Genomic DNA, 112,271 nt, shown 5'->3' with positions numbered 1-112,271 from the left:
GACGAGGTTGCCCGCGTACTGCACGGTGTGCGTGACGCCCGCCTCGGTCAGCGACCGGACGAACAGGTCACCGAGCCGCTTCGCGTTGGCGTCGAGGGCCGCGTACACGGCGTCGTCGGCCGCGCGCAGCGTCGCGAGCCCGGTGGCGACGGCGACGGGGTTCCCGGACAGGGTTCCCGCCTGGTACACCGGCCCGCCCGGGGCCAGCTTCGCCATCACGTCGGCGCGGCCGCCGAAGGCCGCGGCGGGCAATCCGCCGGACATCACCTTGCCGAAGGTGTACAGGTCGCCGGCGACACCGTCGAGGCCGAACCAGCCCGCCTTCGAAACGCGGAACCCGGTCATCACCTCGTCCATGATCAGCAGCGCGCCGTGCTCGTGCGCGATCTCCTTGAGCCCGGCGTTGAAACCGTCGATCGGGGCGACGGCGCCCATGTTGCCGGCGGCGGCTTCGGTGATGATCGCGGCGATCGAGTCCGGATTGTCCACAAAGGACTTCCGGACCGCGTCGAGATCGTTGTAGGGCAGGACGATCGTGTCGGCCGCCTGCGCGCCGGTGACACCGGGCGAGGTCGGGAGGCCGAGGGTCGCGACACCGGAACCCGCTTCGGCGAGCAGCGCGTCGACGTGGCCGTGGTAGCAGCCCGCGAACTTGATGATCTTCGACCGGCCGGTGAATCCCCTGGCCAGCCGGATCGCGCTCATCGTCGCCTCGGTGCCGGAGTTCACCAGGCGCACCCGCTCCACCGGCTCGACCCGGGCGATGATCTCTTCGGCGAGCTCGACCTCGCCGCGCGTCGGGGTGCCGAAAGACAGCCCGTCGACAGCGGCTTCACGCGCGGCGGCGACGACGTCCGGATGGGCGTGCCCGAGGATCATCGGCCCCCACGAGGAGACGAGATCGACATAGCGGGCGCCGTCCGCGTCCCAGAGATACGGCCCCTCGCCGCGCACCATGAACCGCGGGGTGCCGCCGACGGAGTTGAAGGCCCGCACCGGGGAGTTCACCCCGCCCGGGATCGCGGCCTTCGCTCGTTCGAACCATGCCTTGGACTGATCGACTCCGGTAGTCACGTCCCCAGTCTCGCAAATCCCGGATGACACCCGCCGCCGAGTCCTCGCGGTTCCGGGCATGGCGTGACCAGGCCCACTAGGGTGGGAAGCACTCCCGCCGAAACCCTCGCGGAGGAATCCACGTGTCCACGGTGCCGCCACCACCGACCCACCACCGTCGCCTGCGCTGGCAGGCCCTGGCCGGATTCATCGCCCTGTCGGCGATCGTCGGCGTCGTGGCGGCGCTGGCCGTGGCCACCCGTTCCGAGACGCACAACGCGTGGGTCCGCCCGTCGTGGGCGCCGCCGGGCTGGCTCTACGGTCCGACGTGGACGGCCCTGCTCCTCCTGGTCGCCATCGCGGGCTGGTGCTACTGGCGGACCGACGGCGAGACGCGCGGCTTCGCCTTCTACGGCGTCTGCCTGCTGCTGACCCTGCTGTGGACGCCGTTGTTCTTCGCCGGCGGAGCGCACGCGCTGGCCCTGGCCGACGTCGTCGTCCTGGACTTCATGGTGCCCGTCACGATGATGGAGTTCGGGCGCCGGTCGAAGCTCGCCGCGTGGCTGCTGGTGCCGTATCTGCTGTGGCTGCTGTACTCGACCGCGGTCAACGCCGCCGTGGTTTGGCTCAACTAGTCCTCGCGCTTGAAGCGCGCCGTTTCGTGCCTGGGCCGGGCGGGTGAGCTTCCCCGAGATGAAGGGCGCTGTGCCCGCGTCACATGCGGTGAAAGTCCCCTTCAGCCACCCCGAGACCAGAAGAACTCAGGACAGCGCCTAGTCCTTGGGCTTGCGGCCCTTGGCGCGCACCGCGAGCAGGAACTGGCGGATCGCGTCCACCACGAGGATCGCGGCCAGCACACCCAGCCCGATGGCGCCGGCGAGCGGACCGCCGAAGTACCGCTGCGATTCGAGCGTCGTCGCTTCGCCGTAGGTGATCACGACCGGGACGACACCGGCCTTCCAGCACGCGAAGGCACCCCACACCGCGAGCGCGGCGAGGATCAGTTCGACGGCCCCCACCACGGCGCGAAGGGGTTTGTGCAGCCGGGCCGCGGGCCTGCTGTCCTCCGGTGGCCACAGATCGGCGCCGGTCGGCTGGGGAAGGTCGATCACGGTGAGCAGTTTCTCATGACTCTGTGGTGCGAGCACGCACCAAATCCCCGAGAGCCTCGCGAAGGGCGTCTGGATCCTTCGCCCAAGCGCGCACGAAAACGCCGTCTTCGAGCTTCAAGCCGACTTCGCCGAACTTCTTGGGAATCGTCCAGCCGCCGCCGAGGACACGCGAGCCGACCGGAGCTTCGTCTTCGAGGACTTCGGCGATCCGGGCCGCCTCCAGGGTTTCCTTGCCCTGCCGATAGCCGTCCGACGTGACTTCGAGCGAGAGGTACCGGCGGCGCGCGTAGACCCAAGGAACGGTGATCGCCACCAGCCCCACCGCGACGAGGATCCAGGCGAGCCAATGGACCGGGCCGCCGGTCACCAGTTCGGCGAGCAGTCCGGCGAGAGCGAACAGCGGCGCCCACAGCAAAGCCGTCCAGCCGACGCCGGGTTCGTCGTAGCGGGGCGGCTCGGGCGTCATGGCAGCGTGCGCCCGACCTTCGGGAAATGATCGGAGACGCTGGGCAGGTACATGAGGACCAGCGCGATCGCCACCAGCAACGTGGACACCAGCAGGAACACGTTGAGCGAACCGCGAAGGATCAGCAGCTCCACCAGCACCAGGAAGACCGCCCCCACGGTGAGGACCGTCCTGGCCGACCGCGTTCCCTCACGGGCCTTGTACGCGAACAGCGCGAACAGGACGGCGAAGGTGAGCGCACCACCGAACAGCATCCACAGCAGGGTGTTCACGCCGGAAGCGACCTGCGCCGGATCGGCGGGCTGGCCGGGGACCGGGTTCTCCCTGATCTGCTTGAGGATTCCCTCGGTCAGTTCGTCTTTCAGCACCAGCAGGGCGATCTGCCCGGCCACCAGGACGACGCCGGCGACGATCCACAGCCAGAACGAGATCGCGACCGGCTTCGGCACCACGATCTTCGGCGGCTTCTGGCCCGGCAGGATCGGATCCGGGGACATCCCGCGCTTGCGGCGCTCGTCGTCCGTTTCGTCGGCTTTGCTGTCGCTCACGCGAGGCAGCCTAGTCCAGCCAAGCTGCGGCTTCGGCGGCCCAGTAGGTCAAAATCATGTCCGCGCCCGCGCGGCGGATCGAGGTCAGCACCTCGAGGATCGTGCGCTCGCGATCGAGCCAGCCGTTCGCCGCGGCGGCCTCGACCATCGCGTACTCGCCCGAGATGTTGTACGCCGCGACGGGAACCGGCGACGCCTCGGCGGCGGCCCTGATGACGTCCAGATAGGACAGGGCGGGCTTGACCATGACCATGTCGGCGCCCTCGGCGATGTCCAGCTCGATCTCGCGCAGCGCCTCGCGCACGTTGCCCGGATCCTGCTGGTAGGTCTTCCGGTCGCCCTTCAGCTGCGAGTCGACGGCCTCGCGGAAGGGACCGTAGAACGCGCTGGCGAACTTGGCCGAGTACGCGAGGATCCCGGCGTCGGTGTGCCCGGCACGGTCCAGCGCGCCGCGGATGACGCCGACCTGGCCGTCCATCATGCCGCTCGGGCCGAGCAGATGAGCGCCCGCTTCCACCTGCGCCAGGGCCATTTCCGCGTACACGCGCAGCGTCGCGTCGTTGTCGACAGCGCCGTCGGCGTCGAGGACGCCGCAGTGGCCGTGGTCGGTGAACTCGTCGAGGCACGTGTCCGCCATCAGGACCGTCGCGTCGCCGAGCTCGGACCTCAGGTCGCGCAGGGCGACGTTGAGGATGCCGTCCGGGTCGATCGCGCCGGAGCCCTCGGCGTCCCGCGTCTTCGGGATGCCGAACAGCATCAGCCCGCCGACACCGGCGTTGACCGCCTCGACGGCGGCCTTGCGCAGCGTGTCGCGGGTGTGCTGGACGACCCCGGGCATGCTGGAGATCGGGCGGGGCGCTTCGGCGCCCTCGGCCACGAACATCGGGAGGATCAGCTGACGTGGGCGCAGCGTCGTCTCACCGACCAGCCTGCGCATCGCCGGAGTGGTACGGAGCCTGCGGGGACGATGTTCGGGAAACACCCTCACGACGGTACTCCCGCCCGCTTGAGCGGCGGTGAACGGCCGAACCTTTCCTAAGGAACGGTAAAGAGTCACCTTTGTCCGATTCCGTCGAGATGTGACGTGGGTTACCTTCCACGGCATGTCGAGCTCAACGGTGACCGACCAACTGGAAGAACCGCCCGTCGGCTGGCGCGCACGGCTGCGCCAGGTCGGGCCAGGGATCATGGCCGCGGCGACCGGGGTCGGCGCGGGCGACCTCGTCGCGACGATGGTGGCCGGATCGCGTTTCGGGTACACGCTGCTGTGGGCGGTGCTCGTCGGCACGATCTTCAAACTCGCGCTGGCCGAAGCCGTCGGCCGCTGGCATCTGACCTCGGGCCGGACGATCCTGTCCGGCTGGCGGACGCTCGGGATCTGGGCGCTGATCTACTTCGGGATCTACGCGGTGATCTGGGGCTTCGTCTACGGCGCGACCGCGATGTCCGCGTCGGGCCTGCCGCTGAACGCGCTCTTCCCCGCGATTTCGGTGCGGTACTGGGCGATGATCTGCGGCCTGCTCGGCTTCGCGCTGGTGTGGTTCGGGCGCTACGCGATCATCGAGAAACTGATGACGGTGCTCGTCGGCGTCATGTTCGTGACCGTGGTCGGCACCGCGATCCTCGTCGTGCCGAACTTCGCCGAACTGTTCAAGGGCGCCGTCCCGACCCTGCCCGACGGCTCGCTCGTCTACGTCCTCGGCCTGGTCGGCGGCGTCGGCGGCACGATCACCATGGCGGCCTACGGCTACTGGACGCTCGCGAAGGGCTGGCGTTCGTCGAAGTGGCTCCCGATGATGCGCACCGACAACGCCGTCGGCTACGTGATGACCGGGATCTTCGTGATCGCGATGCTGATCGTCGGCGCGGAACTGTTGCTGGGCCAGAAGATCATCTCGGGCGACAAGGGCCTGCTGTTCCTCGGCGACACCCTCGCCGCGGATTACGGGCAGTGGGCGCGGATCCCGTTCCTCATCGGCTTCTTCGCCGTTTCGTTCACGTCGGTGATCGGTGTCTGGCACGGCGTGAGCCTGCTCTTCGCCGACTGGTGGCGCATCCTGCGGCTGCCCGCGAACACCACGGAAAGCGTTGAGGCGTATGAGAAGAAGGCCGGCGAACGCAGTGTCGCGTACCGCGGATACGTGCTGTGGCTGACCTTCCCGCCGATGGCACTGCTGTTCCTGGACCAGCCGTTCCAGCTCACCGTGATCTACGGCGTGCTGGGCGCGTTGTTCATGCCGTTCCTGGCGGCGACGTTGTTGGTGCTGCTGAACACGTCACGGGTGCCGCGGGAAGGGCGTTCGCGGTGGCTGTCGAACGGGCTGCTGGGCATCTGCCTGGCGATGTTCGCTTACCTGGCGTACACGGAGGTCGTGAAGTTCTTCTCGTGACGAGTACCTGAAGGGCGCGATGCTCAAGTACATGAAGGCCCCCTTCCTTGCGCCTGGCGCAAGGAAGGGGGCCTTCATGTACTTGGCAATCCTCGGCTGAGCCGAGCGATGGGGGCCTTCACGCGCCGCCGTTGTGACTTCTGTGGTTGCTGGTGCAGGTGACGAACCCCTGAGGGGTAGTGAAGGCCTCCTTGCCTACCTTCAGAGTAGGCAAGGAGGCCTTCACGGCACCCTCGGTTCAAACCCGAATCGCCACTCACGCGGACGTGGGCACCGCACTCGCTCACGCCACGCCCGTGCTCCGAAGGGCTTACAGCGGAATGGACTTGCTGGCGCAGCCTCCGGCCCCGCAGGCCGTCACGATCAGCTGGGTCGCACCGACCGGGAGCCTGAACATGGCACGCTTCACGCCGTCGTCGACGACGACCCGCGTCCGCACGCCCGGCGGGGACACGCTGAACTCGGCGGTGAGCGCCGAGACCGGCGAACTGTCGGACACCGTGGCCACCACCGTTCCCCGATCGACGGTGCCCCGGACGCTTTGGACCGCGCAACCGGCCGGAGTGCAGACCTCGAAGGAGGTGGCGGCCGCCGCCGTACCCGGAAAGCCGAGGGCCACCGCGCCCAGAGCGGCGACGAGAACGAGAGATTTCATGATCACTCCCCAGTGCTTGTCGGAACCACCGAGGCTATGGCCGGCCGCTACCCATCCGGCGAAGTTTCACTGAGGAACGAAAAAGCCCCCTTCCCACGCGAACCGTGGGAAGGGGGCTTTTCGCGGATCAGGAGCGGCGGGCCCGCTTCGCCTTGCGAGGCGGCGGAAGCGCACCTTCGGCACGGAGCCGGGCGGCGTGCTCGGCGAGCGCGTCGACCAGGTGCGGGACGTCGGCCTTCTCGGGCTGGACGTCGACCCGCAGCCCGAACTCCACGGCGGTCTCCGCGGTCTTCGGGCCGATGCACGCGACCAGCGTGCGGGTGTGCGGCTTGCCGGCGATGCCGACGAGGTTCCGCACGGTCGAGGACGAGGTGAAGCAGACCGCGTCGAAACCGCCGGTCTTGATCATCTCGCGGGTCTCGGCGGGCGGCGGCGCGGCCCGCACGGTGCGGTACGCGGTCACGTCGTCGATCTCCCAGCCGCGTTCGCGCAGGCCGGCCGAAAGGGTCTCGGTGGCGATGTCGGCCCGCGGCAGCAGCACGCGGTCGACCGGGTCGAGGACGTCGTCGTACGGCGGGAACTCGGCGAGGAGGCCCTCCGAGGACTGCTCACCCTCCGGGATCAGCTCGGGGATGATGCCGAACGAGCGCACCTTCGCGGCGGTCGATTCGCCGACGCAGGCGATCTTCACACCGGAGAAGGCGCGGGCGTCGAGGCCGAACTCCTCGAACTTCTCCCACACCGCGCGGACGGCGTTGGTCGAGGTGAAGACGATCCACTGGTAGCGGCCGTCGACGAGACCCTTGACCGAACGCTCCATCTGCGCGGGGCTGCGCGGCGGCTCGACCGAGATGGTCGGGACCTCGTGCGAGGTGGCGCCGTGGCCGCGAAGCCGTTCCGCCATCTCACCGGCCTGCTCCTTGGTGCGCGGCACCAGGACCTTCCAGCCGTACAGCGCGCGCGACTCCCACCACGACAGCTTCGAGCGCTGGCCGACGGCCTGGCCGATGGTCACGATGAGCGGGCCGACGAGCTCGCCCGCCTCGTTCGCGACGGTGGCCAGCGTGGTGTCCAGGGTGCGCTGGGTGTTGATGGTGCCGTTGGAGGTCACCGCGACCGGGGTGGTCGGCGCCAGCCCGTGCTCGGTCAGCGCGGACGCGGCCTCGGCCAGGTGCGCCGACGTCGCGTGCAACACGATCGGGCCCGGGGTGGCGGCCAGCGCGGCCCATTCGACGTCGCCGCGGACGTCGACCTCGGTGTGCGTGCCACCGAGCGCGACACCGGCGTACGCCGGGACGGCCGCGCCGGGCGAGACGCCCGGGATGATGTCGAACACGGCGCTGGTCCGGGAAACGGCCTGCACCTCGGCGACGACGGCGGGCTGGGTCAGCGGGTCACCGGCGATGAGCCGGAGCACCAGCCGTCCGGCCTTGGCCTCGTTCACCAGGTCCTTGGCGACCTCGGTGGCCTCGCCGACGGCGGGGCGCACTTCGGCGCCCTCGGCGGCGAAGGCCAGGACGCCCGAAGGGACGTCCGGGTCGGTCACCACGACCTCGGCCTTGGCGAGCAGCTCCTGAGCGCGGACGGTCAGCAGACCGGCGTCACCGGGGCCCGAGCCCACGAAGGCGACACGCCCGGTGGTCTTACGCGCGGGGGTCATCTGTGCGTTCTCCTCTTGAGCGGCCGCAGTCGAGCGCGGCCCTACCTTCAACGTTCTGACTCACTGGGCGGGGCCGGACAGCGCACCGGCCCCCAGGTCGAGCAGCTCGGCGGCCAGTGTCCGGCCGAGCTGATCGGCTTCGTGCTTGTCGGCGAGCGCGGAAGCGCGCACCATGTCGACCGCGTCCCCGTCCCCTTCGACGGCGGCGGTGCCCCGCAACGAGATCCGCTCGACGACCCGCCCTTCGGCGTCCAGGTCCTCGACGATCTCCGCCAGCGCTCCGACCGGTGCGCTGCACCCGGCTTCCAGCGCCGCGAGCAACGCGCGCTCGGCGGTCGCCACGGCACGGGTGCCTTCATCGTCCACTGTGGACCCGAGCAGGTGCTCGATGTCCACGTCACCGGTCCGGCACTCCACCGCCAGCGCACCCTGCGCGGGTGCGGGCAGCATCTGGATCGGGTCGAGGGTCTCGGTGATCTCCTCCGCCCGGCCGATCCTGGCCAGTCCGGCACGCGCCAGGATGACGGCGTCGAGCTCTCCGTCGCTCACCTTGCGCATGCGGGTGTCGATATTGCCTCGGATCGGCACGATTTCCAAACCGAGACCGAGCGCGCGCAGCTGCGCGGTCCGCCGCGGCGAGCCGGTGCCGACGGTCGAGCCGGGCGGGAGCTCGCCCAGCGTCAACCCGTCACGGGCGATCAGGGCGTCACGCGGGTCCTCGCGGCGCGGCACGGCGGCGAGCGTGATGCCCGGCTCCGGCTTCGTCGGAAGGTCCTTGTACGAGTGCACGATGACGTCGACTTCCTCGCGCAGCAAGGCTTCGCGCAGCGCGGAAGTGAAGACGCCGACACCGATCGTGGGAATCGGCGCGGACGACTTGTCACCGGGGGTCGTCACGGTGACGAGCTCGACCTCGGCCCCGGTGGCCCGCAGGGCGTCGGCGATGGTGCCGGTCTGCGCGAGGGCGAGTTTGCTGCCGCGCGTCCCGATGCGGATGACTCTGCTCACTGGATGATCACTCGTCCTTTTTCGCGGCGCAGCGCGCGACCGCGATCGCGCCGCCAGGGCGCCTCTGCTCTTGGAACTCGCTTGTCATTGCTCGGCGCCCTGCCGTCGCGATAGCGGGGCCTCCGGCCCAAGCGCGCGCGACGGCTCGATTCCCGAAGGCGGGATCGGGCCTCGCTCACCACTGTCACCCTTTGGTGCGGTGGGACTCGCCACGGCTGCGGGCGCCTGCGGGTCGAGGCAGAACAGCTCGCGCAGCGCGTTGGCGTAGTCGGTGTCGGCCGTCTCGGCGGCCAGCTGCTTGACCCGCACCGTCGGCGCGTGCAGCAGCTTGTCGACCACGCGGCGGACCGTGCGGCCGACCTCCTCGCGGACCCCGGCGTCGAGGTCCGGCAGGCGGTTGTCCAGCCGCAGCAGTTCGGCGTCGACCACCTCGGCCGCCCGGCGCCGCAGCGCCGTCACCGTCGGGGTGACCTCGGCGCTGCGCTGACCGGCGAGGTACTCGCGCACCTCGTCGAGCACGATGCCGTTGGCCTTCGCGGTCTGCCGCTCGGTGGTCGGGGTGCCCGCTTCCCGCATGCGGCGCTGGATGGTTTCGAGGTCGACCACGGTGACGTCGGCCAGCGTGGCGACGTCGTGGTCGACGTCACGCGGGAGGCCGAGGTCGCAGACGACCAGCGGGCGCCCGGCACGGGCCGGGACGTGTGCGGCGGTGAAGACCGCGGCCTGCGCGCCGGTGCAGCAGACGACGACGTCCGCCTCGGCGACCGCGTCCGCGATCCCGCTCATCTGGACGGCCTTCGCGGGCACTCCCTGCTCGACGCTCGCGGCGGCGAGGCGGGCGGCCCTTGCCTCGGTGCGGTTGGCGATGGTGATCTCGCCGATCCCGGACTTGCGCAGCTGGGACGCGGTCAGCGCGCCCATCGAACCGGCGCCGATGATCAGCGCGTGCTTGCCCGCGATGTCGCCGGCCGCGGCGAGGGCCTCGGAGACCACCGACGCGCCGAGCTGGTCGAGCCCGGTCTCGGTGTGGACGCGTTTGCCGACGCGCAGCGTGGTCTGGATCAGCTCGTGCAGCGTGCGGCCGACGGTGCCCGCCTCCCGCGCGGTGGCGTAGGAGGAGCGGATCTGGCCGAGGATCTGGGTCTCGCCGACGACCATCGAGTCCAGCCCCGAGGTGACCGAGAACAGGTGCTCGATCGCGGCGCCGGCGTAGTGCACGTACAGCGAGTCGTAGAGGTCCGCCGGCTGCATCCCCGCCTGGCGGGCGAGCACGTCGGAGACGTCGTTCAGGCCGCCGTGGAAGGTCTCGACGACGGCGTAGACCTCGATGCGGTTGCAGGTCGAGACGAGGATCGCCTCGCTGACGTGCTCGGCCTGCTGCAGCTCGTGGAGCACCTTGGTCACGTCGGTCGCGGGGACCGCGACGCGCTCCAGGGTGTTCAGCTCGGCGCTGCGGTGCGAGAGCCCGACCGCCAACACGCTCATTTCAGCGCACCACCATTCCGTTGCCGTGGCCGTTCACGCTGCCATTCTCGGCGCCCCCGGGGCCACCGTCTGCTCCGCCGTTGCCGTTAGCGGCCAGATCGGCGCGACGAGCGACGTGGAATGACAGGATCTGCAGCTCGACCGCGAGATCGACCTTGCGAACCTCGATATGTGCCGGAACCTGCAGCACCACCGGGGCGAAATTGAGGATGCACTGCACCCCACCTGCGACGAGCCGGTCGCAGACCGACTGCGCGGCGGTGGGCGGAGTGGCGATGACGCCGATCGAGATCTGCCGTTCGGCGCAGACTTTGGGGATCTCGTCGAGATGCGAGACCGGGAGGCCGCCGACCGGGACGCCGACCAGGTCCGGGTCGAGGTCGAACAGCGCCTCGACCGGGAAACCGCGGCCGGGGAACCCGCCGTAGTTGGCCAGCGCGTGCCCGAGGTTACCGATCCCGACCACGGCGACCTTGTGCTTGCGGGTCAGGCCGAGGATGCGCTCGATCTGGCTGACCAGCACCTGGACGTCGTAGCCGACGCCGCGGGTGCCGTACGAGCCGAGGTAGGACAGGTCCTTGCGCAGTTTCGCGGAGTTGACGCCCGCGGCCTGCGAGAGCTCCTCGCTGGAGATCGTCGTCGCGCCCTGCTCGGCCAGCCCGGAGAGGACACGGAGGTAGACGGCGAGGCGGGCAACGGCGGCTTCGGGGATCGACTTCGCGCGGACGGCTTCGGGTTCGGCGGTGGCCTCGACGGCCGGCATCTCCGCGGTGGGCGCGTTGTCGGCGTCCGGTGTCACCCGGGTGCGCCGGCCTCGTTGCGACACCACGCTTGTCCGCTCCCTCTGGTCCCTGCTGACGACATGAATCGCCCGAACCTGGAAAACGGCTCTTGACCCGCCGCGCTGAGTCCGGTTCGATGCCGGGCGCTTTCGGAGGCGACGTATCTACGGTAGCCACTTGTGAACGCAGGCACAAAGTCACTGGTAGGTGCTGTGGTCAGTCTCTCTAGCGCGCGTTGACCGTCACCTTGTGCCAGCCGGTGGCTCCATCCGGGACTGTTCCGGCGATCTCCTCGGTCTGCGTGTAGCCGGACTGATCCGTCGCCCGCACCGCGATCTCGTGCTGACCAGCGGCGACGTCGACCTCGGTCCACCACATCCGCCAGGTGTCCTTCGACGTCTCCGCCGACAGGACGGCCTCCTTCCACGGCCCCTGGTCGACCCGGACCTCGACCTTCGCGACGCCGGTGTGCTGCGCCCACGCGGTACCGGACACCACGACCTTGCCCGCGTTCACCGCCGAACCCGGCGCGTCGATGCGCGACTGCGTCTTCACCGGCGCTTCCCTGGCCCAGCCGCGGTCGAGCCAGTACGCCTTGCGCTCCGCCCAGGTGGTGATCTCCAGCTCGGTCACCCATTTCGTGGCGGACACATAGCCGTAGAGGCCGGGGATCACGATCCGCGCGGGGAAACCGTGCTCGATCGGGAGCGGTTCGCCGTCCATGCCGAGGGCGAGCATCGCGCCGCGTCGCGGATCCAGGGCGGCTTCGACCGGGGTTCCGCAGGTCCAGCCGTCGACGCTGGTCGCGAACATCTGCTCGGCGCCGGGTTTCACCCCCGCCTCGTTCAGCAGGTCGCGCAGGTCGATGCCGATCCAGCGCGCGTTGGAGATGTACGGGCCGCCGACCTCGTTGGAGACACAGCACAGGGTGACGTCGCGTTCGATCAGCGGTCGCGACCGCAGATCTTCATACCGATAGGTGACCTCGCGGTCGACCATCCCGCGGATCTGCAGGCTCCAGTCCTCGGTGCGGACCTGCGGGACCACCAGCGCCGTGTCGATCCGATAGAAATCCTTCGAAGGAGTGAGATACGGCGGAGTGCCGAGCTTCGCGAAATCCGCGTCGGGCGGGATCGGCGGCGCGGTCCTCGCCGCGACGAGCCTGCCGACGGCGGCCCGCGACTCCTCCGCGTTCTTCCTGGTCCCGACGATCTGGCCGGTCAGCGCGGCGACGCCGGCCCCCGCCGCGACGGACACGCCGGTGATCAGCACCTTCCGCCGGTCCGGGCCTTCGCCTTCACGCTCGTCGAAGAACACCTTCGGGCGGAAGAACGAATGCAGCCGCGTGAACACGATCAGCGCGACGACGGTGGCGATCGCCGGCGCCAGCAGCGCGATCTGCCCGAGGTCGGTGCGCACGAAGACGGCGGCGACACCGGCCGCACCGAGCACGCCGACGATCACTTGGCCCGGCAGCGGCGTCCGGCGCGAGAGCTGCCCGGCGAGCAACGCGAACAGCACCAGCACGACGGCAAGGCCGATCTTGAGGACGAGCTTGTCCCAGGTCTCCAGCGTCTGCTCGGCCCAGGCGACGACCGCGTGCGGGCTGTGGTCGATGACGAAGTTCGCGACGGCGACGAACGGCGAGGCCGTGTACCCGACGAACCCTGCGACGAGGTGCCCCACGCCGAGGGCCGCCACCAGGGACAGGAGCCCGGTCAGCGCGGCTTGCGGGAAGGTGAGCCTGCGTTCGTCGTCCACGACTCCATCTTCGGAGCGAATCGGCCTTCGGGGTGGCCGATCGCCCCTTACGAGTGTGTTACGCCAAGGCTTTCCGGAGCCTGTCCTCTTCGACGCGCCAGTAGCCGTGCTCGGCGTCGTCGATCAGGATCACCGGCACGCGGTCGCCGTATTCGGCCCGCCATTCAGGATCGCTGTCGACGTCCTGGGCCGACCAGGCGACGCCCAGCTCGCCGCAGATCCGCTCGATGTCCTGTTCCGCGACCTCGCACAGGTGGCAACCCGTGCGGGTCATGACGGTCACGTGGTGCGCCATGCGTCCCATCCTTACCTGAGGCGCATCCTGCGCAGTTTTCCAGTGGCCGAATGCGGCAGGGACTCCGCGAACTCGACGGTGTGCGGCACCTTGTACCCGGCCAGATGCTCGGCGCAGTGCTCGACGACCTGCTGTTCCGACAGCGAAGCGCCGGGCGCGGGGACGACGACGGCCTTCACCGCCTCACCGGTCCGCTCGTCGACGACGCCGACGACACCGGCCTCGACGACCTCGTCGAGCATCGAGATCACGTTCTCGACCTCGTGCGGGAAGACGTTGAAGCCGTTGACGATGATCAGGTCGTTGGCCCGGTCCACCAGGTGCAGGTCGCCGTCGGTGTCGAGGTAGCCGACGTCGCCGGTGCGGAACCAGCCGTCCTCGTCGGGGCCGTGCGAGCCGTCGGGCCAGTAGCCGGAGAACAGGTTCGCGCCGCGGATCGACACCAGGCCGGTGCCGCCGTCCTCGTCGAAGGCGTCGCCGAGGTCGTCCGGGTCCAGCGGGACCGGCTCCGCGTCGCCGTCGCTGTCGACCAGCCGGAGCTCGACGCCGGGCAGCGGCCGCCCGACCGAGCCGGGCTTCGGATAGCCGGTGACCAGGGTGGTGGTGACCACGGGCGCGCATTCGGTGAGGCCGTAGCCCTCGTAGACGTCGAGTCCGGTGGCGCCGCGGAGGGCGGTGAGGATCTTGGGGTGCAGCGGCGCCGCGCCCGAGGTCATCCGCCGGACGGTGGACAGGCCCTGCCCGAGTTCCTCGGGGTCCATCGCGGCGAATTCGGCGTACATCGCGGGTACGCCGGCGATCGACGTCACCCGGTACTCGGCGCAGTCGGAGAGGGTGCGCTCGGCGAGGAACCGTTCGGACAGGATCGCCGTCGCGCCGACCGCCGTGGTCTGCAGCAGGCCGGGGCCGAGGCCGTAGACGTGGAACAGCGGGATGGTGATGAGCACGCGGTCGCCGTGGACGAGCGGCGCCGGGACGATCCGGCTCAGCTGGTCGAGGTTCGCCAGCAGCGCCCGGTGCGACAGCATCACGCCGCGCGGCGGGCCGGTCGTGCCGGAGGTGTACGAGATGACCGCTATGTCCTCACCGGCGCCGGACGCGTCGACCGGTTCGGCTGCTCCATCCGAGGTAACGGCCGGTGAGAGGCTTGTCACCCCCTCGGGGAGTTCCTCGGTGGGTTCGCGTTCGAGGACGAGCCGTGCGCCACTGTGCTCCAGCAGCCCGGTCAGCTCCGCGGCCGGCCCCTGCGGCGAGACCGGGACGACCACCGCGCCCGCCCGGAGCGCCCCGAACAGCGAGACGGCGAACGCGGCCGACGTCGGCAGCCGCAACGCCACCCGGTCACCGCGCTCGATTCCCGCGTCGAGCAGGGCGCGGGCCAGCGTGTGGGCGGCGTTGTCGAGTTCCGACCAGGTCAGCGCGACCCCTCCGCCGGTCTCCTGGACGGCCACCTTGCCCGGCCATTGACGAGCGGCCTCGGCGAGCAAAGTGGGCACACTTGCATCGGCAACCTGCTCCGCGCTCAACTGCGAACCTCTTCCCTCGGTGAACGGCGTTGCCAGTTTGTCATCCCGGCCACCGTCATGGGGGTCACTCGCTTTCGTCGCAGTTCCGTAACCCCGGCACCGCTACCTACTTCGCGGTAACTACACGTATGCTGCTGTGCGTCGTCGAGTGGTGTTGATCACTCGATGGTGAGAAAGGGAGTCCGGACGTGCAGATCTTGCAGGCCCACGCGGCGGTGGGACATGCGGGCCGGTGCTCCCTGTCCGGAACGGGAGGTGGACCGTGACTCTTCCCGCGCCGAACCCCGTCTCGATGCTGGCGGGCCACATCCTCCGCCGGAGCGGTTTCCCCGCGGCGCCCGCGGCCCGCCCCAAGGCGGAGGAAGGCTCAGACGCCGCCGAAGCCGCGAAGGCCGAAGCCTGGGAGCTGGTCAGCGCCGCACAAGGTGGCGACACCTCCGCGTTCGGACGGCTTTACGACCGCTATGTAGACGTCGTCTACCGCTACGTCCTGTTCCGCCTCGGCGACCGGGACCTCGCCGAGGACGTCACCAGCGAGACGTTCCTCCGCGCGCTTCGCCGCATCACGTCGGTGAGCTACCAGGGACGTGACGTCGGCGCCTGGTTCGTCACCATCGCGCGCAACATCATCCTCGACCACGTGAAGTCGAGCCGGTTCCGCCTCGAGGTCGTCACCGACGAGGTCGCCGAGCCCAGCGGGGCGCCGATCGGGAACGTCGGCGTGCAGGCCGTCGCGGGCCCGGAACAGCAGGCCATCAGCCGCGCCACCCGTGCCGAACTGCTGCGTTGCGTCGCCGAACTCGGCGAGGACCAGCGCGAGTGCATCGTGCTGCGGTTCATGCAGGGGCTTTCGGTGGCCGAGACCGCCGCGATCATGAAGCGCAACGAGGGCGCCATCAAGGCCCTGCAGCACCGCGCGGTACGCCGTTTGGCACAACTTCTGCCCACGGGACTGCGTTAAAGTTCCATATTTATGCCTTACCCGGCCTTGCCGTAACCCTTGGGCGTCCCCGCTCGTTTTCACTGCCAGACCGGTGTCAGGACCGGGCTGAGCAGATGGAGACTTCGCCGTGGGCGTGCCGGGATGGTTCGCGCGGGAGCGGGCGGACGGTGACCGCTTCGCCGACCTTGTCGACGGCACCGAATCCCCGGACGGCGACGAGTTCGCGCACGAACTCGCGCTCGTCGGCGGTTTACGCGAACTCGGCGCCGGTGGCGCCCCCGACGCGGAGACCCGGCAGCGGATCCGCGACGAGATCGCCGGACGTCTCGCCGAAGCCGAAGCCGCGCCGAAGCGACGTGGTCACGCCGTCGCCAATCTCGCCGCGGCCGCCGTCGCGCTCGTCCTGGCCCTCGGCGGGATCACCCTGCTGCTGTCCAAGGACGCGTTGCCGGGCGATCCGCTCTACGGCATCAAACGAGCGGGTGAATCGGCCTCGCTCGGGCTCACCTTCGACGAGCACGACAAGGCGAAAAAGCATCTGGAGTTCGCCGCGAGCCGCGTCGGCGAACTGGACGAGCTGACCCGGCAGGGCGCGCCCACCGCCGCGTATTTCACCGGCCTCGCCGATTTCGAGACCGATCTCCGCGCCGGCGTCTCGCAACTGACGGCGCTCGTCACCGATCAGGGTGGTCAGGCCCGGCTGACCGAACTCCGCTCCTGGGCGCGGGATCAGTCCGACCGGCTCGGTCTCCAGGTCGAGCACGCGCCCGCCGAGGCGCGCGACAAGTTCTCCGCGGCCCGTGCCCTGCTCGACAAGGTCCAGGAACGCACGACGGATCTCGGCTCGCGACTGGTCTGCTACACGATCACCACGGGCTCTTCCGACGAACTGGGCGCGGTCCCGGCCGCCGGTGACTGCGTCCGCGACCCCGATTCCCCCCACGCCGTCCTGCCGCCGGTGACCTCTTCCCCGCCCTCGTCGGCACCGACCGGGTCGCCGGCGCCGGTGACCTCTGCTCCACCGTCGTCCGGTGTGGACACCGCGGCCCCGACCGGACCGATCGCGCCGCCGACCGGAGGCACGCCGCCACCGGTGGCTCCCGTCCCCGGCCCCACGAACCTGCCGCCGCTGCCGACGACCACCACCACCACGCCGAAGCCGCCGCTCGTTTCGATTCCGCCACTCATCCCGGGGTTACCGCCGATAATCATCGGCTGACTCGGTGTCACGTGAGGCAGGCGCCACACCCGGGACAGCGTGGTCGGCCGCTCGCTACGCTGTGCACAGGCACCTGGGATTCCGGAGGCGGTGTGCGTGTCAGTTTGGCGGGGCAGGGATAAGAGTCAAGAGCTCGAACGGCTGGCCGAGCTCGCGGGCGAGGCGTCGGCCGAGGCCGCCATGGCGACCGCGTCCGCCGAAGCCCTCGAACCGCCCGCGCCGCCCGCTCCGCCGGACCTGACGGCGGCCGCGTTCTTCGACGTCGACAACACCATGATGATGGGCGCGTCGATCTTCTACTTCGCCCGCGGGCTGGCCGCGCGCAAGTTCTTCACGTCCGCCGATCTGGCCGGATTCGTCTGGCAGCAGGTGAAATTCCGGCTCGGCGGCCGGGAGAACAAGGAGGACATCAAGACCCACCGCGAGCGCGCACTGTCCTTTGTGGCCGGTCGCACCGTGCAGGAACTGACCGACATCAGCGAAGAGATCTACGACGAGCTGATGGCGGACAAGATCTGGTCCGGCACCAGGGCGCTCGCGCAGATGCACCTCGACGCCGGACAGCGTGTCTGGCTGGTCACCGCGACCCCGATCGAACTCGCGGCCATCATCTCGCGGCGCCTCGGCCTCACCGGCGCGCTGGGTACCGTCGCGGAGACCAAGGACGGCGTCTACACCGGCCGTCTCGTCGGTGACCTGCTGCACGGCCGTGCGAAAGCCCACGCCGTGCGCGCGCTGGCGTCACGCGAAGGGCTGAATCTCAAGCGCTGCACGGCGTATTCGGACTCGCAGAACGACGTCCCGATGCTGTCCGTCGTCGGGACCGCGGTCGCGGTGAACCCGGACGGCGGTCTTCGCGACGTCGCGCGGGCGCGCGGCTGGGAGATCCGTGACTTCCGGACCGGGCGCAAGGCCGCGAAGATCGGCGTGCCCTCCGTGCTCGGCGTCGGTGCCGTGGCCGGTGCCGTCGCCGCGGGCATGGCCTACCGCAAGCGCTGACCCGTCACTCGCGTGCTTGAAGCCGTCATTCACGTGTCTGAAGCCGTCATTCACGTGATTGGGGCCGCAACTCGTGAGTTGCGGCCCCAATCACGCGAGTTACGGGTCTGATCACGCGAATGACGGGTTCTAGCCCTTGAAGACGCTCTTTCGCTGCGAAAGGCGTTTGTACAGCGACTGCTGGATCGACTCCCGCACCTGGTCGGTCAGCGTGAACACCAGCATCGGGTCGTCCACGGCGTCCGCGTCGTAGGTGTCCGTGCGGATGGGCTCGCCGAACTCGATGCTCCACTTCGTCGGCAGCGGGATCGCGCCGAGCGGGCCGAGCAACGGGAAGAACGGCGTCACCGGGAAGTACGGCAGGCCGAGCACCCGCGCGAGCAGCTTGATGTCCCCGACCTTCGGGTAGATCTCCTCCGCGCCGATGACGGACACGGGGATGATCGGCGCCCCGGTCCGCAGCGCGGCGGAGACGAAACCACCGCGGCCGAACCGCTGCAGCTTGTACCGCGAAGAGAACGGCTTCCCGATCCCCTTGAACCCTTCCGGCCAGACGCCGACGAGTTCTCCCTTGCGCAGCAAGCGTTCCGCGTCGGCGTTGCAGGCGAGCGTCTGCCCGGACTTGCGGGCGAAGGAGCCGATCAGCGGCAGCTGGAACACCAGATCCGCGCCGAGGCCGCGCAGGTGCCTGCCGCCGGGGACGTGGTCGTGCACGGCGACGGCGGTCATCAGCGCGTCGAGCGGCACCGTGCCGGAGTGGTTCGACACCAGCAGCGCGCCGCCGTCGGCGGGCAGGTTCTCGACGCCGAACGTGTCGACCCGGAACCACTTCTCGTACAGCGCGCGCAGCGGCGGCAACAGCAGGGTCTCGGTGAGCTCGGCGTCGAAGCCGAACTCGTCGACGGTGTAGTCACCGGTGAGCCGGTCACGCACGAACGCCAACGCCGTCCTGAGCGAATCCGGGAGGAGGTCCGCGTCGGCGGGCCGGGTCCGGGCGGGCGAGACCCGCGCCGCCCCGGGGAACTCGACGACGGGCGCGTCGGCCCGGCGTTCGGAGTCCAGATGTTCCTGAGCTTCTTCCGACTCGCGAAGATCCCGTTCCGCCTGGGCCGCCGGGTCCGGCTTCTCTCTGCCGGGGCCGTGCAACGGGATGACCTGCGCTTCAGCGCCGCTCACGTTTTCCGCCTCGCCTTCGTGAGAGTTCTCGTGTGGCCTGCTCATCGGTGCGCCGCCTGCCCGGTCGCCGCGGCCACCAGCACCTTGCCCGCGAATCCGGCGAGCTTGCCGCCGTCCACCACGGGCCGGAGCCCGCGGCCGGTGATGTAGTCGTCGAACGCTTCCCGCGTCGTCCAACGCGGGGTGTAGCCGAAATCCTTCTTGAGCTTCGTGATGTCCACGACGCGGCCGAAGTTCAGCAGCCGCACCTGGTCGGCCGAGAAGTCGACCACCCGCGCTCCGCGCAGCACCTTGCCGACCGACGGCACGACGCCGCTGGGCATCGGCAGCTCGACCCGTCCCGCTCGCCGGATCGCCTGAGAGAGGGTGAGCACCCCTTCGGATCCGACGTTGAACACGCCGGGCGTGTCGTTCAGCGTCGCCTGTTCGAAGACGGCCAGCGCGTCCGAGGCGTGGAGCAGCTGGATGCGCGCGTCGTAGCCGAAGACGGTCGGGACGACCGGCAGCGCGAAGTAGCGCGAGAGCACCGTGTCGATCTCCGGGCTGATGATGTTGGCGAACCGGAGGAGCGTCGTCGTGATGTCGGGACGGCGGCGCATGAGCCCGCGGACGTACCCCTCCATCTCGACGGCGTCCTTCGCGTAGCCGCTGGCCGAGGTGGGGATGAGCTCCGAATCCTCGGTGAACACGGCCTGCGAGCGCGCGCCGGCGCCGTAGACGGCGGCCGTCGACTTCACCACGAGCTTGCGCACGAGCGGCGAGCGCTGGCAGGCCGCCAGCAGCCGCATCGTGCCGATGACGTTGACCTCTTTGATCGCCGTCCGGCGAGCCGGGCCCGCCGGATGCGCGGTGCACGAGGCGTGCACCACGGTGTCGACCTTGGCCGTGCTGATCACCTTGGCGATCAGCGGGTTTCGGATGTCGGCGCGGACGTACTCAGCGTGCCCCATGCGCTGCAGTACCGACTTCTGCGGGGGCGTGGTGTCCACGCCGATCACCCGCTCGAACCCCGGATGGTTGCCGAGTCTGGCGAGCAGCTTCCCGCCAAGGTCTCCCCCGACCCCGGTCACGAGCACGATGTTCGACGGCATAGGACTCCCTGCGGCTTTGGGCGGTTCTCGGACTTTCGATCACGGGGTCCTGATGACCTTGAGCGCTGGTCCATCGACCGTGTGTGCGCGAACCTGCACTCATTGGAAGCATCGCGCGGCTGCCCTTGAGATGTTACCGCTCATTAGGGGTAGTCGAGTCGTCGCTTACATGCTATTAACCCGCTGCTCGCAGAGGGGATGCACGTCTCACTCGAATGGGCGGAATCCGCCCACGAAATGGGAATGGCCCGCCCAGAAACTGGACGGGCCACTCACCGGCTGTGTCTTACTTGCCGGCCTTCCTACGCTGAACGCGCGTCCGGCGCAGCAACTTGCGGTGCTTCTTCTTCGACATGCGCTTACGGCGCTTCTTGATCACAGAGCCCATCGTGAGCGCTCCTTCCTTCGTCGTCGGTCACGCTGCCCGGCGCAGCGTCCAACGGGTGGAGCGCACAGGCACGAGCGGTCTTCCAGGGTACTCGCGCCCCGGAAGACGCCCTCGGGCGGGCACGTTGTGCTCCGCGAACCGAGCCTCAGCCCACGTCGAAGTACGCGCCCTGCAGATACTCGTGTACGGCCTTTTCGGGCACTCTGAACGACTTCCCGACGCGCACCGCGGGCAGCTCGCCCGAGTGAACGAGGCGGTAGACGGTCATCTTGGAGACCCGCATCAGCGTGGCCACCTCGGCGACCGTCAGGAACTGGACCTGGCCCACTGAGGGCAGGTCATCCTTCTTGTTCGGCGGCATGATTCACCGTGTCCTTCGACACGTGTCGCGCCACGAGGCTTCCCCACCTGTGGTATCGACACGCACGTGCTCTCCTGAGAGTAGCGGGACACGTGTGGCTAAAGCGACGCGAGTCACCGGGATGGGCCCGTATCCGGGGGCTGAAGGACGCTTTCACCGCGTCTTATGCACTGAAAGCGTCCTTCGCCGCGTGTTATGCGGGGAAAGTCCCCTTCAGCCCTCGTGGGCGCGGCCCAGCTCGGTCGAGCGGTCCTTCGCGGCCTCGATGGCGGCCAGGAGCGCCGCGCGGACGCCGTGCTTCTCCAGCTCGCGGATGGCGTTGATGGTCGTGCCGGCGGGTGAGGTGACGGCCTCGCGCAGCAACACCGGGTGCTCGTCGGACTCGGCGAGCATCTTCGCCGCCCCGACCGCCGACTGGATGATCAGCTGCCCGGCGAGCGCCCGCGGCAGACCGAGCAGGATCCCGGCGTCGATCATGGCCTCGACCAGGTAGAAGAAGTACGCGGGCCCGGAGCCGGACAGCGCCGTGACGGCGTCCTGCTGCGACTCGGGCACCTCGACGACCTGCCCGACGTGCGAGAGCAGATCCTTCACCACCGCGATGTGCTCGGCGGTCGCGTGCGCGCCCGCGGAGACCGCGCTCATCGCCTCTCCGACGAGCATCGGGGTGTTCGGCATGACCCGCACCACCGGGACGCCGTCGGCCAGCCTGCGCTCGTACAGGGCGGTCGGCAGGCCCGCGCACAGCGAGACCACCAGGGACTCCTTGCCGAGCAGCGGCGCGAGCTCGTCCAGCACCGGCTCGATGTCCTGCGGTTTGACCGCGACGACCAGCACGTCGGCCCGGCGGGCGGCGTCGGCGACGCTGACCCCGTGCACGCCGTAGCGCTCGGTCAGCTCGGCCGCGCGCGCCGGATACCGCTCGGTGAACAGGAGGTCGTCCGGGCTGTGCCCGCCGTGCAACAGGCCCGAGAGCAGGGCCTCCCCTATCTTCCCGGCACCCAGAACGGCGATCACACTCATGCCGTCCAGCGTGCCAAACGGCCGTCAGGCTCCAGGCGCCGGGGCGAGCGCCAGCTGCCGCGCCTGACAGACCAGCCTTCCTTGCGAGTCGACCACGAGGGCGTCCGAGTCGAACCAGGCCTCGTGCACCGACTGGCTCTGGACGATCACCCGCAGCCAGCCCGGCGCCGGGCGGGTGCGCAGCAACGCGGTCAGCTGCACGGTGGGCGCCCAGCCGACCCGGCCGAGGTTGTAGACCACCGGCGGGTTCACGTCGCTCGCGAGCAGGGCGAAGTACGGGTCCGCGAGGCCGTGCCGGGGCCGGACCCACAGCCGCATCCTCGGCGGGTCGCCGATCCGGCCGTGCAGGTAGCCGACACTCGCCGGGTCGAGCCGGACCTCGCAGCCCTTCGCGAGGTTGAAAAGCCCTTCGGAGGTCTCACCGGTCACGGGCACCGCGCCGGGCGGCGGCTCGGCGGCCATGGCCGGGACGTCGGTCCACTCCGGCCGCCGCATCGGCAGCCGTCCGGTCGTCACCCTGGCCTCGACGCAGCTGCGGCCCCGCTGTTCCAACAGGACCCCGACGACCGAGGCGCGCCTGCCGACCTTCCGGACGTCCATGCGCAGCAACACCGGCCCCACCGCCGGCGGGTGCAGGAACTCCGCGCTGATCGCGAGCGGCTCGGACGGCGGCTCTCCGCGTTCGTGAAGGAACGAGAGGGCGGCCCGCGCCATGAGGGCCATCAGGAAGCCGCCGTGCGGATGTCCACCGATCGACCATTCGGTTCGGAGTACCGCCGTGAACGTGCCGTCACCCAGTGATCTCGTCGCGCATGCCTCGTCGAAGGAGGTGCTCGTTTCGTCGGTCGCGCTCACCGAGCACTGACCCAGGCCACGAGCCGATCCATCGGGGTGCGGGAGATCAACAAGCGCAGCTGGTTCACGGTCGGAACTTTACGTGTAGCAGCGCCTCGAGCGCAGGGAGGAATGAATCTCCGCACCTGGAGACGATCTTTGTCACTGACCGAGGTGCAGCCTCGCGAACAAGAGTGACTCCGCGAGGTCTCGCGACCGTCGCGCCGCGCTCGGCGACCGCCGGGTGTTGATCTCCAGCACGACCTGTCCGGAGAAATCGCTGCTCACGAGCTTTTCCAGGAGTTCGGCGCAGGGTTCGATGCCGCGTCCGGGCACCAGGTGCTCGTCCTTCGGGAGTCCCGTGCCGTCCGCCAGATGGACGTGCGCGAGCCCCGGCCCCATCCGGTCGGCGAGCGCGAGGGCGTCCATCCCGGCTGCCGCTGTATGGGACAGGTCGAGCGTGTAGTGGCGAAACCCTACGTCCGTAGGGTCGATCGAGGGCCGGAACGCCGACACCCGCGACGTCCGCGAGCCGCCGGGCGGGCGGACCTTGAACATGTTCTCGACCGCGATCTCGATGCCGCTGGCTTCTTCGAGCTCGTCGACGAGGTCCCCGAACGCGTCGCCGTAGCGGCGCTGCCACCGGAACGGCGGATGGACCACGACCGTGCGCGCGCCCAGCTCCTGCGCGGCTTCCACCGACATCCGCAGGCGCACCACGGGGTCCGGCGACCACACGCGCTGGGTGATCAGCAACGACGGCGAGTGGATCGACAGCACCGGCACCCCGGTGCGCCGCGACCACCGGCGCAGCGCGGAGACGTCCTGGCTGACCGGATCGGCCCAGACCATCACCTCGACACCGTCGTAGCCGAGGTCGGCGGCCAGCTCGAACGCCACTCCCGCCCGCAACGGCCAGACGGACGCCGTCGAGAGGCCTACCGGAACCTGCTGAACCATCCCGGCATTCTTCCCGAGGCCGCTAACGGGCGACCAGCAGGAGTGCGGCCGGTGAGACCGTCACCACCAGTCCGACCAGCACCGCGAGCACCAGGGTCTGAAGATCCTCCGCCTTGCGGATCTTCCGGACGATCCACACCAGCGCGACGATCACCAGCAACGCGGCGACCAGCGCGGCGGCGGGAAGGTTCACCCACAGCCAGTTGAAGCCCAGCCAGACCCCGGCGCCGCCGACGACGCCGAGCGCGAGCTGACCGGCGAGCGCCAGCCACTGCTTCCCCGGCGAGACCTTCTCGGCGGGCGCCGCGGGCTCGTGGTCCTCGGCGACCTCCTCGGCCTGGTCGTCGTCGTAGTCGTCCTCGTACTCGTCGGCGCGGTAGCCGTAGTCGTCGCGGCCGAAGTCCGGGCCGCCGTCCGGATACGCCGGGTCGGCGAACTCGCGCTCGTACTCGTCGAGGTTGTCCTGACGGTCACGGTCGTCGAGGGAGTGCGGCGGCACGAACGGCATCGGCGCCGGATGCCCCATGGTCGGGGGGCCGCCGTCGAACGGGTCCGGTTCGGGCTCTGGGTCCGGCTCGACGGGCGCGACCGGGGGCGGCACCGGCGGGATCCCGCCGATCTCGGTGTCCTCGGACTGCACCTTCTGCCTGCGCTTGCGCCAGCCGGCGAGCCCGGCGGGCGGTGCCGCCGGCGATTCCACGGGGGCCTCGGGTTCGGGCGCGGCCTCTTCGCCGACCGCGGCGAACTGCTCGGTGCTCGGCTCGGCCTTCGGCTGGGGTGGCCGCGCGGCCGGACGACGGCGCCGCGCCGGCTGGGCGGGCGGCGTCGCGAAAGCACCGCTGGCCATCGGTCCCGGCTGGTCCTGGACGTCTTCGGCCGGGGCGTCGAGGCCACCGTCGAGCCTCGCGGAGAGCCCCGCTGGAGACGCTGTCGGGGGGCCAGGTGGTTCGGGACGGCGGCGGACCGGCGGCACCGCGCCGCGGGTCTCCTCCGGGCCCGGCGGCCGCGGACGGCCGCGCGGGGGCAGGCCCTCCGAGTCCGGCGGACGCTGCTGGTAGCCGGACTGCTCCTGCGGCGGCGTCGGCCGCACGAACTGACCCGACTGCTGCGGCGGACGCTGCTGGTAACCGCTCTGCTCCTGCGGCGGCGTGGGCCGCACGAACTGACCGGATTGCTGCGGCGGGCGCTGCTGATAGCCGCTCTGCTCCTGCGGCGGGCGCACCGGCGGCGTCTGCCTGGTCGGGGCGTTCGGCGGCACCGGCAGCGGCGCGGAGTCCTGCTGCGGCTGCGGGAGCGGACGCGCGCCGGAGTCTTGCGGGCGCGCGCGGCGCGGAGGACGGTTGGCGGGCGGCGGGGTGTCGCCGGACACCCTGTCGATGATCGCCTGGGGCGCGGTGTCGCTCACCGACGGCGCGCGCCGTCCGCGAGTGGTCTCGGGAGCGTCGTCCTCGTCGTCGGCCGCGCGGCGTCGCCTGCGGCGCCCGCCTTCGGGCTGGGCTCCGTGCTGCGCCAGCAGCTCCGCCACGGTCTTCTGTGGCTGGCCGCTCTCTGTCTCGTCCGTCATACCGTGCTGTCCAATGCGCGCTCCAGCCGTTGCGAACCGGCACGCGACGGGGCATCGGCGGCGTCGCGCGCGCTATCCACCGTCATCCGCATTTCCGTCACCTCTTCACCGTGCCCGTTCTCCGTCGACTAAGTCCAGTCGGGCGCTGCCGCCCACAGTCTCGTCCGCACCGTTCGAATGGTCCAGCCGTCGAAGGATGACACCTTCTCGCAGCGCCCACGGACAGATCTCCAGTTCTTCCAGGGAAAGCGCCCGCATGGTGGCTTGTGCGACGAGCGCGCCGGCCACGAGCTGATGCGACCTGCTCGCGCTGACCCCCTCGAGCTGGGCCAGGTCCTGGGCGGTCATCCGGGAGATGAACGCGATGAGCTGGCGCAACGCGGTGTCGGTCAGGGTACGGCGCACATGCGGCCCGCTGGCCGACGGCGCCGCTCCGGTCAGCCGGGCGAGCGACCGGAACGTCTTCGAGGTCGCCACGACACGATCGGGTTCACCCAATTTGGCGACCTTCTTCGCGAGCGGGGCGAGTTGTTCTTCGAGCCACACCGAAGTCGCGATGAGCTCCGAGCGGGAGGGCGGGTCGTGCTGGAACCGCGTCCGGGTGGTCCGGCCCGCGCCCAAGGGCAGCGATTCGGCCAGGTCCGGCTCCTCGTCGCGGCCCATCGCGACCTCGAGCGAGCCGCCGCCGATGTCGAGCACGAGCAGCTTGCCCGCCGACCAGCCGAACCAGCGGCGGACGGCGAGGAAGGTGAGCCGGGACTCGTCGATCCCGGAGAGCACCTGGAGTTCGACTCCGGTCTGTTCCTGGACCTTCGCCAGCACCTTCGGGGCGTTCTTGGCTTCGCGGACCGCGGACGTGGCGAACGCCATGACCTCTTCGCAGCCCAGCCGGGCCGCGGCCGCCTTCGCCGATTCGACCGCGCGGACGAGGCTGTCCGCGCCCGCGCGGCTCAGGTCGCCGTTGCGGGTGATCTGCTCGGCGAGGCGGAGGACGGCCTTTTCGGAATGCATCGGGGTCGGGTGGGCGCCACGATGGGCGTCGACCACGAGCAGGTGGACGGTGTTGGAACCGACGTCGAGTACCCCTAGGCGCACGAGCGTCTACGGTACCCGCCCCCACATCAGGTCACGAAACCGTAACCGTGATCTGTATCGCAGGGGCGGGGGCTGAAGGGGACTTTCCCCGCATGCCATGCGAGGAAAGCGTCCTTCACCGCTCCATCCATGCCCCCGCCACCACCCTCGACGGAGGCGCTGGCGCGCCCAGGCCCGGATCTATGCCGGGAAAGTCCCCTTCAGCTCACGTCTCGAACTTGTAGCCCAGGCCGCGCACGGTGACCAGGTGCCGGGGCGAGCCCGGATCCGGCTCGATCTTCGACCGCAGCCGCTTCACGTGGACGTCGAGCGTCTTGGTGTCGCCGACGTAGTCCGCGCCCCACACCCGGTCGATCAGCTGCCCGCGGGTGAGCACGCGGCCCACGTTGCGCAGCAGGTACTCGAGCAGGTCGAACTCCTTGAGCGGCAAGGAGACCTCCTGGCCGTCGACGGTCACCACGTGCCGCTCGACGTCCATCCGCACCGGCCCGGCGGTCAGCACGAGCGGGGCCAGGTCGCCTTCGGAGCCCGGCTCGCCGCCGCGGCGCAGCACCGCCCGCACCCGCGCGATGAGCTCACGGGCCGAGTACGGCTTGGTGACGTAGTCGTCGGCGCCCAGTTCCAGCCCGACGACCTTGTCGATCTCGCTGTCGCGCGCGGTCACCATGATCACCGGCACCGCGGAACGCTGCCTGAGCTGCTTGCAGACGTCGGTGCCACTCATGCCGGGGAGCATGAGGTCGAGCAGGACGATGTCGGCGCCGTTGCGGTCGAACTCCTCGAGCGCCTGCTGCCCCGTCACGGCGACGGCGGCGGTGAAGCCCTCCTTGCGGAGCAAGAACGCGAGCGGGTCGGCGAACGACTCTTCGTCCTCGACGATGAGAACCCTCGTCACAGGTTTCCTCCATGGTCGGGGCTTTCTTGCCCTGTTGCCACGAGACGGGGTGTCCGCTCGGGGGTCTTCTCCGGCCGTGACACCGGCGGAGCCTGTTTCACGGGCGCGGCCGGTTCGGCGGGGATGTGCGCGGGGATGCGCAGGGTGAAGGTCGATCCGGTGCCGGGACGGCTCCACAGGCCGACCGAACCGCCGTGGTTGGCGGCCACGTGCTTGACGATCGCCAGGCCCAGCCCGGTGCCGCCGGTCGCCCGCGACCGCGCCTTGTCCGCGCGGTAGAACCGCTCGAAGACGCGCTGCTGCTCGTCCTCGGCGATCCCGATGCCGCGGTCGGTCACCGCGATCTCGACCTTGCCGTCGACCAGCCGCCTGCTGATCGACACCGGGCTGCCCGCCGGCGAGTACGCGACGGCGTTCTCCAGCAGGTTCGACAGCGCGGTGACCATCAGCGTCCGGTCGCCCTCGATGAGCAGCCCGCTGGCCGCGTCGGTGGTGATGGTGATCTCGGCGGATTCCGCCGAAAGCGTCGTCCGGCCGAGCGCCTCGCGGACCACGGCGTCGACCTCGACGACGTTCAGGTCGGGCAGCCGCTCGGCGCCCTGCAGCCGCGACAGCGCGATCAGCTCGGTGACCAGCTGGCCGAGCCGGGTCGATTCGCGGAGGATCTTGCCGCCGAAGCGGCGGACCTCCTCGGTGTCCTCCGCGGCGTCGAGGACGGCCTCGGTGAGCAGCGCGATCGCGCCCACCGGCGTCTTCAGCTCGTGGCTCACGTTCGCGACGAAGTCACGCCGGACGGCTTCGAGCCGGATCGCCTCGGAATGGTCGACGGCCTCGACCACGGTGAACCCGTCGCCGAGCGGGCGGACCTCGCCGAGGACGGCCTCGGGCTGGCGGCCCCTCGCCTCGAGCGGGGAAAGGTCGATCTCCATCGGCTCGTCGGTCTCGACCACCTGTTCGGCGGCCTTGCGGGCCCGCGGATCGGCCTGGTTGACCTTCACCAGTCCCAGCTCGTAGGCGCGCGGGTTGTGCAGGACCATGTCGCCGAACTTGTTGAGCACGACGACGCCGTTGTTGCTGGACCGCACGAGGCGTTCGAGCAGCTCGGCCACGGTGGGCCCGGCCGGTCGCCGCTCCTCGCGGCGGGCGCGGCCCCGCGCGAGCAGGAAGCCGAAAACCACACCGACGATCAGTCCGCCGACGGCCAGGGCGAGTGCAACAGGCGTGGTCACAGGGGAATCGTAAGCGCGCGGGTAGTCTTTTGGCCTAGTCCCGGCCGCGTACTCGTGATGCCTATGACACCTGGGGACACCCTGTTCGCCTGCAGGTCAGCCGCCGTTCACGTGGCCGATCCCTGGCCGAGATCTCCTGGGTGAGGCGGGTCACCCGAACCGGGGACATCGCCGCCGTGTGATGCCCGGATCCCGACTTTCGTCGTGATTATCCGCGGGCGAATAGCGACGTTCCCGTCACGGCTCCCGGGGAATGTTGGAAGACTGTCGCCGTGGAACTCGTCAGTGACATCTCCCTGATTCGAGGAGAAGAAGAGCTGTTCGACCGGACGGCTCATCTGTTCGTCGCGGCGACCGACATCGCGTGCGCGGCCGACGACCTCTACACCTGGGCGCTTTCGCGGCCGTCGCTCACGCGGCAGGGCGAACGGCTGGTGCACGACAAGCGGATCCGCAAGCTGTACCGCCCCGGCGTCCTGCTGAACGAGCAGACCGCGCAGCACCTGCACCATCTGTCCGGTCTCGGCGCGCAGATCCGAATCGGCACCGAGGAGATCAACGAGACGATCCTGCTCGACGAGCGGGTCGCGATCATGGCGGGCGACGAGGGCAAGGCGGTGCGCTCGTACAGCGTCATCTCGCGCCCCGAGCTGGTGCAGGGCATCCTGTCGCTGTTCGAAACCGCCTGGCGCGCGTCCACCACCCTGGAGACGTTCGACGCGCGGTTCGCCGACATCCGGATGGAGGCACCGCAGATCCTCGAGTTCCTCACCACCGGCTGCAAGGACGAGAAGGCCGCGAAGAGCCTCGGCATGGGCGTGCGCACCTATCAGCGCCGCGTCTCGGAGCTGCTGGTCGCGCTCGGCGTCACATCGCGTCTGCAGGTCGACGCGCGGGCACGGGAACTCGGCCTCCTGTGAAGCGCTGGGCGGGGCTGGCCGTGCTGCTCGCGCTCGCGGGCTGCACCACCACGATCTCCGGTACCGCCCGGCCCGAACCGGAGAGCCCGCCCGCGAACCTCGCGCTGGTCGATCCGGCGAAGACGGCGTCCGTGCTCACGGCGGTGAAGACGGCCACCGAAGCGGCGTTCTCCTACGACAGCACGGCCGTGCCCGCCTACGAGAAGGCGCTCGCCGACCACCTGACGCCGGGCGCGCGCGACGAGCTGGCGAAGCTGTTCGCCGAGGTCCGGAAATCGGCCGAGCCGGTCAAGCTCGTGACCAGGGTGATCCTCTCGGCGGCGGTCGAGCAGACGCCGGACAAGGCCCGGGTGCTGACCATCCTGGACCAGAGCAGCACCAGGGCCGGCGCCACCAGCAAGGGCATCGCGTCGGTGCTGCTCGCGACCGTCCGCGAGGGTGACCGCTGGCGGATCGGCGAGATCAAGGTGAACCCGGCGGACGCTCCGCCCGCGGCGGAGAAGCCGGGCGCGGGTGACCGGGTGTTCGCACGAGCGCGGGATTCCGCGCGGGACGGTGCCCTGCGTGCCGCGGAAGCCCTGCTGAACGTGAATCCGGCCGACCCCGAAGGCACGTACGCCCGCTACGAGTCGGTGTCGACCGGGCAGCTGCTGACCCAGTTCCAGCAGGACAAGGCGGGGCGGCTGAACCAGATCCGGTCCGCGGGCACGAAGGCGTCGCTGGCGCCGAACCCGGCCACGGCGGTCATGGAGGTCGTGGACGACAAGGCGAGCGTGCTGCTCTTCGCGACGTCGGACGTCACGGACGCGGCCGGGCAGACGACGAAGAAGTACCTGCCGCTCGTCCTGCGTCTCCAGCGGCTGCCCGACGGGTGGAAGGCGGCGGGCGTCGAGTCGGTCCAAGCCCTCCCCTGACGCAATGCCCCAGATGTCATGAAAGGGTCGTTCAGGACGAAAAACGTCCTGAACGACCCTTTCATGACACTTTGGTACCGGAGCGCGCTACCGGCCCTGGTTCGCCACGGCGGCCGCGGCCTCCTTGGCGGCCTCCGGGTCCAGGTACGTCCCGCCCACGGTGACCGGCTTGAGGTCTTCGGTGAGGTCGTAGCGCAGCGGGATGCCGGTCGGGATGTTGAGCCCGGCGATCGCGTCGTCGGAGATGCCGTCGAGGTGCTTCACCAGCGCCCGCAGCGAGTTCCCGTGCGCGGCGACGAGCACGGTCTTGCCCGCGCGCAGATCCGGCACGATCTCGGACTCCCAGTACGGCAGCAGCCGCGCGACGACGTCCTTGAGGCACTCGGTCAGCGGGGCGGCGTCGCCGAGGTCGGCGTAGCGCGCGTCGCCCACCTGGCTGAACTCGTCGGCCGGGTCGATCGGCGGCGGCGGGGTGTCGTAGGAGCGGCGCCAGAGCATGAACTGCTCCTCGCCGAACTCGTCGAGGGTCTGCTTCTTGTTCTTGCCCTGGAGCGCGCCGTAGTGGCGCTCGTTGAGGCGCCAGTCGCGCTTCACCGGGATCCAGTGCCGGTCGGCGGCGTCGAGCGCCAGGTTGGCGGTCGAGATCGCGCGGCGCATCAGCGACGTGTGCACGACGTCCGGCAGCAGGCCGGACTCCGCGAGCAGCTGCCCGCCCTTGCGTGCCTCCTGCTCGCCCTGCTCCGACAGCGGCACGTCCACCCAGCCGGTGAACAGGTTTTCGGCGTTCCACGTGCTCTGCCCGTGACGCAGCAGCACCAGAGTCCCAAGCTCAGCCATGGGGTTCAGCCTGCCAGAGGGAGCGGAAGCGCCGGTCAGAGGGCCGCGCTTGGCTTTATTTCTACGGAGAGTGCGTTACCCGCGAGTAACACCTTCACCCGTCCAGAAGACGGGTTGCCAACAAGTGCCGTTCCCTGGAAATCAGGCTGCACTCCGTTATCCCGGTTTTGGAATTTCACTCGAACGGAGTAACCGGTAGTCTTGTGATTACAGGTGGAGATCTGACAGGTTGACTAAGTCCCGCGCGGCCGGATTCCACGCACTCCCCGGCTCGACGCGGGTGACGACCGCGACTCGTCTCCCCCCTGCCGAGTCGCGGCGCCCGCCGGCCCCGTTGGCATCCCCCTCGTCACCGGGTCCACCTTGGCGGGAACTTCAGCGGGGCGGCTCGAGATCGCGACTCCCCCCTCCCTCGAGCCGTCCCGCCTGTTCATCTTCGGGGAGTCTCGTGAGTGGCAAGGCACTGCCGGTGCGCGGGTAGCAGTTTCGTGTGCCTGAACGGACGACACGCGTGTCGGAATGGACGACACACGTGATTGAGCGGACGACTCGTGACACCCCGGCCCGGGTCGTGTCGTCCATCCAGTCACGTGTGTCGTCCGCCGGATCACGCGTGTCGTCCATCCAGACCCCGAACGGTCACCGGGGGCTTGGCGGCTCAGTCCAGCGGGGGCGCGGACGGCAGATCCGAAGCGGTCGCCATCGCGGGTTCCGCCGGACGGCGCCGCTTGCGCAGCCACCACACCAGCGCGGCCGCGGGCACACCGAAGACCAGCACGAACGGCGCCATCGCACCGAGCACGGTCAGCAGACCGCCACCGAAGGTCAGGAACGCGTCCCAGCCGTCGGCGAGCCCGCCGAGGAACCCGCTGCGGGACTGCTCCGCCGCCGCGACCGTCTCCGCCTTCACCTGCAACGAAATCGTCGACATGGCGACACTGCCCGCCAGGCTTTCACGCCGCTTCTGGAGCGACTCGAGCTCGGCTTCCCGGCTCGTCAGCTCGCTCTCCACCGAGGCGATCTCCGAGACCGAAGTCGCCCTCGCGAGCAGCGCGCGGATGCGCTCGACGCTCGCCCGCTGCGTCGCCAGCCGCGATTCGACGTCGACCATCTGCTCGGTCACGTCCGTCGCGGTGACCTCGCGCCGGACCTGCTTCCCGAGCTTGCCGAGCTGGTCCAGCACGCCGTCGAGGCGCTCGGAGGGCACGATGACGTTCACCGACGCCCGCTTCTCCTGCGTGCTCTCCTGCCCGGTGTAGCCGGCGGCGCCCTGGGTGATGACGCGCACCTGCGAGATCACGTCCGCGACGTTCGGGGCGGTGAGCTCCAGGCTCGCCGTGCGCACCAGCTTGCGGTCGGTGATCCCCGGCTGCCCCGCGGGCGCCGGCGCCTTGCCCGAACCCGCCTTGCTGTCGGTCGCCTCTTTGTTCGGCACCCCTTCTTTGGGCGCCGCCTGCTTGGTGTCGGCCGACATCGGCATCGCGGCCGGCTCACCGCCGGAATCGTTCGCTGAGCAGCCCGCCAGCGCCAGCACGATGCCGGCGGCCGCGACCCATCTCAATCCCTTGTGCATGAAAACCGTCTCCCTCCAGTGCTGCGGAAAGAGACGGAACGGACGACGGTGCCGTTGCACCGTCCGGGTCACGAGTCGGTCAAGGCCCCGGGCTCGTGCCCGTTCGAAGGCTCGACGAGATGTTTGAACGCCTGAAGGTTCGCCAGCGATTCGCCGCGCGAGACGCGCCAGTCCCATTCGCGTTTGATCGATTCGGCGAACCCGAGTTCCAGCAGGGTGTTGAAATCGCCGTCGGCGGCTTCCAGCACCTGCCCGAGGATCTTGTCCAATTCGGCTTCGGTGACCGTGTCCAGCCCGAACCGGCCGACCAGGTAGATGTCGCCCATCGCGTCCACGGTGTAGTGCACGCCGTACAGTTTCGCGTTGCGGCGCAACAGAAAGCGGTAAACGTCCTCATGGGACTCATCAGGACGGCGGCAGACGAAGGCTTCGACGGCGAAAGCGTGGTCACCGGCGACGAGCCAGCAGTTGGTCTGCAGCTTCTTGGTGCCGGGCAACGTGACGAAGTACTTTCCCTCGCCACGCCTGTCGTATTTCAGGCCCGCATTGTCCAAAGAGGACCGCAAGGTCTCGTCGAGCGTCAAACCGCCACCTCCGCGCGCTGTTCGAGGGCACGCCGGAACGCGCCGGTCGCTTGAGCGTACGTGTCCAGCAGGCGGTCCGTCGTCCGGCGCCAGGAGAAGCGCCGCGCGTGGACGACGGCGTTGGCCGAAAGCTCGGCACGCCGCTCGGGCCGCAGCGCGACGTTCGCGAGCGCGCCCGCCCAGTCCTTCGCGTCGTGCGAAGGCACGAGCAGCCCGGAGACACCGTGCGGGACCGCCACCGGCAGCCCGCCGACCTCGGCCGCGATCACCGGTGTCCCGCAGGCCTGCGCTTCGAGCGCGACCAGCCCGAACGACTCGTTGTAGCTCGGCACGGCGACGATGTCGGCCGCCCGGTAGACGTCGACCAGCGACTGGCCGGGCTGCGGCGGCATGAACCGGGTCTGCGCCTCGATCCCGAGGGAGACGGCCAGTTCACGCAGGGCCTGCGGCTGCTCCAGCCCGGTCCCGGACGGGCCGCCGACGATCAGCACCACCAGCCGCGAAGCCAGCTCCGGCCGCTCACGCAGCATTTCGGCCGCGGCCAGCAGGAGGACGTCCGGCGCCTTCAACGGCTGGATCCGGCCCGCGAAGGCCAGCACGATCGCGTCTGCCGGGAGGCCGAGCGCCCGGCGCGCGGCGGCCTGGGAGCCGGGCGTGAAGCGGTCGAGGTCGACGCCGGGCGGGATGGCGTGCACGGCGTGCGGGTCGGCTTCGTACAGCTCGATCAGCTCGCGGGCCTCGACGCGGGTGTTCGCGACCAGGCAGTCCGCCTCCTCGACGACCTGCTCCTCGCCGATCACGCGGGTGCGCGGCTCGGGGGTGTCACCCTCGGCCAGCGCGGCGTTCTTGACCTTCGCCAGGGTGTGCGCGGTGTGCACCAGCGGCACGCCCCATCGGTCGCGGGCGAGCCAGCCCGCCTGGCCGGAGAGCCAGTAGTGCGAATGGATGAGGTCGTAGTAGCCCGGCTCGTGGAACGCCTCGGCCCGCAGCACCCCGGCCGTGAAGGCGCACAGCTGCGCGGGCAGCTCGTCGCGTCCCAGCGGCTCGAACGGCCCGGCCGGGATGTGCCGGACGAGCACGCCGGGCGCCAGTTCGGCGATCGGCGGCTGGTCCGAGGACGTGGCCCGCGTGAACACCTCGACCTCGACGCCGCGGCGGGCCATCTCGGTGGCCGTCTGGCTCACGTAGACGTTCATGCCCCCGGCGTCGCCGGTACCCGGCTGTTCCAGCGGAGAAGTGTGCAACGACAGCACCGCGACGCGCCTGGGCGCGGCGTCGAACCCATGCAGAGGGATCGTCACCTGGTCAACACTCCCGAAGTCCTACTGATCGGCGAACCCGCGCAGCAGTTCACCGAACTCGTCCGCCGCTTCGGCGAACGGCAGATGCCCCACCTCAGGTAGCCAACGCACGACGGCCCCCTGAATCTTCCCCGCCGCGTATTCCGCCGCCGTCGGATCGATCACAGCGTCCGCGAGACCATGGACGATAAGTGCCGGTTTGTCCAGATCACGAAGGACGTCCTCGCTTCCGACGTCACGCCGGAACAGCGCGGAGCGCACCGCGGGCGGCGTCGAAAGGCAGGCGCCGAGCAGCGATTGGGTGAGCGTGCCGGACACCGGCGCCGTCGTCATCCGCGCGCTGAACTGCACCAACGCCGGAATCGCGACCGCCGGATCGTCCGAAAGCACCGCCGGGATGGCGTCGCGCATCGCGGGCCCGACCTTGCCGCCGGGGCGGTTCTTGCCGATTTCTGTGATAGCGCCCACAAAAACGACGCCGCTGAGCCGCGAAGAGCCGTGCACCCGGAGGTAGTCGGTGATGACCAGCCCGCCGTAGGACCAGCCGACGACGATCGCGTCTTCGCCCGCGAAGTCGAGAACGGAGGCGAGATCCTCCGCCCACACCCGCGGATCGTCGTAGCCGGCGGAGGGCACTTCGGAATCCCCGTGACCGCGCAGATCCATCGCGACCAGGCGGAACCGCTCACTGAGCGCGGGATCCGCCAGCTGCGGCGCCCAGGCCCGGCTCGACTGGGCCCAGCCGTGCACGAACACGATCGGACGGGTGTTCTCGGCGCCTTCGACCCACAAGCCGATGCGAGTCCCGCCGTAGCCGACTACCTCGGTCTTCATGGTCGCCAGCCTATGAGGTCGGCCGGGTTGGTCGTGAGTGGCGTTTCGGGTTAGAACCCGAAACGCCACTCACGACCACCTGTACCGAACGGCCACCGGCGCCCTTGTCACTTGGTTACTTGATCGCCGAGAGGGCCTTCCAGGACTTCCAGTCGTAGAACCAGTCCTTGACGTCCGATTTGGTCGGGCTGCCCAGTTTCGAACCGGTGATCTCGACCGGGTCGCCGATCATCGCCGAGTCGAAGTACTTCTTGGCGTCCGCTTCGAGCAGGTTCACGCAGCCGTGCGAGGTGTTGGCCTTGCCGATGTTCGCCGCGTTGTCCTGGTTCTCGTGGATGTACTCGCCGTTGTTCGAGATCCGGCAGGACCACTTCTTGTTGACGTTGGTGTAGCCGTAGCGCGCGTTGTCGAACCGCGCCATCGGCTCCTTCGTCATCACGATGAACGTGCCGTTGGGGGTGTTGCGCTGGACGTCGGAGTCCAGGCCGTTCGAGCACGGGTAGCTCGCCGATTCCGCCCCGCCCCGGTAGACCTTCATCACGTGGTCCGGGGTGTTGATCTTGACCACCTGGTTGCGGCCGATCTTGAACTCGGTGGTCACGTCGGCCTTGCCGTACGCGCCGCCGCCGAGCGCGACGCCGTAGAGCTTCGCCTCGACGTTGACCTTGATGTTCGCGGGCCAGTACTCCTTGGGCCGCCAATCGACCTGCGTGTCCGACAGCCAGCCCCAGGACCCCTCGACGTCCTTGTCGGTCTTCACCTTGAGCGCCTTCTCGGCGGCCGCCTTGTCCTTGACCGGGGACGCGAACTTCACGCTGATCGGCATCGCGACGCCGACCTCGGCGTCGTCGGTCGGGTTCAGCGTGGCGCGAACCTCCTTGGCCGGCTTGACCGTGCTGAAGGAGCCCTTGAACTCGGCGGGCTTGTTGTCGCTGCCGGTGGCCTTCGCGGCGTACGTGTACGTCTTGCCGTAGCCGAGCACCTCGGTGCTGGTCCAGGTGAGCCCGTCGGCGGAAAGCTCGCCCTTGACGTCCTTGCCGCTGTCGCCGGTGACCTTGACCTCGGTGAGCTTGCCGTCGGCGACCTTCACCACGACCGGCGTCACCACGGAGGCGTCCTTGGCGTCGGCGGCGGGTTCGGCGGTGATCTTCGCGACCGGGGCGGCGCCCTGTTCCCCGCCACCGCTGCCTTCCGGCTTGGCGTTGCCGCCTTCCTCGCTGGAGCAGGCGGCGGCCAGCATGGCCGCCCCCGCGGCGAGCGCGGCCTTGAACACCGTGCGCCGTTCGATCACCGTGTACCTCCCATGAAGATCCCCGCGAGCCTCTACCCGCTCAGCGCCGGGAACCTCTCCGACGTTACCCGCGGCGACGGAACTCGCCCTCGCCCCTCAGAGGGATAGACGCACGAGGGTGGCGTGGGGTTGTTCGGTCAAAGCGCGCAGTTGATGAGCAAGGGTTCAGGGTGCAGCGAAACGCCGAAGCGAGCCTCGACTCCGTCGCGCACTTCGCGCGCCAGAGCGAGAAGGTCGTCGGTCGAGGCCTTGCCCCGGTTCGTGAGCGCGAGCGTGTGCTTCGTCGACAGCGAGACCCGGCCACCGGGCCCTTCGTGGCCCTTCGCGAACCCGGCCCGCTCGATCAACCAGGCCGCGGACAGCTTCGTGCCGCCGGGCGCCGGGTACTGCGGCACGCGCACGTCCTCGCCGACGACATCCACGATGCCCGCCAGCACCTTCGCCAGCCGCGCCTCGCCGATGATCGGGTTGGTGAAGAACGAGCCCGCGCTCCAGGTGTCGTGGTCGTCGGCGTCCAGGACCATCCCCTTGCCGCGACGCAGCCCGAGGACCGCTTCGCGTGCTTCGGCCGCCGGGACCCGGTCACCGATCTCGACGCCGAGCGTGCGGGCGAGTTCGGCGTAGCGGATCGGGGCGGAGAGGCCGTCTTCGCTGACCCTGAAACGCACTGTGAGCACGACGCCCGCGTCGGTCCCCTTCAGGATCGACGTGCGATACCCGAAGCCGAGCTCTTCGGCGGGCAGCGTGCGGATTTCGCGGGTGGCGCGGTCGTAGAGATCGACCGAGACCAGGGATTCGGCCACCTCGCAGCCGTACGCGCCGACGTTCTGGATCGGCGTCGCGCCGACCGAGCCGGGGATCCCGGAGAGGCATTCGAGCCCGCCGACGCCCTCGGCGACCAGGCCCTCGACGAAACCGTCCCAGTTCTCGCCCGCCGCGACCTCGACGAGATCTCCGTCACGTGTCCAGCCGGTGTTGCCGACCTTCAGCACCGTGCCCTCGAAACCGTCGTCGGCGACGACGAGGTTCGACCCGCCGCCGAGCAGCAGGACCGGCTCGCCCGCCTCGTCGGCCTCGCGGACCGCGTCGACCAGGGCCCGCACGGTCTTCGCCTCGGCATAACGCCGCGCCGGACCGCCGAGGCGCAACGTGGTGTGGTCGGCGAGGGTGGGAGTTTCGGCAGTGCTCACGCCCGTGAACGGTACTGTCTGGCGCCATGGCCTCCCGTATCGAGCACCGTTCGGCGTTCTCCGCAGACCTCGCGACCACGTTCGACGCGGTCGCAGGCGAGGCCGCGCTGCGGGCGCGGCTGGAGCAGATCGGCGGCGACGACGCGGAACTGCTGGAGTACGTCCCGGCCGAGGACGGAGTGCGCTACAAGCTGCGTCAGGGCATCAGCTCGGACAAGCTCCCGTCGGCCGTGCGGACGCTGCACCGGGGCGATCTGATCGTCGAGCGCGAGCAGAGCTGGAAGGCGGCCGGGGACGGCTACACCGGCACCGCGACGGCGGCGGTGTCGGGCGTGCCGGGCGAGATCACCGCGAAGACGTCGCTGACCGCCGAAGGCGAGCGGACGACGCTGGTGAACAGCGGCCAGGTCAAGGTGCGGATCCCGTTCGTCGGCGGAAAGCTGGAAGGCGTGATCGCCGAACAGGTAACCAAGCTGCTGGAGCGCGAGGCGGAATTCGTCGCGAAATGGCTGGCCGAGCGCTGAAACCGGTCGGGGCACCGACCCGGGGCACGACCAACCCGAACCGGCTCCGCCGGGTGGACCGGTGGCTCGCGAGCGATCCGGGGGTGACGCGGCTGCTGCGCCGCGCGAACGAACCGCTCGTGGTGGATCTCGGCTACGGCGCCTCACCGGTGACCACGGTCGAGATGGCGCGATGGCTGCGCACCGTCCGCCGTGATGTCCGCGTGCTCGGCCTGGAGCTGGACGCCGAACGGGTCGCCGTCGCGCAATCCGCCGTCGACAAGCCGTGGCTGGACTTCCGGCGCGGCGGCTTCGAGCTGGCCGGGGCACGGCCGGTGCTGGTGCGCGCGTTCAACGTCCTGCGGCAGTACGACGAAGCCGAGGTCCCGGGTGCCTGGTCGCTCATGCTGGACGCGATGACGCCGGGCGGGCTCCTCGTCGAGGGCACCTGCGACGAGATCGGACGGCTGAGCACCTGGCTCGCCGTCGGGCACGACGGGCCGCGCACGCTGACCCTGTCGGTACATCTCGCCAGCTTGGAACGTCCGTCCACAGTGGCCGAACGGCTGCCCAAGATCCTCATTCATCGCAACGTTCCCGGCGAACGGGTCCACGAACTACTGTCCACTTTGGATATCTGCTGGGCGACAGCCGCGCCGCATCAGAACTTCGGCGTCCGTGCCCGCTGGGCGCACGCCGTCCATCTGCTCACCGCCCGGGGCTGGCCGGTGCTGAACCGGCCGTCGCGGTGGCGGCTGGGTGAACTCACCGTGCCGTGGTCCTCGGTGGCCCCGGACTAGGAATTCACCGGTCGAACCCCGCTCCGTCACCCCAAAGCGACCTGCGGTGATCACCATGGAACCGTGGAACTGCTGGAGTACGTCACCGGGCTGCTCGAGGGCACGCTCGGATCGCCCTGGTTGTGGGTGATCGTGTTCCTCGTGTCCGGGTTGGACGCGCTCCTGCCGTTCATGCCGAGCGAGACCACCGTCATCACCGTCGCCGTCCTGATCGGCACGGACTTCTCCTTGCTGGCACTGCTCGCGCTGATCGCCGCGCTCGGGGCCTGGTTGGGCGACTGTCTCGGCTACACCGTCGGCGCCGCCGCGGGCCCGCGGGCGCTCGCCCGCCTGCAACGCGGTCCGGACGGTGTCCGGCGCTACGAATGGGCGAAGATCCAGGTGCGGCGCAACGCGGTCCTGCTGATCCTCGCCGCCCGCTACCTGCCCGGCGGCCGCGTCGCGAGCGGGCTCGCCAACGGCAGCCTCGGCTACCCGCCTCGCAAGTTCGTCGCGCTCGACGCCCTCGGCGCGGGCATCTGGGCGGTGTACAGCGTCCTGATCGGGCTCGTCGGCGGAGCGGCCTTCGCGGACGAGCCGGAGAAGGGCCTTCTGCTGTCCTTCGCACTCGGCTTGCTGCTGGTCGCGGCGATCGAGATCGGGCGGCGGGTCCGGGTGCGCATCCTGACCCGGCGCCGCGCGGCGGCCGGGACCAGCGACAATGGTGTGCGTGTCGAACCCTGAACGTCGCTATGTGATCTCCTTCGGCTGCCCTGACCGCACCGGCATCATCGCCCGTATCTCGGGTTTCCTCGCCGAGCACGGCGGCTGGATCGTCGAAGCGGCGTATCACACGGACCCGGACACCGGCTGGTTCTTCACCCGCCAGGTAGTCCGCGCCGATTCGCTCCCGTTCGACGCCGCCGAGCTGCGCACGCGCTTCGCCGAGGTCGCGAAGTCGCTTTCGAGCGAGTCGAGCTGGCAGGTCAGCGACACCGGCGAACGCCGCCGCGCGGTGATCCTCGTCTCCAAGGCCGGGCACTGCCTCTACGACCTGCTCGGCCGCGTCGCGTCCGGCGAACTGGACGTCGACGTCGCCGCCGTCATCGGCAACCACGCGTCGCTGGGCGACATCACCCGCGCCCACGGCATCCCGTTCCACCACGTGCCGTTCCCCGCCGGCGACCCGGCCGCCAAGGCTGCGGCGTTCGCCGAGGTACGGAAACTCGTCGACGAGCACGACCCGCACGCCGTCGTCCTCGCCCGGTTCATGCAGGTCCTGCCGCCGGAGCTGTGCGAGGCGTGGGCCGGGCGGGCGCTCAACATCCACCACAGCTTCCTGCCGTCGTTCGTCGGCGCGCGGCCGTACCACCAGGCCCACGCGCGCGGGGTGAAGCTCATCGGCGCGACCTGCCACTACGTCACCGCCGACCTCGACGCGGGCCCGATCGTCGACCAGGACGTCATCCGCGTCGACCACGGCGACTCGGTCGAGGACATGGTCCGCAAGGGCCGCGACATCGAAAAGGTGACGCTGGCGCGCGGGTTGCGGTGGCATCTGGAGGGGCGTGTGCTGGTGCACGGGAACCGGACTGTCGTCTTCTAGTGGTTCACTGTCGCTATGGGGACCTCAGAGATCAAGGTGATCGAGACGCTCGAAGCGCTGCGTGAGCACCTCGGCCACCCGGCCGAGCGGACCAAGGGGAAGATCATCCCCTTCCTCGATCCGCACGCGCGCACGCTGATCGAACACTCGCCGTTCTACCTGCTGGCGACGGCGTCGTCCGACGGGACCTGTGACGTCTCGCCGCGCGGCGACCCCGCCGGTTCCGTGAAGGTGCTCGACGACAAGACTCTGGTGCTGGCGGACCGGCCGGGCAACAAACTGCTCGACAGCCAGACCAACATCCTCGAAAACCCGCACGCCGGGCTGCTGTTCCTGATCCCGGGGATGAACGAGACCCTGCGGATCAACGGCCGCGCGAAACTGGTCGCGGACGCGCCGTTCTTCGACGACCTGGTGGTCAAGGGGAAGCGGCCGGCGCTGGCGATCCTGGTCGAGGTCGAAGAGCTGTACATGCACTGCGCCAAGGCTTTCCTGCGGTCGTCGCTGTGGAAGCCGGAGACGTGGCCGGAGCGGTCGAGCCTGCCGACCGCGGGCCAGATCTTCCGTGACCAGATGAAGCTGGACGTGTCGGCGGAGGCGCTCGATGCGGCGCTGACCGAAGGCGCGCTCACCACGCAGTACTGAGCCCCAGATGTCATGAAAGGGTCGTTCAGGACAAAAAATGTCCTGAACGACCCTTTCATGACATCCAGCGGGAGGCGGGTCAGACGCGGACCAGCATCTTGCCGGTGTTCGCCCCGCCCAACAGGTCCAGGAACGCCTGCGGCGCGTTGCGGATACCGTCCACAATGGTCTCCGAGTACTTCAGCCGCCCGGAGGCGACCAGCGGAGCGACCTCCCGCACGAACTGCGGCTGCAGCGCGTAGTGGTCACCGACCAGCATGCCGCGCATGGTGAACCGCTTCGCGATGATCGACGCGAGATTGCGCGGCGCCGCGGCCGGTTCGGTGTTGTTGTAGACCGAGATCATCCCGCAGATCGCCATGCGGCCGTGCAGGTTGATCGAGTCGATGGCCGCTTCGAGGTGCTCGCCGCCGACGTTGTCGAAGTACACGTCGATACCTTCGGGCGCCGCCGCGCGCAGCTGCTCGGCCACCGGGGCGTCCTTGTAGTTGAACGCCGCGTCGAAGCCCAGCTCGTCGGTCAGCCACTTGACCTTGTCGTCCGTGCCAGCGCTGCCGATGACCCGCTTCGCGCCCTTCAGCTTCGCCAGCTGGCCGACGACCGACCCGACGGCACCCGCCGCGCCGGACACGAAGACGGTGTCGCCCTCCTTGAACTCGGCGACCTCGAGCAGTCCGGCGTACGCGGTGAGCCCGGTCATGCCGAGGACGCCGAGGTACGCCGTGATCGGGGCGGCCTCCGGGTCCACCTTCACCGCGTGCTTCGCGGCGACGACGGCGTGCGAACGCCAGCCGAGGCCGTGCAGCACGATGTCACCGGGCTTGAAATCGTCCACGGTGGACTCGATCACTTCACCGACGGCACCGCCGTGCATGACCTTGCCGACCTCGTACGGCTCGGCGTAGGACTTCGCGCTGCTCATCCGGCCGCGCATGTACGGATCCACGCTCAGCACCTGGTTGCGGACCAGGATCTGCCCCTCGCCCGGCACCGGGATCTCGACGTCGGCGATCTCGAAATTCTCCAGCGTCGGGACACCGTGCGGACGGGAGGCGAGCCGGATCTCGGTTGCGTTCACGAGGTAACTCCAAGTCTGTTGCCGAAGCGGGGCGATCGCCCCGTATTCACCTCGGGTACAACGAGCTAACCGGGGCGCTCATTCCGATTGTGGCGAGGGCTACACGACCTCGGCGAGCTTGCCGAGCACGCCCTCGTAGATCCGCTTGAGTCCACCGGGCGCGAAGGTCTTCTCGAAGAAGCCGCCGATGCCGCCCGCGCCGTCCCAGGTGGTCTCGATGCGGACGAGGCTGCCGCCCGGCACCTCGCGGACGGTCCAGGTGGTGACCATGCTGGAGTTCGCGTCGGTCTCGACGAGGGTGCCTTCGGACGGCTCGGTCACCGTCGCGGCGACGTCACGCACGCGCTTCGACGTGGCCTGAAGCTTCCAGCGCGCCTTCGTGCCCGCGCCGACGCCGCCTTCGATGACCTCGTAGTCGCGGTAGTGCTCCGTCAGCAGCTTCGGCCGGGTTTCGGCGTAGTCCGCGACGAGCGCCCTGACCTTGTCCGCCGGCGCCTCGATGGTGCGCTCCGCGACGGCCGTGACCTTTCCCATCCCACTCCCTTTCACCCGTGTGGCAAGACAGCGTCCACGATTCCACCGCTGCCCGCCGGAGGAACGCGCACCCCCTGCCCAGATGCAAGGAAAGGTCCTTTCCTCGCAAATTTTGCAAGGAAAGGACCTTTCATGGCACTCGAAGGGGGCTAGATGAGCGACTTCTCCTTCAGCCAGTCCTTCGCGACATCGCCCGGCTTCTCGCCGTCCGAGTCGACGCGCTTGTTCAGCTCACGCAGCTGCACCGTGTCGAGGGCCTTGCTCACGGCGTTGACGGCGGCCGCGAAGTCGGCGCCGCGCTCGTCGAGGACCTTCTTGTTCACCGCGGGCACGACGTTCTCGGTCGGCACGATGGCGAGGTCGTCCTCCAGCGCCACGAACTGCGGATCGCCGACGAGCGGGCTCACCGAGTCGACGGGGATGACGGTGACCTTGCCGGACCGCAACTGCTCGACGCGCGGGCCCGCCTCCTGCACCGTCTGGAACGTGGCCTTCAGCTTGTAGACGTCGGTGAAGCCCTTGAAGCAGGGCAGCCGCTCCGCGCATTCCGGAGCACCGGCGACGACGACGTCGCCGACCTTGGCCAGGTCGCTGATCTTCGCCAGCCCCTTCTCCTTGGCGAGATCGGCCTTCACGATGTAGGTGTTCTTGTTCTCCGCCGGCGAGTAGTCCAGCAGGCCGATACCGTCCGGCTCGAACAACTTCTTGAGCTGCTCGTGCTCGCCCGCCGCGTCCTTCGGGGCTTCCTTGCCGTAGCCGGTGGTGATGGCGGCGCCCTGGTACTCCGGGATGAACTGGAGCTCGCCGGACTTCAGCGCCGGGTAGATCAGCTCGCGCGAAGCGAGGTTCAGCTTGCGGGTGATCGGGTAACCCTTGGCCTCCAACGCGTTCGCGTACAGCTCGGCGAGGATCACGCTGTCGGTGAAGTTGAAGGAGGCGACCACGATCGGCGCCCCGCCCTTGCTCTGCGCGGCCGGGGCCGCCGCGTCGTCGCCGCCCCCACAGGCGGTCATACCGAGGACGGCGGCGGCGAGCACCGCGCCCACTCGAACATTCCGTGTCCAGCGCACGTGCACACTCCTATGACTCGTTCAGAGGAATGGACAGTATCTCCGGGTCACGACAGAATCCACATTTTGAGAGTTGCACCCTTGCGCTCCCAGAGAACGGAATCCCGCGCCCCGAACGGGGTAAGGTCGGCCGGTGCGAGCATCCTCCGTGTTCCCCGTTCCCGCCCAGGGCGGACGGCCGCTCTTCGAGTGGCGCTGGGTGGATCGCCACCTCGACGAGATCTTCGAGCGGCTCGGTGAGCACATCGTCCTGACCGCGGCGGCACTCGCCATCGGACTGGTGGTGTCGATCGGTGTTTCCGCGATTTCGCTGCGTCGCCGGTGGTTCTACGTCATCGCGTTGGGCACGGCCGGTTCCCTGTACGTCATCCCGAGTCTCGGCGCCTTCGCCGTTCTGGTTCCCTTCACCGGCCTGACGTCCTTCACCACAGCGGTGATCCCGTTGGCGACGTACACGTTGCTGATCCTCATCCGCAACATCGTCACCGGCGTCGAACAAGTACCCAAGGAGGTCCGCGAAGCCGCGATAGGCATGGGTTTCACGCGTGCGCGGTTGCTGTGGCAGGTCGAACTCCCGCTCGCGCTGCCGGTGGTGATCGCCGGCCTGCGGGTCGCGGCGGTGACCACGATCGGGCTCGTGACGGTGACCTCCATGCTCGGCAAGGGCGGCCTGGGGTACTTCATCCGCAACGGCATCCAGACCGCGACACCGAACCCGACGTCGATCATCGTCGGCGTCGGGCTTTCCGTGGTGCTGGCCGTGCTGGTGGATCTGCTGCTGTGGCTCGGTGGGCGCGCGCTCGCGCCGTGGTCGCGGAAGGCGGCGTCGCGATGAGCATCATCGACCAGACCATCGAATGGTTCGGCGAGCCGAACCGCTGGAGCTGGACCGATCCGGCGGGCGTGCCGTACCGGACGGTCGAGCATCTCCAGTTCTCCTTGCTGGCACTGGCGATCTCGGCCGTGCTGACGATCCCGCCCGCGTTGTGGCTGGCGCACTACCGCCGGGCGCAGTTCCTCGCGACCAGCGCGGTGAACATCGGCCGCGCGATCCCCAGCTTCGGGCTGGTGATCCTGTTCTGGTTCCTGGCTTCCCGGCTCGAAGCCGACACGAGCTTCTGGCCGTTGATGCTCGCGCTGGTGGCGTTGGCGCTGCCGCCGTTGTTCACCAACACCTACGCGGGCGTCATCCAGCTGGAGCAGGAAACCGTCGACGCCGCGCGCGGAACCGGCTACCGCGAGTGGCAGATCATGCTGCGCCTGGAGTTGCCGCTCGCCTCACCGGTCATCCTCGCGGGTGCCCGCGTCGCGTTCCTGCAACTGGTGGCGACGGTCGCGATCGGTGCGATCGTCAACGACGGCGGCGGGCTCGGACGGTACATTGTGGACGGTTTCGCGCTCGGCGAACCCGGCCACGGCGAGATTTTGGCGGGTGGGATCGCGGTCGTCGTGCTGGCTTTGGTGTGCGAAGGGGTTTTCGCGCTCGTCACGCGTTGGGTGACTCCTCGCGGGCTGGCGATCCAGTCCCGTGCGGAAACCCGTTCCTGAGCGCCGAAACCACCGCCGTCACCGCCGGGCCCAGCGCCCGGTCCTCCTCGACGGGCGGCACCAGCTCCCGCAGCCGCTTGTAGGTCGCGCCCAGCTCCGGCGCCCCATCCCCGGCTGCCAGCCACCGCGCCTGCGAACCCGTGATCAGCTCGCAGGCGGTGATGACGAACATCCGCGCGCAAGCGTCACGGAGCTGGTTCCCCGCCGCCCAGGCGAACGCCTGCACGTCCTCCTGCCCACCGGAGGTGTCTACGGAACCCAACGTCGCGGGCGTGGCCAGCCGCCGCAGCGCGTGTAACTCCCCCACCGCGCGTTTGTGCAACGGCACCAGCCCCGCCCGCGGCCCCGGCTCCACCGCGAGCTGCGCGGGAAGACCGCTGAACCGCTCGTCGAGCAACCGGTGCGTCCGCTGCACGCTCACTTCGCCGAGATGCACCAGCGCCGCCGTCACCGCGTCCATCCGCAGCCCGAGTTCGACGGCATGAAACCCGGTCGTGGACACGAATTCGCCATCGAGGAACACGGGTGAATCGGTCGGCACCGAGCGCCCGAGCACCTCGCCCAGTTCGGCGGCGACCCGCGTCAGATGAGCGAGCGCGCGCGGTGCCACCCGCACGGAAACGGGTGCCTGCACGACCGGCCGTTCGACGGCACCTTGGATCAGATCGCTCACTGCGCACAGGACCGAACGCAGCACCTGATCGTCTCCCGCCAACGCGGGGCGATAGACCCCTTGCGGCGCACCGAGAACGTCGATCGCGATGGCGGCGGCCAGCGTCTGGAGTTCCAGCACCTGCTGGACTTCGGTCCGCGCGAAAGTGGCGAGCGTCTCGGCCAGCGGCGAACCCTGGATGAGGGTCGCGGCCTCCTTGAGGCCTGGCTCGTACGGCTCGGCCAGCACCTCCGACGCGGGCGTCTCGACGCCGTCCACCAGCACGGTCCCGACGCCGAGGAAGGTCTGGAAGGCGTGCGCCAGCGGGATGATCTCGCCGGCGCTGCCCAGCCCCGTCCGCGGCACGGCGGGGGTGAACCCCTCGTTCAGCCGGTCGACGAGGAAGGTCACCAGCTCCGGGCTGGCGCCGGCTTCGGGCGCGAGCAGATCCCGCAGGCGCACCAGCAGCAGCCACCGCACCTCGTCGGCGGAGAGCCACGGCGGGCCGCCGACGGCACGGCCGATCAGCAGGTTCCGCTGGTGCTCGCTCGACGCGGGCGCGGCGACCCCCGCGAGCCGCCCCATGCCGGTGTTCACGCCGTAAACGGGGCGTTCACCCAGCGCGGCGAGGACCCCGGCACGGTTCTCGCCGAGCCTCGCCAGCAACGCCGGGTCGATCTCGATGACCTCCGCCTCGAAGGCGGAGGCCAGCGGGAAGTCCTTTGTGGACAGCCTCACTCGACGGGGCGCGCGAGCCCGTCGATCACCTCGGCGCCGGGCAGGGACGCGAGGACGGAGCCCGGGATCAGCAGCTTGCCGCCGCGGATACCGCTTCCGATGACCAGCTCGGGTTCGTCGGCGACGCGCTGGTCGATGAGGATCGGCCACTCCCCGGGCAGCCCGACCGGCGTGATGCCGCCGTACTCCATTCCGGTGAGCGAGACGGCCTCGTCCATCGGGGCGAAGGAGGCCTTGCGGACGTCGAGACGGCGCTTGATCACGCCGTTCACGTCGGCGCGGGTGGTGGCGAGGATCATCGCGGCGGCGAAGCGCACCTCACCGGCGCGTTTGCCGGCGACGACGACGCAGTTCGCGGACGCGGAGAGCGGTGAGCCGTACGCCTCGCAGAAGGCGGCGGTGTCGGCCAGCTCGGCGTCGATCTCGACGACGCCGACGGCGTCCGGATCGGGCAGGGCGGCGAGTGCCTTCGCGACGGGCTCGGCGAGCAGATCCGTGCGGGTGAGGGCGGGGACGACGGTGAGGCTTCCGGCGATGGTCCAGTCAGTCACACCGCCACCTTAATCACCAGTTACGGCCGCCGCGCTGGACCTCGATGAGCTTGGGCCGGACGTCCACGAGGTAGACCAGGACCGCGACCAGCGCGGGCAGCCACAGGATCATGCCGCCGCCGTAGAACTGGAAGAACGTCAGCACCACGGTGGATCCACCGGTGATGAGCATCCAGATGGGCTTGGTCTTCCGATCGGCGGCCGAATACGCGTCCGCACGCTGCAACAGCGCGTGCACGAACGCGAACAGCCCCGTCAGCGCGCCGCCCCAATGGATGGCGATGAGGATCCAGTTGGCAACGAACACGAACTCAGCTTACGTCAAACCGGGCGAATGACCCGGGCCCCCGGCACCGAAGCGGTGCCAGGGGCCCTGGAATTCACGCGGACCTTACTTCTCGGTGGTCTTCGGCGCGGTGGCCGGCTTCTTGGCGGCCGGGCTGGAGGTGGTGCGGCGCGCGGTGGTCGTGGTCTTCGGCGCGGTCTTGTTGGCGACCTTGCGCGAAGCCGAGCGGGTCTCGTGCGCGAGGTCGTCGCCGATCTCCTCGACCTCGTCGGCGATCTCGCCGGCGACCTCGGTCACCTTGCGGGCGGTCTTCTCGCCGACGGAGCGGGTGCCCTTGGTGACCTTGCCGAGCACGGTGTCGATGCGCTCACGGGCGTCGGTGGTCGCCCCCTCGACGCGGTCCTGCGCGGTGCTGATCGCGTCCTCGAGCTGCTCGATGGCCTTCTTGACCTGCGGCTGCGCGGCGATCTTGTCCCACGCCTGCTCACCGGACTCGGCCAGCTTGTTGTACAGCTTCAGCGCGGCCTCGGTGTACTCGTCGATGACCTTGCGCAGCTCGGCCGGGTCCAGCTTCTCGCGGAGACCCTCGACGTCGTGCGGGAGCTCTTCGATGTTCTTGCGGGCGGTCTCGCTGCCCTCGACGACCTTCTCCTTGGCCTTCGACACGGCGTCGACGACGGCCTGTCCGGCCAGGTTGCCGGCACCCAGGGCGGCCAGCAGCGGCGTGCGGACCTGGTCGAGGGCGGTGTGCTTGCGGTCGTTCTTCGTGGCGGTGGTCATGCTGTCTCCTTGGATTCGGCGGCTTGTTCTGGGGTTGGCGCCACCGGCTCTGGCTTCGCGGCGGCGTTCTCGCGGCGGAACGATTCGTAGACGTCGAGCAGGACCTGCTTCTGCCGTTCGGTCAGCTCGGTGTCGGCGCGGATCGCGTCGCCGACCGGGCCGCCCGTCGGCAGATCGAGGATTCCCGCTTGCACGTAGAGCGCCTCGGCCGAGATACGCAGGCCCTTGGCGATCTGCTGCAGGATCTCCGCGCTGGGTTTGCGGACCCCGCGCTCGATCTGGCTCAGGTACGGATTGGACACGCCGGCGAGTTTCGACAGCTGCCGCAAGGAGATCTTCGCGTTGCTGCGCTGCTGGCGGATGTACTCGCCGATGTCGGAAGCGATGTCCGCGACCTTCTCCATCGGTCCGCCCGATATGGGCTGATCCCGGTCGGTGTCTGACATCGGTCACCTCCTCGCGACGTCATCAACGCTACGCCCGAGTGCTAGCAATTGCAAGCACTCTGCTTGCAACCATCGGGTGTGTTGGTGCTCACCCGGCTACCGTGGAGGGATGTCGAACGCCACGCGGCTGCGGCGGCGCCTCGTCGAGCATCTGCTCGCCGAGGGCGTGCTGCACGACGCGCGCTGGATGACCGCGTTCCGCTCCGTGCCGAGGCACGTCTTCCTGCCGCGGTTCTTCGTCCCGGCGGCGAACGGCTGGGCGGCGGTCGAGCACGGCGACGACGAGTGGCTCAGGCGCGTCTACTCCCCCGACGTACTGGTCGTGCAGCTGGACGACGATTCCGGGCTTTGGGAACGGGCGCGGTATCTCGGCGCGCAGCCGGGAACGCCGACGAGCTCGTCCAGCCAGCCGGCGATCATGGCGATCATGCTCGAAGAGCTCCGGGTCGCCGACGGACATCGTGTACTGGAGATCGGCACGGGCACCGGGTACAACACCGCGTTGCTGTGCCACCGCCTCGGCGCCGGGCTCGTGTACACAGTGGACATCGACCCGGAACTCGTCGACGCCGCGCGCAAGCGGCTCGCGGAGATCGGATACGTGCCCTCGTGCGCGGCCGCCGACGGCGCCGAAGGCTTCCCGGCGGGAGTGCTCTACGACCGGGTGATCTGCACCTGCTCGGTGTCGTCGATCCCGCCCGCCTGGCTGGCGCAGACGATGCCCGGCGGGCTGATCCTCACCACGCTGAACCGGCCGATCGGCGGCGGGCTCGTCCGGATCGTCGCGGGCGAAGGCGCGACGGGGCACGGGCGGGTGCTCGCGCGCGACGGTCGCTTCATGCCGCTGCGCGCGCACCGGTTCAAGCAGTCGAAGGTGCCGGAGGGCGAGGTCACCTGGCGGCCGACGCGGCTGCCGATGGGGGTGATCACCGAGGTCCGCAGCCGTTTCGAGTTCTTCGCCGGGCTCTGCCTGCCGGGCGTGACGGCCTCGCGGGACGGCCGGAGCACCGCCATGGTTCATCCGGACGGCTCATGGCTGCGCCATCGGCAGGCGGGCGACGGGTTCGAAGTGGCCGAAGGCGGCCCGCGGCGGCTGTGGGAGATCGTCGAAGCCGCGTATGAGGAATGGCTCGACCTCGGCGAGCCTGGACGAGACCGGTTCGGGCTCAGCCTCAACGGGGACGAACAGGTGATCTGGCTGGATTCACCCGAGGGCCGCACTTGGCCGTTGAGCCCCTGAAAGCAGGCCGCGCACCCACTGCTCGACGTGGTCGACGGCGTCTTCGACCGGGATATGAGTGGTGTCGAACAGCTCGACCGGCGGCTGCATCGCGGACGCTTCCGCTTGCAGCCACGCGTTGAACTCCAGCATCTCCTCGACGCGCTCCTCGTCCCACTCGCGCCAGGCGGGCCGCGCGAGCAGACGCTTGCGCAACGCGTCGGGCTCGCTGACGAGCGCCAGGTAGTGGATGTCGGAGAAGAAGACGCGCTCGGGCAACCGCTCGAATTCGGGCGGCGCGACCGTGCCGCAGAGCACGACCGGGCGCCCGTTCTGGTGCAGCATCGCCGCCATCCGCAACCAGGTCGAGCGGAACGCGGGATGGCCGGGGACGTCGTCGCGCAGCGCCCCGGTCCACAGCACGTCCTGCTCGACCACGAGCGCGAGATCGCCGAGCCGTCGCGCCAGCAGCGGCCCGACCGTCGACTTGCCCGCCCCGCTCGGTCCGGTCAGCGCGAACAGCGGGAGCCGCCGGAACGGCCACCGGTGCGCGCATACCGCGCACACCAGCAGCCCGCTCTCGACTCGTGGCCGTTCGGCGCGATCACCGCAGGCCGGGCAGATCTTGAGATCGAGGACCACGGTCAGTCGAAGAGGCCCTCGAGGAAGCCGCCCTTGCGACGCTTGTGGCCGTAGCCGTGCGGAGAGTCCGCGTATCCGCCGCGGTACCCCTTGGGCGAGTCCGAGTACCCACCCCGGTAGCCCTTCGGCGAGTCGGCGTAACCCCCACGGTGCGGGCGCGGCGAATCCGGACGGCCGTAATGCGGCGCCGGCGCGTGCCCACCTCCCTGATACGGCGGGGGCTGGTGCCCGCCGCCGCCGTAGTACGAGGTCTCGGCGTTGGTGATGGCTTCCAGCTCACCGCGGTCCAGGAAGATGCCGCGGCATCCCTGGCACTGGTCGATGTGGATGCCGTTCTTGTCGACGGTCTTCATGGCGTTCTGGCACTTCGGACAAATCACGTATCAGAGATTACGCATTTTTCCGCCGCGAGGTCAGCAGGCGCACAGACAAAACGGGTGTCCGACCGGATCCGCGTAGACCCGGAAGGTCTCCGGGGAGTCGTCGAGCAGCTTCGCGCCGATGGCCAGCGCGCGCTCGTGGGCGGCCTCCATGTCGGTGACGTCGAGGTCGATATGCGCCTGCTGCGGGTTCTCGGCGGACGGCCACGCGGGCGGGCGGTAGTCCGGCACGCGCTGAAACGAGAACCGCGCGCCGCCCTCCGGGTTCCGCAGGGTCACCCAATGGCCGTCTTCGGCGACTTCGGCCGCCTTCCAGTCGAGCAGCTCGCGGTAGAACTCCGCCAGCGCGACGGGATCCGGGCAGTCGAGCGCCACCGCGCCGAAGGTCGGTACCGCACCCATGATTCAGCCTCCAGAATGATCGAGTAACCAGTGAACCAAGTATGGGGGTTATCAAAGCCGATGACAACCGGTCTCGCCCGTACACTGGGCGGGGTGAACACCGACGCGTCCCTGGTGGTCGAGTTTCTGAACACGGTGAACGTCGAACGCGGCACCGACCTCTTGGACGAGCTGGAGTCCTGGCAACGCTGGGCCCGCGATCACCGGCTGCGAGCGGATACCCCCGCGGCCGCACGGGAAACCCGGGACGCGCTGAGGGCGGCGATCGGCGATCCGCGACTCCCCCGGCTCGGCCTGCGCGCCCCGGCGGAGATCGTCCTCGGCGCGGAAGGCCCGCTCCTGGTCTCGGAAACGGTCTGCGAGGCGGTGCTGGCGGCGTCGACCCGGCTGACCGTGCTCGGCGAATGGATCCGGCTCAAGATCTGCCCGGCGGACGACTGCCTGTGGGCGTTCTACGACGAATCGCGGAACCGGTCGAGGACGTGGTGCTCGATGCGGGCCTGCGGGAACCGCGAAAAGGCGAGGGCCTGGCGGGCCCGGACGGCGGATGTCTCGACCTGAGTACCCAGCGTGGGCTGAAAGCGTCCTTCACCGCATCTCGCGCGGCGAAGGACGCTTTCGTCGCATCGCATGCCGTGAAAGCGTCCTTCAGCTCCGCCGGGCAGACATCGCCGGGACCACAACTTCTGGTGTCACCCACCCCCGAGTTACCCCCAGGGGTTGTGCACACCGTTAGGCCAAAAACGTGAAAAGCTGTGGATAACCCTGGGGATGACTCCACTTCCTGTGGACAACTCCCGGCGCGGCCTCCGGAGTGTGGTATACGCGCGGCGGCTCAGAAGAGCAGCTGCGCGACCGTGTAGATGACCAGGCCGGCGAGCGCGCCGACCACCGTGCCGTTGATCCGGATGAACTGCAGATCCCGGCCCACCTGGAGCTCGATCTTGCGCGAGGTCTCCTCGGCGTCCCAGCGCTCCACCGTGTCGGTGATGATCGTGGTGATCTCCTTGGAGTAGTGGGTGACGACGTAGGCCGCCGCCCCCTCCACCCAAGTGTCCACTTTGGACCGGATGTGCTCGTCGGAGACCAGCCGTCCGCCGAGCGTCTCGAGGCCCGTGCGCACGCGGCGCCGCAGCTCGCTCGACGGGTCTTCGGCGGCGTTGAGCAGCATCTCCTTCGCCGTCGCCCACGCCGAACCGATCAGCTTCTGCACCTCGTCGTGCCCCAGCATCTGGGACTTGACCTGCTCGGCGCGCGCCATCACCTCGGGGTCGGTCTGCAGATCCTGGGCGAACTCGCCGAGGAACTTGTCCAGCGCCAGCCGCATGGGGTGGTTGACGTCGGTCTTCACCGCCCAGACGAACGACAGCACCTCGCCGTAGACCTTGTCCGCGAGCATCTCGTCGACGAATTTCGGCGACCAGCTCGGCGCCCGATCCGAGACCACGCGCAGCATCGTCGTGTGGTTGTCCCGCACCCATTCGTAGGCGCGGTCGCACATCAGGTCGACGAGCTTGTGGTGCGCCCCGTCGGCGAACACGCCCTCCAGGATCTTGCCGAGCGGCGGCCCCCACGGCTTGTCCACGATCCGCTTGACCACGGCCTGTTCCATGATCGCCTGGACGTCCTCGTCGCGGAGCACCTTCACCGCCGCCCGCACCACGGTGGCCAGCTCGGATGTCACGCGCTCGGCGTTGGCGGGCTGGGAGAGCCAGCCACCCAGCCGCTTCGAGACCTCGACCCGGCTCAGCTTCTCGCGGACCACGGACTCGGACAGGAAGTTCGAGCCGACGAAGTCACCGAGGCTGCTGCCCAGCGCGTCCTTCTTGTTCGGGATGATCGCGGTGTGCGGGATCTTGATCCGCAGCGGATGCCGGAACAGCGCCGTCACCGCGAACCAGTCGGCGAGCGCGCCGACCATCCCGGCCTCGGCGGCCGCGCGGACGTAGCCGACCCACGCGGGCCAGCCCGCGGCCTCGGCCCAGCTGGTCAGCAGGAAGATCACCGTCGCGCCGAGCAGGAACGACAGCGCGACCGTCTTCATCTTGCGCAGGCCGCGGCGCTTCTCCTCCTCGGCGGCGGTTCCACCGGGCGGATCGGCTGGGGTCACCTTGGCGGGCGTCAGTTGCTCCACACCGCCATTGTCCGTGAGGATGGCTGATCGTGCGCGAACCTGTCCTCGTACCCCGCCTCCAGCCCTTCACGTCGACCATCTTCGCGGAGATGACGGCACTCGCCGTCCGCCACGAAGCCGTCAACCTCGGCCAGGGTTTCCCCGACACCGACGGCCCCGCCGGAATGCTCGACGCCGCCAAGAACGCGCTGTTCGGGGGCGCGAACCAGTATCCGCCGGGTCCGGGGCGGCCCGAGCTTCGCGCGGCGATCGCGCGGCATCGGCTCCGCTACGGCGTCGAGTACGACCGCGACACGGAGATCCTGGTCACCGCCGGTGCCACCGAGGCCATCGCGGCGTCGCTGATCGCGCTCACGCAGGCGGGTGACGAGGTGATCGTCATCGAGCCGTACTACGACTCGTACGCGGCCGCGGTCGCCATGGCTGGTGCGGAACGGCGGGTCGTCGGCCTGGTGGAACGCGACGGCCGGTTCGCGCTGGACATCGAGGGCCTGCGCGCCGCGGTGACCGGCCGGACCAGGGCGATCCTGATCAACTCGCCGCACAACCCGACCGGCACGGTGTTCACCCGCGCCGAGCTGGACGCCGTCGCCAAGCTTTGCGTGGAGCACGACCTCATCGCGATCACCGACGAGGTGTACGAGCACCTGGTGTTCGACGACGCCGAGCACATCCCACTCGCGACCTTCCCCGGCATGCGCGACCGCACCGTGTCGATCTCCAGCGCGGGCAAGACGTTCAACTGCACCGGCTGGAAGATCGGCTGGGTCTGCGCGAGCCCCGAACTCGTCGCGGCGGTGAAGGCGGCGAAGCAGTTCATCACCTTCGTCTCGGGTGGCCCGTTCCAGCCCGCCGTCGCCCACGCGCTGGACCACGAACTGCCGTGGGCCGAGGAGCTGCGCACGAGCCTCCAGGACAAACGCGACCGGCTCGCGGCCGGCCTCGCGGAGGCGGGCTTCGCGGTCCGGCCGACCGCCGGGACGTACTTCGTCTGCGTCGACGTCCGTCCGCTCGGCTTCGACGACGCCGCGGAGCTGGCTTGGGAGCTCCCCGAACGGGTGGGCGTGGCGGCCGTGCCCGTAAAGGTGTTCACCGATCACCCGGAAGAGTGGAAACACCTCCTGCGCTTCGCGTTCTGCAAACGCAACGAGGTCATCGACGAAGCCGTCACCCGGTTGCGCAAACTTCGGTGACCCGTCCGATGTTCACGCCCAGCCGCCTTTTTCGAGTGCCCGTCTGAGCCGGTCCAAACACCGTCTTCGAAGCCTGCCGACACTGGCCGGGCTGATGCCCAGTTCCCCCGCGATCTGGGCGTAGGACAGCTCCGGCCGGTGCGCGAGGAGCCGCACCAGCCGTCGATGCGAATCCGGCAGGCGATCGACGGCCGCCCAGAGCGCGCGGTCCCGTTCGGCGCGGACGACCTCGGCCTCCGGGGTCGTCTCCGCGCCGGGCAGCGGACGCGGCGTTTCCCGCCTGTTCCTGGTGATCATCCGAAGCGCGCGACGCCGCGCCGTGGTGGTCAGCCAAGCCCCGAGCTTCGCTTCGTCGCGTAGCGCGCCTGGCACGCGAAGTAGTTCCAGCCACGCCTCCTGACAGATGTCCTTGGCGTCGGCTTCGCTGAGCCGGTAGGTCTTCAGCACCTTGAGCACCGCCGCCGACACCGCGTTCACGTCCCACATCCCGGACCTTCCCCTCCCGGCGGCTTGCGCCCGCCGCACCGATCACCGAACGCGACTTCGACGGCACACACCGCATCCGGGATCCGGAAAAGGTCAGGTCACCGAGGATTTGAGTAGTTCCACCCGTCCCCGGATGGCCGCCGGGCACACACCGAGAGTGATCAACTTCGGTACTCCAGGCACCGGAGCCGGTTGCGTCGTTCCGCCTAACGGGCTGGATCGACGGCGGCTGAGGTGAAACACTCCCCTCCGGTGCTAAAACTGGTGCAGCCCCGGGGGAACTGCGACCTGACCGGAAGAGACCCCAAGAAAGATCGAACTCACGCGGAAAACGTGGGTTTCAGGCGCGGACGGTGGTGATTGCTGTGAGTGGTGCGGCAGTCGTGCGCCGTCACGACCTCACCTCCCGCAAGACCGGCATGCGAATTCTTTTCGCGGGCGGGCTCGCGCTCACCGGCTGGCTCCTCGGCGCCGTTTTGAGCACCCCGGCCTCGGCCGAGGAACAACTTCCCGTGACGCCGGAGACCTCCGTGGTGCAGCCCGCGGACGAAGCCGCATCCGGGAAAACGACTACTCCGAACGAGTCCACTTCGGACTCCACCACGACCGGCACCACGAAATCCGCTGAGCCCACCGAAACCTCGAATGAGCCCGCTCCCGTTCCGAGCGAAGAGCCCGAGGCCACTGTGGAGGAAGCGGCCGTTTCGAGCACGAGTTCCGTCGAGAAGACTTCTTCTCCGGAGCCGGAAACGAAGACCGCGAAGCCCCAGGCGTCCAACGGTTTGCTGGGCGGCCTCATCGGCGGCGTGCTGAATGTCGTCACGACCACGGTCGGTGGCGTCGTCGAAACCGTCGGCGGGGTCGTCGGTGTCGTCGACGGAATCGGCGACCAGGTCGTCTCGCCGATCATCACGCCGAATCCGTGCTGCGCCGGCGGCGCCCCGGTGATCCTGCCGGGCACCGGCGACATGCTCGACCCCGTCTTCGGCGGCGGCTCGGGCGAGTCGGCGAGCGGCTCGGTCACCATCGCCGTCCCGGCGAAGGCCGTCGTCACTCCGGCCGCACCCGCCACGCCGGACCCGCGTCCGCTCGTCCCCGCCGAGACCCCTGTTCCGGTCGCGGCGAGCCAGCACCACCGCGTCACGCTGCCCGTCCGGGTCCAGCACGACGTCAAGCCCGCTCCGGCCGCGCCCGCCGAGTCCGACACGCACGCGTCCCCGGACGGCGGCGGTTCGGGCGGCGGCGGTGGCCTGCCGAGTGCCCCGGTGGCCCCGGTCGCGCCCACCACGACCGTCCAGCCGGGTCACGACAACACCGGCGGCGGCCGCGGGCCGCTCGCCGTGCTCGACTCCGGAATGCCCGCCACGCAGCTGAAGCTCATCGGAACCGGCTGCGACCACGAAGGCGAGCGCACCGGCCGGGAAGCCGCGCTTCCGGCCACCTCCCCCGACTGACCTGACCGGGTCGCCGGGGAGAACCACGTCCAAACCAAGATCAACTTCTGGTTTCGACGCCTGGTGAATCCTCTGGCATAAGCCGCTTTCGCCTGCCCCTTTTCAGGCAACCCCAAAGTCTTTCCGAACGGCCGACCGCGCCCGGCCGGTTCGGATCCCGGCCCCGGCGCCGCGCTGCCCCTGCGGCGCCGGGACCAGCACCGGGTGGACTCCGGGGGCTTCTGCTCACCGCGCCGAGCAGGAGCCGGCCAAGCTCGAAGTCCGCCTGAACCGCGGGCGGTTCCCGGCACGTCGAGGGGCTGTGCCGGGTAACCGCCGCGGTGCCCGCCTGCGAGGTTTCGGCCTCGGGGCGGGCCGGATAGCCGGTGCGCTGGTCGTGCGGCGCCGATGCCCTCCCTGGAGCATCGGCCGCCCCGCCGGCGCACCGGCTATTTCCGTTCCCGGCCCGCATTCAGAGGACGAAATGCGGGAATCAGGTGACCTGGACGGCGACCGGGGCTGCGACGGCGGGAGTCACGGCCACCGAAGCGGCCGCCGCGCCGAGACGGCGCACGGCCTCGAAGAGCGTCTCGGCCGGAAGCGCGTACGGCAGCCGCAGCCAGCGCTCCAGCCCGCCGTGGACACCGAACCGCGAGCCCGGCGCCACCTGCACCCCGTGTCCCGCCGCCGCGACGGCCAGCCGCGTGCTCATCGGCTCCGGCAGACGGCACCACAGCGAGAGCCCGCCGGGCGGGACGGTGAACGTCCACTCCGGGCAGTACCAGTTGAGCGCCCCGGTCAGCGCGTCGCGGAGGGCCAGCGTCTCCTGGCGGCGGTGCGCGAGCGCGGCCCCGCCGTCGTCGAGGAGTTCCGCGAGAACGAGCTGCTCGAACACCGGCGACCCGAGATCGACGGCGAACCGGGCGGCGACCAGCCTCCCGATGATGTCCTCGGAGGCGCGGATCCAGCCGAGCCGCAGGCCGGCCCAGTGCGATTTCGACGCCGAGCCGATCGTGATGCCGAGATCGCCCAGGAACGCGCCCAGCGGCGGTGGGCCGTCCGCCGGATCGCCTTCGAGGTCCAGCTCGACCAGCGTCTCGTCGATGATCGCCGGCGTCCGGGTGCGGTTCAGCGCGGCCGCGAGCCGCTCCCGGCCGTCGGCGTCCATGCGCAGGCCGGTCGGGTTCTGGAAGTCCGCGACGAAGTACGCGAGCCTCGGCGCGGACTGCCGCAGCGCGGCCTCGATGCCGACGACGTCCCATCCGGTGACCGGGTCCAACGGCACCGGAACCCCGATCGCGTGCGCGGCACCGATGGCTTCCAGCGAGTTCGGATACGTCGGCTGCTCGACGAGCACCCGGTCGCCGGGCCCGGCCAGCATGCGCAGGATCTGCACGAACGCGTGATGCGCGCCGTTGGTGACCATCACCTGCTCGGCGTTGGTCGGCAGACCGCGTTCGGTGTAGCGGCGGGCGATCCGCTCACGAAGGATCCGCAGGCCGCGCACCTGGTAGCCGTTCTCGCCGAGGTGGTCCACCAGCGCCTTCCGGGCGGCGTCCACGGCCGGGACCAGGCCGGCGACGGCGGGCGGGCAGGCCTGGGCGAGGTCGATGAGGTCCTCGCCGGTCGGCAGGATCGCGCTCCGGCCGCGGCCGCCGGGGGCCGCGATCCACGAGCCCGCCCCGCGACGGCTCGCGACCAGGCCGTCGGCACGCAGTTTGTCCAGCGCGGCACCGATCAGCGTGCGGCTGACGTCCAGCGCCTCGGCGAGCTCCCGTTCGGCGGGCAGTTTCGTGCCGAGCGGCAGCCTGCCGTCGAGCACCAACAGCTCGACGGCGGCCGCCAGATCCGCGGCACCGTGTCGAGAACCACTCTGCCGCCAACTTCCCAGCAAGATGGCCAATTTTGGCCCCGAAACGCGTCCAGTCAGCGGGATCAGCGGTTCCATAAGGCCAATTGTTCCAGATTGGCCATGGTCAAGGTAGCCACTTACCCCTGATGGTGCACACGTGGCACTCAACCTCGACCTCAAACCTGTCGGCATCTCCCAGGACACCACCCGCCGTTCGCTCCAGCTCGTCGGCGGGCTCGCCCTCTACGGCGGCAGCATGGCCATGCTGACCAGGTCGGGACTCGGCCTCGACCCGTGGGACGTGCTCCACGAAGGCCTGATGAAGATCACCGGTCTTTCGTTCGGCACGGTCACCGCGATCGCGTCGGTCCTCGTTCTCCTGCTGTGGATCCCACTGCGGCAGCGGCCAGGGATCGGCACCGCGGCCAACGTCGTGGTCATCTCGCTCACCGTCGACCTCGTGCGGCTCTTCCTGCCGGACCAGGACGTGCTCGGCTGGCAGATCTTCAACCTCGTCGCCGGGGTCGTGCTCAACGGTCTCGCCGCCGCGATCTACGTCGGCGCGCGGCTCGGCCCCGGCCCCCGCGACGGCCTGATGACCGGCCTCGCGGCCCGGACGGGCAAGTCGATCCGCCTCGTCCGGACCCTCATCGAGATCACCGTCCTGGCCGCGGGCTGGCTGCTCGGCGGCACTGTCGGCGTCGGCACGGTCCTCTACGCGCTCGCCATCGGCCCGCTGACCCAGGCGTTCCTGCCGTACGTCGTGTGGCGGGAGCGCGCCCACGCGTGACTGGACGGACGACACACGTGTCGGGATGGACGACACGCGTGATCAGGCGGACGTCTCGCGCCATAGCCCCCGGCCGCGAGCGTGTCGTCCATCCAGACACCCGTGTCGTCCGTCGGATCACGCGAAAGCGCCGGACGAGCAAGAGCGGCGGCGCGATGGGGCACGGCCTCGTGAGTGCTCGCCACGGAGACCTGGCGCGCTCTCGACTGTCCATAAGGGACACTTTCAAGGGTAAAATGCCCGATTTGGCCACTTGAGACCCGGGTCGTGAGTGATTTGGGTGGTTCTAACCCCCGTCCGGAAACGGACATAAAGGCATCGATCGGATGCCTGAGCGGGTGCACCACCTTTGACTTACCGCTCACGAGCGGATCAGCTGGCCTCTCGTTGCTCAAGGAGGCGGCGCACGGCGAGGTAGTCGATGCCCCGCTGCGCGAGCACGTCGGCGGCCACGCCGGGAACGGCGGTCAGCGCGAGCAGGAGGTGCTCCCCTTCGATGCGCTTGCTGCCGACGTCGATGGCTTCGCGAAGGCTCTTCTCCAGCACCTTCTTCGCCTCCGGCGTGAACGGCCGATGTCCGCGTCCGGCGCGCTGCCCGCCGGTCAGCGCGCCCGGGCCGTGGGTCTGCTCGACCCGCTCGACGATGTGCTCGACGTCGATGCCGAACCCGCTCAGCGCCTCGACATCGGCGTCGCTCATCCCGCCCCGGCGGCGGACGCGCCGGAGGTCGTCGGCCAGTTCGTCCGCCGGGCAGCCGAGCGCGGTCAGCACGCCGGTGCCCCGGGAGAGCGACGTCAGCAGGTGCAGCGGGTCGACGTTCGCGGACGCCTCGTCCGACGCCACCCGCTGGGCGCCGACGACGACCTCGCGAAGTTCGGGCGTGAAACGTTCGAACATCAATGCCTCCCGTACTTCTTGTGCACCGCTTGCCTGCTGACCCCCAGCTCGGCCGCGATCTCCTGCCAGGACCAGCCGTGCACCCGCGCGCTGCGGACCTGCACGGCCTCGAGTTGTTCCAACAGCCGGCGCAAGGCGGCGACGGCGCGCAATCCCACCCGGGGATCGCGGTCGCCGGCTCGCGCGGCCAGATCTGTCGCTTCGGTCATGACGTCAACCTACGTTGACATCCCGCCCGCGTCAACCTCGGTTGACAGTTAGGGTCGGGGACATGGTCGAAATCGCAGTGGCGGAAAGGGACGGAGTAGGCGCGGACGGATCGACGCGCCCGACCGAAGACCACGTCGCCGTCCTCGGCAACGCCGTGGTGGTGCTCGACGGGGCGACGGCGCCGAGGCCGGATCTGCCGTCCGGCGGCTGGTACGCGAGCCTGCTCGTGCACAGCCTGTCGCGGGCGCTGACCGCGGAACCCCAGGCCGATCTCGCGGTGTTGCTGGCCGAGTCGATCGCCGACGTCGCCCGCCGCGAGGGCCTCGAGCCGGGACGTTCACCGTCGAGCACGGTCGCGATCGCGCGCTGGACGGACGACACCGTCGACGGGTTGGTGCTCGCCGACAGCCCCATCGTCGCCTTCGGTCCCTCCGGCGCGGACCCGCTCACCGACGACAGGCTCGTCTCGCTGCGTGAAAGCGGTCAGCTCCGCACAGGCGCCGACGTCCGCGCGAAACGCAACGCGCCGGACGGCTTCTGGGTCGCCGAAGCGGAACCCACGGCCGCCGCCGAGGCCGTCCGCCGCAGTTGGCCGCGTTCGGAGGTCGACGCCCTGCTCCTGGCCACCGACGGCGTCGCGATCGGCGTCGACGAGTACGGCTTGTTCGACTGGCCGGAGGTGCTCGCCATCAGCCGGGAGCGTGGCCCCGACGCCGTCCTCGACGCGGTGCGCACGGCGGAGAAACAGGACCCCGACAGCGAGCGCTGGCCCCGCGCGAAAAGGCACGATGACCAGCTACTGGTACTGGTCGACTTCGGGGTAGCCCCAGGGTAAAACCGGGGGCTTCCCGGATCGGAAATCCGCGCCCGCGCGAGCACGCTGGACGCATGACGTTCCCTGGGGAGAGATCGCGGACGAGACCGTGGCTGATCGCGTCGGGCGCGGCCATCGGCTGGGCACTGTTCACCATGGTCGTGCTCCACCTGATCAGCTCACGCGATCCGGTGTTCGACACGCTCTCCAGCTACGCCTACGTCGACCGCGGCACCGGCATGCTCGGCGCCAGCGTGCTCTCCCTGTCCATCGGCTCGCTCACCGCGCTCGGCGCGCTGGCCGCGGCCGGGATCCCGCTCAGCCGCACCACGAAACTGCTGTTCGTGCTGTGGTCGCTGGGGCTGGCGGCGGCCGCGATCTTCCCGGCGAGCTACCCCGAGTTCCCCGACCCGGTCAGCGGCGAGATCCACCTGTACGCGTGCCTCATCGGTTTCCTCAGCCTGCCCGCCGCCGGCTTCACCCTGCGCGACAACCTGCGCGGCACCCCGGCGGCCAGGCTCGTCGGGCGCCTGGCATGGGGCAGCGCGGCCGGTCTCGTCGTCTTCGGGCTCAGCTTCATCTTCGTGCGCCTGTCCGACATCCCGTTCTTCAAGACGCTGACCGACATCGCGCCGGTCGGGGTCATGCAGCGGGTTTCCTTGGTGGCACACGTGATCCTGATCGCCGGGATGCTGAAGGTCGCGTCAGCGGCGCACCGCGTCGGCGAATTCGGGGGCGTAGCCGTAGAGGCCGGGCAGCCCGCCCGTGTGCAGGAAGACGACGTGCTCGTCGGGCGCGAAATGGCCTTCGGCGGCCCAGCGGATCAGCGCGGCGCCCACTTTGCCGGTGTACACGGGATCGAGCGCGATTCCTTCCGTGCGGCCGAAAAGCCGCACCGCGTCCCACGTCTCGCCGGTCGGGATCCCGTAGCCGGGGCCGATCGTACGGTCGTCGATGCGCAACCCGTCGAGTGACGGCGGCTCGGTGCCGAGCAGCGCGGAAGCGGCGATGGTGAGGTCGGCCAGGTTGTCGAGGGCTTCGTCGACCGGATGGCTGACGCAGGCGATGTCCAGCGTCAGCCGGTCGAGGTCCGCCGTGCCGACGACGAGCCCCGCGGACGTCCCGCCGCTGGCGTGCGGGGCGACCAGCCTCGCCTTGGTGATCCCCAGCTCGGCGAGCTGGCCGTCGATCTCGCGCGCGGCCGCGACGTAGCCGAGCGCCCCGACACCGTCGGAGCCGCCCACCGGGAACGTCGCCACCTGGCGCCCCTCGGCCGCGGCCTCGGTGATCAGCCGGTCGTAGGTCTTCCCGGTCTCCTCGCCGTCGCGGCAGATGTGCACGTTCGCGCCGAAGAGATGGTCGAGGGAGACATTGCCGGACCGTTCGTACGCGTCACCGTCGCGCGGGACCTTCGCCGTCAGCACAAGCTCGCATCGCAGCCCGAGCTTCGCGCAGACGGCGGCGGTCTGGCGGCCGTGATTGGTCTGCAAGGCGCCGAAGGTGATCACCGTGTCGGCGCCGTTCTCGATCGCCGCGCCGAGCAGGAACTCGAGTTTGCGCAGCTTGTTGCCGCCCACCCCGAGCGGATGCACGTCGTCCCGTTTGAGCAGCAGCTTCGGCAGGCCGAGGGCCTCGCCCAGCCGGGGTGCGGGATGCAGCGGCGTCGGGTAGCCGCCGAGGTCGACGCGGGGGAAGCGATCGAGGTTCATGAACTTCACGTAACCACACCGAGGCTACTCGGTGGTATCGTTCGTTTGAACGAACGAGAACCTGCAGGGGGGAACCCATGACCACCTCGAAGACGGACCTCGCGTTCACCGGCCTCGCCGAACAGGCCTCGATGCTCGCCACCGGAGCCACGACATCCGTCGAGCTCACACGCTTGGCGCTCGAAAAGGCCGAAGCCAGCCAGCCCGTTCTCAACGCTTTCAAGTGCCTTCGCGCCGAAGAAGCCCTTCGCGAGGCCGAGGAGGCCGACCGGCGGCTGGCCGACGGCGAATCCGCTCCCCTGCTCGGCGTCCCGACCGCGATCAAGGACGACCTCGACGTCACGGGACTGCCGACGGCGTTCGGTTGCGAGGGCGATTTCTCCATCGCGACAACGGATTCCCCGCCGGTCGCCGCGCTACGGGAGGCGGGCGCGGTACTCATCGGCAAGACCAACACCCCGGAACTCGGCCAATGGCCGTTCACCGAAGGCCCCGCGTTCGGCGCGACCCGCAATCCGTGGGACACCGAACGCACCCCGGGCGGTTCCTCGGGCGGCGCGGCGGCGGCCATCGCGTCGGGGGTGATCGCCGCCGCGCTGGGTTCCGACGGAGCCGGGTCGATCCGGATCCCGGCCGCGTGGACCGATCTGGTCGGGATCAAACCGCAGCGCGGCCGTGTCCCGACCGGACGCGAACTCTTCCACGGCCTGACCGTGGTCGGCCCGCTCGCGCGCACCGTCGCCGACGCGGCCCTCCTGCTCGACGTCGCCGCCGGCACCGGCACCGCGTTCCAGGCGGCCGCGCGCCGCGAGCCGGGCCGCATGCGGATCGGGCTGTCCACGCGGATCCCTTTCACCGCGACGAAAACGAGGCTCGACCCGCAGGCGCACGCGGCCGTCGTCCGGCTCGCGGAGCGGTTCGCCGAACTGGGCCACGAGATCGTCGAGATCGAACCCGACTACCGGCTGATCGGCCTTACCTTCCTGCCGCGTTCGCTCGTCGGCGTGCGTGACTGGTCCCGCCGCGTCCCGGACCAGGCGCGGCTCGATCCGCGCACGCGTGCCAACGCACGGCAGGGTTCGGCACTGGCCGGCCCGGCGCTGCGGCTCGCCCGCGCCACGGAACCGTTGCTGCAACGGCAGATCGGCTCGGTGTTCGGCCGGGTGGACGTCGTGCTCACGCCGACCACCGCCACGCCGCCACCGCGGATCGGCAGCTTCGACAAGCTTTCCGGCTGGCAGACCGACCAGGCCATGATCGCCGCGTGCCCCTACGCTTGGCCGTGGAACGTGCTGGGCTGGCCGGGGGTCAACGTCCCGGCCGGGCTGAGCCCGGAAGGCCTGCCGCTCGGCGGTCAGCTGCTCGGCCCCTCGCACGCCGAGGAGCGGCTCATCTCGCTGGCGGCGCAACTGGAAGAGGTCGAACGGTGGCAGGACCGCAAACCCGAGACCGCTTGGTGAACACCCGCGAGGCCATCCTTCACGCCGCCCTCAAGGTGGTCGGGGAACAGGGGGTCGGCGGGCTGACCAACCGCCGGATCGCGACCGCGGCCGGCGTCTCGCTCGGCACGCTGACCTACCACTTCCCCAGCCAGACCGCCTTGCTGCGTGAGGCGATGCTGCTGTTCGTCGAAGAAGAGACCACGAAGCTGACCGGATTCGTCGACGCCTACCGCGAGCAGGGCTTGAGTGTCGAGCAGGCCGCGTCGGTGGTCGAGCAGGTCATCGGACAACTGCCGTTCGGCACCGACGAACTCGGCGCGCACGAGCTGTATCTGCAGGCCGCGCGCGACCCCGGACTCCAGGACGCGGCCGCCCGCTGTTTCGCCGCGTACGACGAACTCGCGCTGGTGATCCTGAAAACGCTCGGCGTGCCGTCGCCGGAACGGCTGACCGGTCCGGTCGTCGCGCTGATCGCCGGCCTGCAGCTGCGCAGGCTGGCCACCGGAGACGACGGCGTCGGAGTGGCGCAGTCGCTGATGATGCTCGTCCGCGGCGCGTCATGACCGGTCCGCCGATCGTCAAGGGGACGGCGGCGTGGAAGTACTTCGGCGACTTCCGGGCCGGGCTGCTGGCGGGCCAGGTGCTGGTGCTGCAGGTCGCGCATCCGGTCGTCGCGGCCGGGGTGCGGGATCATTCCGACTACGTCGAGGATCCGTGGACCCGGCTGATGCGCACGGCCGCGTCGCTGTCCATCTACATCTACGGTGGCCCGGAGGGCGCGCGCTACGAGGCGAACCGGCTGCGCGCGCTGCACCGGTCGTTCACCGGCGTCGACGACGGCCGCCGCTACAGCGCGCTGAACCCGCACGCGTATGCCTGGGTACACGCCACGCTCGTCATGGTTCCCGTTGACACACAAAGGTTCTACGGCACGCCGATGACTCCGTCCGAAGTGGACGAATACTACGCGCAGATGTGCGACGTCGGGCGGCTCCTCGGCCTGCGCGAACAAGACCTGCCGCCGACGTGGCCCGAATTCGAGCGGTATTACGCGGACATGATCGACGGTTTCGGCCCGAACGAAACGATTTCGACATTGTTCGAAACGATCCGGACGGTGAAGAAACCATGGCGTTGGCTGCCCGACAAACGATGGGTCCGGCTTCAGCGGTGGCAGCATCGAGGACAGATGTTCGTCATCCGCGCCACACTGCCGCCCGCCCTGCGAGATCGGCTCGGTCTACAGTGGACCGCTCGTGACCAGCGTCGATTCGACAGATTCCGACGTGTGGTGCGGCTCTTCGGCGGCCTGGTGCCGGTGACGTTGCGGTCTTCGCTCGTGCGGCGGATCGGCAGGCTCAACGTCTGGTTCCGGGCGCATCCCCGCGCGTATCGTTTCCTCGGGGGCTGACCCCAACCGGAGTAAGGGACGCCGTCCCCTTTACGGGGGACCCCGATTCACCCGGCGCTGTGACGCTTTCCCGGGCCGTCGTCGTTAACTTCAGCCGGGATGGGGAATTCACCGAGGGGGCGGCGCACGGCGCCGATGGTCATCGCCCGCGTACTCGTGCTCTGCGCGCTGGCGTCCGTTCTGCTGTCCGGCACCGCGCGGGCGGACGGCGTGTCGAGCGGCGCGGACGTCCAGGTCGCGCAGACACTCGGCACCCGGGATCTCACGGTCATCCTCCGGCGGATGGACATCGCGCCCGGCCCGCTGCACGTCGACATCGTCACGCACACCGGAAGCGCGCCGGGAACGCTGAAACTGCGCGCGTCCGCCGCCGGAACCACGTTTTCCGAAACGACGGTGCGGCTGGACGGGAAACCCAGCGCCCATGCGGCACAGCTGCGCGTCGATCAGCCCGGCCCGTGGGAACTCGGCCTCGACGACGGCACGGACACCGCGTCGATCCCGTTCATCGTCCCGGCCAGGGTCATCCCTCCGTGGGAGAAGGCCACCTTCGGCGGCTTCGTCGCCGCGGGCGTGTTCCTGGTGCTCGGTCTCGTCGTCGCGATGCGCGTCCGGCGGCCGCAGCTCGCGCTGATCCCTGCGGGCGGGATGGTCGCCGCGCTCGCGGTCGCGGTCACCGGCGCGATGCTGTCGGCGTCCACCCCGCCGCCGCCCGCACCCGGCGCGGCACTGGACCCGACGATCGACAACGTCCAAGACCCGTACGCCAACGCGCAGATGTCCACAGTGGACTTCTCACGCCCGCCGGTGAATCTGGCCGTGCACTCGCCGAACGCGCGCGCGGGCGCGCTCGCGCAGGTGCGCCTCGCCCTCGCCGACGGCGCGACCGGCCGCCCGGTCGACGATCTTCTGGTGCACGACAACGCTTTGATCCACCTCGTCGTCATCTCGCCGACGGGCAGGCTCTGGCATCTGCATCCCGTGCGTGTCGGCCCCGGTGACTACCGGGTGAAGTTCACCCCGCCCGAGGCCGGGACCTACGCCGTCGCCGCGGAACTCGCCCGGCGAGGCGGCGGCGTACAACTGGTCCGCAGCACGATGAGTGTCGCGGCCGGAACGGACTCGCCCGCCGAACCCGTCCCCGCCGGAGCAGGAAAGCGGGTCGTTCAAGGGAATCCGGTCGACGTCGAGGTGCGGCCGGGTACGCCGACCACGATCACCGCGCGCTTCGCCCATGCGGATCTCCAACCCTGGCTGGGCATGCTCGGCCACCTCATCGTCGTCGGCCCGATCACCGGCGACCACCGGGTCGGCGCGGATGCCGCTGCCGCGCCGACCTGGGCCCACGTGCACTCGATGATCCCGCAGTCGCCGGGCATGCCGGACAAACCCGATGAAACGGTCGCCGCGTACGGCCCCGATGTCCCGTTCACCTACACCTTCGCCACACCCGGCACGTACCGCGTCTGGCTCCAGGCCGAACGCGACTACACGGTGCTCACCGTGCCCATGGAGATCGAGGTCCCGGCGGAAGGGGCACCGCAGTGAGTTCCACAGTGGACAGACGAAGGCCGGTTCTGCTGATCTCCGTGGTCACCGTGCTCGCGGTGGCGATCGTGGCGTGGCTGGTGTGGCCGAGCAGCGGCGGGGCGCAGGTGCAGCGCTCGACGCAGGGCCCGTACACGGTGCAGCTTTCGGTCGAGGATCCGCGCCAGGGCGGCAATGTCTTCGCGCTGACCGTCACCGGTGCCACGCCGGACGTCGTCACGCTCGAACCCGTGATGCCGCGGATGGGGCACGCGCTCGCCCCGTCGCCCGCGATCGCGGAGGGGCCGGGCCGGTTCCGCACCGGCGACGTCCTGCTGCCGATGTCGGGGCAATGGGAGATCACCGTTTCACTGCGCGGGCCGTCCGGCGCCACGCAGCACGTTTTTCCTTTGCTGGTCAAGTAAGAGAGGGAGGTCGGGGGTATGGATCTCACCGCGGGAGGGGCGAGGGCCGTCCCGGTGGCGCGCAGTGAACGCACCGGTCTCGTACCGGCGGGCACGGTGCTGGCCGGATCGGTGATCTCGCTGGTCGGGCTGACCTGGGACATCCAGTGGCACGGCGACGTCGGCCCGGACACGTTCTTCACGATGCCGCATCTGTTCCTGTATTCGGGCAGCGCGATCTCCGGGCTCGCGAGCCTCGTGGTCGTGCTGATGACGACGGCCGCGCGCCGGGCGGGACGTCCGGTCGACGCGCGGGTCGGCGGCCGGGCGATCAACGTCTTCGGCAAGGTCTTCGCCGCACCGGCGGGCTACCTGGTGACCGGGACGGGCGCGGCGATGTTCCTGCTGTACGGCCTGTGGGATCAGTGGTGGCACGGCCTGTACGGCTTCGACGCGGTGATCGACTCGCCGCCGCATATCGGGCTGCTGCTGTCGATCACGCTGAGCGTCATCGGCACGGTCATGGTGTTCGCGGCCGCGCGGGAACACCGTTGGGGCACCGTCGGCGTGGTCGGCAGCCTCGGGGTGCTGATCGCGTTCAGCACGGTGACCGTGCTGGGACTGCAGCAGATCGACGTCGACGGTCTCGACGTCGTTTCCGTCGGTATCGCGCTGCTTTCGGTGCTGCTGGTCTCGGCGGGCGCCGGGTTCTGGGGAAGGCCGGGCGGAGCGGTCCGGGTCGCCGCGGCGCTGGCGGTCATCCAAGCGGTCACCTGGTGGTTCTCACCGTGGGCCGCCGAGGCGTACGCGAGCGCGGTCGGCCTGCCGATGCGCGACTACATCGACGGCGTCCCCGCGATGCCGTCGATGATGCCGATGGCGCTGCTGCCGATCGCTGCCGTGCTCGAAGCGGTGTACCTGCTCTCACGCCGTTGGCCGGCAGGCCGGGTTTCGGTGCTGGCAGGCGTGATCGGTGGGCTGCTGGTCGGCGCGAGCATGCCGATCCAGAACGCGATCGTCTACGGCTCCGACCGGATGCCCTGGGCGGTCGTGTTCGCCACCGGTGCCGCCGGTGCGGTGGTCGGGCTGCTCGGCGGGTTCGCCGGGTGGCGGTTCGGCGGGATGCTGAGGCTGCTGGCCCCGGCGAAGGGGGAGAACGCGCATGCGTAAGACATTGCTGGCCTTGGCGGCGGCGATCGGGTTGCTGTTCGCGACCACGCCCGCGGCGAACGCCTACGAACCGGTGAACATCGTCCACACCGAACGGGTCCAGGTGGGGCCGTACGGGATGACCGTCGGTTTCAGCACGTGGCCGTTGCGCGCCATGCAATCGCTGGACTTCACGTTCATCCCGGACGACGGGATCGCCGGGAAGTCGGGGACGCTCGCGTTCCTCAATCCGGAGACCGGGCGGCTGGGCCGTCCTCAGCCGCTGGCGAAGCATCCGCGGAAACTGGAGGTGTGGGGACTGGACATCCGGGCCCTGCAGACGCAGGGCTCGTGGACGTTCCGGTTCGAGATCGACGGGCCCGCGGGCAAGGGCGCGGGAGAACTCCGTGATCTGGCGGTGCTCGAACAGCCGGGGCCGCCGATGGCGGTGAGCTGGTCGATCAGCCTGATCCCGCTGATCGTCCTCGCCGTCCTGATCGCCGTCGCGTGGCGGCGGACGAAATCCCGGCTACGCGAGAACGGAATTCCCGCGACGGTGTGACTCGAAGTGACCGAAGATCGGATGGCTCGCGTGTCCCGGCGGACGCGCGAGCCTTTCTTCATGGGCTCAAATCGAACTGTCCGGCCTTGACCGCCTTGAGAAAGGCGTTCCACTCACCGGAATCGAAGACGAAGACAGGGCTGTTGGCCAGTTTGGTGTCACGGACCCCCACCAGGCCTTCACGGGCGAGGTTGACCTCGACACAGTTCCCCCCGTTGGGCTCGCTCGCGAAGGACTTCTCCCACGCGGAGTCGTCGAACAGCGACACGGCCGTGGTCGGATCGTAATCCGCCGCCGATGGATAATCGGCCATTGGTCGTACCTCCGAACGTCGGTCGGGGGTGCGGCCGCGACCTGCGCGAACCGTCACCGTCCCGGCTTCTCCCTGCCTCAACGGGACTATCCCGCACGGCCAAGTGGGTGATCAACTCCGCCCACCCTCGACATGAAGATTATTCCAGGAGTAGGATTAATCGCAGCGGCCGGGGCTCGGTTGTTGGTGAATCGCTCGCAGTACGGTTCGCCGTTTCGGCAGGCCATCGACGGCAGATGACCGGCAGGGACGTCTGCCCCGCGGCGCATGACCACCCACCGCCGACCTCGTGGGGGAGGATCAGCGTGATCATTCAGGACACCATGCCGGCGACGGTACTCGCCGTCGGCAGGCTCATGGCCGGGACGGCGGGCGAAAGCCGCCGCTCCGCGCATCTTTTCGACTTGCACTCCAGGGATTCGCACCCCGAGTTCCTGCACGCCCGCTGTGGTGCGGCGATGCCCTACGACCACCTGGAATGGGTCCCCGTCGGTTCGGGGATGCCCTGTGAGCGTTGCCTCGGCCTGGCCGGTTCGGCCGACCAGGCGCGGTTGCCGCGTCCGAGCCGGGGGGTGTGACCGCCGTGGCCGTCCGTCTCACCACGCTGCTGTTCCGCCGTGAGGACGAACGCCTGGCCTCGGCGAAGCACCACCACCGCACCATCGGCCTGGAACTGCGTCAGCGGTTCGGGTTCAGCCTCATCCAGGCGCCGCTGCGCAAGCAGCCGCCGTGGAACTCCGAAGTCGATTCGCCGGGCGCGCACCGGGACCTGATCAGGACCGGCCGGCCGCTCGAAGGTCAGTTCGAGCTGACGCCCCTGATCGGGCATCTGACCGGCCGGGCCTGAGGAAAGATCAGGGCTTGCGGCCCAGGCCGCCGAGGCCGCCGGTGAACGTCGGGTCGTCCGCGAACCGGTCACTGGCACGGGAATCCGCCTCGTCGAGGTGCCAGGTGGCCATCCAGTCGATGCCCGGCTCCACCAGCTCCAGCCCGTCGAAGAACGCGGCGAACTCCGCGCGCGACCGCAGGTGGAACGGCGCGCTGGTCTTCTTGTAGAGCTCCTGGACGTTCTCCCGGTTGTCGCCTTCCTTGCGCGTGACGCCGTCCTCGGTCAGATGCGAGGACAGGAAGTACGAACCGGACGGCAGGAAATCGAGGTACTGCCGGACCATCTCGTGGACGGGCTCCTCCGGGCCGAGGAAGTACAGCAGGCCGACCAGGACCAGCCCGATCGGCTGCCGCGGGTCGATCACGCCGGTCTCGAGGGCGCGTTTCCAGATGTCGGCGGGATTCCGGACGTCGCCCTGCAGCACCGCGTGCCGCCCGAGCAGGCCCTCGCGTTCCAGCAGCAGCTGGGAATGCGCGACGGCGACCGGTTCGATGTCGACGTAGACGACCCGGCTGTCCGGGTTGATCGCGCTCGCGATCTGGTGGACGTTGCCGACGGTGGGCACGCCGGAGCCGATGTCGAGGAACTGCGTGATCCCCTGGCGGGCCAGGTATCCCACGCCGCGGCCGAGGAAGTCGCGGCCGACGCGGGCGAAGGTCTTGACCTCCGGGAACTGCTTGAGCACCTGCGAGCCGAATTCGCGGTCGATGGCCCAGTTGGCCGAACCGCCGAGGAACCAGTCGTACACCCTGGCCACGTTGGGCCGTTCGAGATCGACCCCCTCGGGGGCCACCGGGTCGATGGGGTCGTGTTGCGTCGTCATACCGTCACACCTCGTCAGGAACCGGGTTTGCGGGCGACCCCGCCGATGGCGCAGTCAACCGCAGGCGAGCGGGGATCGTCCAGCCGCCATGCGCCGACCGGGACCAGACCCGGCGCCACGAGGTCGAAATCCCCGAAGAAACCGAGGATCTCTTCCCGGTCGCGGAAGGACGCGGGCGTGCTCGACTGTTCGTACTGCTTCACGACGCGCTGGATCTGGGCCAGCTCGTCACCCTCCACGCCGGACATCGTGACGTGGGACAGGACGTAGAAGGAACCGGCGGGCAGGAGCCGCCGGTAGCGCGCGATGACGCCGGCCAGTTCGGGGCCCGGCACGAAATGCAGGACCGCGACGGTGAGCAGGGCGACCGGTTTCGCCGGGTCGAGCACGCCGGTGTCGAAGGCTTGTTCCCAGATGTCGTCCGCCTCGCGCAGGTCGCCGCCGATCACCGCGTGCCTGGCCGGATCGCCGTTCCTCTCCAGCAGGATCCTGGCGTGCGCGACGGCGACCGGTTCGTTGTCGACATACACGCACCGGCTGCCGTCGTCGACGTCATCGGCGATCTCGTGGACGTTGCCGACCGTCGGCACGCCGGAACCGAGGTCGAGGAACTGGGTCACGCCGTGCTCGGCGCAATACCGGACCGCGCGGCCGAGGAAGGCCCTGTTCGCCCTGGCCGCCGTGCGCACGAGCGGGAAGGTCTTGACCAGTTGCTCGCCGAATTCCCGGTCCACCGCCCAGTTCGCGGTGCCCCCGAGCGCCCAGTCGTAGATCCGGGCGGCGTTGGGCCGCTCGAGGTCCACGCCTTCGGGGAGGAACCGGGGATCCATCTCAGGCTTGCATCTGTGTTCTGTACAGCTCGGCGAGTTCCTTGAGGAACTGCCGGGTTTCCTGGCGTTCCAGCGCGGCGCCGCGCAGCCTGTCCCAAGAGTCCACGAAGATGTTGAAGTCCTTGACGTCGTCGAGGTACAACCCGCCCGCGGAGTGTTCGATGTAGACGAAATCCCTGGTGCGGTCGGGGAATCGCATGATGGTGAAGTCGTTGGGCACGGCGGCGAGCCGCGCGCCGAACGGAAGCACGTGCACGTACACGCGCGGATGCTTGTCCAGCGCCAGCAGATGTTCGACCTGGTCCAGCATCACCGCCGGGGCGGAGCCGCCGGGAGCGCGGCGCAAGGCGCCCTCGCTGATGATGAACCGGTAGTACGGCGGCTGTTGCTGCTCGAAGACGGCCTTGCGGTCCAAGCGGTTGCGGACCAGCGAGGTGACGTCGGTGGCGCCGGCTTCGGTGAACTGCTTGAGCATGTAGTGCTCGGACTGCAACGGGCCGGGGATGCGCTCGCCGTGCCAGGTGAGGATCTCCGCGGCCGCGGGTTCGAGGTCGGTGAAGGTGCGGAACCAGTGGGGCACCACGGATCGGTAGCCGGACCAGTGGCCGCGCTGCCCGGCCGCGGCGCGGGCCAGGTTCATCAACGTGTCGGCCTCGTCGCCGTTGATCCCGAACGCGTTCAGCATCGATCGCACATCCCCGAGCTTGACCCCGACGGCACCGGACTCGATCTTGTTGACCTTGCCCTGGGTGCAGCCGAGCACTTCGGCGACCTGCTGCTGTGTCATCCGCGCGGCGTTGCGGGCATGCCGGAGCTCGTTCCCGAGCTGCTTCCGGCGCGAGGTGACGGTGCTGGCCATCGCCTTGCTCTCCCGGACCACATAGACCAGGACCGCGGCTGCCCGCCGTCCTGCGCGCGAATACTCGAACCCACCCAGGGTACTTCACCTTGCGGGGTTCGATGATGACATTGCGCAGCGTTCCAGGAAACGGCCGAAAACACCAGTCACCTGGTACGTCACCCTGGTGGCGGAGCGATCTCGTCACATTTCGGGCACGTCGGTCGGGCATAGTTGACCGAGTGGACCAATCCCCCTTCGCCCGGCAGGTCACCGATGGCGTGTTCGGGTACGTCCAGCCCGACGGCTCGTGGTGGATCAACAATTGCGGCTTCGTCGCCGCGGGCGATCACACGGTGGTGATCGACACGTGTTCGACCGAACGGCGCACCAGGGCATTGCTCGCGACGGCGGAGTCGACCGCCGGGGCGCCGGTGACCACTGTGGTCAACACGCATCATCACGGCGACCACACGAACGGCAACTACCTGGCGACCGGCGCGACTATCGTCGGGCACCGGAAGACGCGCGAGGTGATGGTCGCGACCGGGATCAACACCTACGAGAACTCGTTCACCGGGAACGACTGGGGCCACTTGGAGCTGCGGCCGCCCGAGGTCGTGTTCGACGACCGGCTGACCGTGCACGCCGGCGACGTCCGGCTGGAGCTGATCCACCCCGGGCACGCCGCGCACACCACCAACGACGTACTCGTCTGGCTGCCGGAGCGGCGGGTGCTGTTCGTCGGCGACCTGATCTTCAACGGCGGCAGCCCCTTCGCGCTGATGGGCTCGCCCGCCGGCTGGCGGCAGGCGCTGGACCTGGTCCGCGAACTGGAGCCGGAGACGATCGTGCCGGGCCACGGCCCGGTGTGCGGCCCCGAGGCGATCGACGTCGTCGACGGATACCTGGGTTTCCTGCAGAAACTCGCTTCCTACGGGAAGGCCGCGGGGCTGACGCCGCTCCAGGCCGCTCGCGAAGCGGATCTGGGGCCTTACGAGGCACTGTCCGAACAGGAACGGCTTCCGGCGAACCTGCACCGGGCTTATGCCGAACTGGACGGTCTGGAGTGGGGTGGGGCGATCGATCTGGGGGCGGCGCTGGCGGACATGGTCACCTTCAACGGCGCGCCCATCCGGTGCTTCTCCTGACTAGCCCCAGCTCTCTCCTGCGGAGGGTGTTGCGAAAGCCACTTTCGCAACGTTGAAGGTTGCGAAAGTGGCTTTCGCAACCTTCCCGCCCGCCGCTCGCCGCACGTCCCGAAGGCCCCCTTCGAGACATCCAACGCCCCAAAGGGTCCCTTCAAGACACCCAAATCCAGCCCAGAGCCCCCCACACGCAGCCCCCACCCGTCCCTGGGGGGCGACCCCGATCCCAGCGTACCGGCGAGCGGAGCGGGCCGGGCCGCGCGAGCCGAGTTGTCCACAGGCGGACCCGGTTGTGGACAACTCCCGGTTGATCCCCTCTCGTCCCGGCGCCGTATCCCTCAACGGGGATAGGCTCGGCACGGGAATCGAAGCGGAAGGGTGCGGATGAGCAAGAAGGCGAGCATCGGGGTCACCGGCCTGGCGGTCATGGGCCGCAACCTGGCCAGGAACCTCGCGAGGCACGGGCACACGGTGGCCCTGCACAACCGCTCCGAGCAGCGGACGAAGGAACTGGTCGAGCAGTTCGGCGACGAAGGCGACTTCATCCCGGCGTATTCGGCGCAGGAGTTCGTCGACGCGCTGGAGCGTCCGCGCCAGGTCGTGATCATGGTCAAGGCAGGCGCGCCGACGGACGCGGTGATCGACGAGTTCGTCCCGCTCCTCGAGAAGGGCGACGTGATCGTCGACGCGGGCAACGCGCACTTCGCGGACACCCGGCGCCGCGAGGCCGCGCTGCGCGAGAAGGGCATCCACTTCGTCGGCACCGGCGTGTCCGGCGGCGAGGAGGGCGCGCTGCACGGGCCGAGCATCATGCCGGGCGGGTCCAAGGAGTCGTACCAGTCGCTCGGGCCGCTGTTCGAGGACATCTCGGCGAAGGTCGACGGCGAGCCGTGCTGCACGCACGTGGGCGCGGACGGCGCCGGGCACTTCGTGAAGATGGTGCACAACGGCATCGAGTACGCCGACATGCAGCTGATCGCCGAATCGTTCGACCTCCTGCGCGGCGCGGGCGGCTACTCCCCCGCCGAGATCGCCGAGGTCTTCCGCACCTGGAACTCGGGGCGGCTGGATTCGTACCTGATCGAGATCACCTCGCAGGTGCTGGCCCACACCGACGCCGCGTCCGGCAAACCGTTCGTCGACATCGTGGCGGACCAGGCCGAGCAGAAGGGCACCGGCCGCTGGACCGTCCAAATCGGACTGGACCTCGGCGTGCCGATCAGCGGCATCGCCGAAGCCGTCTTCGCGCGCTCGCTGTCCGGCGCGTCGAACCTGCGCGAGGCCTCCCGCGGTCTCGGCGGTCCTTCACGCGCCCCGCTGACGGGGTCCGCTTTGGACACTTTCGCGGACGACGTCGAGCAGGCGTTGTACGCGTCGAAGGTGGTGGCGTACGCCCAGGGCTTCAACCAGATCCAGGCGGGCGGCGCCGAGTACGGCTGGGACATCGACCTCGGCAAGGTCGCGTCGATCTGGCGCGGTGGCTGCATCATCCGCGCGAAGTTCCTGAACGACATCACGGCCGCGTACGCCGAAGAGCCCGCGCTGCCGACGCTGCTGACTTCGGGCGGCTTCCGCAAGGCCGTCGAAGACGCGCAGGACTCGTGGCGTTCGGTGATCTCCACGGCGGTGCGGCTGGGCATCCCGACCCCGGGCTTCTCGACCGCGCTGGCCTACTACGACGGTCTGCGCGCGGAGCGGCTTCCCGCCGCGCTGGTGCAGGGGCAGCGGGACTACTTCGGTGCCCACACGTACCGCCGCGTCGACCGCGAAGGGTCGTTCCACACCGCCTGGGCCGCCGACGGCCGCCCGGAATCCTCCGCCTGACAAACGAAAAGCGTCCTTCACCGCGTCTGACGCGGTGAAGGACGCTTTCAGCCCTCCCCGCGTGCCGCGACGATCTCCGCCAGCGCCCGCACGATCACCGCTTCGGTGTTCTCCTTCGTGAGCCCGAGCCCGGTCAGCAAATCGTCGCCGAGTTCGAACAGCGCCAGCAGGATGTGCTCGGTGCCGATGTAGTTGTGCCCGAGCCGCAGCGATTCCCGCATGGTCAGCTCCAGCGCCTTCTTGGCCTGCGCGCCGAACGCCATCTTCGCCGCCTCCACCGGTTCGTCGGCGGGTTCCGGCAGCCGCGCCTCCGCGGCCTCACGGACGGCTTCGAGAGTCACCTTCTGCGCCACGATCGCGCCGGCCGCCAGCGCCGCCGGTTCGGAGAGCAGCCCGAGAACCAGGTGCACGGGCTCGATCTGCGGGCTCTTCGCCGACACCGCGGCGTCCCGCGACGCGACGACGACTTGCCGCGCCCGATCGGTGTAGCGGCTGAACACCTTCACCAGGTCTTCCAGCGACGAGCCGCTGGAGTCGACAAAGCGCTTCTGCGCCGCCTGCTTCGACACCCCCATGTTCTTGCCGATTTCGGTCCAGGACGCGCCGGAGCGCCGCGCCTGGTCGACGAAGTGGCCGATCAGATGGTCGGCCACTTCGCCGAGGTGCTCGCCGAGGAAGACCGCGTCGGACAGCTGGCCGAGCACGTCGCCGTCGGGATGCTGCTGCTTGATGTGGGAGATGAGGTCGTCGAGCCGCACTGGATTCGCCATGCCGTCAACTCTAGGTTGACGCTCGCCGATCGTCAACCACGGGTTGACGCGACGGTCGCCTTGAGGTCGAAGCTGTTGGCCTCCAGCGTCTCGAACCGCGGCGCCGGATCCGCGGCGAACAGGCGGCGCGCGGCGATGTGGTCCGGCGGCCGGTTCACCGACTCGACCCCGGCGAGCACGCCGTCACGGAACGACAGCACCGAGAACTTCCCGCCCTCCCGGTCCCCGGTCACGACGGTCTTCTCCGCCCCGGTCAGGATCCCGGCGATCTGCAGTTTCGCGCCGAGCTGGTCGGTCCAGAACCACGGCAGGCTGTCGTAGGGCGCGGGTTCGCCCGCGATGACGGCCGCCACCGCCCGCGCCTGGTCGACGGCGTTCTGCACCGACTCCAGCCGCGTCGCCGTGCCCGCCTGGACACACGGGAAGTTCGCGCAGTCCCCGACCGCCGAGATCTTCGGATCGCTCGTGCGCAGGTGCTCGTCGACGACGACACCGTTCGCCACGGCGAGCCCCGCCCCTTCGGCGAGCCGTGTCCGCGGCTCCACCCCGACCCCGACCAGCACCAGATCAGCGGGCAGCAGGCTGCCGTCGCTCAGTTCCACCTCGGCCACCCGGCCTTCACCGCGCAGCGCCGCGACACCCTTGCCGAGCAGGATCGTGTGGCCGGCTTTCTCATGCAGAGCGGCGAAGTACGCCGAGACCTCCGGAGTCGCGACGCGGGCCATCAGCCGGTCCTGCGCCTCGACGATCGTCACGGGCCGCCCGGCGTGCGCGGCGAACTCCAGCCCGATGAACCCGCCTCCGACCACGACCACGTTCTCCGCGCTCTCCAACGCGGCGCGCAGGACGTCGGCCTCGTCCTTGGTGCGCAAGGTGAACACACCGTCCAAAGTGGATCCGGGCACCGGCAGGACCCGGTTGACCGCGCCGGTCGCCAGCACCAGATGGTCGTACTCGTGAGCGCTGCCGTCCTCTAGCACCACCTTCGTCCCGTCGCGATCCACTGACGCGACGCGGCCCGGGATCAGCTCGATGTTCTTCTCCGCGAAGAAGTCCTCGGGCCGCAGACGCAGCTGGGCGTCGCCCGCGGTGCCGGCGAGGTAGCCCTTCGACAACGGAGGCCGCTGGTAGGGCAGCCCGGGTTCGTCGCCGATCAGCACCACCCGCCCGCCGAACCCCTTGTCCCGCAGCGAGGTCGCCACCCCGAACCCGCTCTGCCCGGCCCCTACGACGAGGACGGTCTCCATCGGCGCTCCTTTCGTTGTGCCCGGCATCCATTCAACACAGCTCCGGCCTTTTCGACACGTGATCCGCACGCGGCGGACGCGCTACGGTCATGCCCATGAGCCGTCCCGAGGTCCACCCGGTGGACGCCCGCCCGCCGCTGCCGAAGCTGACCTTGCTCGGCCTGCAGCACATGACGATCATGTACGCGGGCTCCGTGGCCGTCCCGCTCGTCGTCGGCAGCGCGCTGAAACTGGACGCGGCGACGATCGCGTTGCTGGTCAACGCGGATCTGCTGGTCGCGGGCATCGCGACGCTGATACAGGCGATCGGGATCGGGCGGATCTTCGGCATCCGGCTGCCGGTGGTGGCGGGTGCGACGTTCACCGTGGTCAACCCGATGATCATGATCGCGTCCCAGTACGGCATGCAGGCCGTCTACGGCGCGATGATCGCGTCAGGCGTGTTCGGCCTGCTCATCGCCAAGCCGTTCGCGAAGATGATCCGGTTCTTCCCGCCGCTGGTCTCGGGCACGCTGCTCATGGTCATCGGCATCTCGCTCATCGGCCCGGGCGTCGGCCTGATCGCCGGCCACGACACCGGATCGCCGGATTACGCGAAACCGGCCAACATCGCGCTGGCGTTCGGCGTGATCGCGGTGATCGTCCTGTTCACCCGGGTCCTGCGCGGGTTCGCGAGCCAGATCGGCCCGCTGCTGGCCCTGCTGATCGGCCTGGTCGCGGCGATCCCGATGGGTCTGGTGAGCTTCAAGGGCATCGCCGACGCCGATTGGTTCGGTCTCGCGTCGCCGTTCCACTTCGGCCCGCCGACCTTCCCGATCGCGGCCGTGCTCTCGATGTGCGTCGTGATGCTGGTGACCTACACCGAATCCACCGCGGACCTCGTCGCCGTCGGCGAGATCACCGGACGCCCGGCGACCGACTCCGACCTCGCGCGCGGTCTCGCCACCGATGGTCTCTCGGCCATCCTCGGTGGCGCGATGAACTCGTTCCCGGACACGGCTTTCGCGCAGAACGTCGGCCTCGTGCAGATGACCGGGGTGCGCAGCCGGTGGGTGGTCGCGATGGCGGGTGGCCTGCTCGTGCTGATGGGCCTGGTGCCGAAGGTCGGCGCCTTCGTCGCCGCCGTGCCGGAACCGGTGATCGGCGCGGTCGCGGTGGTCATGTTCGCGATGGTCGCCGCGGTCGGCGTGCAGAACCTGAAGAAGGTGGAGTTCTCCGGCAACCACAACACCTTCATCGTCGCGGTGTCGGTCGGGGTCGGCCTGCTGCCCGCGTTCGCCACCAACCGGTTCGGGAATTCGATCTTCTTCCAGCACTTCCCGGCGTGGTTGCAGACCATCTGCGGCAGCCCGATCACGGTCGCCGCGATCGTCGCCTTCACCCTCAACCTGCTGTTCAACCACCTCGGCAAACGCCGGGACCCCGATCTACTGCAAGCGCCTTAACAGAAGAGCCACTTCGGCCACAGGTTGCACTCTTCGGTCGGCGTCGTCGAGGGCGGCGGCGGAGTCGGGTTGGGCGGCTGCGGGACGACCGTGGAACCGGTGGTCTGCGGCGGATCCGCGGGCCCGTTCGACGACGTCGGCGTGGCGGGGTCCGACGAGGAGGACGTCTGTGCGGCCGAACTCGACGTGCGGCGGCTGGACGTCGTCTTGCTAGGCCGCGTCGAGGTCCCGCCTTCACCGGTTTCGACCGTCTCGGTGGACGGGACGGCGGAAGTCGCGCCGGCTCCCCCGTTGTCCGAAGGTCGCTTCGGCATCTCGATGACGCTGATCGGGTTCGGCGCCGCATTCTGTTCGGGGTCGGAATCGAACCCGACGAGTACCGCGGCCGCACCGCAGGCGACCACTACGGCGATCACGACCGCGATAACTCTCCAGCGTGACTTTGCCTGTGACTCCTCGTGGTCGTCCCAGCCCTCGCGAATAAGCAGGTCGGCGACCGAAACATCGTCGTCATCCACCAGCTGAAACCTTTCGCACCGGGAACGAGCGAGGAGTAGTTTTACCGCAACTCACCGCCGAATGGGTGAAGTTAACCAAAAATTATTCACCCGATGGAACACGGCAGCGTAGGCCAGTCACACAGCGTGTATTCATATGCTCCCGCGCATATCGGCGGTGGCCCGCCTCCGGCTCGCGTATACAGCGCCCTCCGCGGGTGGTGTAATCGACGGTGCCAGCACCGGAAGAGGGGGTTCGGACGGATCATGGAGGCTGACGCCCTCGCCGTGCCCGGGGCCGGGAATTCCGGTCGTCCGGCAGGCGCGCCGCTCGGAAACGAGCCGCTCGGCGATCTCGGCCTCGCGGGCGACCACGCCGCCATCTGGTCGTACGACTTCGAGACCGAGACCCTGTCCTGGCTGCCCGGACTCGAGAACCTGCTGGGCGGAGGCACGCTTTCCGAAACCGAGATCGAGTCCAGGCTCGCCGATCTGGTGGCCCCGCTGACCTCCGGCACCCGCACTTCGCCGCCTTGGCGCGAGTTCGAACTCGAGCAGTCGTTCCGGAACCCGGCGGGCGAGATCCGCTGGGTCCGGCTGCGCGCCCGCACCATCGGCGACGACAACGGCTCGTCGGGGCTGCTCGGCATCGCCACCGACGTGACCGACGTCCGCGAGAACCGGCAGGCCCTCGAAGATCTCACTGACCGTTACCGGCTTTTGGTCGAACTCAGCCCCGACGCGGTCTGTGTCCACGAAGCCGGCGTTGTCACCTACGTCAACCGAGCGGCCCTCACCGCGCTCGGTGCCTCGTCGACCGCCGAGCTGATCGGGCGGCCGATCATGGACTTCGTCGCCGACGAATCGCTCCCGGCTCTCCTGGACCGGATCGCGTCGCTGCACCGCCAGGGCGCGTCGACCGTCCCCGCCGACACCGTCATGCTCCGCCTCGACGGTACGAAGTACCTGGTCCAGAGCATTTCGGTGCGCACGACCTGGGAAGGCAGGCCCGCGTTCCAGGTCATCATGCGCGACATCAGCGCGCAGAAGGCCGCCGAAGCGACGCTGCGCTACCAGGCCGCGCTGATCAGCCATGTCAGCGACGCGATCATCGCGACCAGCGGCAGCGGCGTGGTGACCAGCTGGAACCCCGCCGCCGAGAACGTCTACGGCTGGACGGCGGGCGAGGCGATCGGCCGCACGGTGAGCGAACTCGTCGGCGCCGCGCTCGACCCGGAAACGGTGCTGCGCCGCCGGGGTGGCGTCATGCAGACGACCCACCGCCACCGCAACGGCTCGACCCTGGCCATCCGCATCTCGGCCGCGGAGATGAACGACGGTTTCGTCCTGGTCTGCGCCGACGAAACGGCCCGCCGACGGGCCGAGCAGCACTACAGCACGGTGGTCGCGTCCCTCGACGAAGGCGTGGTCGTGATCGGCCCGGGCGGTCTCATCGAATCGGCCAACCCGGCGGCGTGCCGGATCATCGGCGTCGACCACGACGACCTCATCGGTGTCCCGTGCGTGACGTTGGAGCTGTACGACGAACAGGGCCGCATCCCGCCCGCCCGGATGCCGTCGGTGGTGACCCGGCGCACCGGGGCGACGCTGACCGGCCTCGTGCTGCGGCTGCGCAGGCCCGCCGGGGACGACGTCTGGATCTCGCTGACTTCGCGGCTGCTGACCCCCGAAGACCCGTCGGCCGAGGCGGTCGTCGCCTCGTTCACCGACATCACCGAACGCCGCGCCATCGGCGAACGGCTCGCCCACGAGGCGACGCACGACCCGCTCACCGAACTCGCGAACCGCACGCTGGTGCTGGACAGTCTCGCCGAAGCGCTGTCCGGCGCCGGGCGCGCCGAGCTGACCACGCTGCTGTTCATCGACCTCGACAAGTTCAAGGTGATCAACGATTCCCTCGGGCATTCCGTCGGCGACAAGGTGCTCCGCATCGCGGGCGAACGCCTGCGCCGGGGCATCGGTGAGAACGATCTCGTCGGCAGGCTCGGCGGCGACGAATTCGTCGTCGTCACCGCGGAGATCACCGAACCGGACGAGATCAAGGCGCTGGCGGAACATTTGCGCGAGGCGCTGACCGAGCCGATCACCGTCAACGGCAGGCAGCTGCACATCGACGCCAGCATCGGCATCGTCACCGCGGCCAACGACGACACCCGGACCGCCGAGGATCTGCTGCGCGACGCGGATGTCGCGATGTACCAAGCGAAAACGCTCGGCCGGGCGCGTTACGAGTTCTTCGACGTCGAGCTGCGCGAGCGGATGCAGCGGCGGCTGCGCATGGAGCAGGACCTGCGCGACGCCCTGCAGAACGAGGAACTCTGGACGGCGTATCAGCCGGTCGTGGACATCGAATCCGGCGAGATGGTCGCCGTGGAGGCATTGCTGCGCTGGAAACATCCCGCGCACGGCACGATCTCGCCCGCCGAGTTCATCCCGCTGGCCGAGGAAAGCGACCTGATCAACCTGATCGGCAAGTACGTCCTGCGCACGACCACCCGCGAGATCGCCAGGCGGCGCGAGCAGCTCGGCATCGACCTGAACCTCAAGGTCAACCTGTCGGCCCGCCAGCTGGACGATCCGCATCTGGTGGCCGGGGTGCAGGACGCGCTGAAGACCACCGGGCTCCCGCCGCACGCGCTGACCCTCGAAGTCACCGAGAGCGCGCTGATGCGCGACCAGGCCGCGGCCGCCGAAGTCCTGACGTCGTTGCGGGATCTGGGTGTCTCGCTGGCGATCGACGACTTCGGCACCGGCTACTCGTCGCTCGCCCAGCTGCAACGGCTTCCGTTGGATACGCTCAAGATCGATCGCACCTTCGTCACCGGCATCGCGGAATCGCGGGACGCGGCCGCGATCGTCAAGAGCATCATCGCGATGGCGCACGCCGTCGACCTGATCGTCGTCGCCGAAGGTGTCGAAGACGAAGAGCAGCTCGCGGTCCTGCGTGAGCTGCACTGTGACCAGGCGCAGGGCTTCCATCTCGGTCGCCCCGCGCCGCCGGACGAACTTTTCGGAGCAGCTGGATGAGTGTCGAGATCAAAGCCGGAGAAGACCGCTACGACATCGTCGTGGACGGGAAACCCGCCGGGTTCCTGGAAACCCGCACGCGTACCGACGCGATCCTGTTCCTGCACACCGAAATCTCGGACGACTTCGCGGGCCAGGGCCTGGCGGGCAAGCTCGTGACCGCCGCGCTCGACGACGTCCGGTCGCAGGGCAGGTCCGTCCTGCCCTACTGCCCGTACGTGCGTTCCTTCATCGCGAAACACCGCGAGTACGAAGACCTCGTCCCCGAGGACAAGCGCGCCGAATTCGAGCTCTGAGCCCTCAGCCCGGGTAGATCTTCAGCAATTTCGCGAGCTCGTCCTCGGTGAGGACGACGTCCAGCTCGCGCAGTGTCGCGTCGAGCCGTTCGGGCGGGATCGTGGTGGTCTCCTTGGTCCCGTCCGGGCGTTCGACGATGAACTCTTCGCCGACGAGTTTGCGGCTGAGCCCTTCCTCCAGACGCATGACCACCAGCTGCCCGGTGAACGGCGACCGCGGATGTGTCGACGTGTAGTGGTGGTAGACCTCGTAGTCGATCCGGTGCATCGGCGTGAGCGTGAAGGCGTGCAGGTCGGTCCAGTCTTCGCCCTCCTTCTTCTGCAGGCGCCACCAGTCGCCGTCGGCGACGAGCCGGTGCGGCCAGCCCGCCTGATCCACCACGGCGCCGTCGACCAGCGGCATCGGCACCAGCATCCCGGCGCCGAAGCCGACGTCGACCAGGTGCTGGACGCCGTCCGCCTCGATCGCGAGCGTCATATGCGTGTACGGCCCGTTCTTCTGCGGCTGCACCCGCGCGACCAGACGGCGCACGGAGTAACCGAGCTGCTCGGCGGCCGCGGCGAAAAGGCTCCCGTGCTCGTAACAGTAGCCGCCGCGATGACGGCCGACGAGTTTGCCGATCACGTCTTCGAGCGCGATTCCCTTGTGCTGCCCCAAAACGACGTCGACGTTCTCGAACGGAACGGCGAGGATGTGCGCCTTCGCCAGCTCGCGCAACGCGGCGGCCGAGGGAGTCGTGCGACTCTGACCGATCCGGCCGAGGTACGCGTCGAGGTCGAGGGTGCCGACGGTCCATTCGTCGACCTGCTCAGCTGTGCTTGTCATGCCACGAGATTGACACCTCTACTTAACTCGAAGTCAAGATCGGCCAACTGGTAACTGGCAACGACCACCGACTTTCGTAAGTTCCACGGACGAGTGACGATTGGCCACCCTTCCGGAGTGAGCCGGTGAAACACACCGGCCTGGAAGGAGAAAGCAGATGAGGACTCGTTCCCTCGTCGCCGGTCTGCTGACCGGAGCGGCCGCCGTACTCGGGTTGGCGATGCCTGCTTCCGCCGCCGAACCGCCCTCGGGCGTTCAGCCGCTGATCGTGGGTGGTGTGGACGCGACCGAGACCTACACCTTCATGGCTTCCATGCAGACCAAGAGCGGCGACCACAACTGCGGCGCGTCCCTGATCTCGCCGGAGTGGCTGGTGACCGCCGCGCACTGCGTCGAGGGCGAGCAGCCCGCCAACTGGCAGTACCGCATCAACACCACCGACCACACCAAGGGCGGCGAGGTCGCCGAGGTCGACAAGTTCGTGGTCCACGAGAAGTACGACGGCTCCGGCCCGTATGACATCGCCCTGGTGCACCTGACCAAGCCGGCGGAGGCGACGCCGATCGAGATCGGCCAGTCGCCGGCGGCGGGCACCGACGTGCGCGAGATCGGCTGGGGGCTGACCTGCCCGACGCGCGGCTGCGGTGAGGCTCCGGTGGTGCTCCAGCAGCTCGACACCAAGGTCGCCGAAGACTCCGGCTGTTCCGGCTCCGGGGCCTACGACGCGCAGACCGAGCTGTGCATGGACAACCAGGGCGGCAAGGCGAGCGCCTGCTACGGCGACTCGGGCGGCCCCGCCGTGGTCAAGAATGGCGACAAGTGGACGCTGGTCGGCGCCACCAGCCGCGGTCAGACCGCCAGCTGCCCGGAGATGCCGGGCATCTACACCGACGTGACCGCGTTCACCGACTGGGTCAAGCAGCAGACCGGCAAGTAGGACACCGCACCGCGCGGTGGCGCCCGATGCTCCTGCGACATCGGACGCCACCGCGCGTTGGCGTGAAATCGGCCCCAGGCATGAAAAAACCGCCTCGATGTGCATCGAGGCGGTTCGTTGAGCGGTGGCCAGGGCCGGGGTCGAACCGGCGACCTTCCGCTTTTCAGGCGGACGCTCGTACCAACTGAGCTACCTGGCCGGGAACGCCGGCGAGGAGCCGAACGATCTTGCGACCCTGACGGGACTCGAACCCGCGACCTTCGCCGTGACAGGGCGACGCGCTAACCAACTGCGCCACAGGGCCTTGCATACTGCTTTGTAACTGTACTGCGTACTCCCAACGGGATTCGAACCCGCGTTGCCGCCTTGAAAGGGCGGAGTCCTAGGCCGCTGGACGATGGGAGCCCGGTTCGGTTTCGGCGAACCGACCGACCCGCGCTCTCCGGTGTCCCCGGGAGCGAACATAACTATAGGACACGCCTGTTTCGGCTCCCGCACAGGGGGTCCTCTAGTTGTTCACAGGGCTGGGACCTGCGAGAACGCGGTGAGTTCAGGATATCAGGGCCGAGGCGTCCCGCAGGGCCTCAAGACGCCGCCGAAGCTCCTCCCGCTCGTCGCCCGTCAGAGTGACGGCGAGGAGTTCGGCCACGCGCCGATCGGTCAGGTCCTCCGCCTGCCGCCACCGCTGCCGCAGATCGCCCTTCGCCTCCGCCGCGGCGATCAACCCGTCGGCGGCCTCCTCGGGCCACGCGGTGCGCAGGAGACGGCCGCGACCGCCCTCCGGATCCGCGACGACCGCCTCGGGCACCGTCAGACCCACCGCGCGAAGGGCCGCGAAGTGGATGCCCCCGCGGAACTCACGGAAGACCATGAGCGCGAACGCCAGCCGCTCGACGTCGTCCGCCGGACGTTCGGCGAGTTGCCAACCGGCGAACAACGCGAGACCGCTCGCGTCCGCGGCGTCCACGAGCCGGAACAACAGATCCGCCGGACGGCCCGGGTCGTCGACACTCGAAAGGTGGACGCGTGCCCAGTTCGCCGATGACCGCGAGTAGGCACGGACCGCGGAGGCCGCGTCGAGCGCCGCCGTCGCGGACGGAAGAGCGAACTCGAAGAGCCAAGACGGGAAGATGCCGAACAGCTCCGCGACCACCTTCGGCGGCGGGTCGCCCAGCACCGCGGACCGGCCGCGGAGGTACAGCGTCCGCGGCGACAGGCCTACCTCCGCCTCGACCTCGGCGAGCTCCGGCGAGGTCATGAACTTCCCGCCCAGCACCTGCACCGGACCCCGGATCTCCCGCGCCACCGCGATCGCCGCTTCGTCGGCCATGTCGTCACACCTTCCCGCCAGTCGTTTGATAACAGTGTTACACAACTGGCGCTCGGGCGTCGAGGACAAACGAAGGCCCGGCCGCGCGGCACACCCCGCGCGACCGGGCCTCGTGAAACGAACGAACTCAGCGCTGGACGGGCGCCTGCCCGTCCTCGTCCAACGTCAACCCCAGCATGTCCAGCAACTGGACACAGTCATCGACGCCCAGCGCCCCGTTGGCCACCGCCAGCCGGGCACGCCGCACCTGGTCGTCGGACACCCGCTGGGCGTCCCCCTGACCCGTGCGCTGCGCCGGCAGACCACCGGCCAACGTCGTCGAGCTTCCCCCATCGGCACCTTCGTACCGAAGGAGGAACTGTCGCACTTCCACAGACCCACCCATGGTTCCTCCAGACGGCCAACGAACAGCTTGGCCGCGAGGCTAGCCAGAGCCGGCCGCGACACACAGCCCCCCGGAGAGTGAACCTGTCGCCACGCTCCGCACAACGCAGAGCGATCACGCGCACACCCGCGCCACATGAACCACAGGCGAACCAGAGGTGGCGCCCTGACCGGAATTCTGCCCGCGCCCACTCGCCCTTCTCAGGAAACCGTGCAACAATCGATTCGCTGACACACCCCCGGTCAGCGCCTGTGGAGATCCCCTCCGACCCCCGCGTTCCTCCCCCTGGCGCGGGGGTCGCTCCGTTTTCTGGGGGCCACCCCCAGACCCCAGGTTCCTTCAGGCGGCGGTTGGCCGCCCATGCCCGATCCCGTTGGTCTTTCCTCTTCCGGTCGCGGGTTGTGATCACAGGAAAAGGTTTTCCTGTCGGCGCTGGGCCATTCGAGACAAGAAAATGGGTGTGTCGTGGCTCACTGTGGTTGGTTTGCCGAGACCCAACCGTTATCGTGGCCCGGTGCCCCTTCCTTCCCTCAGCCGTCGTAGCGGCAGCCGCACGAACCTGAAGCCGGTCAACCCCGGTCGTCACCGCAACTCCCCCACCAAGGAGGCCGAAGCGGTCGTCGAAGACACCGAGCTCACCAGCTACCTTCGTGCCCTCGCCCCGGAAAACGACCCGGAGAGCACCGGCACCGGCAAGCGTTTCGGCGAAGCGCAGGTCTTCCAGCTGCGGATGAACCTCATCGCCTGCGAACAGCTCAAGGACGCCGCGGCCGAGCGGAACCTTTCGCCGCAGGCGCTGGCGCAGGAATGGATCCTCGAGCGCCTTTCGTGGGAGTCGCAGGCCAACTCGGCCCAGCAGCGCCGCCACGAGGAAGCCCACACCGACGAATTCCGCTTCGACGCCAACGCGTGGGAGCAGCCCGTCCCGCGCTGACTCCTCGCCCCGGAACGGAACAGCACAACCGAAGAAGCTTCAGCAACAAAGGGAAAAGCCCCCGGCGAGATCGCCGGGGGCTTTTCCGATCAGTCTGAGCAACGCCTGAAGGGCGGACTCAGATCGCGCGGACCTTCTGGGCCTGCGGGCCCTTCTGGCCCTGACCGACCTCGAACTCCACTCGCTGGTTCTCCTCGAGCGTGCGGAAACCGCGACCCTCGATCTCCGAGTAGTGAACGAAGACGTCGCCCTCGCCGCCATCCTGCGCGATGAAGCCGAAGCCCTTCTCCGCGTTGAACCACTTCACAGTGCCTTGCGCCACCGCTTTACTCCTCGTTGCACATCCGCTTCGAGTGCCTCCGAAGCGACACCCAGACCGTCCCGGGCGGTTCCAACGAGTCGAGCGAAGAGCGCGTCACCGGCTCATGGCTCGCGTCAGAAGTTCCGCGAGTGTGAAGCCACGAACACGCAAAACGACGGCCTGATGGCAGCGTACCGGGATCTGGCCATATTTGAAGCCCGTGATCGGACTCTGGGCACCCCCAAGTACCAAGGTCACCGGAACGTCGTATACCGATCCGGCTTCTGTCGGACCCCCTCGCTAGCCTGTCGCCGCACGCCGACCTCAGATCATCGCCGGACACGGACCGAAGTCGGCCATGCCCCGATCGTGAACTACGATCCACCCGATTGTGACTCGCATCACTCTCGGTGGGATCAACTTACGGGGCTGTCCGGACGTCATGGTCGGTGTACAGGGGAGCAAAGGGGAAGCTTTGAGGTTCACGGAAACCGCGCGCCGCCGGGCGGCGATCGCGGCACTGGGGTTGGTGGCCGCTCTGACGCTGGGGGCGTGCAGCAGCGAGCCGACCGTTTCGGCCAGCGGGCCGGACGGCGGCGGGCCGGTCAGCAGCGACACCGGCGGCAAGGCGCCCGCGCCGGCCAAGTTGACGTACGAACCCGCCGCGGGCGCGCAGGACGTCGCGCCGGGGCAGCCGATCAAGGTCAGCGTCGCCGACGGCACGCTCGACCAGGTCGTGCTGACCAATCCGGACGGCAAGCAGGTCGCGGGGCAGCCGTCCGAGGACAAGAAGAGCTGGTCCACCACCGAGCAGCTCGGCTACGGCAAGTCCTACACCTGGTCCGGCAAGGCCACCGGCACCGACGGCAAGCCCGTCGACATCGGCGGGGCCTTCACCACCGTCAAACCGCGCAAGCAGGTGGGCGCGAACATCAACGTCTTCGACGGGCAGACGTACGGCGTCGCCATGCCGATCACGCTGACGTTCCCGAGCAAGGTCACCGACAAGGCCTCGGTCGAGAAGGCGCTGTCGGTCGAGACCACGCCGAAGACCGAGGGTTCCTGGGCCTGGGTCCACGACGACACTTCGGTGCACTGGCGGCCGAAGGCCTACTGGCAGCCCGGCACCACGGTGAAGTTCAACGCCAAGATCTACGGCGTCAAGATCGGCGAAGGCGTGTACGGCAAGGAAGACCGCTCGGCGAGCTTCACGATCGGCCGCTCGCAGATCGTCAAGGGCAACACCCAGACCCACCGGCTCGTGGTGATCCGCGACGGGCAGCAGATCGCGGACTACCCGGCCAGCTACGGCCTCGACGCCGACCCGGGCCGTGTCACGCCGAGCGGCACGCACGTGGTGATGTCCAAGCACGACACGTACTCGATGACCAACGAGCGCTACAACTACGAGAACATCGTCGTGCCGTCCGCGGTGCGGTTCTCCACCAACGGCGAGTTCATCCACGGCTACGCGCCTTCGATCTGGGCGCAGGGCAAGAAGAACATCTCGCACGGCTGCGTGAACCTGGCGCCGGCGAACGCCAAGGCGTACATGGACGGCGCCCTGGTCGGGGACCCCGTCGAGATCGAGGGCAGCACGGTGAAGATCAACCGGGCCCGCGACTACAGCGACTGGACGTACTCCTGGGAGGAGTGGTCCAAGCTCTCCGCTCTCGCGAGCTGAAGTACTTCCATGGAACCGGGCGGCCGGAGACCCTCTGTGGTCTCCGGCCGTTCGTGTTGGTTGCCGTGCGCTGACTGGAACCTTCCGCGAGGCGCGACACCGCGATCATCCTCCGCTGTTCTTGGAGGGCGCCCCGCAAAAGGTTCCAGTGGGCCTCCGGCCCGAAAGAGGGCGCACGGGTGAAGTCTCCGTCGGGCGCGGAGCGCCCTTGGGGAGACAGCGTTCATGAGAGTTTTCAAAAATCGATGCAACCGATGGCGGGGCAGGACGCATGTCTAACGACGTAAGGCGCCGCGGCCAATGAGCGGCGCCCGGATCGAGGAGACACTCTTGCGTACTCGTATCGCTCTCACTCTCGGCGCGCTGCTGCTGGCGGGCGGCGCCGCCTTCGCGACCACGTCGCTGGCGTCGGCCGATCAGAGCGCGCCGTCGTCGACGGTGACTCCGGCGCCCGAGCCGCCGACCAAGGCGCCCACCACCACGCGGCCGGCCGAGCCGCCCCGCGCCACCACCGCGCCGCCGCGCGAGGTCCCGAAGACGCCTACGGTCGCCGCGCCGGGTGAGCACCGCGTGCCCAAGGCCGTGCCCGCCGGGCCGACCGGGGATCTGCACCTCCCCTCCATCGTCGAAGGAGCCGGTAACTAGGTGACGCCGAGCCGTTCGTCGAAGACCGGGACGGGCTCGCCGTGGGACGGCGAGTTCGCCCGGTACTTCGACGAGCGCGCGCACAATCTGCGTGCCACCGCGTACCTGCTGTGCGGCGACTGGCATCAGGCCGAGGACATCACCCAGGCCGCGCTGCTGAAGCTGTACCTGGCTTGGCCGAGGCTCTCCCGGCACGACGCGCTCGACGGCTACGCGCGCAAGATCGTGCTGCGGACGTTCCTCTCCGAGCATCGGCGCGTCTGGCGCAAACGGGAGAAGCTCACGGACGCGCTCCCCGACGTCCCGGCCGAAATTTCCGGCACGGAACAGGAGATGCTGGTCAGGCACGCCCTGTCCGGCATCGCCCCGAAGCAGCGCGCCGTCCTGGTGTTGCGTTACTTCGAGGATCTCAGCGTCGAAGAGACGGCCACGGCGCTGGGCTGCAGCACCGGGAACGTGAAGAGCCAGGGCGCGCGGGGGCTCGCGACCCTGCGTAAAACGGCTCGGTCCGCATTTCAGTGAACTGGCCTTGAGCGGAGCGCACGACGATGGGAGGTGAGGAGATGGACGAGGACATCAAAGGCGTGCTTGCGCACGGAGCGAGCGGTCCACCGCTGGGCATCCGGGCGGCGGACATCATCGAGCGGGGTGGCCGGATCCGGCGACGACGCAAGCGGCTGGCCGTGGCGGGCAGTTCGCTGGCGACGATCGGGGTGATCGCGTTCGGCGCGCTCGCCGTCGGCGGTCGCGGTGGCGAGGGGCCCGCGCCGATCCAACCCGCGGGGCCGGGCCTGTCGACCATCGCCCCGGCACCGGTCTCCCCCGCGCCCGCCGAGTCGACGCCGCGGCCGGAGGTCACTCCCGAGAATCCGCCTCCCGCCTCCTCCGCGCCGAAGACCGAACCGCCGCGTTCGACGCCGAGGACCCTCACGCCCGGCCGGACGACGACGGCCCTTCCCCCTCGTGCGCCCACTCCGACGAAGCAGCCGAGCGAGCCCCCGACAACGGCCGCGACCCGCTGATCTCCTGTCCGGAACGCCCGTTTCCCGAAGGGTGACTCAAAGTAATCGGAAATTCTCCGACATCGGCTTCACCTGGTGGTTCGTCACCGTATTGGCGGAACGGGGCTCTCGCGGCCGATCCAAAGCGCTGAACCCGGACGTTTGAACGCCTACGGTCGGGGGAACAAACCCTCGACGATGGGTAAGTAAACGGGTGGGTCGGGAGGTCAAACCCATGGCCGAAGAGGCGCTGAGTGCGTCACATCAGGAAAAAGGGGAACCATCGGAGGCCCCACCTGAGCAGATCAGAAAAGCCGTCGCCGGGGCGGCGATGGGTAACTGCATCGAGTGGTACGACTTCGGTGTTTTCGGCTTCATGCCGGCCATTCTGGGGCAGGTCTTCTTCAACGCGTCGAGCACTTCCGAAGGCGCGCTGGCGACCTTCGCGGTCTTGGCGATCACGTTCGTCGTCCGGCCGTTCGGCAGCTTCGTGTTCGGTCCGCTGGGGGACAAGATCGGGCGCCAGAAGGTGCTGGCGCTGACGATCATCCTGATGTCCGGGTCGACGTTCGTCATCGGCCTGTTGCCCTCCTACGCGACGATCGGCCCGGCCGCCGCGGTCCTGCTGATCCTGTTGCGCACCATCCAAGGTTTCTCGGCGGGCGGTGAGTACGGCGGCGCCGCGACATTCATCGCGGAGTACGCGCCCGCCCGGCGCCGGGGTTTCTGGGGCAGCTGGCTGGAGTTCGGCACGCTCGTCGGCTTCGCGATGGGCGCAGGCTTCGTCACGATCTTCACCGTCGTCCTCGGCGACGAGGCCATGCGCGAATGGGGCTGGCGTCTGCCGTTCCTGATCGCGGGCCCGCTCGGCATCATCGGTCTGTACCTGCGGAACAAGCTGGAGGACACTCCGCTGTTCCAGGAGATCGAGAAGAAGAACCAGGTCGAGAAGTCGCCGCTGAAGGCGCTGCTCAAGAAGCACTGGACGTCGATCCTGCACCTGATCGGCATCGTGGTGATGCTGAACGTCGCCGACTACATCGTGATCACTTATCTGGAGACCTACCTCAAGGACGTGGTCGGGTTCAGCGGGCACGCGCCGTTGCTGATCATCCTGGCGACCATCGCGCTGATGCTGGTCCTGATCGTGCCGATCGGCATGCTGTCCGACCGCATCGGGCGGAAACCCATCCTGATCGCGAGTTGTGCCAGCTTCCTGGTTTTGCCCATCCCGGCGTTCTCGCTGATGGGCGCGGCCGCGGACGACCAGAACGGCTGGCAGCTCACCCTCGGCGTGCTGATGATCGCGGTGCCGCTGGTGCTGATCCTGGCCGTGCTGGCCGCGACGCTGCCGGCGATGTTCCCGACACAGGAGCGCTACGGCGGCTTCTCCATCGGGTACAGCGTTTCGACCGCGGCGTTCGGTGGCACGGCGTCGTACGTCATCGGCAGCCTGGTGAACTCGACCGGCGACACCCTGTGGCCCGCGTACTACCTGATGGGCTCGGCGGCGATCGCGGCCATCCCGATCCTGCTGCTGCCGGAAACGGCCGGGGTGTCACTGCGTCGCATCGTGAGCTCGCGGATCATCCGGCGCCGGAAACCGGAAACGGCCACTCCCGGCGGCGCCTCGGAGCTACCGGCGAGTTAACGTCTTTCCATGAGCCGTATCTCGCAGCCGTGGCCGCCGGTCGAAGTCGAACCGGCGACCGTCCACCCGGAAGCCCCCAAGCAGGGCAGCCACCTCGGCATCCACTTCGGTGAGTGTTTCGGGTGCGGCGACGAGATCGAGGCCGGGCTCCACCTGCATTCGACGGTGGGCGAAGGGACGACGGTGTACTCCAAGTTCACCGTCACCTCCGCCCACCAGGGTGCGCCCGGCCTCGCCCATGGCGGACTGCTGGCTTGCGCCTTCGACGAAGCGCTCGGCGCGACCGTCGGCAACCTGCTGCGCCGCCCCGCCGTCACCGGGAAACTGGAGACGGACTTCCTCCGGCCGGTCCCGGTCGGCTCGACCCTGTACATCGCCACGAAACTGGACGGCATCGCCGGCCGGAAGATCTACGTGAGCGCCGACGGACGGCTCGACGCCGAAGACGGCCCCGTCGCGGTGCGCGCGCGGGCGCTTTTCGTGCGGGTCGAGTTCGAGCACTTCAGCACCCACGGAGATCCCGAGGCGCTGCAGAAACTCGCCGCCGCGCACGAAAAGGCCCAGCGCGCCCGCGAGTGGGACATCAACCCCTGAGCATTCAGTCCTCTGAATGCGAGGGCTAGGTGAGGGTTCGCGGCCGGATCGCGTTCGCCTTGTCGACGAGTTCGACCCGCTTGTCGACCGATCCGGCCAGCCTCGCCAACGTCCGATAGCAGCGCTCGAGCCCGAACCGCAGGTCTCGTTCCTCCAAGGCACAGCCCAGCACCTTCGCGCCCGGTGTCGGCTGGTTCTGCGAGTTCAGCCAGCCGTACGCCGCTTCGAGGACCTCGGCCGACAAACGAGTGCGGCGTTCGGCGTCGAGCTGCAAGCGCTCCAACCGCGTCGAGGCGTCGACGAGATCCCGCTCGGACACCATCACCGGATCCTTGCCGCCGCCGTTGATCCTGGTCTTGATCTTGATCGCGGCCACCTGCGCGGCGACGTGATGCGACGACGACGCCGGGACGGCCTCCAGCACCTCGATCGCGCTGGCCCTGGCGCCTTGCGCGAGGTACACGCGAGCGAGCCCGAAGGCGGCGCTGACGTACGACCGGTCCGTTCGCCACACCAGCTCGTAGTAGCGCGCGGCGCCGAAGTAGTCCCCGACCCCTTCCGCGCTGACGGCCAAGGCCAGCTTCGGCGCGATCTCGCCGGGAAGGTCGTCGTACACCGCTTCGAAGGCGACGTGCGCGACGCGGGACCGTCCGCCCGCGAGCTCGATCAGGCCGCGGTACCAGTCGATCCGCCAGTCGTGCGGGAAACCGGCCTTGATCGCGAGGTACTGCGCGGCCTGCAGCTGCCGCTGCGCCTCGACCAGCTCACCGAGCTCGATCCGCGCGCGGACGATGCGCAGCCGGACCTCGATCGACTCGCGCGGTGCCCCGGCCAGCGACTCGATCGCGCCCGCGGGATCGAGCGCGACCGTCGACGCGAGCACGCCTGCGGCCGGGTCGTCCGTGTCGACCTGCGGGATGGGCAGCCCGGCGACCACTTCACCCGGATCGGGCAGCGGCACGCTCCCGCCGTGTTCCGGGACGACCATGTCGACGCCGAACGTGCGGGTCTCCGGCCCGAAGACGGTCGACGCGCCAGGGCGCGGTTTCCCGGTGCCCAGCGCCATGATCTCGCGGAGCACGCCGGTCAGCTGGTCGGCCATCTCCTCGGCCGCGATGAACCGGCGGTCCGGGTCGGTGTGCGTCGCCCGCTTCAGGAAGCGGTAGTACGAACCGAAGAGCGCGAACAGCGGCACGACGTCCGGGCCGGGCAGCGTCGTCTTGTACTTGGTGGTGTAGCCGGAGAATTCGAAGCTGAGCACGGCGAGCGTGCGGCCGACCGTGTACAGGTCCGATGCCACCGAAGCGCCGTGCGTCGCCAGTTCGGGCGCGCTGTAGCCGGTGGTGAAGAACAGCGGGCTCTCGTAGTCGTCGATGCGGCGGACCGCGCCGAGGTCGATCAGCTTGAGCTGTTCGTGCGTCTGGATGACGTTGTCGGGCTTGAGGTCGCAGTACAGCAGGTTCTGGCCGTGCAGGTAGCCCATGGCGGGCAGGATCTCGAGCCCGTAGGCGATCACCTGGCCGATCGGCAGCGGCTCCGGGCGTTTCGTCTCGCGGTGGTGCGCGAGCGCGAGCTGGCGCAGCGACTGGCCGCCGACGTACTCCATGACGATGTAGCCGACCGAGTTGCCGGTGTCGCCGTCCGGGTGCTGCACGAAGTTGTGGATCTTGACGATGTTGGGGTGCTCGACCTCGGCGAGGAAGCGCTGCTCGTTGGCGGCGGCCGCCATCGCGGTGGCGTCGCCGGTGTCGATCAGGCCCTTGAGCACCACCCAGCGGTCGCTGACGTTGTGGTCCTGCGCGAGGTAGATCCAGCCGAGGCCGCCGTACGCGAGCGCGCCGAGCACCTCGTACTGGCCGCCGACGATCTCGTTCGGCCGCAGCTTCGGGACGAAGGAGAACGGGTTCCCGCACTTCTCGCATTTGCCCTCGGGCGAGCCGGGCTCGCCGTCCTTGCCGCGGCCGACCTTCGCGCTGCAGCTGCCGCAGAAGCGTTTCTCCTCGGACACCATCGGGTTCTCGAGGACGGCGGACGCCGGGTCGCGGTACGGCACCTGCGGGACGTCGACGAGCCCGGCGCCGAGACGGCCGCGGCGCGACGTGCGGGACGACGTCCGGCGCGCGGTGCCGGGGAACGAACCCGTTCCGGTGCCGGTCCCCGTGCCGTGGCTGCCCGAACCGGTTCCGGTGCCGGTTCCCCGGCTTTCACTGGAGCGTTCGGGGAGGACGCTTTCCGTGCCCGGGTCCGGCAACGGGCCGGGTCCGCTGTCGACGCGCGGCGTCGGCGGCATGATGCTCTGCGTCTCCGGTGCCGGCGAGGCGAGCACGCTGGTCGGCTGCGGCGCGTCGGCGGGCGCCTGCCATGCGGGACGGACGACCTGGGTCTGCGGGCTCACCGGGGCCATGTCGCCCGGCGGACGCGTCGGGTCCTCGGCGCCGGGGATCGGCCGCTGCTGACCGCGCGGCGGAGTCTGCGGACGCTGGACGGGCGCGTGGTAAACCGTGCGCTCGGCGTCCTTCTCCGGCTCCTGCTTTGGCCGCGGCTCGGAGAGATCGAGCCTGCCGGAAATGGACGGTTCGGGCGTTTCCCAGCGGACCGGCGCCGGCGGCGTCCAGGAGGCGGACTCCGGCTCACGCTCCGGCGTGGCGTCGTCCGGCGCTGCGTGCCGAGGACGGCGCGGCTCTTCCGACACTGGTACCTCCCGACGGCTTGGGACTCGATCCTAGCCGTGAGCAGGCAGGTCATGCCCGCGCCGGGTCGAACCCGCTACGGTGCGGTGGAGAACCGATTCAGCAGGTGATGAGGGGGAGGGACCGGTGCCTGCGTCATTTTCGATGTCGATGGCCCAGCTCGACGTCGTACTCGAAGAACTCGGACTCGGCAGATTCGTGCTGCCCTTCGAGATCCCGACCGTCGGAACCACCATCACCGAACGCGAGCGGCACTGCGAAGAGATCTGGGCCGAGCTTGCCGACCGAGGCTTCGCCCGCGGCCGCGAACTCCTGCGCGACTACGAACAGTCCCTCCGGCTTTGGGCCACCGGGGACTTCGTCGTCACCATGGAGGCGCACGAGGTGGAGCAGGACGCCGAATACCTCTATCGGGGTGCGTGGAACAGCCGCCAGGGCGTCGTGAGCCAGCAGCGCGGCTTCGACATTCTTTTCGAACCGGTCTACCCCGAACAGGTCGTCGCGACCCTGCTCGGTTATCTACCGTCCCTGCAGCCGTTCCCCGGCCGGGTGACGACGTCCAGCACGCTCCCCCCGGCCAAACGACCGGACGACCCGTTCGACGAGGACCCGGACAACCTCCGCCTGGGCGCGGCCGCCCGCTTCTTCGAACACCCGCTCGCGCGACTGGGCACGATCAGCGTCACCCTGCGCGACGACCGGGGCAAACCGCAGCAGAAGAGCGTCCAGTGGTTCGACAGTCTTCAGGGCCGCTTCATGCTCACCACCGACCGCTTCCCCGACGGCGAAGTCCGCCGCACCTTCACCCCGACGAGTGGCTCTCACCTGGCCCGATGGGTCCACGACCTGGTCGAAGCCGCCCGTGTCGGCAGCGCGTGATCCTCGCCAGGAGACGGCCTTCGAGGCCGTTTCCGCTGATATCGTGATCTGACGAGCGCTACGAGTAACCGGGACTTGGTACAGGGGAGAGACCATGACGGACGGCACCGGCGGACCGCCGGGCAACTTCTCCGACATCTTGGGTGACTTCTCGGCGCAGGCCGATCGAATGATGACTGCGGCTAAAGAGGGGCGGTTCGCGGTCAGCGAGGAGGCCGGGGAAGCTCTGAGGACGGCGATCAACGACTACGTGACCGACTGGTCGAGCAACCAGCGACGTTTCTCACGGCTTGCCGAACGACCGAAGCTGGGCACCAGCCCGTTCGCACACCAAGTCGGCCAGCACGCGGTCCGAGTCGCCGAGGGTGATGACCTGTCGGCCAAGACGCAGTTGGACGCCCTACGAGACATACTCAACCGCGCTGAAGAGGCGATCACCCTGGCGAAGACCAAATACCGGCAACGAGATGCCGACAATGCCGAACAGCTGAAATCTCTCCAAAAGGACTGACGCGAACCGACATGATCACGAAATCACGGCTTCTGGTTTTCGCTGCGTTGCCGATCACACTCACCTTTGCGCTTTCCAGCTGTTCGTCGGAGAAACCCGGCAATGCCACACCCGTACCAACCCAGAGTGACGCCTCGTCCAAGACGTCCAGTCCTTCTACGAACGTTTTCGAGGATCTGAAAGCCTGCGATCTGTTGGAGCCGACCACGACTCCAAAGGGCTTCGACCCGCCAGTCGTCGAGACCTACGAGAGCGACAACGGCTGCGCAACGAGGAAGCAAGGATTCGGCTCTGTCAGCATCTACCTCGTTCCAGAGGCCGGCATTGATCAACTGTCCGCAGGACAAGGGACAAAGATCCCGACCAAGGTCGGGAGCCGGGACGCCGTCGAAATCCCCGGCGATGCGGGAACGCAAGCCTGCACAGTCGCAATCGCCGTTACACCAAGCGCCCGGCTGACCGCATCGACATCCTTGAACAAGGGAACCAACGAGGAAGCCTGCGCCCTGTCCAGGGAAATCGCCACGGCCGCTGAACCGAAACTACCCAGGGGAAGCTGATGCTCTCCCGTCTGAGGCTCGGTTCGCTGATCGCAGTAATCGCAATGGCGACGAGCGGCTGTTCGTCCGCACTTTCGGGCGGCGCGGTCACCTCGACACCAGAGACACCCGTGGTGAAGCCGAACGGCCAGTCAGAAGCTGTGTTCGGGAGCCTGAAGGCCTGCGATCTTCTCGAGCCCGTCACTGGCCCAAAGGGCTTCGAACCACCCAGTGTCGAGGCAGCCGAGAGTGACAACGGTTGCGCGACGCGAAAAAAGCGATACGGATCCGCGAGGATCTATCTGGTCGCGGAAGCTGGAATCGATCAGCTTTCCGCAGGTCAGGGCGCGAAGAAGCCGACCAAAATCGGTAACCGGGACGCTGTCGAAATCCCGGGCGACGCCGGCACTCAGTCCTGCACAGTGGCTATCGCAGTCACCCAGGACTCTCGGCTGACCGCATCGACCGGCCTGAACAACGGAACCAACGAGGAAGCCTGCGCCCTCTCCCGCGAGATCGCAGAAGCCGCTGAACCGAAACTGCCTAGAGGCAACTGACGACGGAACGGGAGGGACCATGGTCAACGTCGGGCAAGACGACTTCGACAGCAAGTTCTCCGCGCTGGGCAACCCCGGCCGGACGTACGAGGCCAAGCGGTACTCCGACACGTACAACGAGACCAACGCCGGGCCCGGCGGCAACTCCCTGACCGCGCGGCTGACGGCTGAAGCCAAGGCGGGGCAGTACTCGGCCGATCAGGCCGCGGCACTCACGCAGGGCCAGCAGTTCCGCACCGGTCTCAACCCGTCGGAACAGCGCTATGAAGCCGTCCCTCACGGCGAGCTCAAGAACATGGTCACGCAGGACCTCGATCCGCGGGACATCGACGAGAAGGGCGAGCTCTGGAACAACCAGGGCAACTCCCTGAACAACTTCAGCAACGCCGTCCGCGACGCGATCGGCAAGGAAGGCGAGCACTGGCAGGGCGACGGTGCCAAGTCGGTCACCGATTTCTTCACCAACATCAGCAAGTGGGCCGACACCGCGGGCGACGGCGCGTACCTCGCCTCCAACCGCTTCTCCCAGTCCGCCGCCGCGGCCACCACCGCGAAGAACTCGATGCCCGAAGAGATCCCCTTCGACCGCAACGCCGAGTACAAGAACGCGCTCAACCAGCTCGCGACGGGGAATCTCGCCGGCGCGGTGGACACGGTCGGCAACATCTCGGCCAAGCAGGAGCAGTCGTTCCAGGCGCATCAGCAGGCCGCGCAGGTGATGCACAACTACGACCAGTCGCTCTTCGACGTCAATTCCAAGCAGCCCACCTTCGCGCCGCCGCCGGAGATGGGCGAGTCGACGACGGCGTCCGGGTTTTCCGGGGGTACCGAGCCCAGGGGCTTCAGTGGCGGGCCGGGGCCTGGGCCCAACAATGGTCCAGGGCCAGGAATGCCAGGGGTGCCGGGTGGTCCGAGCGGGCCCGCGCCGGGGCCCGGGATCACCACGGGTGGCGGGCACACCGGCGTGCCGGGGCCGAATCAGCCGGTCAGCGGGCCGCCGGGATCGTTCCGGCCGGGGCCGGGGCCGGGGTTGGCCGCGCTGAACGGGCCTGGCCCCACCGGGCTCGGGCGGCTGGGCAGCGAGCAGTATCGCGGCAAACCCGGCCGGACGACGAGCGGGCCGGGCGGCAGTGCGGCGAACCGGTTGACCAGCGGCGGCGGGTTCGGGCGCAACGGCGGGTCGGGCAACGTCGCCGAGCGGCTCGCGGGCGGCAAGGTCGCGGCCGGTGACGCCGAGAAGCTCGCGGGCAAGGGCGGCGGGTCCGGGTCGGGCAAGCTGCCGGAGGAGCGTGTCGCCCGGGGTGGCGCGGCCGCGGCGGGCAAGGGCGGCGGCCACGGACCGATGGGGGCCGGCGCGCCCGGTGGCCGGGGGCAGAAGGAAGAGGACAAGGAAAAGAAGGCCCCGAACTACCTGCAGGAGGAAGACGCCGACGTGTTGTTCGGCGGCTACGAGGGCGAGATGAAGCCGGTGCCGCCGGTGATCGGCGACAAGTCCCGGTAAGACGAAGCGGGCCGTTCGGGAGCGAATCCCGAACGGCCCGTTCTCACTTGTACTGCGCTGGGGGCGGCGTCCCGCCCTCGAGTTTGTTCCCGATCCACTTGGCGTAGATCGCCTGCCACGCGCCACCGCGCACGTTCTCCAGCACGGCGTTCACATACCGCACCATGTCCTCGTTCTCCTTCGGGATCCCGATGCCGTAGTTCTCCTCGGTGAACCGGTCCCCCACGATCTTCAGCGTCGGATCCTGCGCGAGCATCCCGGCGAGGATGACGTCGTCCGTCGACACGGCCTCGACCTGCTTCTGCTGCAGCATCACCAGGCAGTCCGACCAGTTGTCCACCGAGACCGGCACCGGCTTCGACGGATCCGCCGCGATCTTCGTCAGCGAGGTCGACGTCTTGGTCGCGCACACCCGCCGCCCGGCGAGGTCCGACAGCTGCGCGACCTTCGACCCGGCTTCCACCAGGATCCGTTGCCCCGCTTGGTAATAAGCGGTCGAGAAGTTGACCTTCTTCAGCCGGCTGCAGGTGATGCTGTAGGTCCGCACCACGATGTCGACCTGCTTCTTCTCGAGCACTTCTTCCCGGAGTTTCGACGGGATCGCCCGGAACTGCACGCGGCCTTCCGCGCTGCCGAAGATCGCCTTCGCGATCTCGTTGACCATGTCGATGTCGAACCCTTCGAGCTGGCCCGACGTCGGGTTCCGGAAGCCGAACAGGAACGTCGTCTGGTCGACGCCCGCGATGAGCTTGCCCTTCTCCTTGATCTTCGCCATCGTCGAGTCGCTGGTGATCGACGTGCCGTTGGTCGGCCGCAGGCTGGCCAACGGGTTGCAGCTCGTGTCGGTCGTTCCGCCGCCACCGGTGTTGTCGGCGCCGCCGACGTTCGCGGGCAGCGGCGGCGCGACGTCGCCGACGGGAGCCGGGTCCACCGGCGACCCCGCGCTGCCACAAGCCGTCGCCAGCACCAACACCGCGCCGAGCACGGCCGTTCGCAGACCGTTCCGCATCACCGGTACTCCCTCAGCCGTTCACGGATTCCCAAGGCCGACCCCGCCGCCGCCAGCACCGCCAGCACCGCGATACCCGGCGCGAGCAGGGTCAGCGCGCGTTCGGCATTGCGGGTGTCGTCGAGGAATTCCTGTCGTCCCACGTTGATCGCGGCCACCAGGTTCTCGTCGAGCCGCAGGAACGCCCCGGCCGCGCCGTCCTTCTTGTCGTCGCGGATGGCCGTGCCGACGGCGTCCTGGTAGAAGCCGTCGTCGTCCTGCCGCCGCACCTCGGCGTGCGCCTTGAACCACGCCGACGCCGCCTGGATGGCCGCGTCCACCTTCTCCGCGGCCGGGCCGCCCGCCGCGAGCCCGCGGGCCTCGCCCAGCAGACCGCCTTGGCCGTCCGTCCCGCCGAGTTGCGCGGCGAGATCACCGAAGTTCTTTTCGTACGCCGCGCCGTCGCCGCGGGCGACGAGGGTCAGCGTTTCGTCGGCTCGCGCCTGCAGCGCCGCGATCCTGGCCCGGACGAGCACGTCCACCTGGTGCGAGCCGTCTTCTTCACCGCCGCCGACGAGGGTGCTCTGCACGATCAGCGCGACCGAGCCCCACAGCAGGGCGACCACCACCGACGCGGTCGCGACGACGAGCCCGACGTTCAGCAACCGGTTGGTCTTCCGCGTCAGGTGCACCTGCGTGACGATCAGCGCGGCGAGCAGGGCGAGCACCAAAGCCGTTGCCAGCCAAGGGAATCCGGTCGCGTCGTCCTGTTCGGCGGCGAGCCGGTCGGTGTCGGTCCGGTAGAGATCCTGTGCGGCGGGAAGGATTTTCGACCGCATGAGCTCCGACGCCTCGCGCAGATACGAGGCACCGACGGGATAACCCTGCCGGTTGTAGACGCGAGCGGTCTCGATCAATCCGGTGTAGACGGGGATCTCGCGGCCGAGGATGTTGATCTGCTCGGCCGCCTTGCCGGCGCCGGACGAGTCCGATGCGGCCTTCGCCAGCGCGGCCCCGGCCTCGGCGATGTCGCGTTCGTACCGCTGGCGCATCGGGAGCGGCTCGGCGCCGATGGAGAGGAACGAACTGGCCGCGGTCGCGTCGGCGTCCGAAAGCGCGCGATAGACCTGTTGCGCGGCGGCGGCCAGCGGTTCGCGGTGGTCGATCAGGCCGTTGATCGTGTCCTTCTTGTCCTGCGCCGCCAGCGTCCCGAACAGACCTGCGACCAGCGACAGCAGCACGAGCCCGATCGCGATCACCGACAGCCTGCCCGGCGTGGTCGCCGCGGACCGGACGATCGCGCGGATCCCGTTACCCGGCAGCTCGAGCAGCCCGGCGATCCCGCCGCGGCCTTCCGGCGCGGGGGGTGGCGCGGGACTCCCCGGCCGGGTCACAGTGCTCGTCATCGCCGATCCTCCCCATTGGCTCTATCCGCAAGAAAGGTATCCGAGTCGGGATCAGCGCAGCCAGTGACACCGGGGTGTGTCATCGGCACGTGATCTGCGGGCCGTCAACCCCGGACGGCGGGTGCGACGGAATGCGGCAGGACCTCGCCGTCGGCGGGCCGCTCGACGACCACCTCGACGTCGTCGTCGAACCGGTACGGCCGGGCCAGCAGGAAGCCGCCGAAATGCCGCCTCATCCTGGACATCTCCGCACGGACGGTGACGGTGCGCCCGGCGTCGCCGAAGAGGTCGAGCGACAGTTCCGACGCCGATCTCCCCGCTCGATGGAGCGCGAGGACGTACAGCATCTCCGCGTGCCGCGGGCTCAGCCGATGCGACCAGGTGCCCGCCGCGCCCGAGACGCGCAGCGTGCTTTCCCGCGACGACCTCAGATCGAGCACGACCCGGGTCGGCGGCGCGTCCTCCTCCTCGGTGAGCCGGACGAGCCAGCCGCCGGGCAGCGGCTCCAGCAGGCAGTCGCCGTACGTCGGCAGCCACGTGCGACCCGGGGCCGCGTCGTTCGGCAGCGCGATCCGGCCGACCGGGACGAGCCCCGCCGAGGCCGCGATCCAGCCGTGCGGGTCGGTGATGACCGCCCGCCCCTTCACCTTGGCGAGCAAGGGGGTGGCCAGCCCGCGTAACCGTTCGAGATCCGAGAGATGCGTGGTGCGCAGATGCGCTTCGGCGAGCTTCGCGACCGCGTCGACCAGGGCGAGGGTGGACGGATGCACGGTGGAAGCCGGTCCCGAGAGGTCGACCGCGCCGAGCAGCCTGCCGTTCCTCGGATCGTGCAGTGGCGCGGCGGCGCAGGTCCAGTCGTGCTGGTTGCTGACGTAGTGCTCGGCCGAGTAGACCTGCACCGGATGCCTGGCGACCAGCGCCGTCCCGATGGCGTTGGTGCCCGTGGCGGGCTCGTGCCAATCGGCCCCTTCGACGAAGCCGAGCCCGTCGGCGCGACGGCGGACCGCGGTGCTGCCGTCGCGCCAGAGCACCCGGCCGTCGGCGTCGACGACGACCATGATGTGCGCGGCCTGCTCGGCGAGGCCGATCAGGCCGCCGCGAAGGGCGGGGAGCACGGTCGCGAGGCCGCTGTCGCGACGCCGGGCTTCCAGCTGTTCCGGGGCGAGCGGAGGGGTCGGCGAGCCGCGGTCCGGGTCGAGGCCCAGCCGCCGCATCCGCTGCCAGGACGCGCCGATCACCGCGCGGGGCCTGCCCGGGAGCGTGGTCCCGGCGAGCGCGGCCTCGCGCACTTCGGCGAGGGCACGCGCGTGCCGCCGCGGATCCGCACCGACCGGCAGCGCCGCCTCGAGCTGCACCTGGCCTACTCCTTCTGCTCTGTTCAGGCCAGTGTGCCCGGGTGGCCCGGGGAGCGGAAGGTCTCTGTGACCTGGGCGCGGGCTATCCGGGGAAGGGTGCGTCCGCCAGGCGGGGCGCGGGAAGGGCCGCCGTCGGTTTCCTGCCCAGCAGCAGACCGGTCCTGGTGGCCTCGGCCATCACGGCGCGGACGTCGACGCACCACGGCCCGTCCGGCTTCAATTCGACGAAAGCGCTCTCTCCCGGCTTGAGCACGAAATGCGGCTGGCCGTCCAGCGCGATGGAGCCGCCGCCGGCGGCGAGATCGACGCGGACCCCGGCGTGCAGCACGCTCCAGCCGCGGACACCCACCGCCCGGACGTCGCCGGGCGCGATCGGCGCCTGCACCACGTACGGCGTCTCGTCGACCGGCCCGAGCGAGACCGCGACACCGTCCACAGTGGACTTCGGGCTGGGACAGAGCCGCCCGGGGATGCTCGACAGCCCGACCCCGTCCGGAACCGCGAACGTGCAGTACAGCTCGGTCAGCGACGCGGGATCCCACCGGCTCTCCGAGCACACGCTGACGTCGGTCAGCGCGATCTCACGGCGTGCCTTCGTGACGACCTCGAGCACGGTGGCGCGGTTCGTGACCAGGTCCGTGTCCACCTGATGGGTGGCCACCAGCCCGGCGGCGAGCCCGGCGACGGTGGACTCGTCGGCGCCACCGGCGGGCAGCATCAGCAGCGGGACGTCACCGCAGGCGGCCGCCGCGGCCCGCATCATGCTCTCGTTACCGAGGCAGATGAGCACGCTCGCACCCGCGTCCACCATCCGGCGGACGGTGCCGATGATCTTGCCCGCGTCGGCCCACACCATCACGCGGCCGACGCCGGCCACCCTCAGTGCCGAACGCAGGCCCTGGATGTCACGCTCCGAAGCGGGGTTCGCCACGATCCCCGCAACCGCTTCGCCCACATGTCCTCCGCTGCCGCGCCAAGTCCCTACAAGGAAACGACGTCCGGGCCACGAAAGAAAGAGTTGCACGAGGTTGCATCACAAAGCCACCGAAACTTGAGCGGACGAAGACGGGGTGCCCGCGTGTCTGCGGCCGCTCGGTACAGGTGGTCGTGAGTGGCGTTTCGGGTTAGAACCCGAAACGCCACTCACGACCAACCGGACCGAGCCGGAAAAGCAGCAGGGCCGCCTCCCCGAGGGGATGACGGCCCTGCTTGGAAAACCTGGATCAGATCACGGTGACCGAGGTGGCCTGCGGACCCTTCGCGCCCTGCCCGATCTCGAACTCCACGCGGGCGTTCTCCTCGAGGGTACGGAAGCCGTTGCCCTTGATCTCGCTGTAGTGCACGAAGACGTCGCCGCCGCCGTTGTCGGGAGTGATGAAGCCGAACCCCTTCTCGGAGTTGAACCACTTCACAGTGCCCTGAGTCATAAAATCTCCATATGCAACACAAACAAACAGGAAGCCACGTCGGCAGCCCGGGTCATGACCAGACGGTTTGCTTCCCCGGAAACACGAGGAGACACTACGCCCGCTGAGTTCTGCGAGCGTGAACCAACACGAACACAAAAATCGAGACCTGGTGCAGTAAAGCACACCTCACGCAGGCCGACAAGCGCCATCACCCGGGTGTGCGCAGCCGCACTGTACCCCTCCGACAGGAGGGGCGACCGGCCGGGCTATTCGCCGCTGGCGGCGCGCAGCGGCGCCTCGGTGCCGAACGGCGAGCGGCGCAACGCCTCCCGGTTCGTGGCCACGACGGCGATGTCGTGGGTCTCCGCGTCCGCGCTGAACTGCACCGGCACCACGCCGGAAACGGACTTGTCCTGTGGCTTCGCTTCGTCAGCCATGTTTTCTCCCAGTGTCAACACAACGCTCTACGTACGTACTGCGTGCCAACAACCACACCGGCCATTGCCCCGGTCCATATCGGACTCTCGGTGATGCCGCGATTGTGCCACGGCCGGCCGACAAAATCCGGTGTCCGCGACCGAAAGTCGGCCGAGTCGTCACCTCGTTCCCACCCTTTGGGGCAGGTGAAGGCGGCACCACAAGGGTTTCTGTGTATCCCCTGAGAAAAAGTACCGCCCGGTAGTCGGCGTGGCGGCCCCTACTGGCCGCCCTGCTGCGGCCTCGCGGCGCCCAGCAGGCTCGTCAGCCGGATGTCCGGGGTCACCACGTCCGGATCCGTGCGGATGTCGATCACACAAGGCCGTTGCCGCACCAGCGCGCTCGCGATGATCGGCTCCAGCTCTTCCCGATCGTCCACGGTGTACCCGGCGGCGCCGAGCCCGCGCGCCCACGACGCGAAGTCGGTGATGGGGACGGTGACCCCGGACAGCCGGCCGTGCTTGCGCGCCTGGTGCACGGCGAGCGGGCCGTGCACTCCGTTCTGGAACACCAGGACGGTCACCGGCACCCGGTAGCGGACGGCGGTCTCGATCTCCTGCCCGGTCATCAGCGCGCCGCCGTCGCCCGCCATCGCGATCACCGTCCGGCGTGGTTCGGCGAGTTTCGCCGCGACCGCCGCGGGCACCGCGTAGCCCATGGCCGCGTTGCTCGGCCCGAGCTGGCTGCGCGGCGCGGTGAAACACCAGTAGCGGTGCATGAACTGGGCGAAGTTGCCCGCGTCGCTGGTCACGATCGCGTCTTCGGGCGCGAGTTTGCGCACCGCGCGGATGACGTCGGCGGGGTGGACGCGGGTGGCGCCGCTCGTGTCGGGCGGCGTCATGAAGGTGTGCACCGCGGCGTTCGCGGCCGACGCGCGCCGCTGCCGGGGCGAGGCGACATTGCGCAGTTCACGCAGGAAGGGCTCGACCTCGGAGTCGACCCGGAAGGTCAGCCCGCCGCGGCGGGCGGGCTCGATCCCGGTGCCGACCAGCACCAGCGTCTGCGACGGCGTCGGGTAGCGAAAGGACTGGGTGGTGACCTCGTCGAGCTGCGTGCCCAGCGCGAGCACGAGATCCGCGCGCTCCAGCGCGTCGAGCTGCCGCGCGGGGATGCCGATGCCGAGATGGCCGGCGTAGCGCGCGTGGTTCTCGGGGAAGGCGTCCTGGCGGCGGAACGCGTTGTACACCGGCAACGCGAGCTCGTCGGCGACGGCGATCAGCTCGTCGCGCGCCGCCCGGGCCCGGCCGCCGACGATCACCACCGGGTAGCGGGCCTCGTCGACCAGCTGCGCGACCGCCTCGGCGGTCCGGCCCAGCGCGCCGGTGGCGGGCGGCCGCACGGAGGCGACCGGTTTCGCCGAATCGAACGGGACACCCCAGAAATCGGCGGGGACGGCGACGACGGTGGGCCCCGGCCGCCCCTCGCGGCAGCGGGTCAGCGCCTCGACCAGCAGACCGGGCACCTCGTCGGGCGACTCCGCGCGGCCGGTCCACTTCGAGATCGGCTCGAACATCGCGGTCAGGTCCGCGGTGGGCAGCTCGCTCGTCGGGCCGGGATCCTGCGGCGGGTTCTCCAGGAGGACGACCATCGGGCTTTCGTCCTGGTACGCCGTGGAGACGCCGATCGCGAGGTTCGCCGCGCTCGGGCCGCGGCCGGCGAGCAGGACCGCGGGGTGCTCGGTGAGCTTGCCTTCGGCCTCGGCCATGAAGGCGGCGCCGGAGTCGTGCCTCGCCGAGACGAAGGTGATCGAGCGCTCGCGTTGCAGCGCGTCGAGCAGATCCAGGAAGGACTCACCCACCACCGCGTACACGCGGTGGATCTGCGCCTCGGTCAGGATCCGCACGGCCGTCTGGGCGACGGACGCTCCCGGTTGGTATCTAATGAGAAGAGCTTAGGCGGGCGGTGATCGGTGCCGTCAAGCGATCTTCCGATTCCGGCAACCCCGGAGCGGCGGAATGTCCGATATTCGGAACGTGTTCGAGCAAGGGAGCACGAAAACGTGACCTCAGCCACCGCCGGACGTGAAACTGTTTTCACTTACGGGGCGCCTGCCTTGAAGTACGGCACCGGGTCGAGCGATGAGATCGGCTACGACCTCACCCAGTACGGCGCCCGTCGGGTGCTCGTCCTGACCGACCCGGGTGTCGCCGCGACGGGCTGGCCACAACGGATCGCCGAAGGCATCGAAACCTATGGCATCGAAGCCGTCGTCTTCGACGGCGTCCACGTCGAGCCGACCGACGTCAGCATGCGGAAGGCCGTCGACTTCGCCCGCGGACAGGGCGAATGGGACGCCTTCGTCGCCGTGGGTGGCGGGTCGGCCATCGACACCGCCAAAGCGGTGAACCTGTTGACCAGCAACGACGGCGACCTGATGGATTACGTCAACGCGCCGGTCGGCGGCGGCCGCGCCCCGAGCTCGCCGCTGAAACCGCTGGTCGCGGTGCCGACCACCACCGGGACGGGCTCGGAGAGCACCACGGTCTGCGTGCTGGACGTGTTGTCACTGCGGGTGAAGAGCGGCATCAGCCATCTCCGGATGCGACCGAGCCTCGCGGTGGTCGACCCGAGGCTGACGGTCTCGCAGCCGCCCGAGGTGACCGCCGCCAGCGGGATGGACATCCTTTGCCACGCCGCGGAAAGCTACACGGCCAAGCCGTACACCGAGTTCGACCGGAAGCGGCCGCAGGACCGGGTTCCTTACTGTGGCTCGAATCCGCTGGCCGACATGTTCGCCGAGCAGTCGCTGCGGCTGCTGTCGTGGGCGTTGCCCGCGGCCGTGCGCGACGGCTCCGACCTGAAGGCGCGCGAGGCGATGGCGCTCGCGGCGACGTTCGCCGGGCTCGGTTTCGGCAACGCCGGGGTGCACATCCCGCACGCCAACGCGTATCCGATCGCCGGTCAGGTGCGGGAATTCCATCCCCCGGGGTATCCGGGTGACGAAGCGATGGTGCCTCACGGGATGGCCGTCTCGCTGACGGCGCCGGCGGCGTTCCGGTTCACCTTCGACGCCGCGCCGGACCGGCACATCCGGGTGGCACGGCTGCTCGCGCCGGACTACGAATGGCCGGGCGATCTGCGGGACCACCTGCCCGCGGTGCTCGGGCAGATCATGCGGGAGATCGGGATCCCCAACGGGATCGGCGCCGTCGGCTACACCGAGTCCGATGTGGACTCGCTGGTTTCCGGCACGGTGAAACAACAACGGCTGCTGGCGACGGCGCCGCGCGAGGCGTCCGAAGCGGACCTCGCGGTGATCCTGCGGGAGTCGGTGACGCTGTGGTGAACGCCGAGTATCCGCACTGGCAGACGGTTCCGTTGCGGTGGAAGGACAACGACGTCTACGGACACGTCAACAACGTCGTCCACTATTCGGTGATGGACACCGTGATCAACACCTGGCTGATCGAACGCGGCGGCCTCGACATCGAGACCGGCGCGGTCATCGGGTTGTGCGTGGAATCGCAGTGCAAATACCACGCTTCGGTGTCGTTCCCGGGAGAACTCGAAGTCGGCCTGCGGGTGGGCCATCTCGGCCGGTCCAGTGTCCGCTACGAGGTCGGGATGTACTCGAAGGAGACGGTGATCGCGGAGGGGCATTTCGTGCACGTCTTCGTCGATCGCGAATCCCGGCGCCCGGTCCCTGTCGAGGGTCTACTCAGGAGCGCGCTGGAAGAACTGCGCACTGGGCTGGGGTAGCCGCGGCGACCACGCGTGCATGAGCTGGGCGTAGCGCGTGGACCGGTCCATGAGTTCGAGGTGGGTGCCCAGGGCGGTCTCCTTGCCGTCCATCACCAGGACCCGGTCCGCGCGCAACGCCGACGACAGCCGATGCGCGATCACCACCAGCACCCCGCCCCGCTCGGCGAACGCCCGTTCCGCACGGGCTTCGGCGGGCGGGTCGAGATGCGACGTCGCCTCGTCGAGGATGACGACGGTCGCTTCGCTCGCGTACACCCGCGCGAGCGCGATCAACTGCGCCTCACCGGCGGACAGCGTGCCGTGCCCCATCTCGCCGTCGAGCCCGCCCAGCCTCGTGACCAGCGGTTCCGCGCCGACGGCCCGCACCGCAGCCAGCAGTTCGCCGTCCATCGCGGTCTGCGCGAACAGGCCGACGTTGTCCCGCACGGTCCCCGCGAAGACGTACGCCTCCTGCGGGATGAGCGCGACCATCCGGTGCCGCAGAGCCGCCGGGACCTCCCGGACCGGCACCCCGCCGAGCAGCACCCGGCCGGCCTGCGGGGCGAGCATGCCGGTCAGCAGCCCGGCCAAGGTCGACTTGCCGATTCCGCTCGGCCCCACCACCGCGAGCCGCTCGCCGGGCCGCAGATGCAGGTCGAGCCCGCGCACCACCGGTTGCGCGGCCGCGCCCCAGCTGAAGGTCAGGTCGCGCACGTAGATCGCGGTCCCGTCGGGTTCGGCCGTGCCGTCGGCCTCCGGCTCGGCCTCGGCGGTCTCGGCGAGCCGCCGCAGGGCGACGATCAGCCGCAGCACCACGGTGCTCGCCGTCGCGGCCAGCCCTCGCAACGCGGGCTGCATCGTCGTCGCCAGGTAGACGAGCGCGCCGAGCGCGGCACCGGCGGTGAGCACCCCGGCCTGGACCATGCCCGGCGCCACCAGCAACGCCAGGAGCAGCGGCACGAAACCGCCGGTCGCGATCACCACCGTGCGGGCCGCCCCGGACCGCGCCACCCGCACGGCCGCCTTGGCCTGCGTGTCGATGGCGTCGTAAAGCTCCAGCGCGGCAAGGGGTTCGGCGCCGCACGCGACGATGTCACGCATACCGGACAACGACGCGCCCGCGACCTCGGCGGTCCGCTCGTCGGCCAGCGCGAGCGCGCGCTGACGCCGCGCCAGCGACGGGAGCAGGCAGGCGAACACGATGACCGAGACCACCACCGGGATCGCCACGATCAACGCGAGCGAACCGGCGACGGTGAACAACCCGGCCAGCGCCGCCACCGTCGTCACGATCATCCCGCGCGCCTGCACCAAAAGCCCGGCCGTGGCGTCGCGCACCACCTCGACATGCTGGGTGATGCGGGCGACGCCGCTGGCGTCCGGCTGATTGCGCGGCGGCGCCGGATCGTGCAGGACCCCGCGCACGACGGCGGTCACCAGCGCGTCGCGCAACGGCTCGACGACCTTGCCGAGCTGATGCCACACCAGCCGCGAACCGAACGCGCCGATCACGGCGACCAGCCCGAAGACCGCGAGCCAACGCAGTCCGGTGCCTGGCCGATCCGCGGCAAACCCCTCGTCAACCGCGAGTTCGACCAGGCGACCGGACAAGAACGCGGGCGCGCTCTCCAGTACGGAGCAGGCCAGCAGCACCAGCCCGCCGCGCCACTGCCCGGCCAGCGCCGAGCGGTAGAGCCCCCAGACGCTCATTGGGCGCCCTCGGTGAAGACGGCCCGGTAAGCCGGAGTCCGCCACAGTCCGTCATGGGCGCCGACCGCCCGGACCCGGCCGTCTTCCAGCCACACCACCGTGTCCGCCCGCGACGCGGTGGCCGCGCGATGCGTCACCACCACCCTGGTCCGGCCGGGCAGCGTGCGTTCGATCGCCTCCTCGACGGCGGCTTCGGTGACCGTGTCGAGGCTGGCGGTGGCGTCGTCAAGGATGAGCACTCGCGGCGCGTGCGCGATCGCGCGGGCCAGCCCGATCCGCTGCGCCTCCCCGCCGGAGAGCGGGGTTTCCCTGAGCGGCGTCCGGTAGCCGTCCGGCAGCCGGACGATCAGGTCGTCGACATGCGCGGACCGGCAGGCGGCACGCACGGCGGCCTCACCGGCCCACGAGCCGTAGCCGACGGCGTCGCCGATCGTCGCGCCGAGCAGCGCGGGACGTTCGAAGGCGAACCCGACCACCG

General features: G+C 69.4%; 117 protein-coding genes, 3 tRNA genes and 2 pseudogenes (2 of these 122 only partly in view). 50 read left to right on the top strand and 72 right to left on the bottom strand.

The window, feature by feature from the left end; all coding sequences use genetic code 11:
• A protein-coding gene (gene hemL, locus AORI_RS43450) for a glutamate-1-semialdehyde 2,1-aminomutase (RefSeq protein WP_016330936.1) crosses the window boundary here: on the bottom strand, window positions 1–1,074 show its 5' portion. Its footprint begins 231 nt before the window's first position; the window shows 1,074 of its 1,305 coding nt (coding positions 1–1,074); its start codon is at window positions 1,072–1,074; its stop codon lies beyond the left edge, outside the window.
• A gap of 122 nt (window positions 1,075–1,196) precedes the next feature.
• Between hemL and AORI_RS43445 the strand changes: the two genes are divergently transcribed.
• The gene (locus tag AORI_RS43445; RefSeq protein ID WP_016330935.1) at window positions 1,197–1,688 is read left to right on the top strand and encodes a tryptophan-rich sensory protein; all 492 of its coding nucleotides are present in this window, start codon (window positions 1,197–1,199) and stop codon (window positions 1,686–1,688) included.
• A gap of 138 nt (window positions 1,689–1,826) precedes the next feature.
• Here the strand turns inward: AORI_RS43445 and AORI_RS43440 are convergent, their stop codons facing one another.
• From AORI_RS43440 to hemB, 4 genes are read right to left on the bottom strand one after another with little or no spacing between them, the layout of a single operon-like run.
• Entirely contained in the window at window positions 1,827–2,201 is a 375-nt protein-coding gene (locus tag AORI_RS43440; RefSeq protein ID WP_016330934.1) for a hypothetical protein, read from the bottom strand.
• Window positions 2,179–2,631: a hypothetical protein gene (locus tag AORI_RS43435; protein ID WP_016330933.1), complete on the bottom strand. Its 453-nt coding sequence runs from the start codon at window positions 2,629–2,631 to the stop codon at window positions 2,179–2,181. The genes AORI_RS43440 and AORI_RS43435 overlap by 23 nt, the downstream gene beginning before the upstream one ends.
• Window positions 2,628–3,179, bottom strand: coding sequence for a hypothetical protein (locus AORI_RS43430; RefSeq protein ID WP_016330932.1), 552 nt, complete (start codon window positions 3,177–3,179; stop codon window positions 2,628–2,630). The genes AORI_RS43435 and AORI_RS43430 overlap by 4 nt, the downstream gene beginning before the upstream one ends.
• 10 nt (window positions 3,180–3,189) lie before the next feature.
• The gene (gene hemB / locus AORI_RS43425; protein WP_081809763.1) at window positions 3,190–4,161 is read right to left on the bottom strand and encodes a porphobilinogen synthase; all 972 of its coding nucleotides are present in this window, start codon (window positions 4,159–4,161) and stop codon (window positions 3,190–3,192) included.
• 121 nt (window positions 4,162–4,282) lie between these two features.
• Here hemB and AORI_RS43420 point away from each other — a divergent pair, with 121 nt between their 5' ends.
• Window positions 4,283–5,569, top strand: a complete 1,287-nt coding sequence (locus AORI_RS43420) for an Nramp family divalent metal transporter (protein WP_043847868.1) — start codon at window positions 4,283–4,285, stop codon at window positions 5,567–5,569.
• 310 nt (window positions 5,570–5,879) lie between these two features.
• Here AORI_RS43420 and AORI_RS43415 read toward each other — a convergent pair whose 3' ends face one another.
• The 8 genes from AORI_RS43415 to AORI_RS43380 all read right to left on the bottom strand — a co-directional run bounded on the left by AORI_RS43415 (window position 5,880) and on the right by AORI_RS43380 (window position 14,711).
• On the bottom strand, window positions 5,880–6,224 hold the full coding sequence (locus AORI_RS43415; protein ID WP_228688288.1) for a hypothetical protein: 345 nt from the start codon (window positions 6,222–6,224) through the stop codon (window positions 5,880–5,882).
• Between the two features lie 127 nt (window positions 6,225–6,351).
• Window positions 6,352–7,884, bottom strand: coding sequence for a bifunctional uroporphyrinogen-III C-methyltransferase/uroporphyrinogen-III synthase (locus AORI_RS43410; protein ID WP_005151748.1), 1,533 nt, complete (start codon window positions 7,882–7,884; stop codon window positions 6,352–6,354).
• Window positions 7,885–7,944: 60 nt separating this feature from the next.
• A complete protein-coding gene (gene hemC, locus AORI_RS43405; RefSeq protein WP_016330928.1) occupies window positions 7,945–8,892 on the bottom strand; it encodes a hydroxymethylbilane synthase in 948 nt (315 codons plus the stop codon).
• A gap of 84 nt (window positions 8,893–8,976) precedes the next feature.
• Complete coding sequence (locus tag AORI_RS43400) at window positions 8,977–10,377, bottom strand: glutamyl-tRNA reductase (protein WP_016330927.1); 1,401 nt, start codon at window positions 10,375–10,377, stop codon at window positions 8,977–8,979.
• A gap of 1 nt (window position 10,378) precedes the next feature.
• Complete coding sequence (locus AORI_RS43395) at window positions 10,379–11,206, bottom strand: redox-sensing transcriptional repressor Rex (RefSeq protein WP_420806973.1); 828 nt, start codon at window positions 11,204–11,206, stop codon at window positions 10,379–10,381.
• A gap of 178 nt (window positions 11,207–11,384) precedes the next feature.
• Window positions 11,385–12,920: a molybdopterin-dependent oxidoreductase gene (locus AORI_RS43390; protein WP_016330925.1), complete on the bottom strand. Its 1,536-nt coding sequence runs from the start codon at window positions 12,918–12,920 to the stop codon at window positions 11,385–11,387.
• Between the two features lie 58 nt (window positions 12,921–12,978).
• Entirely contained in the window at window positions 12,979–13,215 is a 237-nt protein-coding gene (locus AORI_RS43385; protein WP_005151738.1) for a glutaredoxin family protein, read from the bottom strand.
• Between the two features lie 11 nt (window positions 13,216–13,226).
• On the bottom strand, window positions 13,227–14,711 hold the full coding sequence (locus AORI_RS43380) for an AMP-binding protein (protein ID WP_016330924.1): 1,485 nt from the start codon (window positions 14,709–14,711) through the stop codon (window positions 13,227–13,229).
• 292 nt (window positions 14,712–15,003) lie between these two features.
• Between AORI_RS43380 and AORI_RS43375 the strand changes: the two genes are divergently transcribed.
• From AORI_RS43375 to AORI_RS43365, 3 genes are all read left to right on the top strand, one after another.
• Window positions 15,004–15,702 (top strand): sigma-70 family RNA polymerase sigma factor, encoded by a 699-nt coding sequence (locus AORI_RS43375; RefSeq protein ID WP_016330923.1) that lies wholly within the window; start codon window positions 15,004–15,006, stop codon window positions 15,700–15,702.
• Between the two features lie 109 nt (window positions 15,703–15,811).
• A complete protein-coding gene (locus AORI_RS43370) occupies window positions 15,812–16,903 on the top strand; it encodes a DUF5667 domain-containing protein (RefSeq protein ID WP_016330922.1) in 1,092 nt (363 codons plus the stop codon).
• A 96-nt stretch (window positions 16,904–16,999) separates the two neighbouring features.
• The gene (locus AORI_RS43365) at window positions 17,000–17,902 is read left to right on the top strand and encodes an HAD family hydrolase (protein ID WP_016330921.1); all 903 of its coding nucleotides are present in this window, start codon (window positions 17,000–17,002) and stop codon (window positions 17,900–17,902) included.
• Window positions 17,903–18,031: 129 nt separating this feature from the next.
• Here AORI_RS43365 and AORI_RS43360 read toward each other — a convergent pair whose 3' ends face one another.
• From AORI_RS43360 to AORI_RS43315, 11 genes are all read right to left on the bottom strand, one after another.
• Window positions 18,032–19,123, bottom strand: a complete 1,092-nt coding sequence (locus tag AORI_RS43360) for a lysophospholipid acyltransferase family protein (protein WP_016330920.1) — start codon at window positions 19,121–19,123, stop codon at window positions 18,032–18,034.
• Window positions 19,120–20,169 carry an NAD-dependent epimerase/dehydratase family protein gene (locus AORI_RS43355; protein ID WP_016330919.1) on the bottom strand — a complete coding sequence of 350 codons (1,050 nt, stop codon included), beginning with the start codon at window positions 20,167–20,169 and terminating at the stop codon, window positions 19,120–19,122. Before AORI_RS43355 ends, AORI_RS43360 begins: the two co-directional genes overlap by 4 nt.
• Before the next feature lie 286 nt (window positions 20,170–20,455).
• Entirely contained in the window at window positions 20,456–20,557 is a 102-nt protein-coding gene (locus AORI_RS82715) for a 30S ribosomal protein bS22 (RefSeq protein ID WP_007030867.1), read from the bottom strand.
• A 145-nt stretch (window positions 20,558–20,702) separates the two neighbouring features.
• Entirely contained in the window at window positions 20,703–20,918 is a 216-nt protein-coding gene (locus AORI_RS43350; protein WP_016330918.1) for a helix-turn-helix domain-containing protein, read from the bottom strand.
• Between the two features lie 213 nt (window positions 20,919–21,131).
• The gene (gene proC, locus AORI_RS43345; RefSeq protein ID WP_016330917.1) at window positions 21,132–21,941 is read right to left on the bottom strand and encodes a pyrroline-5-carboxylate reductase; all 810 of its coding nucleotides are present in this window, start codon (window positions 21,939–21,941) and stop codon (window positions 21,132–21,134) included.
• A 24-nt stretch (window positions 21,942–21,965) separates the two neighbouring features.
• Window positions 21,966–22,796, bottom strand: a complete 831-nt coding sequence (locus tag AORI_RS43340) for a thioesterase family protein (RefSeq protein WP_016330916.1) — start codon at window positions 22,794–22,796, stop codon at window positions 21,966–21,968.
• Window positions 22,797–22,937: 141 nt separating this feature from the next.
• Window positions 22,938–23,735 carry a sugar phosphate isomerase/epimerase family protein gene (locus AORI_RS43335; RefSeq protein WP_016330915.1) on the bottom strand — a complete coding sequence of 266 codons (798 nt, stop codon included), beginning with the start codon at window positions 23,733–23,735 and terminating at the stop codon, window positions 22,938–22,940.
• Window positions 23,736–23,757: 22 nt separating this feature from the next.
• Window positions 23,758–25,299, bottom strand: a complete 1,542-nt coding sequence (locus AORI_RS43330; RefSeq protein ID WP_016330914.1) for a hypothetical protein — start codon at window positions 25,297–25,299, stop codon at window positions 23,758–23,760.
• Window positions 25,300–25,404: 105 nt separating this feature from the next.
• On the bottom strand, window positions 25,405–26,394 hold the full coding sequence (locus tag AORI_RS43325) for a Ppx/GppA family phosphatase (protein ID WP_016330913.1): 990 nt from the start codon (window positions 26,392–26,394) through the stop codon (window positions 25,405–25,407).
• Window positions 26,395–26,599: 205 nt separating this feature from the next.
• Window positions 26,600–27,289 carry a response regulator transcription factor gene (locus tag AORI_RS43320; protein ID WP_005167072.1) on the bottom strand — a complete coding sequence of 230 codons (690 nt, stop codon included), beginning with the start codon at window positions 27,287–27,289 and terminating at the stop codon, window positions 26,600–26,602.
• Window positions 27,286–28,518, bottom strand: a complete 1,233-nt coding sequence (locus tag AORI_RS43315) for a sensor histidine kinase (protein WP_016330912.1) — start codon at window positions 28,516–28,518, stop codon at window positions 27,286–27,288. The genes AORI_RS43320 and AORI_RS43315 overlap by 4 nt, the downstream gene beginning before the upstream one ends.
• A 272-nt stretch (window positions 28,519–28,790) precedes the next feature.
• On the opposite strand from AORI_RS43315, the gene AORI_RS43310 reads away from it, so the two are divergent.
• Window positions 28,791–29,438: a LuxR family transcriptional regulator gene (locus AORI_RS43310; RefSeq protein ID WP_016330911.1), complete on the top strand. Its 648-nt coding sequence runs from the start codon at window positions 28,791–28,793 to the stop codon at window positions 29,436–29,438.
• Window positions 29,435–30,352 carry a hypothetical protein gene (locus AORI_RS43305; RefSeq protein WP_016330910.1) on the top strand — a complete coding sequence of 306 codons (918 nt, stop codon included), beginning with the start codon at window positions 29,435–29,437 and terminating at the stop codon, window positions 30,350–30,352. Before AORI_RS43310 ends, AORI_RS43305 begins: the two co-directional genes overlap by 4 nt.
• A gap of 87 nt (window positions 30,353–30,439) precedes the next feature.
• Here the strand turns inward: AORI_RS43305 and AORI_RS43300 are convergent, their stop codons facing one another.
• The 7 genes from AORI_RS43300 to AORI_RS43270 all read right to left on the bottom strand — a co-directional run bounded on the left by AORI_RS43300 (window position 30,440) and on the right by AORI_RS43270 (window position 37,962).
• Window positions 30,440–31,189: a phosphoglyceromutase gene (locus AORI_RS43300; protein ID WP_043847866.1), complete on the bottom strand. Its 750-nt coding sequence runs from the start codon at window positions 31,187–31,189 to the stop codon at window positions 30,440–30,442.
• A 658-nt stretch (window positions 31,190–31,847) separates the two neighbouring features.
• Complete coding sequence (locus AORI_RS43295; protein ID WP_016330908.1) at window positions 31,848–32,762, bottom strand: DUF4349 domain-containing protein; 915 nt, start codon at window positions 32,760–32,762, stop codon at window positions 31,848–31,850.
• A gap of 68 nt (window positions 32,763–32,830) precedes the next feature.
• Window positions 32,831–33,346 (bottom strand): type III secretion system chaperone family protein, encoded by a 516-nt coding sequence (locus tag AORI_RS43290; protein WP_016330907.1) that lies wholly within the window; start codon window positions 33,344–33,346, stop codon window positions 32,831–32,833.
• Window positions 33,343–34,647 carry a D-inositol-3-phosphate glycosyltransferase gene (gene mshA, locus AORI_RS43285; RefSeq protein ID WP_016330906.1) on the bottom strand — a complete coding sequence of 435 codons (1,305 nt, stop codon included), beginning with the start codon at window positions 34,645–34,647 and terminating at the stop codon, window positions 33,343–33,345. Before mshA ends, AORI_RS43290 begins: the two co-directional genes overlap by 4 nt.
• 21 nt (window positions 34,648–34,668) lie before the next feature.
• Window positions 34,669–35,481, bottom strand: coding sequence for an alpha/beta fold hydrolase (locus AORI_RS43280; RefSeq protein ID WP_016330905.1), 813 nt, complete (start codon window positions 35,479–35,481; stop codon window positions 34,669–34,671).
• 115 nt (window positions 35,482–35,596) lie between these two features.
• Complete coding sequence (locus tag AORI_RS43275; protein ID WP_016330904.1) at window positions 35,597–36,772, bottom strand: L,D-transpeptidase; 1,176 nt, start codon at window positions 36,770–36,772, stop codon at window positions 35,597–35,599.
• A 137-nt stretch (window positions 36,773–36,909) separates the two neighbouring features.
• Entirely contained in the window at window positions 36,910–37,962 is a 1,053-nt protein-coding gene (locus AORI_RS43270) for a UDP-N-acetylmuramate dehydrogenase (protein WP_016330903.1), read from the bottom strand.
• A gap of 26 nt (window positions 37,963–37,988) precedes the next feature.
• Here AORI_RS43270 and AORI_RS43265 point away from each other — a divergent pair, with 26 nt between their 5' ends.
• The 5 genes from AORI_RS43265 (at window position 37,989) to AORI_RS43245 (ending at window position 41,495) form a co-directional block, all read left to right on the top strand.
• Window positions 37,989–38,486: a DUF2505 domain-containing protein gene (locus AORI_RS43265; RefSeq protein ID WP_016330902.1), complete on the top strand. Its 498-nt coding sequence runs from the start codon at window positions 37,989–37,991 to the stop codon at window positions 38,484–38,486.
• Window positions 38,468–39,265, top strand: coding sequence for a hypothetical protein (locus AORI_RS43260; protein ID WP_016330901.1), 798 nt, complete (start codon window positions 38,468–38,470; stop codon window positions 39,263–39,265). Before AORI_RS43265 ends, AORI_RS43260 begins: the two co-directional genes overlap by 19 nt.
• A gap of 63 nt (window positions 39,266–39,328) precedes the next feature.
• Window positions 39,329–39,988, top strand: coding sequence for a DedA family protein (locus tag AORI_RS43255; RefSeq protein ID WP_016330900.1), 660 nt, complete (start codon window positions 39,329–39,331; stop codon window positions 39,986–39,988).
• Window positions 39,966–40,850, top strand: a complete 885-nt coding sequence (purU, locus tag AORI_RS43250) for a formyltetrahydrofolate deformylase (RefSeq protein ID WP_200870952.1) — start codon at window positions 39,966–39,968, stop codon at window positions 40,848–40,850. The genes AORI_RS43255 and purU overlap by 23 nt, the downstream gene beginning before the upstream one ends.
• A 15-nt stretch (window positions 40,851–40,865) precedes the next feature.
• Window positions 40,866–41,495, top strand: a complete 630-nt coding sequence (locus AORI_RS43245) for a pyridoxamine 5'-phosphate oxidase family protein (RefSeq protein WP_016330898.1) — start codon at window positions 40,866–40,868, stop codon at window positions 41,493–41,495.
• Window positions 41,496–41,574: 79 nt separating this feature from the next.
• Here the strand turns inward: AORI_RS43245 and AORI_RS43240 are convergent, their stop codons facing one another.
• The 3 genes from AORI_RS43240 to AORI_RS43230 all read right to left on the bottom strand — a co-directional run bounded on the left by AORI_RS43240 (window position 41,575) and on the right by AORI_RS43230 (window position 44,153).
• The gene (locus tag AORI_RS43240) at window positions 41,575–42,573 is read right to left on the bottom strand and encodes an NADP-dependent oxidoreductase (RefSeq protein WP_016330897.1); all 999 of its coding nucleotides are present in this window, start codon (window positions 42,571–42,573) and stop codon (window positions 41,575–41,577) included.
• Window positions 42,574–42,672: 99 nt separating this feature from the next.
• The gene (locus tag AORI_RS43235) at window positions 42,673–43,107 is read right to left on the bottom strand and encodes an SRPBCC family protein (RefSeq protein WP_016330896.1); all 435 of its coding nucleotides are present in this window, start codon (window positions 43,105–43,107) and stop codon (window positions 42,673–42,675) included.
• A gap of 149 nt (window positions 43,108–43,256) precedes the next feature.
• Window positions 43,257–44,153, bottom strand: coding sequence for an ABC transporter substrate-binding protein (locus tag AORI_RS43230; protein ID WP_016330895.1), 897 nt, complete (start codon window positions 44,151–44,153; stop codon window positions 43,257–43,259).
• Between the two features lie 172 nt (window positions 44,154–44,325).
• Between AORI_RS43230 and AORI_RS43225 the strand changes: the two genes are divergently transcribed.
• Entirely contained in the window at window positions 44,326–45,012 is a 687-nt protein-coding gene (locus tag AORI_RS43225) for an ABC transporter permease (RefSeq protein WP_016330894.1), read from the top strand.
• Window positions 45,009–45,725 carry an ABC transporter permease gene (locus AORI_RS43220; protein ID WP_043848531.1) on the top strand — a complete coding sequence of 239 codons (717 nt, stop codon included), beginning with the start codon at window positions 45,009–45,011 and terminating at the stop codon, window positions 45,723–45,725. The genes AORI_RS43225 and AORI_RS43220 overlap by 4 nt, the downstream gene beginning before the upstream one ends.
• On the opposite strand, the gene AORI_RS43215 is transcribed toward AORI_RS43220, so the two are convergent.
• The 5 genes from AORI_RS43215 to AORI_RS43195 form a co-directional block, all read right to left on the bottom strand.
• On the bottom strand, window positions 45,664–47,115 hold the full coding sequence (locus tag AORI_RS43215) for an aromatic amino acid lyase (RefSeq protein ID WP_016330893.1): 1,452 nt from the start codon (window positions 47,113–47,115) through the stop codon (window positions 45,664–45,666). The two genes, AORI_RS43220 and AORI_RS43215, sit on opposite strands and share 62 nt — an antisense overlap.
• Window positions 47,112–47,666 (bottom strand): YbaK/EbsC family protein, encoded by a 555-nt coding sequence (locus AORI_RS43210; RefSeq protein WP_016330892.1) that lies wholly within the window; start codon window positions 47,664–47,666, stop codon window positions 47,112–47,114. The genes AORI_RS43215 and AORI_RS43210 overlap by 4 nt, the downstream gene beginning before the upstream one ends.
• Before the next feature lie 13 nt (window positions 47,667–47,679).
• A complete protein-coding gene (locus tag AORI_RS43205; RefSeq protein WP_016330891.1) occupies window positions 47,680–47,973 on the bottom strand; it encodes a DUF2516 family protein in 294 nt (97 codons plus the stop codon).
• Between the two features lie 84 nt (window positions 47,974–48,057).
• The gene (locus AORI_RS43200) at window positions 48,058–48,732 is read right to left on the bottom strand and encodes a hypothetical protein (RefSeq protein WP_016330890.1); all 675 of its coding nucleotides are present in this window, start codon (window positions 48,730–48,732) and stop codon (window positions 48,058–48,060) included.
• Window positions 48,729–49,136 carry a helix-turn-helix domain-containing protein gene (locus AORI_RS43195; RefSeq protein ID WP_016330889.1) on the bottom strand — a complete coding sequence of 136 codons (408 nt, stop codon included), beginning with the start codon at window positions 49,134–49,136 and terminating at the stop codon, window positions 48,729–48,731. The genes AORI_RS43200 and AORI_RS43195 overlap by 4 nt, the downstream gene beginning before the upstream one ends.
• A 151-nt stretch (window positions 49,137–49,287) precedes the next feature.
• On the opposite strand from AORI_RS43195, the gene AORI_RS43190 reads away from it, so the two are divergent.
• Complete coding sequence (locus AORI_RS43190) at window positions 49,288–50,418, top strand: methyltransferase domain-containing protein (protein WP_016330888.1); 1,131 nt, start codon at window positions 49,288–49,290, stop codon at window positions 50,416–50,418.
• On the opposite strand, the gene AORI_RS43185 is transcribed toward AORI_RS43190, so the two are convergent.
• From AORI_RS43185 to AORI_RS43175, 3 genes are read right to left on the bottom strand one after another with little or no spacing between them, the layout of a single operon-like run.
• Complete coding sequence (locus AORI_RS43185; protein WP_016330887.1) at window positions 50,383–51,039, bottom strand: P-loop nucleotide/nucleoside kinase family protein; 657 nt, start codon at window positions 51,037–51,039, stop codon at window positions 50,383–50,385. The genes AORI_RS43190 and AORI_RS43185 overlap by 36 nt on opposite strands.
• Window positions 51,040–51,041: 2 nt before the next feature.
• Window positions 51,042–51,419 (bottom strand): TFIIB-type zinc ribbon-containing protein, encoded by a 378-nt coding sequence (locus AORI_RS43180; RefSeq protein ID WP_073846206.1) that lies wholly within the window; start codon window positions 51,417–51,419, stop codon window positions 51,042–51,044.
• Window positions 51,420–51,452: 33 nt separating this feature from the next.
• Window positions 51,453–51,821 carry a VOC family protein gene (locus AORI_RS43175; protein ID WP_016330885.1) on the bottom strand — a complete coding sequence of 123 codons (369 nt, stop codon included), beginning with the start codon at window positions 51,819–51,821 and terminating at the stop codon, window positions 51,453–51,455.
• A 93-nt stretch (window positions 51,822–51,914) separates the two neighbouring features.
• Here AORI_RS43175 and AORI_RS43170 point away from each other — a divergent pair, with 93 nt between their 5' ends.
• Window positions 51,915–52,382 carry a CGNR zinc finger domain-containing protein gene (locus tag AORI_RS43170; RefSeq protein ID WP_043847862.1) on the top strand — a complete coding sequence of 156 codons (468 nt, stop codon included), beginning with the start codon at window positions 51,915–51,917 and terminating at the stop codon, window positions 52,380–52,382.
• A 274-nt stretch (window positions 52,383–52,656) separates the two neighbouring features.
• Here AORI_RS43170 and AORI_RS43165 read toward each other — a convergent pair whose 3' ends face one another.
• Entirely contained in the window at window positions 52,657–53,955 is a 1,299-nt protein-coding gene (locus AORI_RS43165) for a DUF445 domain-containing protein (RefSeq protein WP_016330883.1), read from the bottom strand.
• Between the two features lie 29 nt (window positions 53,956–53,984).
• Between AORI_RS43165 and AORI_RS43160 the strand changes: the two genes are divergently transcribed.
• A complete protein-coding gene (locus AORI_RS43160; RefSeq protein WP_016330882.1) occupies window positions 53,985–55,148 on the top strand; it encodes a pyridoxal phosphate-dependent aminotransferase in 1,164 nt (387 codons plus the stop codon).
• Between the two features lie 12 nt (window positions 55,149–55,160).
• Here the strand turns inward: AORI_RS43160 and AORI_RS43155 are convergent, their stop codons facing one another.
• Complete coding sequence (locus AORI_RS43155) at window positions 55,161–55,634, bottom strand: RNA polymerase sigma factor (protein ID WP_016330881.1); 474 nt, start codon at window positions 55,632–55,634, stop codon at window positions 55,161–55,163.
• 365 nt (window positions 55,635–55,999) lie between these two features.
• Between AORI_RS43155 and AORI_RS43150 the strand changes: the two genes are divergently transcribed.
• Window positions 56,000–57,088, top strand: coding sequence for a hypothetical protein (locus AORI_RS43150; RefSeq protein ID WP_123798259.1), 1,089 nt, complete (start codon window positions 56,000–56,002; stop codon window positions 57,086–57,088).
• A gap of 472 nt (window positions 57,089–57,560) precedes the next feature.
• On the opposite strand, the gene yczR is transcribed toward AORI_RS43150, so the two are convergent.
• The gene (gene yczR / locus AORI_RS43145; protein WP_016330879.1) at window positions 57,561–59,015 is read right to left on the bottom strand and encodes a MocR-like transcription factor YczR; all 1,455 of its coding nucleotides are present in this window, start codon (window positions 59,013–59,015) and stop codon (window positions 57,561–57,563) included.
• Between the two features lie 61 nt (window positions 59,016–59,076).
• Between yczR and yczE the strand changes: the two genes are divergently transcribed.
• Window positions 59,077–59,709, top strand: coding sequence for a membrane protein YczE (gene yczE, locus AORI_RS43140; protein ID WP_016330878.1), 633 nt, complete (start codon window positions 59,077–59,079; stop codon window positions 59,707–59,709).
• Between the two features lie 372 nt (window positions 59,710–60,081).
• On the opposite strand, the gene AORI_RS43135 is transcribed toward yczE, so the two are convergent.
• Window positions 60,082–60,606, bottom strand: coding sequence for a Clp protease N-terminal domain-containing protein (locus AORI_RS43135; RefSeq protein WP_016330877.1), 525 nt, complete (start codon window positions 60,604–60,606; stop codon window positions 60,082–60,084).
• Window positions 60,606–60,815, bottom strand: a complete 210-nt coding sequence (locus AORI_RS43130) for a sigma factor-like helix-turn-helix DNA-binding protein (RefSeq protein WP_004559389.1) — start codon at window positions 60,813–60,815, stop codon at window positions 60,606–60,608. Before AORI_RS43130 ends, AORI_RS43135 begins: the two co-directional genes overlap by 1 nt.
• Window positions 60,816–60,877: 62 nt before the next feature.
• Between AORI_RS43130 and AORI_RS43125 the strand changes: the two genes are divergently transcribed.
• Window positions 60,878–61,651, top strand: a complete 774-nt coding sequence (locus AORI_RS43125; RefSeq protein WP_016330876.1) for a protein phosphatase 2C domain-containing protein — start codon at window positions 60,878–60,880, stop codon at window positions 61,649–61,651.
• A 53-nt stretch (window positions 61,652–61,704) separates the two neighbouring features.
• Window positions 61,705–62,256, top strand: a pseudogene (locus tag AORI_RS82710) (DUF998 domain-containing protein); the annotation flags it as partial.
• A 78-nt stretch (window positions 62,257–62,334) separates the two neighbouring features.
• Here AORI_RS82710 and AORI_RS43115 read toward each other — a convergent pair.
• Window positions 62,335–63,339, bottom strand: a complete 1,005-nt coding sequence (locus tag AORI_RS43115) for a D-cysteine desulfhydrase family protein (RefSeq protein ID WP_043848529.1) — start codon at window positions 63,337–63,339, stop codon at window positions 62,335–62,337.
• A 77-nt stretch (window positions 63,340–63,416) separates the two neighbouring features.
• Between AORI_RS43115 and AORI_RS43110 the strand changes: the two genes are divergently transcribed.
• The 7 genes from AORI_RS43110 to AORI_RS43080 all read left to right on the top strand — a co-directional run bounded on the left by AORI_RS43110 (window position 63,417) and on the right by AORI_RS43080 (window position 69,834).
• Complete coding sequence (locus tag AORI_RS43110) at window positions 63,417–64,799, top strand: amidase (protein ID WP_016330873.1); 1,383 nt, start codon at window positions 63,417–63,419, stop codon at window positions 64,797–64,799.
• Window positions 64,796–65,344 (top strand): TetR/AcrR family transcriptional regulator, encoded by a 549-nt coding sequence (locus AORI_RS43105; RefSeq protein WP_016330872.1) that lies wholly within the window; start codon window positions 64,796–64,798, stop codon window positions 65,342–65,344. Before AORI_RS43110 ends, AORI_RS43105 begins: the two co-directional genes overlap by 4 nt.
• Window positions 65,341–66,192 carry an oxygenase MpaB family protein gene (locus AORI_RS43100; protein WP_016330871.1) on the top strand — a complete coding sequence of 284 codons (852 nt, stop codon included), beginning with the start codon at window positions 65,341–65,343 and terminating at the stop codon, window positions 66,190–66,192. Before AORI_RS43105 ends, AORI_RS43100 begins: the two co-directional genes overlap by 4 nt.
• Before the next feature lie 99 nt (window positions 66,193–66,291).
• A complete protein-coding gene (locus AORI_RS43095) occupies window positions 66,292–67,740 on the top strand; it encodes a hypothetical protein (protein WP_046199749.1) in 1,449 nt (482 codons plus the stop codon).
• On the top strand, window positions 67,737–68,144 hold the full coding sequence (locus AORI_RS43090) for a FixH family protein (RefSeq protein ID WP_016330869.1): 408 nt from the start codon (window positions 67,737–67,739) through the stop codon (window positions 68,142–68,144). Before AORI_RS43095 ends, AORI_RS43090 begins: the two co-directional genes overlap by 4 nt.
• An 18-nt stretch (window positions 68,145–68,162) precedes the next feature.
• Window positions 68,163–69,293: a hypothetical protein gene (locus AORI_RS43085; protein WP_016330868.1), complete on the top strand. Its 1,131-nt coding sequence runs from the start codon at window positions 68,163–68,165 to the stop codon at window positions 69,291–69,293.
• Window positions 69,286–69,834 carry a hypothetical protein gene (locus tag AORI_RS43080; RefSeq protein WP_016330867.1) on the top strand — a complete coding sequence of 183 codons (549 nt, stop codon included), beginning with the start codon at window positions 69,286–69,288 and terminating at the stop codon, window positions 69,832–69,834. The genes AORI_RS43085 and AORI_RS43080 overlap by 8 nt, the downstream gene beginning before the upstream one ends.
• 58 nt (window positions 69,835–69,892) lie before the next feature.
• Here AORI_RS43080 and AORI_RS43075 read toward each other — a convergent pair whose 3' ends face one another.
• Window positions 69,893–70,147: a DUF397 domain-containing protein gene (locus AORI_RS43075; RefSeq protein WP_016330866.1), complete on the bottom strand. Its 255-nt coding sequence runs from the start codon at window positions 70,145–70,147 to the stop codon at window positions 69,893–69,895.
• 305 nt (window positions 70,148–70,452) lie between these two features.
• Between AORI_RS43075 and AORI_RS43070 the strand changes: the two genes are divergently transcribed.
• A complete protein-coding gene (locus tag AORI_RS43070; protein ID WP_016330865.1) occupies window positions 70,453–70,725 on the top strand; it encodes a hypothetical protein in 273 nt (90 codons plus the stop codon).
• Window positions 70,722–70,994, top strand: a complete 273-nt coding sequence (locus AORI_RS43065) for a hypothetical protein (RefSeq protein WP_016330864.1) — start codon at window positions 70,722–70,724, stop codon at window positions 70,992–70,994. Before AORI_RS43070 ends, AORI_RS43065 begins: the two co-directional genes overlap by 4 nt.
• 7 nt (window positions 70,995–71,001) lie before the next feature.
• On the opposite strand, the gene AORI_RS43060 is transcribed toward AORI_RS43065, so the two are convergent.
• Genes AORI_RS43060 through AORI_RS43050 form a run of 3 tightly spaced genes read right to left on the bottom strand, consistent with a single transcriptional unit; the run spans window position 71,002 to window position 73,548 of the window.
• Complete coding sequence (locus AORI_RS43060) at window positions 71,002–71,859, bottom strand: SAM-dependent methyltransferase (protein ID WP_016330863.1); 858 nt, start codon at window positions 71,857–71,859, stop codon at window positions 71,002–71,004.
• Window positions 71,860–71,873: 14 nt separating this feature from the next.
• Entirely contained in the window at window positions 71,874–72,689 is an 816-nt protein-coding gene (locus AORI_RS43055) for an SAM-dependent methyltransferase (protein ID WP_016330862.1), read from the bottom strand.
• A gap of 1 nt (window position 72,690) precedes the next feature.
• The gene (locus tag AORI_RS43050) at window positions 72,691–73,548 is read right to left on the bottom strand and encodes a helix-turn-helix domain-containing protein (RefSeq protein WP_037335949.1); all 858 of its coding nucleotides are present in this window, start codon (window positions 73,546–73,548) and stop codon (window positions 72,691–72,693) included.
• A gap of 221 nt (window positions 73,549–73,769) precedes the next feature.
• Here AORI_RS43050 and AORI_RS43045 point away from each other — a divergent pair, with 221 nt between their 5' ends.
• The gene (locus AORI_RS43045; protein ID WP_016330860.1) at window positions 73,770–74,678 is read left to right on the top strand and encodes an MBL fold metallo-hydrolase; all 909 of its coding nucleotides are present in this window, start codon (window positions 73,770–73,772) and stop codon (window positions 74,676–74,678) included.
• Between the two features lie 381 nt (window positions 74,679–75,059).
• Window positions 75,060–76,499 carry an NADP-dependent phosphogluconate dehydrogenase gene (gndA, locus tag AORI_RS43040; RefSeq protein ID WP_043847859.1) on the top strand — a complete coding sequence of 480 codons (1,440 nt, stop codon included), beginning with the start codon at window positions 75,060–75,062 and terminating at the stop codon, window positions 76,497–76,499.
• A gap of 47 nt (window positions 76,500–76,546) precedes the next feature.
• Here gndA and AORI_RS43035 read toward each other — a convergent pair whose 3' ends face one another.
• Both AORI_RS43035 and AORI_RS43030 read right to left on the bottom strand, forming a co-directional pair.
• Window positions 76,547–77,269, bottom strand: a complete 723-nt coding sequence (locus AORI_RS43035; RefSeq protein ID WP_043847858.1) for a Clp protease N-terminal domain-containing protein — start codon at window positions 77,267–77,269, stop codon at window positions 76,547–76,549.
• Window positions 77,270–77,301: 32 nt separating this feature from the next.
• A complete protein-coding gene (locus tag AORI_RS43030; RefSeq protein WP_016330857.1) occupies window positions 77,302–78,516 on the bottom strand; it encodes an NAD(P)/FAD-dependent oxidoreductase in 1,215 nt (404 codons plus the stop codon).
• A 95-nt stretch (window positions 78,517–78,611) separates the two neighbouring features.
• Between AORI_RS43030 and AORI_RS43025 the strand changes: the two genes are divergently transcribed.
• Entirely contained in the window at window positions 78,612–79,961 is a 1,350-nt protein-coding gene (locus tag AORI_RS43025; protein ID WP_016330856.1) for a nucleobase:cation symporter-2 family protein, read from the top strand.
• Here AORI_RS43025 and AORI_RS43020 read toward each other — a convergent pair.
• Window positions 79,958–80,479 (bottom strand): hypothetical protein, encoded by a 522-nt coding sequence (locus AORI_RS43020; protein ID WP_043847857.1) that lies wholly within the window; start codon window positions 80,477–80,479, stop codon window positions 79,958–79,960. The genes AORI_RS43025 and AORI_RS43020 overlap by 4 nt on opposite strands.
• Before the next feature lie 246 nt (window positions 80,480–80,725).
• Between AORI_RS43020 and AORI_RS43015 the strand changes: the two genes are divergently transcribed.
• Window positions 80,726–83,506, top strand: a complete 2,781-nt coding sequence (locus tag AORI_RS43015; RefSeq protein ID WP_016330854.1) for a sensor domain-containing protein — start codon at window positions 80,726–80,728, stop codon at window positions 83,504–83,506.
• Window positions 83,503–83,802: a GNAT family N-acetyltransferase gene (locus AORI_RS43010; protein ID WP_016330853.1), complete on the top strand. Its 300-nt coding sequence runs from the start codon at window positions 83,503–83,505 to the stop codon at window positions 83,800–83,802. The genes AORI_RS43015 and AORI_RS43010 overlap by 4 nt, the downstream gene beginning before the upstream one ends.
• 4 nt (window positions 83,803–83,806) lie before the next feature.
• Here the strand turns inward: AORI_RS43010 and AORI_RS43005 are convergent, their stop codons facing one another.
• Window positions 83,807–84,628 (bottom strand): arylamine N-acetyltransferase family protein, encoded by an 822-nt coding sequence (locus AORI_RS43005; protein WP_016330852.1) that lies wholly within the window; start codon window positions 84,626–84,628, stop codon window positions 83,807–83,809.
• Window positions 84,629–84,785: 157 nt separating this feature from the next.
• Here AORI_RS43005 and AORI_RS43000 point away from each other — a divergent pair, with 157 nt between their 5' ends.
• Window positions 84,786–85,565 carry a S1 family peptidase gene (locus tag AORI_RS43000; protein ID WP_016330851.1) on the top strand — a complete coding sequence of 260 codons (780 nt, stop codon included), beginning with the start codon at window positions 84,786–84,788 and terminating at the stop codon, window positions 85,563–85,565.
• Window positions 85,566–85,690: 125 nt separating this feature from the next.
• Here the strand turns inward: AORI_RS43000 and AORI_RS42995 are convergent.
• The 5 genes from AORI_RS42995 to AORI_RS42975 all read right to left on the bottom strand — a co-directional run bounded on the left by AORI_RS42995 (window position 85,691) and on the right by AORI_RS42975 (window position 87,280).
• A tRNA-Phe gene (locus tag AORI_RS42995) sits at window positions 85,691–85,764 on the bottom strand.
• Window positions 85,765–85,795: 31 nt separating this feature from the next.
• Window positions 85,796–85,869: transfer RNA gene (locus tag AORI_RS42990), tRNA-Asp, on the bottom strand.
• 28 nt (window positions 85,870–85,897) lie between these two features.
• Window positions 85,898–85,970: transfer RNA gene (locus AORI_RS42985), tRNA-Glu, on the bottom strand.
• Window positions 85,971–86,115: 145 nt separating this feature from the next.
• Window positions 86,116–86,895 (bottom strand): SCO6745 family protein, encoded by a 780-nt coding sequence (locus tag AORI_RS42980; RefSeq protein WP_016330850.1) that lies wholly within the window; start codon window positions 86,893–86,895, stop codon window positions 86,116–86,118.
• Window positions 86,896–87,022: 127 nt separating this feature from the next.
• The gene (locus tag AORI_RS42975) at window positions 87,023–87,280 is read right to left on the bottom strand and encodes a hypothetical protein (protein ID WP_020633070.1); all 258 of its coding nucleotides are present in this window, start codon (window positions 87,278–87,280) and stop codon (window positions 87,023–87,025) included.
• A gap of 514 nt (window positions 87,281–87,794) precedes the next feature.
• Here AORI_RS42975 and AORI_RS42970 point away from each other — a divergent pair.
• Entirely contained in the window at window positions 87,795–88,214 is a 420-nt protein-coding gene (locus tag AORI_RS42970) for a hypothetical protein (RefSeq protein WP_016330848.1), read from the top strand.
• Window positions 88,215–88,332: 118 nt separating this feature from the next.
• Here AORI_RS42970 and AORI_RS42965 read toward each other — a convergent pair whose 3' ends face one another.
• Complete coding sequence (locus AORI_RS42965; protein ID WP_003097368.1) at window positions 88,333–88,536, bottom strand: cold-shock protein; 204 nt, start codon at window positions 88,534–88,536, stop codon at window positions 88,333–88,335.
• A 421-nt stretch (window positions 88,537–88,957) separates the two neighbouring features.
• Between AORI_RS42965 and AORI_RS42960 the strand changes: the two genes are divergently transcribed.
• The 6 genes and pseudogenes from AORI_RS42960 to AORI_RS42935 all read left to right on the top strand — a co-directional run bounded on the left by AORI_RS42960 (window position 88,958) and on the right by AORI_RS42935 (window position 94,090).
• Window positions 88,958–90,199: a L,D-transpeptidase gene (locus AORI_RS42960; RefSeq protein WP_016330847.1), complete on the top strand. Its 1,242-nt coding sequence runs from the start codon at window positions 88,958–88,960 to the stop codon at window positions 90,197–90,199.
• A 300-nt stretch (window positions 90,200–90,499) separates the two neighbouring features.
• The gene (locus AORI_RS42955) at window positions 90,500–90,844 is read left to right on the top strand and encodes a hypothetical protein (protein ID WP_016330846.1); all 345 of its coding nucleotides are present in this window, start codon (window positions 90,500–90,502) and stop codon (window positions 90,842–90,844) included.
• Window positions 90,845–91,403, top strand: a pseudogene (locus AORI_RS82120) (SigE family RNA polymerase sigma factor).
• Between the two features lie 4 nt (window positions 91,404–91,407).
• Window positions 91,408–91,866 carry a hypothetical protein gene (locus tag AORI_RS42945; protein WP_228688287.1) on the top strand — a complete coding sequence of 153 codons (459 nt, stop codon included), beginning with the start codon at window positions 91,408–91,410 and terminating at the stop codon, window positions 91,864–91,866.
• A 214-nt stretch (window positions 91,867–92,080) separates the two neighbouring features.
• Window positions 92,081–93,496: an MFS transporter gene (locus AORI_RS42940; RefSeq protein ID WP_016330843.1), complete on the top strand. Its 1,416-nt coding sequence runs from the start codon at window positions 92,081–92,083 to the stop codon at window positions 93,494–93,496.
• A 9-nt stretch (window positions 93,497–93,505) separates the two neighbouring features.
• The gene (locus AORI_RS42935) at window positions 93,506–94,090 is read left to right on the top strand and encodes a PaaI family thioesterase (RefSeq protein WP_016330842.1); all 585 of its coding nucleotides are present in this window, start codon (window positions 93,506–93,508) and stop codon (window positions 94,088–94,090) included.
• A gap of 25 nt (window positions 94,091–94,115) precedes the next feature.
• Here the strand turns inward: AORI_RS42935 and AORI_RS42930 are convergent, their stop codons facing one another.
• Window positions 94,116–96,782, bottom strand: a complete 2,667-nt coding sequence (locus AORI_RS42930) for a tetratricopeptide repeat protein (protein WP_016330841.1) — start codon at window positions 96,780–96,782, stop codon at window positions 94,116–94,118.
• Window positions 96,783–96,906: 124 nt separating this feature from the next.
• On the opposite strand from AORI_RS42930, the gene AORI_RS42925 reads away from it, so the two are divergent.
• The 5 genes from AORI_RS42925 to AORI_RS83205 all read left to right on the top strand — a co-directional run bounded on the left by AORI_RS42925 (window position 96,907) and on the right by AORI_RS83205 (window position 100,767).
• Window positions 96,907–97,659, top strand: coding sequence for an ESX secretion-associated protein EspG (locus AORI_RS42925; protein WP_228688286.1), 753 nt, complete (start codon window positions 96,907–96,909; stop codon window positions 97,657–97,659).
• A gap of 94 nt (window positions 97,660–97,753) precedes the next feature.
• Complete coding sequence (locus tag AORI_RS42920; protein WP_016330839.1) at window positions 97,754–98,170, top strand: hypothetical protein; 417 nt, start codon at window positions 97,754–97,756, stop codon at window positions 98,168–98,170.
• An 11-nt stretch (window positions 98,171–98,181) separates the two neighbouring features.
• Complete coding sequence (locus AORI_RS82705) at window positions 98,182–98,730, top strand: DUF3558 family protein (RefSeq protein WP_081809627.1); 549 nt, start codon at window positions 98,182–98,184, stop codon at window positions 98,728–98,730.
• A complete protein-coding gene (locus tag AORI_RS83210; RefSeq protein WP_123798257.1) occupies window positions 98,730–99,266 on the top strand; it encodes a DUF3558 domain-containing protein in 537 nt (178 codons plus the stop codon). Before AORI_RS82705 ends, AORI_RS83210 begins: the two co-directional genes overlap by 1 nt.
• A 19-nt stretch (window positions 99,267–99,285) precedes the next feature.
• Complete coding sequence (locus AORI_RS83205) at window positions 99,286–100,767, top strand: PPE domain-containing protein (RefSeq protein WP_016330838.1); 1,482 nt, start codon at window positions 99,286–99,288, stop codon at window positions 100,765–100,767.
• A gap of 43 nt (window positions 100,768–100,810) precedes the next feature.
• Here the strand turns inward: AORI_RS83205 and AORI_RS42910 are convergent, their stop codons facing one another.
• From AORI_RS42910 to AORI_RS42885, 7 genes are all read right to left on the bottom strand, one after another.
• The gene (locus AORI_RS42910; RefSeq protein ID WP_043847856.1) at window positions 100,811–101,776 is read right to left on the bottom strand and encodes a glutamate ABC transporter substrate-binding protein; all 966 of its coding nucleotides are present in this window, start codon (window positions 101,774–101,776) and stop codon (window positions 100,811–100,813) included.
• On the bottom strand, window positions 101,776–103,161 hold the full coding sequence (locus AORI_RS42905) for a hypothetical protein (RefSeq protein WP_016330836.1): 1,386 nt from the start codon (window positions 103,159–103,161) through the stop codon (window positions 101,776–101,778). The genes AORI_RS42910 and AORI_RS42905 overlap by 1 nt, the downstream gene beginning before the upstream one ends.
• A gap of 104 nt (window positions 103,162–103,265) precedes the next feature.
• On the bottom strand, window positions 103,266–104,516 hold the full coding sequence (locus AORI_RS42900) for a GAF domain-containing protein (RefSeq protein WP_016330835.1): 1,251 nt from the start codon (window positions 104,514–104,516) through the stop codon (window positions 103,266–103,268).
• Window positions 104,517–104,598: 82 nt separating this feature from the next.
• Window positions 104,599–105,471, bottom strand: a complete 873-nt coding sequence (locus AORI_RS42895) for an ATP-NAD kinase (RefSeq protein ID WP_016330834.1) — start codon at window positions 105,469–105,471, stop codon at window positions 104,599–104,601.
• 268 nt (window positions 105,472–105,739) lie between these two features.
• Window positions 105,740–105,943, bottom strand: a complete 204-nt coding sequence (locus AORI_RS42890) for a cold-shock protein (RefSeq protein WP_005163378.1) — start codon at window positions 105,941–105,943, stop codon at window positions 105,740–105,742.
• Window positions 105,944–106,191: 248 nt separating this feature from the next.
• Window positions 106,192–106,362 (bottom strand): hypothetical protein, encoded by a 171-nt coding sequence (locus AORI_RS83795; protein ID WP_167337757.1) that lies wholly within the window; start codon window positions 106,360–106,362, stop codon window positions 106,192–106,194.
• Between the two features lie 260 nt (window positions 106,363–106,622).
• The gene (locus AORI_RS42885) at window positions 106,623–108,284 is read right to left on the bottom strand and encodes a thiamine pyrophosphate-binding protein (protein ID WP_267283988.1); all 1,662 of its coding nucleotides are present in this window, start codon (window positions 108,282–108,284) and stop codon (window positions 106,623–106,625) included.
• Between the two features lie 171 nt (window positions 108,285–108,455).
• Between AORI_RS42885 and AORI_RS42880 the strand changes: the two genes are divergently transcribed.
• Together AORI_RS42880 and AORI_RS42875 are read left to right on the top strand one after the other, a co-directional pair.
• Complete coding sequence (locus AORI_RS42880) at window positions 108,456–109,688, top strand: hydroxyacid-oxoacid transhydrogenase (RefSeq protein ID WP_043847854.1); 1,233 nt, start codon at window positions 108,456–108,458, stop codon at window positions 109,686–109,688.
• Window positions 109,682–110,101 (top strand): acyl-CoA thioesterase, encoded by a 420-nt coding sequence (locus tag AORI_RS42875; protein ID WP_016330831.1) that lies wholly within the window; start codon window positions 109,682–109,684, stop codon window positions 110,099–110,101. The genes AORI_RS42880 and AORI_RS42875 overlap by 7 nt, the downstream gene beginning before the upstream one ends.
• On the opposite strand, the gene AORI_RS42870 is transcribed toward AORI_RS42875, so the two are convergent.
• Both AORI_RS42870 and AORI_RS42865 read right to left on the bottom strand, forming a co-directional pair.
• Window positions 110,057–111,793: an ABC transporter ATP-binding protein gene (locus AORI_RS42870; protein ID WP_016330830.1), complete on the bottom strand. Its 1,737-nt coding sequence runs from the start codon at window positions 111,791–111,793 to the stop codon at window positions 110,057–110,059. The genes AORI_RS42875 and AORI_RS42870 overlap by 45 nt on opposite strands.
• Window positions 111,790–112,271: the 3' end of an ABC transporter ATP-binding protein gene (locus AORI_RS42865; protein WP_016330829.1), read on the bottom strand. 1,186 nt of this gene lie beyond the right edge of the window; only the last 482 of its 1,668 coding nucleotides appear in the window; its start codon lies off the right edge, out of view; the stop codon is at window positions 111,790–111,792. The genes AORI_RS42870 and AORI_RS42865 overlap by 4 nt, the downstream gene beginning before the upstream one ends.

The organism is Amycolatopsis keratiniphila (genome assembly GCF_000400635.2).
GTDB classification, from domain to species: domain Bacteria; phylum Actinomycetota; class Actinomycetes; order Mycobacteriales; family Pseudonocardiaceae; genus Amycolatopsis; species Amycolatopsis keratiniphila.
Note: the sequence above shows the minus strand (reverse complement) of the source record. Positions and strands in the feature narration are given on the sequence as shown.

Coding starts and splice junctions, on each gene's coding strand:
- AORI_RS43050 (WP_037335949.1), bottom strand. CDS start 73,548: ATGGCCAGCACCGTCACCTCGCGCCGGAAGCAGCTCGGGAACGAGCTC.
- AORI_RS43000 (WP_016330851.1), top strand. CDS start 84,786: ATGAGGACTCGTTCCCTCGTCGCCGGTCTGCTGACCGGAGCGGCCGCC.
- gndA (WP_043847859.1), top strand. CDS start 75,060: ATGAGCAAGAAGGCGAGCATCGGGGTCACCGGCCTGGCGGTCATGGGC.
- AORI_RS42975 (WP_020633070.1), bottom strand. CDS start 87,280: ATGGGTGGGTCTGTGGAAGTGCGACAGTTCCTCCTTCGGTACGAAGGT.
- AORI_RS42980 (WP_016330850.1), bottom strand. CDS start 86,895: ATGGCCGACGAAGCGGCGATCGCGGTGGCGCGGGAGATCCGGGGTCCG.
- AORI_RS43410 (WP_005151748.1), bottom strand. CDS start 7,884: ATGACCCCCGCGCGTAAGACCACCGGGCGTGTCGCCTTCGTGGGCTCG.
- AORI_RS43060 (WP_016330863.1), bottom strand. CDS start 71,859: ATGACGACGCAACACGACCCCATCGACCCGGTGGCCCCCGAGGGGGTC.
- AORI_RS42945 (WP_228688287.1), top strand. CDS start 91,408: ATGGACGAGGACATCAAAGGCGTGCTTGCGCACGGAGCGAGCGGTCCA.
- AORI_RS43335 (WP_016330915.1), bottom strand. CDS start 23,735: ATGGTTCAGCAGGTTCCGGTAGGCCTCTCGACGGCGTCCGTCTGGCCG.
- AORI_RS43100 (WP_016330871.1), top strand. CDS start 65,341: ATGACCGGTCCGCCGATCGTCAAGGGGACGGCGGCGTGGAAGTACTTC.
- AORI_RS43330 (WP_016330914.1), bottom strand. CDS start 25,299: ATGACGGACGAGACAGAGAGCGGCCAGCCACAGAAGACCGTGGCGGAG.
- AORI_RS43190 (WP_016330888.1), top strand. CDS start 49,288: ATGTCGAACGCCACGCGGCTGCGGCGGCGCCTCGTCGAGCATCTGCTC.
- AORI_RS43420 (WP_043847868.1), top strand. CDS start 4,283: ATGTCGAGCTCAACGGTGACCGACCAACTGGAAGAACCGCCCGTCGGC.
- AORI_RS43135 (WP_016330877.1), bottom strand. CDS start 60,606: ATGTTCGAACGTTTCACGCCCGAACTTCGCGAGGTCGTCGTCGGCGCC.
- AORI_RS43435 (WP_016330933.1), bottom strand. CDS start 2,631: ATGACGCCCGAGCCGCCCCGCTACGACGAACCCGGCGTCGGCTGGACG.
- AORI_RS83210 (WP_123798257.1), top strand. CDS start 98,730: ATGCTCTCCCGTCTGAGGCTCGGTTCGCTGATCGCAGTAATCGCAATG.
- AORI_RS42890 (WP_005163378.1), bottom strand. CDS start 105,943: ATGACTCAGGGCACTGTGAAGTGGTTCAACTCCGAGAAGGGGTTCGGC.
- AORI_RS42955 (WP_016330846.1), top strand. CDS start 90,500: ATGAGCGGCGCCCGGATCGAGGAGACACTCTTGCGTACTCGTATCGCT.
- AORI_RS82705 (WP_081809627.1), top strand. CDS start 98,182: ATGATCACGAAATCACGGCTTCTGGTTTTCGCTGCGTTGCCGATCACA.
- AORI_RS43355 (WP_016330919.1), bottom strand. CDS start 20,169: ATGCCGTCGAACATCGTGCTCGTGACCGGGGTCGGGGGAGACCTTGGC.
- AORI_RS43200 (WP_016330890.1), bottom strand. CDS start 48,732: ATGACCACCGCCACGAAGAACGACCGCAAGCACACCGCCCTCGACCAG.
- AORI_RS43265 (WP_016330902.1), top strand. CDS start 37,989: ATGGCCTCCCGTATCGAGCACCGTTCGGCGTTCTCCGCAGACCTCGCG.
- AORI_RS43350 (WP_016330918.1), bottom strand. CDS start 20,918: ATGCCGCCGAACAAGAAGGATGACCTGCCCTCAGTGGGCCAGGTCCAG.
- AORI_RS43095 (WP_046199749.1), top strand. CDS start 66,292: ATGGGGAATTCACCGAGGGGGCGGCGCACGGCGCCGATGGTCATCGCC.
- AORI_RS43030 (WP_016330857.1), bottom strand. CDS start 78,516: ATGGAGACCGTCCTCGTCGTAGGGGCCGGGCAGAGCGGGTTCGGGGTG.
- AORI_RS43035 (WP_043847858.1), bottom strand. CDS start 77,269: ATGGCGAATCCAGTGCGGCTCGACGACCTCATCTCCCACATCAAGCAG.
- AORI_RS43280 (WP_016330905.1), bottom strand. CDS start 35,481: ATGAAGACCGAGGTAGTCGGCTACGGCGGGACTCGCATCGGCTTGTGG.
- AORI_RS43080 (WP_016330867.1), top strand. CDS start 69,286: ATGCGTAAGACATTGCTGGCCTTGGCGGCGGCGATCGGGTTGCTGTTC.
- AORI_RS42920 (WP_016330839.1), top strand. CDS start 97,754: ATGACGGACGGCACCGGCGGACCGCCGGGCAACTTCTCCGACATCTTG.
- AORI_RS42910 (WP_043847856.1), bottom strand. CDS start 101,776: ATGCGGAACGGTCTGCGAACGGCCGTGCTCGGCGCGGTGTTGGTGCTG.
- proC (WP_016330917.1), bottom strand. CDS start 21,941: ATGAGTGTGATCGCCGTTCTGGGTGCCGGGAAGATAGGGGAGGCCCTG.
- AORI_RS43415 (WP_228688288.1), bottom strand. CDS start 6,224: ATGAAATCTCTCGTTCTCGTCGCCGCTCTGGGCGCGGTGGCCCTCGGC.
- AORI_RS43385 (WP_005151738.1), bottom strand. CDS start 13,215: ATGGCGCACCACGTGACCGTCATGACCCGCACGGGTTGCCACCTGTGC.
- AORI_RS82715 (WP_007030867.1), bottom strand. CDS start 20,557: ATGGGCTCTGTGATCAAGAAGCGCCGTAAGCGCATGTCGAAGAAGAAG.
- yczR (WP_016330879.1), bottom strand. CDS start 59,015: ATGGAACCGCTGATCCCGCTGACTGGACGCGTTTCGGGGCCAAAATTG.
- AORI_RS83205 (WP_016330838.1), top strand. CDS start 99,286: ATGGTCAACGTCGGGCAAGACGACTTCGACAGCAAGTTCTCCGCGCTG.
- AORI_RS43110 (WP_016330873.1), top strand. CDS start 63,417: ATGACCACCTCGAAGACGGACCTCGCGTTCACCGGCCTCGCCGAACAG.
- AORI_RS43085 (WP_016330868.1), top strand. CDS start 68,163: ATGGATCTCACCGCGGGAGGGGCGAGGGCCGTCCCGGTGGCGCGCAGT.
- AORI_RS43220 (WP_043848531.1), top strand. CDS start 45,009: ATGAGCATCATCGACCAGACCATCGAATGGTTCGGCGAGCCGAACCGC.
- AORI_RS42935 (WP_016330842.1), top strand. CDS start 93,506: ATGAGCCGTATCTCGCAGCCGTGGCCGCCGGTCGAAGTCGAACCGGCG.
- AORI_RS43195 (WP_016330889.1), bottom strand. CDS start 49,136: ATGGAGAAGGTCGCGGACATCGCTTCCGACATCGGCGAGTACATCCGC.
- AORI_RS43155 (WP_016330881.1), bottom strand. CDS start 55,634: ATGTGGGACGTGAACGCGGTGTCGGCGGCGGTGCTCAAGGTGCTGAAG.
- AORI_RS42940 (WP_016330843.1), top strand. CDS start 92,081: ATGGCCGAAGAGGCGCTGAGTGCGTCACATCAGGAAAAAGGGGAACCA.
- AORI_RS43300 (WP_043847866.1), bottom strand. CDS start 31,189: ATGGCTGAGCTTGGGACTCTGGTGCTGCTGCGTCACGGGCAGAGCACG.
- AORI_RS43295 (WP_016330908.1), bottom strand. CDS start 32,762: ATGCACAAGGGATTGAGATGGGTCGCGGCCGCCGGCATCGTGCTGGCG.
- AORI_RS43075 (WP_016330866.1), bottom strand. CDS start 70,147: ATGGCCGATTATCCATCGGCGGCGGATTACGATCCGACCACGGCCGTG.
- AORI_RS42960 (WP_016330847.1), top strand. CDS start 88,958: ATGGTCGGTGTACAGGGGAGCAAAGGGGAAGCTTTGAGGTTCACGGAA.
- AORI_RS43125 (WP_016330876.1), top strand. CDS start 60,878: ATGGTCGAAATCGCAGTGGCGGAAAGGGACGGAGTAGGCGCGGACGGA.
- AORI_RS43115 (WP_043848529.1), bottom strand. CDS start 63,339: ATGAACCTCGATCGCTTCCCCCGCGTCGACCTCGGCGGCTACCCGACG.
- AORI_RS42905 (WP_016330836.1), bottom strand. CDS start 103,161: ATGACGAGCACTGTGACCCGGCCGGGGAGTCCCGCGCCACCCCCCGCG.
- AORI_RS43130 (WP_004559389.1), bottom strand. CDS start 60,815: ATGACCGAAGCGACAGATCTGGCCGCGCGAGCCGGCGACCGCGATCCC.
- AORI_RS43360 (WP_016330920.1), bottom strand. CDS start 19,123: ATGAGCAGGCCACACGAGAACTCTCACGAAGGCGAGGCGGAAAACGTG.
- AORI_RS83795 (WP_167337757.1), bottom strand. CDS start 106,362: ATGGCTGACGAAGCGAAGCCACAGGACAAGTCCGTTTCCGGCGTGGTG.
- AORI_RS43260 (WP_016330901.1), top strand. CDS start 38,468: ATGGCTGGCCGAGCGCTGAAACCGGTCGGGGCACCGACCCGGGGCACG.
- AORI_RS43055 (WP_016330862.1), bottom strand. CDS start 72,689: ATGGATCCCCGGTTCCTCCCCGAAGGCGTGGACCTCGAGCGGCCCAAC.
- AORI_RS43175 (WP_016330885.1), bottom strand. CDS start 51,821: ATGGGTGCGGTACCGACCTTCGGCGCGGTGGCGCTCGACTGCCCGGAT.
- AORI_RS42870 (WP_016330830.1), bottom strand. CDS start 111,793: ATGAGCGTCTGGGGGCTCTACCGCTCGGCGCTGGCCGGGCAGTGGCGC.
- AORI_RS43245 (WP_016330898.1), top strand. CDS start 40,866: ATGGGGACCTCAGAGATCAAGGTGATCGAGACGCTCGAAGCGCTGCGT.
- AORI_RS43025 (WP_016330856.1), top strand. CDS start 78,612: ATGAGCCGTCCCGAGGTCCACCCGGTGGACGCCCGCCCGCCGCTGCCG.
- AORI_RS43235 (WP_016330896.1), bottom strand. CDS start 43,107: ATGGGAAAGGTCACGGCCGTCGCGGAGCGCACCATCGAGGCGCCGGCG.
- AORI_RS43005 (WP_016330852.1), bottom strand. CDS start 84,628: ATGACAAGCACAGCTGAGCAGGTCGACGAATGGACCGTCGGCACCCTC.
- purU (WP_200870952.1), top strand. CDS start 39,966: ATGGTGTGCGTGTCGAACCCTGAACGTCGCTATGTGATCTCCTTCGGC.
- AORI_RS43400 (WP_016330927.1), bottom strand. CDS start 10,377: ATGAGCGTGTTGGCGGTCGGGCTCTCGCACCGCAGCGCCGAGCTGAAC.
- AORI_RS43015 (WP_016330854.1), top strand. CDS start 80,726: ATGGAGGCTGACGCCCTCGCCGTGCCCGGGGCCGGGAATTCCGGTCGT.
- AORI_RS43010 (WP_016330853.1), top strand. CDS start 83,503: ATGAGTGTCGAGATCAAAGCCGGAGAAGACCGCTACGACATCGTCGTG.